The following is a 115,343-nucleotide window of genomic DNA, read 5'->3' on the forward strand; positions in this document are numbered from 1 at the left end:
GGAACCAACGTCAAAGATACCTATTTGAGAGAAAATCAAGGCGGACGCTATCGCAATCGAGAGAGTCTCGCGATCGATGACATTTACAAAGCGGGTCATGATCCTTGCCACGTTGAGCTTTTAGAGAAGTTTGAAGCGAGAGCTTATATTCTCGTTCCGTTGATGGTTGAGCAAAAACTATGGGGCATTTTTGCGGCTTATCAAAATTCGGGCCCTCGCGATTGGGAAGAAGCAGACGTGACGCTGCTGAACCAGATTTCGATTCAATTAGGGGTTGCGCTGGAGCAGGTTGATTCTCTCGAACAGTTGCGCGTCCAGTCAGAACAATTAACCAAATCAGCAGCACGAGAAAAAGCGGCTAAAGAACAACTCCAACAGCGCGTGATCCAACTGCTGGCAGCCATTCAGCCTGTATTCTCTGGTGACCTGACGGTGCGCGTTCCCATTACTGAAGATGAAGTGGGCACGATCGCCGATGCCTACAACAACACGATTCAAAGTTTGCGGAAGATTGTGTCTCAGGTGCAAACTGCTTCGACCAAAGTGGCTCAGACTTCTCGAATCAGTGGAGGCGCGATCGGCAAACTGTCTCACCAAGCAGAAGAACAACTGCAAGAAGTCACACGAGCGTTAGACCAGATTCAATCAATGGTTAGTGCCACTCAAGCCGTGGCTGCGAATGCTCAACAGGTTGAAATTGCAGTCCAGCAGGCTAACCAAACCGTTCGATCTGGAGATGCTGCGATGAACCGGACGGTGGATAACATTTTATCGATTCGGGAAACAGTTGCGGAAACGAGTAAGAAAATCAAGCGACTGAGTGAATCATCACAAAAGATCTCAAAAGTGGTCAGCTTGATCAGCAACTTTACAACCCAAACGCAACTGCTAGCATTAAACGCTTCGATCGAGGCCACTCGCGCCGGAGAATATGGAAGAGGTTTCTCAGTGGTGGCGGATGAAGTGCGATCGCTGGCTCGTCAATCGGCGGATGCGACCAGAGAAGTTGAAAAACTCGTGCAGGAAATCCAAACCGAAACGGGCGCAGTGGCAACGGCAATGGATCTGGGAATCCAGCAAGTTGTCGGCGGCACCACTTTGGTAAATGACACTCGTCAACAGTTAAATGAAATTGTGGCCGCAACTGCAAAAATCAGTCAATTGGTGCAGGGAATCACGCAAGCAACATTAGTACAAACTCAGCAATCACAGCTTGTTACCCAGGCGATGACAGATGTGGCAACGCTGGCCAACAAAAACACGGCTCAGTCGGGTCAACTTTCGACTTCATTCCAGGAGTTGATGATCACGGCTCAACAGCTTCAGACCAGCGTGGGGCAATTTAAGGTGAACTAAAAGTTTTGAGTGTTTAGCTTTGAGTTTTGAGTTGCTTGCAGTGGATTCAAAACTCAACCTTGACGGCCCCACTTTTGCTCAAAATTCAAACCTCAAAACTCAAACTTCTATGACTCCCGACCCTACCATTCGCAAGCAAGCTTATTCCTATTTTCTAGCTGAGGCGCAGGATCTCTTGCAGGAAATGGAGCAAGATTTGTTGAGCTTGAGCCGCGATCTCTCCGAGTTACCCGCAAGGGGTCGCTCTCTCGCAAAAGTGCATAATCTAATGCGGGCAGCCCATACGCTCAAAGGTGCGGCGGCAAGTGTGGGATTTGAGAGCATGAAAACGATGGCTCACACGCTGGAGGATGTGTTCAAAACGTTTTATCAGCCTGAAGTAGCGATCGATGCCGAGTTAGAAGCGCTGCTGTTTGAGGGCTACGAATGTTTGCGGATGCCGTTGACGGCCGCCCTGGCGGGAATGGAACCCAATGATACCGAGGTTTTAGAGCGGGCGACTTTGGTGTTTGGTCAGTTGCAAACCAAGTTGGGCGACCACTTCAATCCGGGAGCGGCGATTCCCAGTTCGGCTGAGTTGGGGTTTGACATTACCCGATCGATTTTTGAGTCAGGCGTGCAAGAACGTCTAGAACAGTTGTCAGCCGTTTTGTCTGAAAAAGATCCCGCAAAACTCACCCAAACACTGCAAACTCAATCAGAAGTGTTTGTCGGTTTGGCGGAGTCGATGGGACTCTCTGGCTTTGGGGCGATCGCTCAAACTACCCTAACAGCCCTCAAAGTCAATCCTGATCGCGTGACTGAAATCGCTCAGGTCGCTTTGGCGGACTTTCAACGGGGACAGATTGCGGTACTATCGGGCGATCGCACCAGAGGAGGAGAACCGTCAGCATCGCTAAAACAGTTCACTGTCAAGTCAAAAGTCCAGCAGCGATCGCGTTCCTCCACTCCCCAACGTCGGCTAACCGGATCTTGGCAGCGTTTGATTGCTTTGTTAAATCGTCCCCTCTGGACAAAAGCGCCTTCTCCCACTCCACCGTCGATTTCACCTCACAAACCTTCTAGTTCTAAAGCTGTTGTTTTGGTGCAGCCCGTTCCTGAGTTGGATGAGTTTGCTTCACTCGGCGCAGCTTTAGAAGAACTTGCGAATAGCTTTCCCGAAGTCGTGAACCCACCAGAAGAGACGAGGTTTGAACTGTGGGACGTTTTGGAAGAAGAGACTTCTAACAAGCCGTTGCAGGAATCATCTGTCCAGTTGCGCCAAGAAGAACCGTCACCCACGATCGCCCTTAATCCACAGTCAGAAACCCCAACATCTTCAACCATTCGAGTGGCTCTGGAGCATTTAGATGCGCTCAACAATTCCACCAGTGAGCTACTGATTAATCACAATCAACAAGCGTTACAAGATGAGCGGCTGCGGGTGATTCTTCAAGACTTGATGGATGGATTGAGACAGCACCAGCAAACCATGACAAGGCTGCGAGACTGGTCTGACCAAATGCTGATTGCCCCCGAACAGGAGCGGAGAAAGCGGTTTGAAAGGTTGGGCACCAGTTCTGAAAGCAGTCTCGCGAATCATTCCACCCAAAACTTATTTGATAGCTTAGAACTCGATCGCCACAGTGAGTTTCATGTGCTGTTACAGTCTGCGTTGGCGGAGGTGGTGCGGCTTGAAGATGGAACAGACGCGATCGATTTAGTCTCCAGAGAAGCCAGCCATAGTCTAAAAAAGCAGGGTCGGCTATTGTCAAATGTACGTGACGACTTGATGAATGTGCGAATGGTGCCCGTGGGAACGATTCTCAACCGCTTTCCCAGAGTGTTGCGGCAGTTGATGGAGACGCACGGCAAGACGGTGGATTTGCAGCTTCGAGGCACTCAAGTTTTAGTCGATAAAGCGGTTGCCGAAAAGCTCTACGATCCGTTGTTACACCTAATCCGCAATGCGTTTGATCATGGCATCGAAGCCGCAGAATCGCGTCGTCAGCAAGGAAAGCCCAGTACGGGACAGATCGAAATTCACGCCTACCAGCAAGGCAATCGAACGATCGTAGACGTGCGCGACGATGGACAAGGGTTAGATTTGCAAAAGATCTGTCGGCGGGGCTATGAGCTGCAATTGCTGTCGTCCGATCGCGTCGATGATTTCTCCAGGTCTGAGCTACTTAGTTTGTTGTTTGAGCCAGGATTTTCGACGGCGGATCAGGTGAGCGATCTGTCGGGGCGCGGAGTCGGGTTGGACGTGGTGAAATCGAGCCTGCGATCGCTCAAGGGCAGCATTACTGTAGATTCGGAAGCCGGTCGAGGAACAACTTTTTCGCTGCAATTGCCCCTGACGTTGATGAGTGCGCGGCTTCTGGTTTGTCAGGTGGGGCAGGGCGTATATGGATTTTTGTCTGACGAGGTTGAGAAAGTTCTCACGACTCAAAGCGGAGAGATTGAGACCATTTCAGGTCACCGCCTGTTTCACTGGTCACAAGCAGCGCGTCCGATTCCCCTTTATCCTCTGTCACAGTTGGTCAACTACGGGTCGTCTCTTTTGCCCTCCGAACGGGATCGCGAGGTGTCTTTTCCAGTGCTGGCGGGTGACATTTCGCCACTGCTATTGATTCGTCAACAAGGCGAACTGTTTGGGTTAGAAGTTGATCGGATCATTGGTGAGCAAGAATTGGTGATTCGTCCGATGGGAACGGCGATCGCGCCCCCCAGTTATATTTACGGTTGCAGCGTTTTGGGTGATGGGCAGTTGATTTTGGCGATTAACGGCGGCGCACTGGCCAGCCAAGGAAGGAGTCCACGATCGAATGCTGCAATTGAAACAGAGATAGAACGCTCAATCATTCCCGATCAAGTACCAGAATTAGCGCGATCGACTCCTGAGACTCCTCAATGTGTGCTGGTGGTAGATGACTCCATAACAGTGCGCCAAACGCTGGCGTTGACTTTAGAAGGGGCTGGCTATCGAGTATTACAGGCGCAGGATGGATTGGAAGCGATCGCTCAAGTCCAACAGCATCAGGAAATTCAACTCATCACCTGTGATGTAGAAATGCCGCGTTTGAATGGGTTCGAGTTTTTGATGCGCTATAACCAGGAGTCCTCTACCGTTCAGTCGCCTGTCGTGATGTTGACCTCTCGAAGCAATGAAAAGCATCAGCAGTTGGCGGCGCAGTTGGGCGCTTCAGCGTATTTGACCAAACCCTATACAGAACCTGTGCTGTTAGACACGATCGCCGGATTGATCGCTGAGAAGGACGTTAAAAGTCAGGCATAGGGAATTCTAAAGTTAGGCTTTTATTGTTTTCTGGAGAGTTGTGATGCGATCGTCTTTGCTGGATAAGTCAACGGCTGTGGTGTCGGAGGAGGTAGCTTTAGAATCGGTGAAAGTGGTGGTCTTTACGATCGCGGGCTACCGATTAGGATTGCCGATGGATGCCATTTTGAGAGTGGTGAATTGTCCTTTAGAGTTGCGCGATTCCTCTACTGCTGTCGAACTGGTGCATCTCAAACATCAGGCGATCACGGTGCTAAATTTGTATTCTCATTTGGCGCTCAAGCAGATCAATCCTCATCCCAACGCGGGACAGTTTTTGGTTGTGACAAAAGTTTTGCAAGAGGTTTGTGCCATTCGAGTGGACAGTCCGCCTGACCTGATGGAGCTACTGCCTTCCACAATCCGCAAGCTCCCAGAACCTTATCGACAAGGGCATCCCCTAAATATCGCCAGTCGGGTAGCCGTTTTACCTCAAGGCAAGGCAACCGTTGCGATCTTTTTATTAGACATGAAGCGAGTTTTAGACCGTGTGATAGCCACTGACAAGTAGCATTTTGGGCGTTGCTGGTTATAGATTAACGATTTCTCAACTCTCCGATAAAGAGAAGACTTTGAACCGAAACTCTTGTCTGAAAGTCCCTTAGAATTGGCCGCTTGGGGAGCAGAAGATCTGAGCAACGAAGCGAAAGAGCTGGCTCTTTTCGAGTTACCCGCAAGGGGTCAAATTCGCGTTAATTACAATAAACTTCTATACCGATCGCACCATTTAGCCTCAGACTCCGATAGGATTAGCGCCTGTAGAGAGAACCAATCTAAGGGCGTTTTTTGTTGAGGAGTGTTATGAGAAAACTCTATTTCTTGCTTCCCGGAACGGACGAAAATTTTGCCTGTGGTGGATTGTGGGCAGAGTTAAAAACACTCAATTTGGCGAAACAAGTCTGTGATGCCGAGGTTGTCACTTATCGACAGCGAGAAAAAGAAACCATATTTCTAGATGACCTGCTGCGCGAAAATATAGCTTTAGAAGAAGCCATTTTTGTTCTTAGCTGGGGATTTGATGTAGCCGAGCTTGCGGCTCGATTGAGACAGTATCACCTGGTTTATCATGCTCACAGCTCAGGATATGGGTTCACTTTGCCTTCCGATATTCCGATCGTCTCCGTCAGTCGCAACACGCTTGGATACTGGGGACAGCGATCGCCCCATTCACTGCTTTACTATTTGCCCAATCAGATCTCAAACGAGTTTCAAAACCAACATCTAGCGCGTGATATTGATGTGTTGGTACAATCTCGCAAGTCTTCTAAATATTTAGTTCAAGAATTAATTCCAGCATTGCAAAAGTGTTGTCGAGTCTGTGTCGTAGATTCTTATGTAGATGATCTTCCGGGTTTATTTAACCGTGCCAAAGTTTATCTTTACGATTCCGCAGAGTATTGGCAACAACGGAGAGTCAGCGAGGGATTTGGGCTACAACCGATGGAAGCACTGGCCTGTGGATGTCAGGTTTTCTCAAGCGTCAACGGCGGATTGTCGGACTATCTCGATCCAGGATTTAATTGTCACAAAATTGCGGGATATAGCAAAGAATATGACGTGCAGCGAATTCTTAAAGTGTTGGAAAGTCAGCCGATCGAGCTTCCAGAAGCCTTCTTTACAAACCATCGCACCGAGACCATTATTCAGCGATTACAGGTGATTTTGACCGAAATCAATGACTTCTTTGATCACAAAAAACACCCTTCATCCCCGCTCAAAAACTTAACCAATATAGGAATTGCCAAGCTCTCGGCTCAAAGAATCTTCGGTAAGCTGAAGAAGAAATTGCTGCCTCGCGCTAAATGACATGTCCCAATCTCCACCCACAAAGAAAGCATTGCCCCCCAAGCTGATTATCTGGTTTGGCCGATTTGTCTGGACGACGATGTGGAAAGTGATGATGTCAAAGCTGGCTCCTCCTGGCAAGTCTGGCGAGTATTTGCGGCCGAGCAGTCAGTTTCGCGACGTAGTTAGCATTGAGGAAGGCAATTCGTATCAACCCGCGATCGTTCGCTACAAACTCCTGGTCGGCTTGGGGTGTCCGTGGGCCCACAGAACGCTGATTGTCAGGGCGCTTAAGGGTTTGGAAGATGTCATTTCGGTCTCGATCGTGTCTCCCTCCCCGATCGCAGGCTGGACGTTTGACCAACCCGAATTAGGCTGCAACACGCTGGCCGAATTATACCAACTCGCTCAACCAGGATATACGGGACGATCGACGGTTCCGGTACTTTGGGATAGTCAAGAGAACGCGATCGTCAACAACGAAAGTTCAGAAATTATCGTCATGCTAAATGCTGCGTTCAACGAGTTTGCAAAACATCCCAACTATGATCTCTATCCGACTGAGTTACAAGAAAAGATCGATTACTGGAATGAGAAAACCTACAACGCTGTGAATAATGGGGTGTATCGCTGCGGATTCGCTCAAACGCAAGAAGCTTACAATACTGCCTGTGATGAATTATTCACAACTTTAGATGAGATTGATACCGCCTTAGCAACCACTCGCTACCTGTGCGGCGATCACGTTACGCTTGCAGATATTCGTTTGTTTACAACGCTGTTTCGCTTTGATGTCGTGTATTACAGCCTCTTTAAGTGCAGCCGTCGTAGAATTCAAGACTATCCCAATCTGGGGCTTTATTTGCGTGACCTCTATCAGCTTCGGGGCGTGGCTGAAACTTGCGATCTAGAGAGCGTCAAACGAGACTATTACGGCAACTTGTTTCCGCTTAATCCAGGCGGCATCATTCCTTTAGATCCCGATTCGACTCACTTACTTGAGCCACACGGACGAGAAAACCTGGGGAGAGCGATCGAGCTTCATTAACCTTCAGGTAGACATTCAAATAGCATTCAAATAACGCCCCAACGACACCTTTCTCGCTTGAGCTTGTTACCATCTGTTACATCAAAGACCAAATCTGTTGCCTATTGCGAACTTTTAGAATAGTAGAGCGGAGATTTTTGCAAGAAGCTTCTATGATAAAAAGCATTCAAAATTGCCGCAGGATACCCCTACCTCAACCGCCAATCCTCCATGCCAGAGACCTCTACCCGCGATCGCTACCTCGACTTCATCACTCAAATCGTGCAGTTAACGCTCAAGGGCAACATTCGCTCCAAAGAGCAGGTTTATCAAATGCTGGTGCAAGAACTCGAACCCGACACCGAGGAAATTTTTGAGGAATGCCTGCGCGATCGTCTCTCCACCACTCAGCAAGAAGCCAGCGATTCGGCAAACGAGGCAAAACAGGCCAGAGCCACCCGCAGCATGAGGGCACTTCAGACAATTCAGGGAGAATGGAGCCGCTGGCAAGCCCAAAATCAGGCAAGATCGGCGATCGTCACTGCCATTCACCAACTCACTCAGTCCGAACCCGCTCAACGCACGCTCATTTTTCTCAAAGTCACCGACCCCAACCATCCCCAGAGCCTCAAACCTGACCAACTCCAACAACTGGCCACCACCCTGCGCCAACAGCCCATCTCCGACCCCGACACCAGAGACGAACTGACCCAAATTGCCGAAGGTATCACCCGTGGACTCGACTCCTGGAGAACCTTGCAGCCTCACCTCGTCAGTTGGATCTATGACCCCGATCAAATGGGCTTTGGCAGTTCCACTGAACAAAACAGCCCCTGGGCACTCTGGTCAAAACAAGCGATCGGCAGCGTTCCCAAATCCCTTTTTCGAGCGCTCTATGAGCAGCAGTCCGGCAATGATTGGGCCGCAAGTCAGTCAGACATTACCCTGGCAGCCTGGGTCGAGTTGATGATCGTGCTGCAATCCCTGCAACAAGGTTTGATCCACTGGGTCGAGAATCTCATCTACAGTTCCAAGTCCGGCTCTAAAGTGGCGATTACATTATTTCTCACGTTTAGCGTCGTCTGGTCAGAGTTGGCGAATGGATTTGGTCGATCAACGTTTCTCAATACCCTCAATCAGGGGCGCTATTCTGAAGGCGCGTTTCGAGTTACTTTACAATGGCTGCGCGTCTTTGCCCAACGCGATTACTTTCCGCTATACGGCACCGTTTTTGCCACGTTTACGGGGGGTTATTTTCGCAATGCCATGAATTATTTGAGTGAGCCGCTGAAGCGATCGCCCGGTACGCAAGAAAAAGCTCGAATTCTCACCTTGTTAGGATCGTCGCAGCGCGTTCGGGGCCCGTTAGATTTGGCTAAAGAAATGCACGATGTGGCGCGAGAAATTGCTCAAGAAGCGGGCGATCGTCCCTGTGAGATTGCCAACCTCAACCACCTCAGCCGCATCGCCGTCACCGAGAAGAATTATCCAGAAGCGATCGGCTACAGTCAACGGGCGTTGATGTTTAGTCGGCAGTCGGGCGATCGATTTGGAGAAGCCAACGCGCTGGCAAACTTAGGGTATGCCGAAGTCTTTTTGGCGCAGCAGCTTGAATCTGATCCGGATGTCTACGAACGAGCGATCGCCTACCTCGAACAAGGGCTAGACCTCTCAGAACGGCTGAACGACGGACAAAGTAAAGCGCTGTGCTACACCAGTTTGGGCAGTGCCTATGTAACATTGGGACAAGCCGAAAAATCGCTGCCGTTTTTGGAAAAAGGAGTCAAGTCAGCAGCTTATACAGGCGATCTCTACATTCAATCGCTCAATTTAGCTCAGTTGACCGAGGCGTTTTATCAGATGAAAAATTTTGACAAAGCGATCGTTTCTGGCAGTCTTGCTATGTACCATCTAGAACAACTCGGCTCTAGCGATTGGCGACAACCTGCCGGACTACTCACCGTCTTACAAGGACAAATGGGAGCCACCTTTGATCAACAAATGGAAGAACAAAAATCCATGATCATCGACGTAATTGGTGTTGACGGCTATGACCACATCCCAAAACTTCTAGAACAATATCGCACCTCTTAAGCAAACGGATACTCATTATTTGGCTATGTTCCAGGTTAGGGCAATATTACGAGATTAGTTGTTGGATGGCGCAAATTGAGAAATTGCAAAACTTTTGCGTATTCTGAGTAGCGATTTATATTTGATAAAGCAGCATTTTTGTATATCTACTCAGTTTGTGCATGAAGCGATCTGCCTCCTCAGTTCCAACATTTGACTCAATGCTTTTGCCGACAATTCAGGCTCTACAAATTTTGGGTGGGTCTGGTACAACTGAGGAAATTTACGAAAAAGTAGTGCAGATTCTCAACGTATCGGACAAGGTGCTTGAAATCCTGCATGGCAGCACGTCACAAAGCGAAATTGAATACCGACTTGCCTGGAGCCGGACTTATCTAAAGAAATATGGGCTTTTGCAGAATTCAGCACGCGGTGTATGGTCTTTGGTTTCCACTTCCATTAATCTCGATGAGCTTGATGCCAAAGAGATTGTTAAGGCGGTTCGAGATGCTGACAAAAATAAGGTTTCTCCTTCAAATGCACTAGATGAAACTGTTGGAGCGGTAGAAACTTTAGAAGAGCTTGCATGGCATCAGCAACTCCACAAAACATTGCTGTCTCTAGATCCATTTGCATTTGAGCGTCTGGCACAACGTTTATTACGTGAGTCTGGGTTTATCCAAGTACAGGTCACAGGCAAATCTGGTGACGGTGGAATTGATGGTGTTGGGATTGCTCGTATAAATGGCTTTCTGAGCTTTCACGTTCTCTTTCAATGCAAGCGTTATCAGGGGTCGGTAACAGCGGGTCAAATTCGAGATTTTCGTGGAGCAATGCAAGGACGAACTGATAAAGGTTTATTTATCACGACTGGTACATTTACAAGAGATGCTATCAAAGAGGCCACACGAGATGGTGCGCCGCCCATTGATTTGATAGATGGAGAGCAGTTAGTTCAACGATTAAAAGAGTTAGGTCTCGGTGTCAAGATAACCATGATCGAGTCTGTTGAAGTTGATGAAAATTGGTTTGCCAAGATCTAACTTTGCCGAGATCTAGGTGTCGATCGCACCCCTCAGTCACCTAGTTGAACCATCTTTTTTAACGCAAGTCCAACAAGATTTTTGACTCCGATCGCTTCGAGTTACAAGGGGGAGTAGATTTTGACTATTTCCTAAATTCTCCATCAATGGAGGACTTTGAATCGAATAGATCAAATCAAAGTCCTACAGAATTGGGGGGTTGGGGCAGAAGCTCAGAACAACGAAGCGAGAAATCTCATCGAATTCACGTTAAACTGACAAGGCTGACAGTCACGACTGCTTTAACCGACCATTCGCTGACTACTAGACGAGGGCCAGGGCGCGTTTGGTCAAAGCATCAGCGGTAATGCCATTCACAGCCATCAATTCCCCGGCACTGGCAGTCGTCTCGCCCCGCTTCCAAGCAAAGGTGTCACGATTGGCAGAACTCCGCAACATCAAAGGTTCTAGCATTCCACTTGCGCCTCCCGTCACCCCAATCAGCGCGTCTCCACCAAACATCGCCTCAAACTTAGCGTCATCCAAAAATTCGCCATCTGGTTGAGAACACAGATCCCACGCGACATCGTGAGAACGGTACAGCCGACGAGGATTGACGATCGAAACGACTCGCACCGACAGGCCTTGTGCCTCTAGCTGAGAAGCGGCTTCTAAAACAGGCAGCAGCGTCATATCGCCGATCGCCGCAAACACGACTTTTTTACCCGCATTTGGCGTTTCGTGAAGGACGATCGCGCCCTCTTTCAAAGCCTGACGCGCCTGCTCAAAGGTCGTGCGAATCGGCAACGGAGACTTACTCGCCGTGATCACAACGCCCTTATTTTGGGTAGACAACGCCCACTCATAGCACACCTGAATACTATTAGCATCCGGTGGAAACAGCGGAAACACATTGCCATTTCGCATCATGCTGGCAAAATAGGCTTCGATCTCAGGACGTTGGTGAGTCCAACCATTACGACCTTGTTCGAGGGCCCCAGCCGTGAATAGCGTAATTGTCGAAGGAGTCGGACGGCGCAATTCGGCCATCGCCTGGGTCACCGTTTGCCAAATCGGAACGCCATTGATCGCAAACGATTCATACGAACACCAGAGCGATCGCCCCCCCATCAGTGTCAAACCGGCCGCCAATCCCGCACAGGCATCTTCACTCAATGGTTCATAAACCTGTCCTTTGGGAGCCTGGTTATACAGCGCATCTTCGACAGGGTGAATGATTCGTAAAGCCTGGTTGATGTTGGCGATTCCAGACGCTTCATTACCATCCGCATTCGTAACGACAAACGCACGATCGCGCTGTCCCACCGCTCCCACTAACAAGCCCATTGCTGTCGTCGAAACTTTGGAGTCTCCAGTTGCGAATTCTTCGAGCGGCAGTTGTCCCAAATCTGGCAACGGTAAGATCGATTCGGTGACGACCGTTTTGCTGGCTGGCCCGCCCCCCGATCGTTCGCAGTTGGTTCGCACAATGTCCCAGGCGGCGGGTGAGAGGGCCCGAGCTTTGAGCGCCGAAATAACGTCGGCATTCTCTAACGTATGTTGAGCATACAGATTATGGGATTTTGCGCCTCTAGCATGAACGCCTGCACCTTTGAGTTGTTTGATAATCAGAACGGTGAGTTTGCCGCCGAGAGCCGATTTTGCTGCGCGATCGGTGGCTACCAAAACTGCCTGCGTGAATTCCAATCGGCGATCGAACGAAAACGCCGTACTGTCTACATAGGCTCCGGGCTGATTGCGATCGTCATAGTCCTTTGCGTCAATTAGAACTACCTCTTCAAACCCATTGCCGCGCCAGTAAGTCAGCATTTCCTCGTTGGATTTGGTCGAAACCATACTGTGATGCTCTTGCGAAAAACCATTCCACACCAAAACGGGCAAGAAATTGGTCACCGTCGGATAAGCCGTGTGAAAATGCGCCATCGCGCTGACGATATACGGCTCGCCCAATCCCCCATCGCCCACCGTAAAGGGAAATAGCTTGTCACGATGCAACAGGGCGGCCGCCATCGCAAAGTGTTGACCCTGACCCAACGGGCCGGCCGGGGCCAAAATGCCTGGAATAAAGCCCGACAAATGTCCTAACAACCCATGCTTTTCTCGAAAGCGATCGCGCAACTGCTGTACGGTTTGAATGCCCATATCTTCAAGCGATCGATCCAAAAACATCGCACTGTAGAAACCGGGAGCATGGTGGCCCACTTCGGTCATGATATTTTTGTAGCCAAGCATGACCAGGGCTGCATACGCCTCGACCTGACTTGCAAATCCGCCAGGGTGCCCCGATGCCTTGCTCGCCGTCACTTGCAAAATCAAATAGCGCAACGCATCCGCCGCTAACAACGTTTGATAAGCCGCAGTCGGATCAGTAGGGTCAGCGATCGCCCCTTTGCCGGATACGATCGCCGCAGCTTTACCGTGCGTTTCAAAACCAGGGAGCGCTTCACCAAAATACTGAATGCCTTCACAAAAGAAGGGAGCGGTTGACTGAGGGTTTGGGGTGACTGCGGTCATGCTTCAGATACCTGTGATGAGTGAGTTAACTCTTACTCATACTACATAGAGGGGTGTGCAAAAAAGAAATCGTGTCGCTGATGGAAGGGATTAGAAAAAGGGATGAGGGAGAACTTCGATGACCTGTTCCCCCTTTGGGGGTAATCCGCTTCGCGAGGAGGGAGGAGGGAGGAAAGAGTGATTGAGGGTTTGGGTGGGTAGTTGAGAGTTTAGTCACCAGAACTTTGAGAATAGCGATTAGCATGGAGTAACGATCGCTTCCACCTTTTGGGGCTTGCTAAGAACTAACTTTACACTCCTAGCTCCTCCCTCATCCCTTCTCTCTTCTCCCTCCCCCTATGCGTGACTTTCTCAAACACACTTTTGCGACCCTGCTTGGCATTCTGATCTTTATGGGTCTTAGCTTTGGCGGTCTGCTGCTTTTGGTCATTGCTACAGCGTCTAGAGACCCGGAGCCACGGGTTAAAGATAAGTCAGTTTTGGTGTTTGACTTGTCTCAGACAATTACAGACTCTAAGCCCAATTCCAGCACTCGCGAAGTTCTCAATGAAGCGCTGGCTGGAGATGAAAGTGAGAGTATTACGTTAAAAACGGTGCTGGATACGATCGACGAGGCGACTCGAGACAAACGCATTGTTGCCCTCTTTTTACACGGGGGAAGCGGGGCCAGCAGTTCTGGGTTTGCCACGCTCAAAGAAGTGCGAGAGGCGCTGGAGCGATTTAAGGCGGCGGGTAAAAAAATCTATGCCTACGATGTGGATTGGGCAGAGCGAGAATACTATCTAGCCTCGGTGGCCAACACGCTGGCAGTGAACCCGATCGGGCAAATGGAAATCAATGGTCTTAGCTCAGAAAGCATGTTTTATGCGGGGGCGTTGCAAAAATATGGGGTGGGCGTACAGGTAACGCGGGTGGGCAAATATAAGTCGGCGGTCGAACCGTTTCTGTTAACCAAGCGCAGTCAGGCCAACCGAGAGCAAACCCAAAAACTGCTGGGCGATCTGTGGGGCGAATTTCTAACCACCACCAGTAAAGATCGCAAAATGACCGTGCAGCAAATGCAGGCGATCGCCGACAGTAAAGGCACGCTCACCGCAGACGAAGCGCTTAAATCCAAGCTGGCAGACAAGGTGGCTTATTCTGACGAAATGGTGTCAGAACTCAAAAAAATTACGGGCGAAGACGACGAAAATAAATCCTTCCGCCAAATCAGTTTGAGAACCTACGCCAGAGTTGCCGAAGAGGCCGTGCAAAAGCGAGGTGGCAAAAATCAGATTGCAATTATCTACGCTGAAGGGGATATCGTCAACGGTCAAGGCGGCAGCGGAGATGTGGGCGGCGATCGTCTGGCTCGACAATTGCGCCAACTGAGACAAGACGACGATGTAAAAGCCGTGGTGCTGCGTGTTAACAGTCCGGGGGGCAGCGCGACCGCTTCAGAGATTATTCAGCGAGAAGTCATTTTGACCAAAAAGGTAAAACCGCTGGTTGTCTCAATGGGCAGCGTGGCGGCCTCTGGGGGCTACTGGATTGCGACTTACGGCGATCGCATCTTTGCGGAGGCGAATACGATCACAGGGTCGATCGGCGTGTTTGGGTTGCAGCCCAACATTCAGAAAATCGCCAATCAAAACGGACTGACGTGGGATGTTGTCAAAACTGGACGCTTTGCAGATAGTCAAACGATCACTCGTCCCAAAAGCCCAGAAGAATTGCAGCTAGTACAGCGATCGGTCAACAAAATTTATGACCAATTCCTGACAAAAGTTTCTGACTCGCGCAAGCTGCAAAAAAATAGAGTGGCAGAGATTGCTCAAGGCCGCGTCTGGTCAGGCATTCAGGCAAAGTCGCTAGGTCTGGTCGATGAACTGGGCGGACTCGACGATGCTATCAAGGACGCTGCCAAACGAGCCAAGTTAGGCGACGACTGGCAGATCGAGGAATATCCCAAATCCAGCACGTTTGAGGAACGAATTTTGCAACGGCTGTTTGGGGCGAGTCTTGGGGCTAAGACTACTGCCAAAAGTCCGTTCTCTCAACAATTTAACCAGCTTCAGGGTGACTTGACTTCGCTCAACAAGATGAACGATCCGAGAGGCGTGTATGTACGCTTACCTTTTGACGTTCGCATTGATTAAGTCTACGTGAATTCGATGAAATCTTTCGCTGCGGTTGTGAATCTAGGCAGCCCCCTAAATCCCCCACGAGTGAGGGACTTTGAACCCAAAATCTTGTCTGAAAGTCCCCCATTTTTGGGGGGTTGGGGGGCAGAAGCACTGAAGAACGAAGCAAAAAAACTTCATCGAATTCACGTTAAGAAAGATGGAAAAGCTTCTCTAAACTCAGGAAGGCAGACGTTTTTTATCTGTTTCTGAAAGACTAGAATTCGGCGTGATTCAACACTAAAAATTCATAGAAGCGCGATCGTACTCGTCCGGGATTTGGGTAGAGTAAGGTGTACTTCTCTTTAGTGTTGTTGTCATCAGTCTATGGGTATAAAAAATCAGCGCTTTCTCCTGTTCGTCTTGCTCTGTAGTGCTACGGGCGTGATCGTCGGAGGAACGGCAAGTTGGGCAGAAAGCAATCAATGTATACAAGCTAATGTTGTGACGAATCAGTGTTTGACCCAAAGCCCTACCGTTAAAACGATCGAAGGCATGGCAACGGGGTTAGTCGCTGGGGCTGGGGCTGCTGTCGGCGCAGCTTGGCAACACAAACGACAAGGGTAGATTCAAGTTTTCATTCAACGATTTAGGACGCGGGTAGGTCGATCGACTTCTCCGCGTCTTTGTTTTTGAGACAGACTTAACGTGAATTCGATGGCGTTTTTTCGCTTCGTGATTCAGCGCTTTCGCCCCCCAGCCCCCCAATTCTGGGGACTTTCGGATAGGATTCTTTGTTCAAAGTTCCTCACTCGTGGGAGATTTAGGGGGCTGCCCGGAGTAATAACCGCAGCCAAAGATTTCATCGAATTCACGTAGACTTAAAGACCTGTGAATTCGACAGAAGTGCCTCACGATGCTTGTAGATTCGAGAAGGCAAAAGCTCGGATCAGCAAAGCGAAAAAACTCGACCAAATTCACGCTAAAAACTGTAACGACGATCGCCCACCCAAATTGTCAGCGGCACCGCATTGCCTTGAGCGTCAATCTTCACCTCGACAACACCGGGATTTTTGCGCTGATTTTGCTGAATATTGTCGTTGACCTCATCGCGTCGGCTTTCTGGCATGTAGTAGGTTTCTAGCCCAAATTGAAGCGAACCATACTGACTTCGCCCTTTGAGCGCGATCTGGTTGGGCTTAAGATTAGCAGGACGATCGCCACTCACAGCGACAGGTTTCCAGGGCTTGGGGCGGTTAGCGGAATTGTTAGCCGGGGCTTGCAAAGTCACATAAACGATCGTGTCTTCAGCTAAGTAGTCTTGAGTACTGGAATAGTTGCTGTTTTTGGGCAGAGACTTCCAGCCGGGGAGTGACTTGAGATTGTCGGTTCGCGAAATGTCGTAGTTAAGGGTGACCGAGTAGCCGCGCATCAAATCGTAGGGATCGACGGGAGCCGTTTGCAGAACAGCCGTTCTTCCGGTGAGGTGGGTGTAGACTGCCTGGGCTGGCACCGACGCGATTAAGACCGTTTGCAGCACCAATGGTAGCCAAAATCGCCATTGAGGAAGGGGGTGCGCTGTCTCGACGGTTGGGTTTGCAGGGGTTGGATTGGCAGGGGTTATATTTTCAGATGTGGGGTTCATAGTGATTCCTCTGGGAGAATTTGGGGAGAGGGGGCGATCGTTCTCACGTAGCGCTCAAACCAGAGTCCGGCGGCGATAATGCCCACTCCACAGAGAACAAACACCAGCGATTTGAGCAGCAAGCCTGTCTGATATTCAAGTAGACGGCTGTAAATTTGCAGGGCTAACAGAACGATGCCAAACCAGAAAAGGCGACGATCGCCCGTTCCCAGACTTTCGCGAATCGTGCCAATTCCCAACATTGCCAGCAGCACGTTTGAGACAAAGGTGGCGAGAATTTGAATCTGGCTGATTTCTGTGTCCCAGTAGATCAACAGCCCCAAGATTACTAAAAAGCTGCCCACAATCACCGTGTTCAAATTGACGCGAAGCCTGCCCGATCGCGTTCTGCCTGATCGCACCAGATAGACCCATTCCACCACCATCAGCACCGTCAAAATCAAAATGCTGGGCAGCGATCGCCATTCTGGAAGCTCGAAATTGGGTGAGGTCGAATGCGTCAGACTCCAGGCACCCTTAAAGGACAGCCAATAGAGCAAACTACCCAAAAGCAAAACGGCAACCCCGCGCGCCAGCTTCTGAAACGGTCGGCTAATCCGGGAGGATGGTCGCCGCAAAAGGTCATTCCACAAACTATCGTCATAGCCCCAGAGCAAAGCGGCAGGCAAAATGGCCACCATCGCCAATCCCAGCCCAGACTGCAAAGCATTGGTAGAAATCGCATTGGACAGAGAAGACCCGACTGCGATCGCCGTAAAGAGAAACAGGACGCGCGATCTCTTTGAGTTACCCGCAAGGGGTCGACACCAGTACGCTAACGGCAGATACATTAACCCAGCGACTAAAGGCATTTGATGGATGATTAGATTCAAGATCGAAAATTCATCTGTCCGACTCACCTGCCACCAGCCCCACCAGTAGCCAATCCCAATCAGCATGATCGCCAACCCGCCTAGCGAAGTCAGCCGCAGACTATAGGCCATCAGCAAAACGCCAATTCCCCAGGTGAGAAAAAGTTCGTGAGGTGACCCGCCAATGTGAAACATTTGAGCCATCAGGGCCATGTTTGCGCCCAAAACGAGCGATCCCAGCAGCAAAAAGCCTTCACCAAGCCGACTTTGCCATTGGTCACGCGAACCTTTCCAGAGCCAAAATCCCGCAAAATTGATGCTGGCAAACAGTGACAACAACATCGCAACTCTGGCCCCGCGCGGGATATCTTGCCAATTTGCGGCGACAAAGGTGATCACGCCCAGACCAATTAAAATGCAGCCCAAGCCGATAAGGATGCGAGTAAAGCGATTTTTGTCCTGGAGGTCGAGGCGATCGAGCTGATAGCGATCGGACAATTGCTGAAGTTGTGTCGGATTGATCAAGCCGTCAGTTTGCCAGGTTTGCACTTCTTGACGAAGCTGACGGCGAAAATTCTCGGAGGGCATGAGATACGCTCCTATAGGTAAATGTGGCGTACTCCCAAATTCTCACAAGTCAATGGGCGAAACTACTGATTTATGCCACCTGTTTAATTGGCGATCGAACCTTCGTAATTGCGTCAAGCGCCAGAGGTTTTTCTACGATCGACTGGAGTCTGGCAATTCGATCGTTTGCTTGATCAAACTATTTGACAGATCGATCCTGGATTCGTCGGCGCTCCATTGGACGATCGTCGCATCTTTAAGCTGACAAACCCGTTCGCTGGTATAAATTCCCTTAATTTCTTTGCTAAAAATGGCTTGATTGAGATAGACGTAAGTGTGGCAGCCGCCATCTAATGGAAAACACCAGCTTTCAACTGTGACAGAGTGCCGACCGCTGGGCGAAGTAGAAACCGTTAAGCAGGGTTCTCGAAACTGTAAAACGAATAAAAGCCACAGGGTCAAGAATGCCAGTAGAGGAATTGACAGCGCTGAAGGAATGAGCACGATCGCCCTCAAAGCGCGAGACTTGGACAAAGTGACGGTTTGCAAGACGGCCCACAGCGAAGCTGCCAGCGTCAGCAACAAAAGGAGCAGCCCACTATAGCGACCTCTTAATTCGTAGCCAGGAAACCAATAGTACAGAATCAGCAGAGTCCAGAAGAGAAAGTTGAGGGCGATCGACAAACTCAAGCTCAGTGAAAGTCTTCGTCGGGACATAATTCAGGTTTTTTCTTCAGCAGATTGATTGTTGACCGTCCCGGATGACTCGTGCAAGTCGGCGAATTAGCGCTGAGATAATCGTTGCAAAAACGCTGCATGTTCGGCTGACTTTTCGCCACTCTCCAACGGCAGAGTCCAATTCACTGAGGCTTTAACCATGCTGAAAAAGAATCAGAAGTTTTGAATATTTTAGCTCTTACGATCGCTCCCCTTTTGCCCCGCTCGACTCACTCCGCTCTCTTTGGCACGCTGCGCTTCGGGTTGATTGATCTGCAATTGTTGGCGACCGTTGCGAATGATGCGCGTCATCTCTGCCATCTGAGCTTCCATATCGCGAAGTACTTTATCGGCGTATTGGTCAGCGCCATTTTGAATGTCTTCACATTCTTCGATCGCCAGTCGCCGCAACTCGTCTAAATCTTGTTGAGCCTGACGACGCTTATGCTCAATTTCAGCAAGGGTTTGCTGTTGGATGACTTCACACTCTTCTTGCACCTGAACACGAATTTGTTGAGCCTCTAACTCTGCCTGACGAATGATCCCCGTCTCGTTTAGAATCTGAGCCGCTCGCCGCTCGGCCGCCTCAATCATGTCTTGGGCATACTGCTCTGCCTGAATGAGAATTTCGTCTTTTTGGCGAACAATCTCCTCAGCTTCGTGAAACGCTTCTGGCAGGCTCAACCGCACCAAATCAAGCTGATCGAGAAACTGATCTTCATCGACAAGGGTGCGCCGACTCCAAAGCAAGCGAGGACTGTCGAGAATCATCTCCTCCAGCCGATTGAGTTCTTGCTGAATGTCGGGGTTGCCCACTCGTGCGCCCTCTGCGTAAGCGGCTCGACCTTGAGAAGCTCCGTTTGCAGAGTTATCGGGACTTATGCTGGATGATTCTTGGCGTAGCATTGGTAAATATCTAGAGCGACATGTTGGGGAACGAGATGGTCGATCGGGCCGCCAAATTTGGCAACTTCTTTGACCACGCTACTACTGAGAAAGCTGTACTCATTCGAGGTGGCCAGAAATATGGTCTCGATTTGGTCAAACAGGGTTTTGTTAGTATGCGCCATCTGCAACTCCATTTCAAAGTCTGAGACAGCGCGCAACCCTCGTAGGAGAGCAGTAGCGCCTCGCATCTGGGCATAGGTCACCGTTAGCCCTTCAAAACTATCTACTTCTACGTTATCAAGATGACGGGTCGCGTGGCTAATCTGCTCCATCCGTTGTTGGACGGTAAATAAAGGCACTTTGTTGGGGTTTCGCAGGACTGCCACAATCACGCGATCGCACAGCCGAGTCCCCCGTGTGATGATGTCGAGGTGCCCAAGGGTGATGGGATCAAAGCTACCAGGATAAATGGCAATCACAGAAAAATTTTTGATGAATACAGAAATTGTAGAAGCAGAAGGGCGAACAGAATCGAATGATTTGAGGAAGGCTTTCTATTGAGCAAATGCACTCAGATCAGCATACCTGGATCTCACAAATCTGCAATCCGTTTTGATGTTTGGAAAGAATATTTGTGGTCAGAGAATCCGCTTGGAAGTGGGCCTGATCGTCTATGGGTTAACTCAACGCGACCCCCTGCGGGTAACTCGAAGCGACCCCTTGCGGGTAACTCGAAGAGATCGCGATTTTCGCTTCGTTGTTCACGGCTTCTGCCCCCAACCCTACCCATTTTGGGAGACTTTGAAACGTAGACTCTTCCAAAAAGTCTCTTATCTGAAGCCTGATTGTGAAAGGATGAGATTCTGCTTCACGATTCAATCGCTTCTGAGACGCTTGACCACTTCACCTGCCAAAAGTTGATGAGTTTCGGTCAGCAGGTCGGGAATTTTGTCGGCGTGGGGACTGTTGGACAGGCATTCTTTTAAGGCTGAGGAATCGATCGCCTCTGCTCGTACGCCTGGAAACCAATGATTGGCTTGACCCAGCAGGTTGTAGCGCATTTTGGCGTAGTCGGTCATGTCGTAGGCGATCGCCAGATTTCGCAACCACAGCACCACGGGAATATTTAAGCCGCCGGGGGTTTGTTCGTGAGTCGGGAGACCTATTCGCCAGGTGTTGAGCCAGTCTTCGCCCAAGCGTTCGATCGCGGCCTTTTCCAGTCGCTCGATAATCGGGGGCAAAACTTCGTCAGCGCGATCCAACAAATCCAGCGTTTTCAAGTGTTCGTCAAAATCTTGGGGACGGGCTGCCCCGACGCTGAGAGTATGAACTTCGGGATGACTCAGGCAAAATAAATTGTTGAAGACGATCGGACTCAATGGCGCACACAGATCCAATAATCGCGGCGACGGTTGGTAAAGCAATCCGCCTTTGTTAGAGGGACTGATGATAAATACGCCCATGTCACGTTGATTGGCAGCGGCGATCGCTTCCCAGTTTTGCTGGTTGATGTAATACCAGTGCAGATTGACGTAATCAAATTGATTGGTCTGAATGGTTTTCACAATCAGATCGGTTGATCCGTGAGTTGAGAAGCCAACAAACCGGACTTTGCCCTGTTCTTGAAGCTTTCGCGCCACTTCGAGGCAGCCACCCGGACGGATCGACTCGTCTAAATGACTTTCTAAATTGACTCCGTGGAATCCCAACAAATCGACGTAATCTAGCTTCAGATAGCGCAGCGATTGTTCAAAGGTTTTGAGAAACGCTTTGGGGTCGGCTGAGGGTTCGATCTTGGTTTGCACAATTAGCTTTTCGCGAGGCAACTTTGGCAAGATTTGACCCAACTGCATTTCTGAAGTGCCGTAGCCGCGAGCCGTCTCAATGTGATTGATGCCCACGTCGAGCGATCGCCGAATCGTATTCTCTAAGTTTTCTTGACCATCAGCAGGAATCTCACGCTCGGAGACATCTTGCCACTTGTACTGATAGCGCATTCCCCCACAAGAGAAGACGGGGATTTGTAGATTGGTGCGTCCAAAGCGGCGATAGAGCATAGGAAAGGGATGAGGGATGAGGGATGAGGGATGAGGGATGAAGGGATTTGCGCTGTGAGTTTTTAATTCAGCATTGGGCAGGGAAAAAACTCTAGAGACTATCCTAACGAGTTCATGTGGGATTCTGGCGATTTGGGTTACGGCGATCGAAGCCAAAAACTCAGAGTTGGCACTGACCTCTACAGATTTTGTTAAAAGGTTTACAGGTTTTGTTGAGGCGTTTACAGGTTTTGTTGAGACGTTTACAGGTTTTGTTGAGACATTTACAGCAAAGGCTTGAACATTTCTAAGTTTCGCCAAGACGTTTGCGGCAAATGCTTGGACGTTTACAGGTTTTGTTGCAGCCTTTATTGTGTTGGCGCGATCGCATCGACCCTTCAATCAAAACGATGCAAAACGAACTCCTTCAGGGATGACATCGCCGCCTTAAGATAGGGACATCCCCGTGAAACTTTTGCTCAAGCGACCTATGGATAGCGCGATCGCTCTACGCCGCATTTCCGTCCAGGACTATCACCGCATGGCAGAGGCTGGAATTTTTCGACCAGAGGAGCGGGTTGAGTTACTGGAGGGGCAACTGATCAAAATGGCAGCCAAAGGAACGGCGCACAGTGCATCCGTGAGTCGAGTTGAGGCATTGTTGAGAAGCTGTTTGAGAAATCGAGTGCTGCTGAGGCTGCAAGATCCGATCCGATTAAATGATTACTCCGAACCAGAACCCGATATTGCGATCGTCCTCCCTGATCCAGGCTATTACGAAGACCATCACCCCATTCCCTCAGAAGTTTTTTGGCTAATTGAGGTGTCAGACACGACGCTGAAATACGATCGCGAGGTAAAAGCCCCCAGTTATGCTCGATCGGGAATCGTAGAGTATTGGATCTTAGATGTGAATCAGCGTGTGCTTCACGTCTATCGATCGCCCAGTCAAAATGGCTATCAATCCGAGATCGCTTTGGCAGAAGAGAGCCAAATTGCACCCCTGGCATTTCCAGACTGTGTGATTTCGGTTGGGCAAATGCTGCGATCATTGCAATAAATCGGTGAATCTACTCCAGCCTTTGAGGAAAACGACCCCTTGCAGGTAACTTGAAGAGATCGCTTCCAAGCTTGAGAGACCATAAAAACTCATCCCTCGCCCTGTTTTACATTTCACGAACGATCGGCTGTCCATCCTTAATCTCGCCAATCAGCACCACATCGGCAACATTGACAAACAAGCCGTTTTCGAGAACGCCGGGAATGTTGTTCAACGTTTTTTCGAGTTCGGCAGGGTTATCGATGCGATCGAACTTCACGTCTACCACCAGATTGCCCTGATCAGTGACAACCGGCCCGGCTTTTTTGATGCCCATCCGCAGTTCGGGTTTGCCACCGAGTTTAGCGATCGCTTTCATCACCGGAGTCACCGCCATCGGAATCACTTCCACAGGCAACAGAAAGGTTGAACCCAACTGATCCACCAGTTTGCCGCCATCGACTACGACAATAAACTGAGCCGCTAAACTATCGACAATCTTCTCCTGAGTGTGAGCCGCACCGCCCCCTTTGATCAAATTCTTCTGAGGGTCAACTTCATCCGCTCCATCGATCGCGATATCAATGCCATCAATCTCATCCAGCGACACCAGCGGAATTCCATATTGCCGTGCGAGAACGATCGCCTGAAACGAGGTCGGCACCCCTTTGATATCTTTGAGATCACCCGACTTGAGGCGATCGCCCAACGCTTGAATGGCATAAGCAGTCGTTGACCCAGTGCCCAGCCCTACAATAGAACCAGACTGCACCCTGGCGGCGGCGGCGACTCCCACCTGCTGTTTCATAATTTTTGCGGGGTCAGTTTCTGCGCTCATAATCAAATCCTATTGGTTAGCAAATTCAGCAGCGGGCATTCCAAACGCTCCAAGCTGCAACAGTCAGTCTACTATTTACGAGGGTTCCGCCGATGAGCCGAGACGAAGATTTTTTACCCGAAGAATCCACCGCGCTATCACTGCCCGATCTGCTGCAAAAAGGCAATCAAGCGGCTCAGGAGGAACATTATTCAGACGCGCTGACTTACTACGACCAGGCATTAGATCAACATCCAGAGTGTGAAGAAGCCTGGTATCAGCGAGGAATGGCTTTAAGCGCGATCGCCCGACTTGATCCGGCTCTCGTCAGCTTCGATCGAGCGTTAGAACTCAATCCTCACTACCCCGAAGCCTGGATCGGTCGCGGCAAGATTCAGACACAGAAGTCGAAGTACAAAGCCGCGATCGCCAGTTTTGATCAAGCGTTAATCCTTCAGCCAGACAGCGCCCAGGCCTGGTTAGAGAAAGGCAAGCTTGCCGCCCTGATGCATCGTTATAAAGAAGCGCTAATCTATTACAACAAAGCCGTTAACTGTGAAGACCTCAAAGAAGCCTGGAGCGATCGGGCAAACATTCTCTGGTTTCTCAATCGCCGAGAAGACGCTTTAGACAGCTACAAACAACTCACCCGCCTCAATCCCCAGGATGCAGCCGCCTGGAGTCAACAGGGCAACGCACTCTACTGGCTCAATCATTACGAAGAAGCAGCAGAATGCTACGACCAAGCTCTCGCACTCAAATTGGATGCGGATGTCTGGGGAAGTCGAGGGGCCGCCCTAAAAAAAGTGGCGCTCTTTGACGAAGCGATCGCCAGCTACGACCAAGCTCTCAAACTCCGACCCGACGACTCAACCCTCTGGCACAAAAGAGGCCTGACCCTGAGAAGCATGGAGCGATATGAAGGCGCGATCGCCAACTTTGACAAAGCACTTTCTCTCAAACCAGACCTCTACGCCGCCACCCGCAGCAAGCTGTTCACGCTTTTCAAAACTCGACAGTTGAGGAAATACCTTTTTAGCAAAAACCCAATCGATCAAGAAAAAGCCTCCCGTGATCTGCAAAACGTTCTCTCAACGGCGATCAAAACAAAAGTGCCAGGAGCGATCGTCATTGCTCTCACCACATTTTTTAGTCTAGGTGGGTTCTACAGTCTTTTCCTAAATGGGATTTTCTTAAACGGAGTGACCACTCGACTCACTGCGATCAGCGTGGCTCTGATCTTCTTACTCATCTCTTATATGGGGGAGTGGATCGAAGAAGGGCGCAATTGACACTTCCCATGCCTAAAGGCGAGGGGATTCTTGGCTCAACGAAACCACTTAACCTAGATTCCTTGCAGTCTCTAGCCCAGAGGTGGGATTCTCCCCAAGCGTTAATTCGGGTATGCCCTACCCTATTCGCACGAGTGCGAGTCCTGTTTCGGTCTGAAGCCAATTCGCTTCAAAAGGCTGGTCGTCTAGCTCCTCTAAATCTTTTACCTACTGCGAGGAGGGAACTAGAACCATGCAGTAGAACCGCATAGATTTAATTGTCAAGGTGCAGCGTGTCTTTCGACAACCAGGTTTTTTAAGTGGTTGATTACCTTGCCACTAGAATGAGTGTACCAGATGAGTACACAGCATGACTGAAAAACAACTTCACGTTAGAGTCTCCGAGGAGGAAATGAAACCACTTGAGCGCTATGCTAAAAAGTCAAAGCGAACCAAGACAGACGTTGTACGTGAATTTCTGCGTTCCTTGTCGTGAGAGATTGGCGCTACCGCGCCGTCGCTATCCATCCCCATGCCTAAAGGCGAGGGGCTTTCCGCTCAATTTCGGTAAGCTTAACTATTTGTAAAGAAAAATTAAGAACCTTGCAGTAACGTTGAGAAATTGCCCAAAACCTGATGGGGCCTTTACGCTAAGAACAGACGAGACCTCTTGTTTGAGGTTGGTTTTCGCATTGCAGCAGACCAATCTTGCTTTCTAAACAAACTTCAAGAAGTCAACCTCTAGGTCAAACCTTTGAGACAGGCGTTGAGAGGAAAATTCATGAATATCGAAAAATACCGCGTTACATGTACCCTTTCGTTTGGCGATATTTACGGTCAAATTATTGTTTGGCTGATCGTGCTGTTTATTAGTTTGGCGGCGGCAATGGCTCTGATGGGTGCAAGTCGTCCTGTGTATGCGTTGGCTACGGTCGGATTGGTGCTGGTGTTGTCTCTGCCATTTTTGCTGTTTGCCTTTGTGACAACGCTGCTCAACCATATTGAATTTACGGCCGTTGATCCTGCCCCTCAACCTCAAACTTCAGCAGCGTCTCCGACGGGTCAGCGAACGGTGCAAGCAGCAGGCTAATTTTGGTCAACCTTTAAGAGTAATTTTTGAAGCGTGAACGATCGACCGCTTTTAGGCGCTGAGAGTTGTCGATCGTGGCCTGTCGATCCAGTCATTCAGGGACTATATTGTATCCTGTTGAGTTTGAGGCAATCTTGTGGCTGAAGAAAAGCGGAAAAATCGGTGGCTGCTAAATGTGGTGCTAATCATCGCCACGGTGGGCTTGTTAGGAGTGTCCATTATTCCTCTCATTGCCTCGACGTTTAATAGTCCGACCCAACAGGCAAAGGCGGTTCCCAGTCCAGCCCAGTTGATCGAGGCCAAAAAGGCAGACGTTGAGGCGCAAGCCAGAGGGTACGAAGAAGTTCTTAAGCGTGAACCTGACAATCAAACAGCGCTGCGAGGATTGCTAGAAGCCAAACTGCGATTGAATGATGTCAAGGGCGCGATCGATCCGTTAGAAAGACTGTCTAAAGCAAACCCAACTCAGACGGAATACGGCGTTCTGTTGGCTCAGGCAAGACAGCAGACGGGTGACCTCGAAGGATCTGCTCAGGCTTACCGCAATATTCTCAATACCAAACCTGGCGATTTGAATGCCCTGCAAGGGTTAGCCGGATTGTTGATTGAGCAAAAACGACCAGAAGCGGCGATCGGGCTTCTACAAGACACGCTAAAGAATGCGCCTCAAGCGAATAAAGCTCAAACGGGCAGTGTGGATACGACGGCGATTCAAGTTTTGTTGGGTAAGGTTTTTGCATCTCAGAAGCGATTTGACGAAGCCCTCAACGTCTTTGACGAAGCCATCAAAACCAACAAGCAAGATTTTCAGCCCGTGTTTTACAAAGCTTTGGTGCTAAAAGAACAGGGCAAAAAAGACGAGGCGAAACCTTTGTTTGAGACGGCTGCTTCGTTGGCTCCTGCTCAATATAAGGATCAGATTCAACAGGCTGCGAGTGATGCGCCTCCTAAAGTGACGATGCCTGGTGCGACTCCAGCTAGTCCTGGTGCGACCAGTCCGGCTCCGGTGGCTCCTCAATCTGAAGCGGCTCCGCAAGTCCAGGGCAGTCCTTCTGTTGAGGCTCCGGCTCCCAAGAGCGAAGAGGAAAAGAGCGAGAAGAACTAGCGTGTGGGGGATGGTTGCCTGACGAACTACGCTGCTTCCATTCCCTGACTGAATCGATCGTTCCCTTTTATCCTTTAGCCGCATTTGTGGTTTGACATTGGGTGCAAAGACCAAAAAACTCCAGCATGTGATAGTAGATTTTGAACTGGTAAGAGTCGTGCAGTTGAGATTCTAAAGCGTGGACGGGGCACTGGTCGATCGCCACTGAGCTACCACACTGAACGCAGGTGAGATGGTGTTTGTCTTCTTGCACCAGACTGTAGAGTGCTTCTCCATTAGCCAACGTTCGCACTTGCACCATACCTTCTAGCTTGAGTGACTCCAGGGCACGATATACCGTTGCCAGCCCCATGCTCAGGTCTCGATTCCGCAGTTCGACATAGAGATCTTGAGCAGAAATCGCTTTGTTTAAGGTCTTTAAGATGTCCAGGATTCGTTCTTGACTGCGGGTGCGTTGTGCTTTCATGGGTGCGTCCAAAATAAAATCGAAATTCTGCGCTTTCTGATTGAGAACCACAGCTTTGGGGTGGTGCAGTCTTAGAATGATAAAGCTGTTAGCATTCAAGACGGTCTTTGTAGCAATCAGGACATGGCTGTGACTCAGAAATATCAAGCTCAAATCTATGTTACTCTTCGCCCTTCGGTGTTAGATCCGGCGGGGACGGCGGTGCGATCGGGCTTAACTCACATGGGATACGACAATGTTGAGCAAATCAGAATTGGCAAGTACATTGAGCTAACGCTGAACGCAGAAAATGAAGTGGCCGCGCGTGAACAACTCGATCGCGTCTGTGACCAGCTTCTCGCCAACCCCGTTATTGAAAATTATCGGTTTGATCTCAAGCAATTGTCTACACCATTGAATATAGGTTCATAGATCAGGGATTTAGAAGGGATGAGGGATGAGGGAGGAAGGATGAAATTTGGGGTTTTGGTTTTTCCGGGGTCGAATTGCGATCGCGATGTGGTTTGGGTGACGCAGGGGTTACTTGATCAGCCGACGCGCATGATCTGGCACGAGGAAAGTGATCTTTCGGATATTGATGTGGTCGTCGTTCCGGGGGGGTTTAGCTATGGTGATTATTTGCGATGTGGAGCGATCGCTCGATTTTCTCCGGCGATGCAGTCTACGATTCAACATGCAGAACAGGGCAAATGGGTGCTGGGCATTTGTAATGGGTTTCAAGTGCTGACAGAGGCGGGTTTGTTGCCGGGGGCGCTGGTGAGAAATCGAGATCTGCATTTCGTCTGCGATCGCGTCCCGCTAAAAGTTGAGCGTACCGATTTACCCTGGACGCAGGCTTATCAAACTGGAGAAGTGATTACATTGCCGATCGCGCATGGAGAAGGCAGCTATTACGCGGATGCTGACACGCTCAAGTCGCTCGAAGACAATCAGCAAGTTTTGTTTCGCTACTGCAATTCCTCTGGTGAATCTGATCCAGTTAGCAACCCCAACGGATCGATGAACCACATTGCGGGCATTTGTAATCGATCGGGTAATGTATTGGGAATGATGCCTCACCCGGAGCGATCGGCTGACCCGGCCCTAGGCGGTGTCGATGGAATGCGTTTGTTTAAGGGATTGCTGACGATCGCGGGTGTTGGTTAGAAGTTGAGCGATCGTCGGCTAAATTCTATTTTTAGACCTTCTCCCTCGCAGAGGTTGCTGGCCCTTGGTAAAGATTAAAACCCGTTGTTCTAGGTCTGCAAGAATTTATTGCTAAACTCTTCACACCAACAACGGAGAGCGCCGTTATGAACATCTTAATTCGGCTCCTTCAGGAAGATGAACTATCGATCGCTGAACATATCTTTCGACTTGCCTTTGGCACATTTGTTGGATTGCCTCAACCCACCGATTTTGGCGGTGACGCAGACTACATCAAATCCCGATGGAACGTTGATCCGACAGCGGCATTTGCTGCCGAGATTGATGGGAAACTAGCTGGCTCCAATATCGCTATTTCTTGGGGGAGCGTTGGTATTGTTGGGCCGCTTAGTGTTCATCCTGACTATTGGGATCAAGGCATTGCTCAACGTCTAATAGAACCTGTGATGGCTCAATTTGCTCAATGGGGAACGCGACAGGCTGGGCTGTTTACTTTTCCAAATAGCCCAAAGCACCATGCACTCTATCAGAAGTTTGGATTTTACCCACGCTTTCTGACCTTTATTATGGCGAAACCGATTCAGGCAGGTCAGCAAAACTTAGTTGCAACGAACTACTCTAAACTCGACCCGCAGCAGCAATCTGATTGTCTCAAAGAGTGTTTTCAACTTACAGATGCAATTTATTCTGGGCTAGATCTATCGCGTGAGATTCTAGCCGTCCATGCTCAAAATTTAGGTGATACCGTTTTGCTGTGGGATGAGACAGGTCTAGCAGGATTTGCAATTTGTCATTGTGGTGCAGGTAGCGAAGCGGGTAGTGATGTCTGCTCGATCAAGTTTGGGGCAGTGCGCCCAGGAATACGAGCAGGAGAACAGTTTGAACAGTTGCTTGATCGGTGTGAAGGCTACGGAGCGGCTCAAAAAATGTTGCGTCTCGTAGCTGGAGTGAATACTAGTCATGATGCAGCCTATACCAGAATGGTTGCTCGACGTTTTCGCACTGAAATCATTGGTGTCGTGATGCACAAGCCAAATGAGGCTGGTTACAGTCGATCAGACGTTTTTGTATTAGACGATTGGCGCTAGCAGCTGTTTAATAATTCGATCGCAGCAGACTATAGAAGGATTCTAGTACTGTTGTCTAAATGATTGAGCGTTCCTGACAAGAGCGCTCTTTTGATATGAGGAATTGTAACTTTTAGATTGCAAAAGATGTTTATAAATTAAGAAAGTTTGACTTAGGAATGCTTGAAACAACCTGAATTCATTCTCTAAGTTTTTATAAAGAAACAAGATTTTTGTTAATGAACTTTTGTAAAAGAACTAGTGCCGAAAAGCCTTGAAAACTCGTAAAAGTGCAAGCACGATCGCTCAAGAAAATTAACAAAACTCCCCTAGAAAAATGAAGATAAATATCCGTAAGATGAATGCAGGTAAATTATTTGCCGATTCATTCGTTACGGCTATATTTTTTGTCGTTTCACGCAATTATCACCACTATGACCACAACATTAGAAAGACGCGACGGCGGCAATCTGTGGGATCGGCTTTGTGACTGGGTTACCAGCACCGATAACCGGATTTATGTCGGCTGGTTTGGGGTTCTCATGATCCCCACTTTGCTGTCTGCAACGATCTGCTTCATCATTGCATTCATCGCTGCGCCCCCCGTTGATATTGACGGCATTCGTGAGCCTGTAGCTGGCTCCCTGATGTTTGGCAACAACATTATTTCGGGTGCAGTCGTTCCTTCCTCCAACGCGATCGGCTTGCACTTCTACCCCATCTGGGAAGCCGCTTCTCTGGATGAATGGCTGTACAACGGTGGCCCTTACCAACTGGTTGTTCTCCACTTCCTGATTGGCATTTTTTGCTATATGGGTCGTCAATGGGAACTCAGCTACCGTCTGGGAATGCGTCCCTGGATTTGCGTTGCCTATTCTGCTCCTTTGTCGGCTGCGCTGGCTGTTTTGTTGATCTACCCGATCGGTCAAGGCAGCTTCTCAGATGGAATGCCCCTGGGAATCTCTGGCACCTTCAACTTTATGATCGTGTTTCAAGCTGAACACAACATTTTGATGCACCCCTTCCACATGTTGGGTGTCGCGGGTGTGTTTGGTGGCAGCTTGTTTTCGGCGATGCACGGCTCACTCGTCACCTCTTCTCTGGTGCGTGAGACAACCGAAAACGAAACGCAGAACGCGGGCTATAAGTTTGGTCAAGAGGAAGAAACCTACAACATTGTGGCGGCTCACGGCTACTTTGGTCGGTTGATCTTCCAATATGCGTCGTTTAACAACTCGCGATCGCTGCACTTCTTCTTGGGTGCGTGGCCCGTCGTTGGGATCTGGTTTACCGCTTTAGGTGTCAGCACGATGGCATTTAACCTGAACGGCTTTAACTTTAACCAGTCGGTTCTCGATTCTCAGGGTCGAGTCATCAATACTTGGGCTGACATGATCAATCGTGCCAACTTGGGGATGGAAGTGATGCACGAGCGCAATGCTCACAACTTCCCGCTGGATCTGGCTTGTGAAGAGGCAACTCCAATTGCTCTACAAGCTCCTGCAATCAACGGCTAATCTAGTCGGTTAAATCTCTATCAAAGTCCTCGATCGTTCATCGTTTCGGGGACTTTTGCTATTTGAACCGAACAATATCTTGTCTCAAAGTCTCCCAGAATTGGGGGATTTAGGGGGCAGAAGCCGACTAAAACGAAGCAAAAAACTCGAAATCGAGTTACCCCCAAGGGGTCGAATTCACGCAACCTTAGTAGGCTATTCTTCTCCGATCACGGCACTGCGATCGAGCAGCAGCAAATTCCGTAGTTGGTCGGTGTCGAGGTCTGTGAGCCAGCTTTCACCAGCGCCAATTACCTGTTCTGCAAGCGCTTTTTTGCTTTCGATCATTTCGTGAATGCGCTCTTCTAAAGTGCCAGTGCAAACAAATTTGTGAACCTGAACGTTGCGAGTTTGTCCGATGCGAAAGACACGATCGGTTGCCTGGTTTTCGACAGCCGGATTCCACCAGCGATCGAAGTGAAAGACGTGATTGGCGCGAGTTAGATTTAACCCGACACCTCCCGCTTTGAGCGACAGAATGAAAATGCGCGGCCCTTGAGGATCTTGTTGGAAGCGATCGATCATTTCTTCGCGCTGCTTTTTAGAACTGCCGCCATACAGAAAGAGCGTTTCTCGTCCCAGTTGCTTTTCGAGATGGGCTTTGAGAAGTTTTCCCCATTCTGCAAACTGCGTGAAAATTAAGGCCCGATCGCCCTCCGCCACCGCTTCTTCGAGCATTTCTTCTAAGCGTTGCAGTTTACCCGATCGAGACTGAAAGATTGAACTGTCAGGGTCAGGAATGGGCTGATCGGTTTCTTCTGTTTTGAGCAGTCCTGGATGGTTGCAGATTTGCTTGAGTTTGGTGAGCAGTGCCAGAATAATTCCCTTACGCTGGATGCCTTCAGCAGCTTCGATGTCTTTGAGAGAACGATCGACCACGCCTTGATACAGTGCAGCCTGCTCGGCCGACAGTCCACAAAAAACGGTCATCTCTTGTTTGTCGGGCAGGTCTTGAATGATGTCACGATCGGTCTTCAGTCGCCGCAAAATAAAAGGTTGAGCCAGCGATCGCAATGTTTGTAGAGAAGTCGTGTCGCCGTATCGCTCGATCGGAATGGCAAATCGCCGCTGAAAAAAGTTTTTAGGCCCGAGATAGCCCGGATTCAAAAAGTCCAGAATTGACCACAGTTCAGATAGCCGATTTTCGACGGGCGTTCCGGTTAGGGCGATGCGAAACTGAGTTTCTAACTGCCGAACGGCTTGCGATTGTTTTGACTCGACATTCTTGATATTTTGCGCCTCGTCTAAGACCACGCCCTGCCAGGGAACAGTCGTCAACGCTTTGAGATCTCGCTGCACCAGGGTATAGCTGGTAATCACCAGATTATATTTCCTCGCTTCTTTGGTGAAAGTTGCTCCCTGGGGACGTTTCTCGCCATGATGAACGATCGCTTTGAGCGTCGGGGCAAACTTTTTCACCTCTCGCTCCCAGTTTCCCAGCACCGAAGTCGGACACACTAATAAAATTGGCTGCTCCAAATTGCCCTGCTGCTTAAGATGCAACAAAAAGGCGATGAATTGAATCGTTTTGCCCAAACCCATATCGTCGGCGAGACAGGCTCCCAAGCCCCACCGTTCCAGAAAGGTCAGCCACGCTACGCCACGCGATTGATAGGGACGCAGTTCGCCTTGAAAGTCCTTTGGGGTCTCTATTTCTTCGACGGGCTGGTTTCCGGTCAGAGTCGTCACCAATTCTTGCAGGGCACCGGACGCTTCAAAACTGACCACGGGCAGCTTCTCGATCGTCTGCGTATCTCCACTACTAATCCGCAGCGCATCCTCAAGTGAGAGCGTCGTCTGATCTTTGCGGGCTGCAAAAAACGATTGGGCGGATCGAATGTCTTGCGATCGCAACTCCACCCATTCCCCATTGATTTCGACTAAGGGAGTATTCATCGCGACCAGGCGATCGAATTCTGCTTTCGATAAACTGTGTCCGCCAATGGATAGTTCCCATTCAAAATTTAGTAGGCTTTGCAATCCCAATCGTACTTTTTTTCTGGTCGGCGTAGAGGCTCGAATTTTGAGTCCCAGCTTATTCGCCCAGCCGCCCCGATTTGCCAAACTCGCAGGCAAAATCACTCCCAATCCGCTGTCTTGCAATCTCCAAGCCATATTCATAATAAAGTCGTAGGCTTGAGTCGGATTCAGGTGACACACTTGCGGGCGGGCTTCTTCAAGGCTTGGCTCGATCAGATTGTAGACACGAGAAGCCAATCCCAATCCCATCAATAACGTCTCTTGGGGATGGTCGATCGTGCGTCCCAAATAAGCAAATCGATCGACGGGATTTTGCCAAATAATCGGAGCGCTGATCAGAAAATCAGGATCATCGATCGCTTGTAAACAATAGTTCAGCGTCCAATCTTTTTGATAGTTGTTGGCAGGCGGTTCAAGCTGAAAACAAGTGCGAAACTGAGCGGTTTGATAATTCCGTAACGGTGCTTTCCAGGCTGTCAGGGCGGATTCGAGGCGATCGAGTTCCCTGATCTCCAACCGTCTGGCAGGCTGACCCAGGGATTGTAGCCATTCTTGCAGCGGAGAATCAATGGCGATTGCGTCACGAGACGGTTTCAATGGTTGCTGACTGGTCATCAGGCGGACTTGTGCATCCGTGACCTGATTCAAAAAGTCCAACAACAGCGCTTGAGGTTCTGGGGGCAGTTCGATCGAGAAGGTTTCTGCCAAACTTTGCTGATAGGTGCGACAGACTGACGGCATCTGACGGCCAAAATGTCCCAATCGCGCCTGATCGGTGGAACTGTCAAGCAACGCTTCCCAAACGCCAAATTGCTCAGTCAGTCCGGGGAGAAACTTCGATCGTGCCAGCAGATCCCAACTCCAGCGGGCCACATGTGACCAATAGCGCAAATCGCCGCCCACAAACGATTCCTCGTCACTCAAGCCACTCAGCGGCAGCGAATTCAAAAACCTCAGCGCTTCCAGAGGATTCAACGCCAGTCCTTCAAGTTTCCACGGCGCTAACAAAACAGACTCGCCCAGACCCGATGCGGCCGACAGTTGCGGAACTAATCCTTCTTCTGAATCGGGTGTCCCGGTTGGCAGTGCCAAAACTTGTGATTTCCAGCGGTCAGAGGGCGCGATCGTCGAAGCTGATTTTCGGCCTCGTTTGGTAGAACTGGCCACTTCTAACTCTTTTAAGAGCGGCAACCGGAGACTTTTGACTTGTTGAAGTGAAGTTAAAAACTCGACTAACTCCGATCGACTCATGGCATAAGGATGGGCTGGAATTAGCGCCTGCTCTGGCTTTCCTTCTTCTAATCTGCGCCAGGTTTCGCCCCATATCAGCAAACAGCCCTCGCTCAAAGGACGTTCATGCTCGTCTTGAAACGCTTGCGACTGGAAGATCCAACTACCATGTAAAACTGCCATTCGAGTTAAAAATCCCTGAAATTGTTTTAGTCAGACACGCTCGACAAAGAATGCAGCAGGACGTCGGGGAAAGTCAGAATTTTAGGTAAATGTCCAGGGTCTCTAGCGTAGCGGGTCTCGTTTGTCACTCACCAAATTTTAGCGATCAACCTGATTTAGCTAACATAATGATGGTATTGCGATCGTCTGAAATGATGGTACAACTTCCGCTTGATAAAACTTTAAGAAACGGTGAAACAGTTCGATTAGACCAAATGCAAGCGGCTGAAGGAGAGAAGGTGCGATCGCTTTTTAATGCGGTGATCGTCGAGGGAGAAACCTATCCTCAGAAACATCCCCTTTCTAAAACTGAGTTTGCCGCTTATTGGCTCGTTGGAGATGCTTTTGTCGTTCGCAACAGTTCGCCTTCCTCCCCGACTAATCAAACCAAAATTTTAGCGGCCTTCTTCATCAAACCCAACTTTCCTGGACGCTGTAGCCATATTTGTAACGCTGGCTTTATTGTACAACCTGAAATGCGAGGTCTGGGGATCGGTCGCCTCATGGGAGAAGCTTTGCTGGAGTTAGCGCCTACACTTGGTTACAGCGCAATCATGTTTAATCTCGTCTTTGCCACTAACACAGCCTCAATTCAGCTTTGGAAGTCACTCAACTTTGAGATTATCGGTCACATTCCCAACGCTGTGCAACTAGAGGATCAGACGGTTGATGCCCTGATTTTCTATCGATCGCTGGCTTGACCCCTAAAAGCGTAAAGTTCTCAAAATCCAGTTCTCAAAATCCAGCCCTCAATCTTCAACCCTTAACCCTCAAAACTCCTTCCTGATTCAACAATAATGCTGAACTAAATTGTCGATTTTTGGACGCGAATTAGAACGCTGCAACCATTAAAAAAGTCAGCAAAAGTGTATCAGTGTTAGGATTGCGTCAGGACGAAAAAAAAGAACAAAGAAAGGAAAGGACACTTCATGCAAGAGTTCGAGAAGTCAATATCCTTTGATGGTAGGGATATTCGACTCAAAGTTGGATTGCTCGCTCCCCAAGCTGGAGGTTCGGTGTTAATCGAGTCGGGTGATACGGCAGTTTTGGTCGCTGCAACCCGTGCCCAAGGTCGAGAAGGCATCGATTTTCTACCGCTCCTTGTCGATTATGAAGAACGGATGTACGCGGCGGGTCGGATTCCCGGAGGCTTTCTGAGACGAGAAGGTCGCCCCCCCGAAAAGGCAATTCTCACCTGTCGGCTAGTCGATCGCCCGCTGCGCCCCTTGTTTCCCCTCTGGCTACGCGATGATATTCAGGTTGTAGCCACTACGCTGTCGATGGATGAAATGGTGCCTCCGGATGTGTTGGCGGTGACGGGCGCTTCGATCGCCGTTCTCTTGGCCAAGATTCCCTTTAATGGGCCGATGGCCGCCGTGCGCGTTGGCTTAGTCGGCGATGATTTTGTGATCAATCCCACCTACAAAGAGATTGAATCGGGCGATCTGGATCTCGTCGTCGCAGGCACGCCCGATGGCGTAATCATGGTCGAAGCGGGCGCAAATCAACTGCCTGAGCAAGACATGATCGAAGCGATCGATTTTGGCTACGAAGCAGTGCGCGATCTGATTGCCGCCCAGCTAGAACTCATCAAAGAACTGGGTATTGAACTGGTGAAGGAAGAAGCGCCGGCGATCGACCCCACGCTAGAAGACTTTATCCGAGAGCGAGTGACGGCTCCGGTCAAAGAGATTTTAGGCAGATTTGAGAAAGACAAGCACGTTAGAGAAACGGCGCTAGATGCGGTCAAAAAGTCGGTGGTCGAAGCGATCGCCGAACTTCCTGAAGAAGACCCGGTCAAAGTCGCGGCGGTTGCCAATCCCAAAGCGTTGAGCAATACGTTTAAGGATGTCACCAAAACGCTGATGCGCCGTCAAATTGTCGAAGACGGTGTGCGCGTCGATGGTCGCAAACTAGATGAAATTCGCCCGATTTCCTGTCGAGTTGGCGTGTTGCCGCGTCGGGTGCATGGCAGCGGTTTGTTTAACCGTGGATTGACTCAGGTGATGTCGGCGGTGACGTTGGGCAGTCCGGGAGATGCTCAAGATCTTGACGATTTGCACCCCGACGAAGAGAAGCGCTATCTGCACCATTACAACTTTCCGCCTTACTCAGTGGGTGAAACGCGCCCCATGCGATCGCCCGGTCGTCGAGAAATCGGTCACGGTGCCCTGGCAGAACGCGCGATCGTTCCCGTCTTGCCGCCCAAAGAGCAGTTTCCTTACGTGATCCGAGTGGTTTCCGAAGTGCTGTCTTCCAATGGTTCGACTTCGATGGGTTCGGTTTCTGGCTCGACTCTGGCGCTGATGGATGCGGGTGTGCCGTTGATCAAGCCTGTGGGCGGTGCTGCGATGGGGTTGATCAAAGAAGGCGAAGAAATTCGTATCCTCACCGACATTCAGGGTATCGAAGATTTCTTAGGCGATATGGATTTCAAAGTCGCGGGAACGGACACTGGGATTACCGCTCTGCAACTGGATATGAAGATCACAGGACTGCCCATGAGTGTGATTGCAGACGCGATCAACAAGGCGAAACCTGCGCGGATTCATATTCTCAACAAAATGCTGGAGGCGATCGACAAGCCCCGCCAAGACATGTCACCCTTTGCGCCTCGGTTGCTCACCCTCAAGATTGATCAGGATTTGATTGGTCTGATCATTGGCCCTGGTGGCAAAACGATCAAGGGCATCACTGAGGAAACGGGAGCCAAAATCGACATTGACGATGATGGCACGATTACGATTTCCGCAGTCGATGGCGAGAAGGCCAAACGCGCCCGGAGTATTATTCAAGGCATGACGCGCAAGCTGAGTGCAGGGGATGTCTATGTGGGCAAAGTGACGCGGGTGATTCCGATCGGAGCCTTTGTCGAGTTTCTTCCTGGCAAGGAGGGCATGATCCACATTTCTCAACTGGCGGATCATCGGGTCGGCAAGGTCGAAGATGAAGTGACGCTGGGCGATGAGGTGATCGTCAAGATTCGTGAAATTGACAATCGGGGTCGCGTGAATTTGACTCGGTTGGGCATTCACCCAGATGAAGCTGCTGCCGCTCGTGGGGCTGTCACAGCTAGTTGAGGCTTGATTTAGTTAAAGATTTAGAAGTGATTCGTCCTCTAGCTTTGAGTTGGGGGGCGATTTTTTGTGGGTAAAGGGAGCCGCAAAGTGTCTGAAGGGTTGCTTTTTGAGAGAAACTTTGAGTCGATCGATGGCTCCCTAACTTCCTACACTCAATCTCCTACAGTTGAATTGTCTTTTTGTTGTGCAATTCCTCCAGGTGTATGAGTGAACCAGCCCCCATGACAATATCGAACTTCATTAAAGACCGCTGCACTTGATAGCCCGCTAACACGCGAATCACTTGATATTCAGTGGTCAAATCGCTCGTGCCATCCCATTTGAGATAGGCCAGTTGACTTGATGCAATTTCACTCAATTGTTCAACAAACTCGTCAATAGAATTCCTGATGTCTGAGAGAATGCCAGAGGGCATGAAAATCAGTCGGTCTTGCAAATCTAAGGTAACAGTGACTTGATATCGTCTTACCAATGAGCATTGCAACTCAAAGCTAAACGAAACCGAGTCAGGAAGGTGTCTCCTAACGGCCATGTTGTGATTCCTCTCTGTTTAGTGCAAAGAGGATGGGAACGCGGTTTCCCCGGATGGGGAACCATAAAGCAATGGCTCAAACGTTCCCCGCAAATGTGAACTGTGTGCAGGATCTTGATTCCAGCCTTTCAAGATCCCATCGCAAAGCTGACGGTGTACAATCATATACGCCTCTGAAGTTACTACTCTTAACTTTAGATGGAAGTCCTCGGAGTTCTGATTGTGGAGATCAGGCTTCGGGGCGTTTAGATCCATCTGCGAAGTATTCTACAAGAGTTTTTCGTTTTTTGGAATCCCGAATTTTTGAGAGTGGCTCTGCTTGCACGAAAGCATCACTTGAATGCAGCGTCCTTTGCAGTCTATTTTGTTAAGCAGAGGGTGTGATAGATTTAGCATCAGGTGACTAGTTTATGCAAATGATGCCTGTACAGATGAAAGCGCAAGTGCTGTCTCTCCTTCAAGAAAATCAACAGCAGCTACATTGGTTTGGAGTGAGTCGTTGTGGTGTCTTTGGTTCATTTATGCGTGACAGTGCAATTCATGATCAAAGCGATGTCGATATTTTGGTTGCTTTTGAGCCGGATGAGAAAACGTTTGATAACTTTATGCATCTCTCTTTTTTTCTGGAAGACCTTTTTGGTAGAGCGATCGATCTCGTCACGATCGAGTCATTAAGCCCTTACATTGGCCCACACATTTTGGATGAAGTCGAGTATGTCTCCATCGGCTCGTGAGTATTTACGAAATCAGGCTAATTCTCAAGCAAGAATACTTCTAAGCTGAAGTAGAAGTGTTGTCAATCTTCAAGCCTTTTTGCTCTCTGTGGGAATGCTAAAGCTGTCCGTCTAAACAATATTCTCTAATGGAATCTGAAGACAAAACTGAGCTTTTGGTTTGCGTTGGCACTTTTGATCACGCTGGCATTCCGATTACTGTAACCAAACATTTGAGCGATCGCGCAACCGTTGCGTTTCAAACAATTTCTCTCAACATGCTGGTTGCCAATTTACTAGACATTGCACCTGCCGAAGTTGCTTACGTTCACAGCAAAGACGGCACCTCGATCAAAATCGAGCGAAATTTCAAAGGCTTTATTGGCTACCTGCAAGCCTCTAACCAATCGGAGCCATGAGCGTTAGAATCGTCAGAGCTAGTTTAGACAGTTCAAAGTAAAGACTATGGCCAGTGCAGACGATCGCAAAAAACGCATTCTAGAGCATCTTGCTCGCAGCACCGCAGATTTTGCGAAACCGCTTCCGATTCGATCGGCAGAGCGTAGACAGCGCATTCTCGATCACGTTCGGCGGACAACGGGCTAAAAAAAGGGGTGCTCGATCGAGCAATCCCCATTAGTGATTGAGAAGCTTGAATGTAACAGCGATTGAGCTTACTTGGCGGGAGGCATCAAAACCGTATCAATCACATGAATCACGCCGTTGCTGGCTTTGACATCGGCCCCGGTGACTTTTGACTTGTTGACCATCACGCCGCTTTTGCCCACCATCACGCTGACAGGGCTACCTTCGACCGTTTTGACCTTGCCTGATTGGAGGCTGGTCGAAAGCACTTCGCCGGGAACGACGTGGTAGGTGAGAACCTGGATGAGTTTGGCCTTGTTTTCGGGCTTGAGCAGCGTCTCAACCGTACCTTTGGGAAGTTTGGCAAAGGCGGCATCCGTGGGTGCAAAAACGGTGAACGGGCCAGACCCGTTGAGGGTTTCGACGAGGCCAGCCGCTTTGAGAGCAGCCGTCAGCGTTTTGAAGGAGCCGTTCGCGGTGGCCACGCCTACGATCGTTTCGCTTGATGTCATCCCACTAGGAGAACCCATCGGAGCCGGGGTAGACATCGGCTGAGTCATCGGCTCGGCTGGCTGAGTCATCGGGCTAGACATGGGCATGGGTGCCGCGGGCTTGGGCTTGGGCGAGTGCATGTCTGCTTGGGTCGCATTGGGAAGGCTGACCAGCGCACCGAAGCTCAAGACTCCTGCGAGACTCAATAGTTTGATCACAGTCGTTTTCGTTTGCATGGGAATGGTATCCAGATTACGTAAAGTGAACTTTTGTAACGCCGCGTAAATCTTATAACGATTTTTCGCAAATCACAACAACTGTATGGCTTGTTTCAAATCGGCTAAAGCGATCGGCTGAAACAGACCGTTGCGATCTGCCTCGCTACAAGAACTTGGCTAGAGTCGCCATTCGGTGCAGACGATCTTCGAGCTTTTTGGTTCCAATTAACCTCTTTTTTGTTCTAAACGACGACTGACGATCGACATTGAGTAGCAAAAAACCCAGTAAATCAGACCAATAAATAGATAAACTTCTGCGTAGCGTCCCAAGAACTGAGGTTGAGCCAAAATCGATCGGGCGATTCCCGTGAGTTCTACTAGGGCAAACAACGCTAACAGTGACGTATCTTTGAATAGCGAAATAAATTGTCCGACGATCGCTGGAATCACTGCCCGCAACGCTTGAGGCAAGACAATCAACCAGAGCGTCAGAGGCGTATTTAGCCCCAGTGCTTTAGCGGCTTCGATTTGACCCGATGGCACAGATTGCAACCCGCCGCGCACATTTTCTGCTAGATAAGCAGCGTTGAATAACACGAGTCCGGCGATCGCTCTCACGACGCGATCCAATCTTACCTGACCGGGCAACACTAGCGGCAACATCACCTGCGCCATAAAGAGGATTCCAATCAGGGGTAGTCCTCTGACTAGCTCAATGTATATCGTGCAGAATCCTTTGAGAACAGGTAATATACTCTGACGACCTAATGCTAAGAGAATACTAAGCGGAAAGGCTAAGAGAATGCTGATGATTGCTGACAACAATGTGAGCAACAATCCATTCCATAAATTTGTGCCAACGGGAGTGAGAAAGCCACCGCCCCCGATTAACCATAGGATGAGAAAAAAAGAAATTGGTAAAACGAATAGAGATGTCTTCTGTTGAGATAGTTTGAGTTGTCGGCTGAGAATGCTAGAGGCGATCGCCCCGACCAACACCAGAAAGGCAACCCACAATCGCCAGGATTGGCTAACGGGATAGCGTCCGATAAAAAACAGAGGCAAATTTCGAGCGACAACTGCCCACTGTGCTTTGATAAAAATCCAATTGATCAGTCCGTAACCAATCCAGATCAGCAGCGCAAAACAAACGATCGTTAGCAGACTATTTGCCCAGGTGTTAAAGAAGTTTTTGTGTAGCCAATGGGTTATAGAGACTTGAGTTTTGGGTCTTGAGGATTGAGTTGGGGTCATCGTTCTACCAGTTGTACGGAACGGTTGTACAAATTCATCGATAGGGAAATGATCAAGCTGATGGTCAGATAGGTTGCACAGATCAACAGCATGACTTCAACGGCGCGTCCGGTTTGATTAAACGTGGTCGATGAGATGGCGTAGAGATCGGGATAGCCGACGGCGATCGCCAGACTAGAATTTTTGGCTAAGTTCAAATATTGGTTAGAGAGGGACGGAATGATCGCCCGTAATGCCTGGGGCAAAATCACCAACCGCATCACCAGTCCGGGTTTGAGTCCGAGCGATCGGGCGGCTTCCCATTGACCTCTAGGCACTGACTGAATGCCGCCACGCACAATTTCTGCGATAAAGGTTCCGGTGTAGAGGGTCAATCCGGCAAGTAAGGCGGAAAATTCGGGTGAAAGCTGTGTCCCCAGTAGCCCAACGCCTCGATTGCTAAAGTTGATGAATCCTAGCGAAATGGCATTCTCTGGGGTAGGCAAGCTCAAGAAAACAGCGAAATACCAGAAGAAAAGCTGTAATAGCAATGGGGTGTTTCGCAATCCTTCTACATAGACCATTGCTAGATGCCTGACCAGCCAATTGTTAGACAATCGAGCAATTCCCGCGGTTACACCGACGATCGTCGCGGCAATAATCCCAGTCACAATCACCTTGAGCGAATTGAGCAAGCCGATCAGTAGAGCTTGACTGTAGTTGTCAGACGGTTCGTAACCGACGGGAGTTTCGCCGATCGTAAAGCCGGCCTGCGATCGCAAAAAGCCAAAGCCGACGCGAATTCCTAATTGTTTTAGGTTGCGATCGAGATTGGTGCCCAAAAATGCCAGTGCTGAGATGATGAGAATCACGGCGATCGCTTGTCCTGCAAATCGCCAAAATCGAGCAGTCCGCCAGAGAGGAGTCATGAAGACAATCGAAAAGGTATAACGTCTAGATTACACCGAGCATAGGATGTCTGCGAGATCCAGGTTTTCAAGCAGCGACGCACAAATTCTAGAACTGCAAAAGCGCGTTTCAAGTAGACTCCCCAAAAAGAGATAGAAAATCACGACGACCACTCACAACCCGCAGAATCTCAATCCCGTCGTCCAAAATCCGGTAGAAGATGATGTAGCCTTCGAGAGACAAGCCTCGGAGGTCGGAGCGGACTGCTTGATAGCTTTTTCCACTGTTGGGAAAGGCAACGAGTTGTTGACACTTACGGTTAAAGGCACTAAAAAAGCGATCGCCTGCCTCGATGCTATTTTCAGCAAAGTACTCAGCAATTTCGTTGAGATCTTGGCTGGCAAGAATGTTGATAACGTAGCGACTCATACTTATGCTTGCTTCGCTTGCTGGAACCGCTCCAAAATCTGGTTTACAAACGTCTCACCATCAACTGGAGGTGTATGAGTTGATGCCTCTATAGCTGCGTCAATCTTTGTTCTGACTTCCTCGACCCATTCCGCATCGGCGCGATCGTATTCATCTAGCAGTCGCAAAGCTATCTCAACCACTTCTTCGACAGAGCGATACTTTCCAGACTGGAGTTTGGTTTGAATCAGACGTTCCTGATCGGGAGTAAGACTAATGCTCATTGATGTCCGCTATACAAATTACTTGCTATTTTAGACTGAGGAAGCTAACTTTTCCTTCTCCCATTGCTCAAGCTCTCAGGTTGCCCATTGGCGTGTATCGAGATCGGCAGCATTAGCGGCGCAATCTTGCAATAGCTCAAAAGTGTGTGGGTGTTTAGGGTGATTGATTAGAAAGCTATTTAGGATACGCCATCGCGACTCTTGCGCTTGTGGAAAGAAACGTTGTTGTAGCCATACCAGAATGTTTGGACTGTCACTATAGTGTTCGACGATCTCTTCTACGACTTCTTCCTGAACAGAACACTCACATTCAAGGATGAACTGCTGCACCCATGCTAGAGTTTCCAAGTCATAGCCATAGTGCCGAACGATCGCTACCAAAGCAGATGCTTGAACACTCCAATGTCTATCTTGTTGAGCATAATCGGTTAGCAACGATAGAGTTGTTGGCTCATCTACATAATATTTAGCAATCGCAAATACCGCATCTGATGCTCCACGCTCGACCAGTGTTTGTAGCAATACCAAGGCTTGTGGATTGTCCCTAAAGGAGTGCCAGATCTCATCAAATACAAAAGGTGAAAGTACTTCATCAGCAGACGGGTAAACATCATGGACTAACCATGTCAAAGTTTGCACATCGTCATGGAAATAATGAGTCACTGTCCGTATCAACGGAAGACCATCAGACCAGTCTGGATATCTAATCGCCTTGAATTGTTCTTTTAGCCATGAGAGAGTATTTGGCTCATTTTGAAAGCACTTAGCAATTCGATCGCAAATTGCATATGAGGTGTTCATCAGACTAAACGAAAAATCACTCTGCTTATTAGTAGCAAACTCAGCCACCAAACGCACACGAGAACTGTCTTCATAGAATTCCTTTAACTCTGACAGCAATTGAGAACTAATTAATTCAATTACTTCTGGTTGTTCTACTTCCCCAAAGCAGTCAGCCGCAATCAAAAGCTTTTTGAGAGCATGATTTGCACAATACCGCTCATAATCTTCGTATAATTCAAGACAACCAAAATCTCCACCATGATGCTCAAGTTCCTGCTCCATCAGAGACTCAATCAACTTGCCTGCTGACTCTGCATCAATTATTCCGCAAATTAGCAGTAGCACTTCACGCCAAGCTTTATTTTGCCAATGCCTCCCAAATACTTCATCCCGTAACTGCTCAAAGGTCAGCCGCTCTTTTGCTTCTAAAGCAGCAAAATACTCCTCAAATGTTGGGTGGAGAAAGGCGTAGATAGATTCTCTTGGATTGCTTACATCGACTCCCACTTTATTTAGCCAACCTAATTTTAATGCCAGGCAGAATAAAGAGGCTTCGTCTTCTGGTTCTCCCATGAACTGAGATATGAATTCGTGGCGCAAACAAAATCGGTTAGCTTCTTTCTCGATCGCTTCTAGAGCCAGTTCACTCAGTTTGGCATTCAGTTGCTTACGCTGTTGAAACGTTGTCGGAATCTCCGTTTTCTTCCATTCATAAAAGCCTTTTGTAAACTGCTCGTATAGGGCTACTCTTGTTTCTGGAAGTTTGCCCTCTCTGATGTGCCAATCCAAACATAGCAGTGTGAGCAGTAGCGGATTTTTCACCAAATCTTGAATTCGTTCTCGCCCTCGTTCTCGTAGCGCTACACATAACCGCTGTCCTCGTGTTGCCTCTTCCTGAGCAAACCAGTTTTCGATAAATTGTTCTACCTGAGTTGGGTATGAAAAATCTAATGTGCGGTAGGCATCAAAGATTTCCACACCATGAGCATGAGTGTCCCAAAGGTTTTGCCGACAAGTCAAAATAATCCGGGCTTGACCAATCCAGCCTGTGATCTGACTTGCGATCGCCTCCAAAGGAGAAGCATGAGTTCTAGCAGACATTTCATCTGCACCATCCAATAGCAACCAGGTTTGAGAGTCTTTAAACCACTCAACAAAAGCATTTTTCTGCTCTGGAGAAACATTGGCAACTTTCAAACTATCCTTGAGCCATGTCTCCAAAAGGTATTCTTCTAAAGTCTTCCCTCCCAGTGCAGAGAGCGAAACCCAAATAACAGCCTGCTTCAGTTCTTGAGTGATCCATTGGGCTATCTGCTGTAATCGGGTTGTCTTACCTGCACCTGGCTGTCCGACGATCGCAATCCGCCGACCCTGGCTCTTTGGGCTTTGCTTTTGTCGAAGCACTTGATCTAAAAACTGCTGATGCTCAAAGGTTTGGGTGATTTTTGCTTCCCGGTATAGCGTTGATCCTTCTTCTGGCGCAACATCACCTTGTCGTTTTGGAGGCTTACGCTCTTCCAAACCCAAAGGCACATATACCGAGTCTAAGTGATGGTTTATCCCCTGGCTTCTTGTCAAAAAATTAGTCGTTAATTTTTGCTGCTCTTCCAGTCGTATCTGGCTAATCTGATACCAATCGATTGGAACATCTGGTTTTGACGAATCCTCTTTTGTTGACTTTTCAATTGCTGACCTTGCAGTCTGCTCAGACTGTTTCTTCCACTTAATCAACAAGTCAACAGGATACCTCACTTCATCACTGTCAATCAATTTGGCGCAGTTTTGACAAAGCCACATTCCGTTGTCTATAGATTTTCTTGCTTCTGATAAGATTGTAGGATTGTACCTTTTTCCACCTGAAGCGGCGGCTGTAATGTGTGCTGCAACACCAATATTGACGAATTTTGACGGGTCTTCGTGTGGGCCGCTGGTTAACTTACGACAGCCAGGATTGGAACACCGATAGCCTACCCGCTTTGCAAGAGTCTCTTTGATTGATGTAGCAAAATCATCTCGCATAGCAATCAACTTGAAACTTAGCTAAGTAACCTTATGATGCGCTACTTTTCCCCGATACTGACCAGTAAACCGAAATACTCATAAACCAATAATTTAAGTCATACAACAAGAAATTAGCTCTACCTATCTCCTGGCAGCCTGCAATTAGTTCCTATTTTTGATTTGGGGAATGACGATCGTAAACTCTGTGCCTTCTCCAAGTGTGGATTGACAGCGCAATTGTCCCTGATGTTTTTCGACGACAATTTGATAGCTGATTGATAGCCCCAGTCCAGTACCTTTGCCGACAGGCTTTGTTGTAAAAAACGGATCAAATAGCCGACTCATGACTTCTTCAGGCATTCCAGAACCATTGTCGATAATGTGAATGATGGTATTCTCTCTCGTGTGCTGAGTCACAATGCGAATGGTTGGTTTAGCAATCTCATACTGATCGAATTTTGAGCGCTCAAACCTTTCTTCTAATGCATCGATCGCGTTGCTCAAAATGTTCATAAACACTTGATTTAGCTGTCCGGCGTAGCATTCCACAGGCGGTAGATTGCCATAGTCTTTGATCACCTGAATCCCTGGAAAATCAGATTTTGGCTTGAGACGATGTTGCAAAATCATCAAGGTGCTGTCGAGACTTTCGTGGAGGTCGATCGCTTTGATGTCTGCCTCGTCGAGTCGAGAAAACGTCCTCAGTGACAAGACAATTTCACGAATTCGTTCGGCTCCGATCTTCATCGAATTCAGGGTTTTGGGCAGATCAGACATTAAGAAGTCTAAGTCGATCGCTTCGATTTCGGACTGGAGTGCGGGGTTTGGATGGGGATAATATCGCTGATAACTTTCTAACAAAGCGATGAGATCTTGAGCATATTCAGATGTGTGAGCAATGTTGCCATAGATGAAGTTCACTGGATTATTGATCTCATGGGCCACGCCCGCAACGAGTTGTCCCAGACTGGACATTTTTTCACTTTGAATGAGTTGAGACTGAGTTATTCGCAGTTGACGCAAAGTGGATTCTAAGTCTTGCGTTTGTTGCCGCAGTTGAGACTCAGACGATCGCAGCGCCAATTCTGCGTGTTTGTAGTCACTGATGTCGCGGGCAATGGTCGATAAAAATTCGATGTCGCCCTGCTCGCTGCGATGGGCCATCATCACCTGAGACACGGGAATTTTGCGTCCATCTCGCGAGAGCAATAGTGTTTCACCTGACCAGATGCCCAGTTGTAAAGCGGTGTTTAGGGCCTCTTGTTGAAATTGGTCGAGCGCAGAGGGGGCGATCATGGTGCCGATCGCAAATCCCTGATCCATTTCAGCTTGAGACAGATTTAACAATTGCCGTCCGGCTTGATTGATGTAGGAGGTGTTGCCCCGCCCATCGGCGATGACGACTAAATCGGTGGTTGCTTCTAAGATGGCGACTAATCGAGACTGTTCTTTTGCGGTTTGTTTACGTTCGGCTTCGATCTGTTTGCGATCGCTGATATCTAATAACAACCCATCCCAAACCACTGCGCCGTCGGGTTGCCGTTCGGGTCGAGAGCTTCCTTGAATCCATTTGACCTGCCCAGAAGCGGTAAACGTTCGGCCTTCCCAATGCCAAGTTTCCAGGGTTTTGGCGGAGTGCATAACCGATTCAAAAAAGTTGTGACGATCGTCTGGGTGCAGCAAGTCGATCAGCCGTTCAGCGCTTTGCTCGATTTCTTCAGGCTCGATGCCATATAGATCCCGACAACCCAACGACGCATAGGGGAAAGCGGATGATCCGTCCGGCTCTAATCGAAATTGATAAATCATGCCAGGAACGTTGGCCGTCAGTTTCTGAAATCGGATTTCACTTTGAGCCAGGGCAGCTTCTGCGTCTCGACGATCGCGAATCTCTTGTTCTAGCTGGGCGATCGTGGCTTCTAGTTCTTGAGTGCGCTGGGCGACTTTGGCTTCGAGGTCTGTCTGAAAGCGCTGGTTTTCCTGGTCGAGGGTGATGCGATCGGTAATGTCTTCGATTGTTACCAAAATACCAATTACGTCGCCCTGATCGTTTTTGAGTGGAAGCTTGCTGGTATCTAACCAGGCTTGTTTGCCGTCTGCTTGCTGCTGTGGCTCAATAATATGAAGTTGGGGAATACCGGACTCTATGACGCGGCGATCGCACTCCCGAAACGATTCCGCCTCTTCGAGTTTCCAGGGCATGTCATAGTCTGTTTTGCCGATGATCTGCTCTGGTGACGCTACTCCAGCGACTTTGGCTCCGTTGTGGTTACAGCCCAAATAGACAGAGTTGCGGTCTTTCCAAAAAATCAACTGGGGAAGGGTATCGAGTACTCGCTGAAAAAGCTGAGTTGCGATCGGGAGTTGAGCGCTGGGGTGCAAATTGGATTCAACGACAAAATCTGATTGCGGTTGCGTTGTTTCTGAGTGCATCTCCAAATCCCCAAAGCATCGAAAGAAGAAAGATAGTCTACTGTTCCCATAAACATTTTACTATGCTCACGATTTATACTCACTTTCACCAAACTCAGAGCCAAGTTGATGAACGAGGGGAGCGATCGTGCGCTACAAATGCGCTACAAAGGGGTAATGACTGAAATGAGACAACCGTCCTCACAAGTTATAAAGTAAGTTACAAGATGGTCAGTTTGAGTTTTTGCATCATTGTTAAAAATGAAGAGGCAGCGTTGCCAAAATGTCTGGCCAGCGTTCGCGATGTCGTTGACGAAATGGTTGTATTAGATACAGGATCGACGGATGAGACGCAGGCGATCGCTCGCCAATGGGGTGCCGCTGTTTATAGCTTTGAGTGGTGCGACGATTTCTCAGCCGCCCGTAATGAATCTCTCAAATACGTTCACGGCGATTGGGTGCTGGTGTTGGATGCCGATGAGGTGTTGGTGCCTGAGATTGTGCCTGATTTGAAGCAAGCGATCCAAAACGAACAGCGACTTTTGGTTAATCTAGTGCGACAAGAAATCGGCGCAGCCCAATCGCCTTACTCGCTGGTGTCTCGGTTGTTTCGTCGTCATCCTGACCTTTACTTTAGTCGTCCGTATCATGCAATGGTGGATGACAGTGTAAATGAGTTGTTGCAGCGCGAATCGCAGTGGCAAATTGGTTATTTACCAAAGGTTGCTATTTTGCATGATGGATATCAACCGGATGTGATTGCGGCGAGAGATAAGTTTGCGAAGGCACGATCGATTATGGAAGGCTTTCTCAAAACACATCCTAGCGATCCGTATGTATGCAGCAAATTGGGGGCGCTTTATGTCGAGATGGGTGAAGTGCCCAAGGGCCTGAGCTTATTAGAACGCGGGCTGTATGCTGCTAATATTGATATTCCCATTTTATATGAACTGCATTATCACTTAGGCAGTGTTCATAGTGAGTTAGGTAATGCAATTCAAGCCGAGCGCCACTATCAAACCGCAGCAGAGCAACCGATTTTACCTAAACTTAAATTAGGTGCTTTAAACAATTGGGGCAATTTGCTCAAAGAGAAAGGTAATTTAATTCAAGCAAAACAGTTATATGAACAGGTGTTAGAAATTGATCCAACATTAGCGATCGCGCACAACAATCTAGCGATAACTCTCAAATCAATGGGCCAGTTTGTCGAAGCGATCGCTCACTACCAGATCGCCATTCAACTCCAACCCCAATATGCTGAGGCTTATCAAAATCTCGGTGTCGCCCTACTCAAAATCGGTCAGGTTCCCGAAAGTTTGGCAGCCTTTCGATCGGCGATCGCCCTCCACCAACAGACAGGCTCCCCCGAAGGCGATCGATTACGTCAAGGTCTACAAGACATGGGATTTGTCGTGTGATTAGCTACCAAATTTTGGTCATTCGTAGCGTGAATTTTGGTAATTCTGGATCGCCGCTTACCGATTCTGGATCGTTCAAAACGTCTGGAGTGACGTTAGGACGGTAGACATGAACGGTACGATTTTGGCGATCGATCAACAGTCCCAACCTTGCCCCATTGTCGAGATATTCCTGCATCTTGTTTTGCAGCGTGGTTAATGAATCACTCGCGGAGCGAAGCTCAATCACAAAATCTGGACAAATTGGCGCAAAGGAGGCTTTTTGATCATCAGTGAGCGCATTCCAGCGATCGAGCCTGATCCACGAAGCATCGGGCGATCGGGTTGCCCCATTGGGAAGTGTAAAGCCTGCGCTGGAGTCAAAACCTTCGCCTGTTCCATCTTGTTCTGCCCAAATTGCTAACTGAGCAGAAACTCTAAAATTGCGATTTCCGGTATCCGAAAAAGTGGGCGGCATGATGATGACTTCTCCCTGGGCTGTCCGCTCGATTCGCAAATCAGGATTGACCTGACAAAATTCGTAAAACTTCTCGTGAGTGCTGGTGTTGAGCGAAGGGAGATGAACCGTCACAGGAACGCTCTGGATCAATAGCGTGGTCATGGGTGCCTTCTGGTTTGAGCAAGTTGCTTTTATTTTAGAGCGATCGGGCTTGTCTGCCTTGAGGAGTCGATCGATTGTGGAATTTGATTAACTTGAATTCGATGAAATTCTTTGCTTCGGTTGCCAATCCGAGCTGACTCTTGTCGAGCTGACTCTTGTATCTTTGGCTGTGTCACTAGGGCCAATGCAGGAACGATCGCAGGACGGTTGCCCTTGACTTCTACAAAAAGAATCGCGCCACTGGAAATTTTGGAGGAGCGATCGCTTCCTCAATTCCCGGACACTCTAATTCTCGATTCCCTTTGAATTCAGGACAAGCATTTTCACTTTTCGATTCGCTCAAGTTCTTCTCGGACAACTCTGCGTAAAGTGGTTTCTAAAGGTTCGTGGCTCTGCTGAATGTGTTGACGCAGTACCTTGTTGATCAAGCTTTGGTAGTTTCCGCCGCCTGCTGCATGAACTTGTTCTCGAAACCAGGTCAGGATGTCGTCGTCTAACCGAATGGTAATTTGAGTTTTTCCTGCTGCGGTTGGCTCTACTGCGCCTCGTTTGCCTTGACTAAAATCGTACTCTGCTTCCATGACTCATCCCTCACTGTATTGATTTCGTTCTGAACGGGTTGCCGATCGCGCAGAAATTAATCGAATTTCATCATCTCGCCAAGTGTAGACCACAACGAGAAAGCGACCCAGAGCATCCAGTCCGATCGTGATGTAGCGTTCTTCGTCATACCGTTGGTCTGTCAGGGTAATGGCGCAATCGTCGGAGAAGACGGAGACTGCATCGGCAAAATCAATTCCATGTTTGCTGAGATTATTCGCTGCTTTTTGGGTGTCCCATTGATACGCCATGCTTCTAATTGTATGCACATCTACAAAGACCGAAGATTAAAAACACATGAATTCGATTGAGTTTTTTCGCTTCGGCATTTAACGCTTCTGCCCCCCAACCCCCCAAATCTGGGGGACTTCCGGACAGGATTTCTTGCTCAAAGTCCCCCAAACTTGGGGGATTTAGGGGGCGAAGGATCTGTAGCACTCAAAGATCAATTTGGTATCAGTACAGGTTCCATCGGGGCAACTCTACGTCAAGGCGGTATCTTTTCTAACTCAAAAGAGATAAACCTCGCCCAAAGCGTCACGGCTTCTGTAGGGAACCCCACAATTTGAGCAAAAAACACAACAATTTGAGTTTTAACCAGCACTTCTTGAGAAAAAAGCTGCAATTCTTCAGTTTCAAACACGACGACTTCAGTTTCAAACGAGACAGCTTGAGTTTCAACCAGCACTTCTTGAGAAAAAAGCTGTAATTCTTCAGTTTGAAACACGACGACTTCGGTTCAGAACGCGATCGCCCGACTCAAAAACACGACAACTCCAGTTCAAAACAAAAACCTTTGAGCAAAAAGCTGGAAACGTCGGGACAAAAGCAGGAACGATCGTGATCGCGACACTTTTTCTAGCTCACGACAGATAAACTTCTCTGCATGATTCTCTGCAAACAACGATAGATAGATATGAAACAATGAATTGGTAAGTTGGTTTTCAATGAGTGGCAGAGTTTAGGTAATGCAATACGATCGCCTTTCGACCGGGGTTTCGGGATTGGATGAAGTGTTAGAGGGAGGACTGCTTCCTCGGCGAGCCTATTTAGTCAGAGGAGGGCCGGGCGCAGGTAAAACAACCCTGGGGCTAGAGTTTCTGTCGGCAGGGGCAGCCCAAAATGAGCCAACTCTCTTTATTTCTCTCAGTGAATCCGAAGCGCAGGTGCGATCGAACGCCAATCTTCTAGGCTTTGATCTCCAAGCTGTCGCCTTTCTCGATCTCAGCCCCAGTTCTAGCTTTTTTACAGAAGTCGAAACCTACGATATCTTCTCCTCTGCTGAGGTTGAGCGAGAACCCACCACCCAGAGAATCGTCGAACAGGTACAACAGCTTCAACCGGGGCGAGTTTTTATCGATGCGATGACTCAGTTTCGCTACTTATCAAGCGATGTGTTTCAGTTTCGCAAGCAGGTTCTCTCGTTTTTGCGGTTCCTCCTCGAACAGGGCGCAACGGTGCTATTTGCTTCAGAAAGTAGCCACACCAACCCAGACGACGACTTGCAGTTTATGAGCGATGGCGTAATTGAGTTGCAACATGACAGTGGCGATCACAGCGTCAGAGTCACCAAATTTCGGGGATCACACTTCAGATCAGGCCCTCACACCCTGCGACTTTGCAACACGGGGATGGCTGTTTTTCCGCGACTGCAACCCGATCACTACGAATGTGACTTTGTGCTGGAGACCATTTCATCGGGCGTGAGCGAACTGGATCAACTGCTACATGGCGGCATTGAGCGGGGCACCGTTACCGTATTAACCGGGCCAACCGGAGTCGGCAAAACCTCGTTAGGAGTGCAATTTATGAAAGCGGCAGCCAGCCGAGGAGAGCGATCGGTACTCTATACCTTTGAGGAGCAGGTCAACACGCTGCTACATCGGGCCGAGTCGATCAATACGCCTGTGCAAGCAATGATCCAGCAAAGAATGCTATCGGTCGTCTCGATTGAGCCACTGCACTTTAGTCCCGATGAGTTTGCTAACCTGGTGCGCCAAGAAGTCGAACAACAACAGGTGCGGGTGGTGATGATTGACAGCGTTGCAGGCTACAAACTCTCTGTGCGAGGAGCCAATTTAGTGATGCATCTTCATGCCTTGTGTAAATATCTGCAAAATATGGGCGTGACGGTGATTTTAGTCAATGAAACTGAATACATCACCGGAGATTTTCGGGTTACAGAAATTGGCATTAGTTATTTAGCGGACAACATTATGTTTCTGCGATACCTGGAAATGGGCGGCGAGATGCGAAAAGCGATCGGCGTTCTCAAAAAGCGACTGTCTAATTTTGAACGGACGCTACGAGAATTGAAAATCACCTCAAAAGGGATCAAAGTTGGGCAACCCCTGACGCAACTGCGCGGCATCTTGAGCGGCATTCCAGAATGGATCGATGAGCGGGATGCCTAAAGACCCCCTACAGATTTTGGTACTCGATCGCAACCGTCACAATCTCACATTGTTGACTCAATTGTTGGAGCGGCAAGGCTATCAGGTGTCGCCCGCTCTCTGTCTAGAGGACGTTGCTCTAATCTTGGAGCCAGTGCCTAAAATTGATCTGGCATTAATTGATATTTCTGGATTTGATGCCACCATCTGGTCAGTCTGCCAACAGCTTCGCCAACAGGAGATTCCTTTTCTTGTGATTTCGCCGAGACATCATGCCGCTATTCAGCAAGCCAGTATTGCTCACGGTGCCAATGGACTGTTAAGCAAGCCGATCGCCATGCGGGAGTTTTTGCAGTTAATTCGGGAGTTGCTTAAATGAACCGAATCCTGGTGCTATTAGAACACCGCGAAAATCGTCGGCTCATGTCAGAGTGGCTCAGTCCACGCTATCAAGTCATCGTTCCTGATTGGGACATCGATAGTGTGAAGCAATCACTCGCGTCTAAATCGTTTGATCTGTGCATCATCTGTGGCAGAACGTTGGATCAGTTGGGGCAAGGGGTGCAGGCTCGACGCGATGCCGAACAGCCCATTTTACTGCCGTTCTTGTTGGCGACCAGCCGCCCAGATGTGGGATACGCCACACGGCACCTCTGGCAAAGTGTGGATGAACTGATCATTCAACCGATCGAGAAAATTGAACTACAGGCGCGCGTCGAAATTTTGCTGCGATCGCGTCAGCTTTCTCTACGGCTTCAGGCTTGCGAATCAGAGACAACTCAGCAAATTGCAGCAAGGCAGCAGGCCGAAGTAGGGCGCGATCAGGCGATTTCTGCCCAGCATTACAGCGACGCACAGTTTCGTCAAATGGCCGAAATCATTCCCAGTGTGTTTTGGCTATTTGATCTAAAAGCCCAGCGACCGGTTTATATCAGTCCCGCTTACGAGACCATTTGGGGACGCGATCGGGATGCCCTCTACAGCAATTTCAGCACTTGGTTTGAGTCCATTCACCCTGGCGATCGTGAACGAATGCGATCGGCAAATGAGCGCTGTCTAGCCAATGGTCAGAGCGATGAAGAGTATCGAATTATTCGACCCGATGGCTCGGTGCGTTGGATTCGCGATCGCGGATTTATCCTTCTGGATGCAGATGGACAGCCTTCTCGATCGGCGGGTGTCGCCGAAGATATTACCGATCGGGTCTCCATCGAAGCCCAACGCCGTCAGACCGAAGCCGAATTGCTCACGAGTGAAGCTCGATTTCGCCGCATTTTTGAGTGCAACATGGTGCCGATGGGGGTCTGGACGCGATCGGGCAACGTCGCCGCCGCCAATGACGCACTTCTTGACTTAATTGGATGCACTCAAGCCGACCTAGAAGCAGGTCTGATCAACTGGCAAGCTTTAACCGTCCCCGAACACGCCTATCTCGATCAGATCGCTCTTGAAGAGATTGCGGCAAAGGGCATCTGTACTCCTTTTGAAAAAACCTACATTCACAGAAGCGGTCGGCAGGTTCCCATCTTGATTGGCGCTGCTTCTTTTGTGGATGATCCCGGTAGTGGCGTGTTTTTTGCGATCGATCTCACCAGTACCAAAGCCGCCGAACTTGAACTCAACCGCGTTTTAAAACTGGAGCAAACCGCCCGCACCGAAGCCGAACGCGCCAATCGCATCAAAGACGAATTTCTCGCCGTCCTGTCTCACGAACTTCGCACGCCGATGAATCCGATTCTCGGCTGGGCTAATCTGCTGCGACAGGGCAAACTGGATGCCACCAAAGCAACTCAAGCGATCGCGACGATCGAACGAAATGCCAAACTACAAGTACAACTGATTGACGATCTGCTCGATATCTCTCGGATTCTGCGCGGCAAGCTGACGTTGAAACCGCTTCCGGTCACGCTGTCGGCGGTGATTGAGGGGGCGATCGAGACGGTGCGATTAGCGATCGAAGCCAAAGCCGTTCAGCTTCAGGTAAATCTTGATCCCATTGGGTCAGTGTTAGGCGACGGGGCGCGACTTCAACAAGTGGTCTGGAATCTGTTGACCAATGCAGTCAAATTTACGCCTACAGGCGGGAGAATCACCGTCAACTTAACGCAGATTGACAACCAGGTTCAGATCCAAGTCAGCGATACGGGCAAAGGCATTCACCCTGATTTTTTGCCACATGTCTTTGAGCATTTTCGGCAGGAAGATGGCGCGACGACTCGTAAATTTGGTGGTCTGGGACTGGGACTGGCGATCGTCCGTCAAATTGTCGAACTACACGGCGGCACCGTCAGCGTCAGCAGTCCCGGCGAAGGACAAGGAGCAACCTTTACCGTCAGCCTTCCACTTGCCTCTCAATTAGAAGCTGTGCCATCGCCACGATCGCTCCCCTCGACAGTCGATCTGAGTGGGGTTGAGATTTTGCTGGTAGATGACGATGACGATTCGCGAGAGTTTGTCGCCTTTGCCCTGGAGCAAGCGGGTGCGATCGTGCGGGCGGTCGCTTCTGGGGCTGAGGCTCTACAGATTTTTACCCAATCTCCGCCCAACCTGCTGATCAGCGATATTGGAATGCCCGAAATGGACGGCTATATGTTGATGCGCCAGATTCGATCGCTCCCCGTTCAGCAAGGAAAAAATGTGCCTGCGATCGCGCTCACCGCCTACGCTGGAGAAGCCGACGAACAAAGAGCATACGCCGTCGGTTTTCAAAAACATTTACCAAAGCCGATCGATCCAGTTGCCAGTATCGCCCTTATTTCTGAACTTCTTCATGCTCACGACAAACGACAAAGTGCCTTTCTAAAGCAGCGTTAGTTCGATGCAGTTTTTTGGCTTAGGATTGCTCTAAGCTTTTGCCCTTTAAGCTGCCCATTCTGGGGACTTTAAGACAAAATTTCTGGTTCAAAGTTCTTTACTACAGAAATTTAACGTGAATTCGATGAGGTTTTTTTGCTTCGTTCTTCAGCGCTTCTGCCCCCCAACCCCCCAAAATTGGGGGACTTTCAGACAAGATCTTGGGTTCAAAGTCCCTCACTCGTGGGGGATTTAGGGGGCTGCCTGGATTCACAACCGCAGCGAAAGATTTCATCGAATCCACGTAAATTTAGAGGCGTTCCTGGCTGTGTAATCGCCGCGAAAAAACTTCACTAAATCGAGTTAAAACACTCAATGGAACACGCCTACTGGTACGATGGCAATCTGATCAAAGGCAAGACACTGGAACTAGCGATCGACGACCCCGCCCTCCTTTACGGTGCGACCCTCTTCACCACCTTGCGCGTCTACCAGACTCTCGACCATCCCCTCACGAACTGGTCAGGACACCTAAACCGCCTCCAAATCAGCCAGCAAGCCTTTCACTGGTTGCCCCCTGATTGGCACCGCCTGCGCCAGGGAGCCGATCGTCTCAGCCAAACCTTTCCCATTCTCAGAATCGTCCTCTTCCCCGACGGTCGCGAATGGATCACCGGAAGATTTCTCCCCGCCGATCTCACCCACCGCCAACAAAACGGCATCACCGCCTGGCTCCCCGAACCCTCCTCCCTCCTCCCTCCTCCCTCCCTCACCCGCTCCCTCCCCTCCCACAAAACCGGAAACTACCTCGCCCCCTGGCTCGCCCTCCAAACCGCACAGCGCTACAACGCCCAGGAAGCCATCCTCACCGACAATGCCGGAAACTGGCTCGAAACCAGCACAGGAAACCTTTGGGGCTACTGCGATCGTCACTGGTGGACACCTCCCCTGGAGTCAGGAATCTTGCCCGGATTATTGAGAACCCAACTCATTACAAAAATCAGGTGCCAAAATGAAGAAGTCACCGAACAACCGTGGAACCCCGAATTGGTAAAACAGTTTGAAGCGATCGCCTACACCAATTGCGTCATGGAAATCATTCCCATTCACACAATTTTGCGGAGTCCTTCACCCCAAACCTATCCCCCATCGCATCCCGGTTTTCGGACGTTGCGAGAGCTTTTTAGACCTTAAACCCTGACTCGAAGACCAAAGACTCAAAATGCTGCTTTGCTGAATGTCCAAAGTCGAGCGTCTAAAGTCCAAAGTCGAGCGCCAGAGTCCAAAGCCTCTCTCTTGATCTCTCGCTGAATTCTCATACTAGGTTAATATTAATTAACATAAGTAACATTTGAGAATCGCCTCATCCCCACCCGTTAGGAGGACAACCCCCGGTGAATAAACGCTGGAGAAACGCAGGACTGTACGCACTCCTGGCAATTGTAGTCATTGCGCTGGCAACCACCTTTTTTGACGATCGCCCACAGACTCGTGAAACGTGGCGCTATAGTCAGTTCATTCAAGAAGTGCAGAGCAATAAAGTTGAGAAAGTGAGCCTGAGCGCCGATCGCACGAGAGCGCTGGTGCAGGTTCAAGATGGTAATCGGGTTCAGGTCAACTTGCCACCCGACCCTGAGCTAATCAATATTCTGATCAAAAACAACGTTGATATTTCAATTTTGCCTCAGCAAGATGAAAGCTTCTGGTTGCGGGCGCTGAGTAGTCTGTTCTTCCCGGTGTTGCTGCTGGTGGGTCTGTTCTTTTTGCTGCGTCGCGCTCAAAACGGCCCCGGCAGTCAAGCGATGAACTTTGGTAAATCAAAAGCCAGAGTGCAGATGGAGCCTCAGACTCAAGTCACCTTCGGCGATGTCGCAGGTATTGACCAGGCAAAACTAGAACTCAACGAAGTCGTAGACTTTTTGAAGAATGCCGATCGATTCACTGCGATCGGAGCCAAAATCCCTAAAGGTGTCCTACTGGTTGGGCCGCCTGGAACGGGTAAAACCCTTCTCGCGAGAGCCGTTGCTGGAGAAGCGGGTGTGCCTTTCTTCTCGATCTCTGGCTCTGAGTTTGTTGAAATGTTTGTAGGTGTGGGGGCTTCCCGCGTTCGCGATCTGTTTGAACAAGCCAAAGCCAATGCGCCTTGTATCGTCTTTATCGATGAAATTGATGCCGTCGGTCGGCAACGGGGTGCAGGTCTGGGTGGCGGCAACGATGAACGCGAACAAACCCTTAACCAACTGCTGACCGAAATGGACGGCTTTGAGGGCAACACGGGCATCATCATCATCGCTGCGACCAACCGTCCTGATGTATTGGATGCTGCGCTGCTGCGTCCCGGCCGATTTGACCGTCAAGTGGTGGTCGATCGTCCCGATTACGCAGGCCGTTTGGAAATTCTCAACGTTCACTCTCGCGGCAAAACGCTCTCAAAAGACGTTGACCTTGAGAAGATTGCGCGTCGGACTCCTGGATTTACTGGCGCAGACCTGTCTAACCTGCTCAACGAATCCGCCATTCTCGCTGCCCGCCGCAACCTGACCGAAATCTCAATGGACGAAGTGAACGACGCAATCGATCGCGTCCTCGCGGGCCCTGAGAAAAAAGATCGCGTCATGAGCGAAAAGCGCAAAGAATTGGTGGCTTATCATGAAGCAGGTCATGCGCTCATTGGTGCTTTGATGCCTGACTATGACCCGGTGCAAAAGATCAGCATCATTCCTCGGGGTCGTGCAGGTGGTTTGACCTGGTTTACTCCCAGCGAAGATCGCATGGATTCGGGTCTGTATTCTCGCTCTTATCTGCAAAACCAGATGGCTGTCGCCCTGGGTGGTCGGATTGCCGAAGAAATCATCTACGGTGACGATGAAGTGACGACGGGTGCAGCCAGTGACCTTCAACAAGTGGCGCGAGTTGCCAAACAGATGGTGACGAGATTTGGGATGAGCGATCGTCTCGGCCCGGTTGCGCTGGGTCGTCAGCAAGGCAATATGTTCTTGGGTCGTGACATTGCGGCTGAGAGAGACTTTTCTGACAAGACGGCATCAGCGATCGATGAAGAGGTCAACAGCCTGGTTGATCAAGCCTACCGTCGCGGTAAGCAAACGCTGTTAGAAAATAAGCACGTTCTGGATCAGTTGGCAGCGTTGCTGATTGAAAAAGAAACCGTCGATTCTGAAGAACTGCAAGAACTGTTGGCTAACAACGATGTGAAAATGGCTTCGATCGCCTAACCAACCGTTCCTAAAATCATCTAAAGGGCAATCTTGGAGCAATCCGAGGTTGCTTTTTTTGAAGCTATAGTTTGAAGTACGATCGTCCCATCTCCACCGCAAACTACTCATGGTCAGCACTCGCGACGTAACAACCTCTCAAGCCGCCGAATCAGAAAGGCGAATCGTACTTCACAACGTCAGTTGGCAGGCTTATGAGAAATTTTTGGACGCGATGGAAGAGAGCCATTCTACCCGACTCACTTACTACAAAGGCATTCTAGAAATCGTGGCTCCGTTAGAATCTCATGAAAATGCTGGCAGCCTGGTTGGTCAATTTATCGAAATTTTGACAGAAGAACTGGGTCTGACGCTCAAAAGCATGGGTTCTACAACGCTCAAGCGACCAGAAATCAAAATCGGCGGGGAGCCGGATAAGTGTTACTACATTGCCAACGAACCTTTGGTCAGAGGGCGGACTGTTAACCTGGCGATCGATCCCCCGCCCGATTTAATTATCGAAGTGGATATCACGCACACTGACATTAACAAAAATGCGCTTTATGCAGAAATGGGCGTTGGCGAATTCTGGCGGTACAACGGTAAAACACTCACAATCTATCAATTGCAGAACGGCACCTATCAGGAAGTGTCTACGAGTCCTACGTTTGCGTGGGTAGAGAAAGAGCGGCTGTATCAGTTTCTCAAAGACTGCACTCAAGTAGGAGAAACTCAGGCAAAAAGAATGTTTCGCGCCTGGATTCGGGAATGGTTGTCGAAATGACTGTATGAATGAACCAACCTGATAATTTTTAATCCCAATGTTCGCTAAATTTGGAATTGGCTGTCTTTTGGCGTTGGTCTTGCAGAATGGGCATCCTACCGTCGCTTCAAGTTATCCCCAAAAGGCTGCTTCCCCCAAATTAACGCCGCATCGGATCAGTCTCGCAAACGGCAAAACGTTTAGCCTCAACTTGCCCGAAAAGTATCAGATTCGGGTGGCTGCCCAGGGATTAAAGCGGATTCGATTTATGGCGAAAAGTCCGGACGATCGCCTCTTTGTCACTGATATGTATGATCTGACGGACAACCAGAAAGGCAAGGTTTATGTCCTCGATCGCTTCGATTCTAAAACAGGTAAATTTGGTAAAATCACGCCTTATTTGACGAATCTTAGAAATCCTAATAGCGTTGCGTTTCATGTAGATTCCAATGGTAATCAGTGGTTGTATCTGGCGTTAACCGATCGCTTAGTTCGTTATCGCTACAGCAATGGTGAAACTGCTCCCAAAAGTGCCCCTCAAGTGTTGGCCAAGTTTCCTGACTATGGGTTGAGCTATAAGTACGGCGGCTGGCATTTGACGCGAACCGTTGCCATTCACAACGATAAAGTGTACATCGCTTTGGGAAGTAGCTGCAACGCCTGTGAAGAAAAAGAATCGGTCAGAGCCTCAATTCTAGAAATGGATCTTGATGGTAAGAATCAAAAAACCTACGCGAATGGTTTGCGAAATGCTGTAGGGATCAAATGGGTGAATGACCAGCTATACGCGACAAATATGGGAGCCGATCACTTAGGAGATAACAAACCAGAAGAGACATTTTATAGAATCAGGAACGGTCAAAACTATGGATTTCCCTATTGCTATCAATATCAATCTCGCATCTATGCGGATAATCAGTTTAAGCGATCGACTAAAAAAGTAAATTGCAGTACGGTTCCTTTAGCAAATGCTACATTTCCGGCTCACAGCGCTCCTTTGGGATTGGAGTATTTTGATTCAGCGAACTCTGACGAGTTAAAAGATTCCTTTTTAGTGGCGCTTCACGGGGGATCAAAGCTCAAATTGCAGCGAGGCTATCAAGTCTCACGATTGAAGGCTGACAATTCATCAGAAGTGTTTATTAGCGGCTTTTTGCAAAACGGCACGATCTACGGAAGACCTGTCGATATTTTGCGAGTGGACAAGGATGCATTTCTACTAACCGATGACTACTCAGGGGTGATTTATTACATCTCAAAAAAGTAGCCTACTGTTAACGGTGTGGTCTGCTATCATCGAGACAAAAATTCTAACTACCATGCTGCACTTTATCTTGACCTGGCTGGCGACGGCTGTTTCTCTAATCATCACGTCCTACATTGTGCCTGGGTTTCGGATTGATAGCCTTGCGGCGGCTCTAATCGGGGCTGCGATCTTAGGATTTGTGAATGCGATCGTGCGTCCCCTTCTCATCCTATTCACCTTACCGTTGACGATCGTGACACTGGGGCTGTTTTTATTTGTGATTAATGCTATCACGTTCTGGTTGGTGGCAGCGTTGACCCCTGGATTCTATATTGCTGGATTTTTCTCTGCTCTGTTGGGCGCAATTGTATTAACGATCGTATCTACCGTCGTGTACTGGTTCTTTGGCAGACTTGAACCCTCTTAGAGTAGCTGCTATGAATTCTCAAAGTCCCCAAACATTGCCTAACAACGCGATCGCGCCGCTCAACTCTCCCCAAAAGGACGAAGGATGGATGATCTCAGGGTACCCATCTGACTTGAGCGTGGCCTTGACTTGGTTTCTTCTTTTTATAAACTTCTTCATTCTTCCCTGGACAGTGTTTCCCATTACAGTTTGTTTTAAGAGCGTTCGTTATTTTGTTGCTCAAAACTCTTTTTATTCTTCGCGTCTCTATTATCTTAGTTATCTCTGGAGTGTTTTACTTATTGTTGGTAAGCGTTGCAATGGATATAGTTGGCGTGGTCATTCAGATTTAACAGAAAGCAGTATTCGACCACCGAACAGGCCGATTATACTAAGTATCCCTTGTGATTGGGACAGCGTTGCACCCTGAATTATGGTCGAGAACTTGCAGCCAAGCAGCCGATCGCGAACTCAGGAAAGTTAACGATCGGTTTGGTCGGTGCAGAAGTCGTAACCTATCAACAGGGAAGGAATACCGTGTATGAACGCCAGAGTTTGCATCAGGGAACGATTCATAGCCAGCCCATTTTCACGGGATCAAGCCATGTAATCGAAAGAGACAGTCACTTCTCAACTCCGACCCGTGGGATTCGTTCATTTGAGGCAGAGCATAACCGGATTCGCTGGCAGCGAGGCTAAGGAAGAGTTTGGTAGAAAAAACCGTGGTGGTTCTCTCGAACCGTTGAGTATGTGTTGTAGGTAGAGCCTTAAAAGAACGATATGTTAAATCTTAGGCTGCAACAGATGGGGGTGGGCTGGGGAATGGTTGTCGGGAATGTTTTTCCATGCGTTGCGGAAGTGGTTTTACAGAGCATTTTTGATTACATTGTTATCTGAGCCACTTTGCTACAACGCTAATTACACTTAGATCAACAGATGATGCAACGCCTTCTAACTAGCTTCTTGATTACAATTGTAACTGCTAACCTTTTGTCACTGAATGCTGAAGCTATGCCCAACTATGCTCTAACAGTCACCGTAGATGGATTGAGAAATCAGAAGGGAATTGTTTGTCTGAGCCTGTTTGCTAAAGATCAGGGGTTTCCCAATGGAGTCGATCGTGCCCTTGATTCTCGCTGTGTGAGTGCCAAAACTGCTGCGCCAACGGTGACGTTTAACAACTTGAATGCAGGCAATTATGCGGTTGCAGTCATTCATGATGTCAACGAAGACGGTAAACTGAACACTGGACTTTTCGGAATTCCTAAAGAAGGATTTGGCTTTTCTCGTAATCCCAAAATTCTCACCAGTGCGCCCAGCTTTAAAGAAACAGCGATCGCCCTTGTCAATCAAAAGACGAACATCAAGGTTCAGTTGAGATACTTTCTGTAATTAGAACTGTAATTAAAACTGTAGCTAAAATGCAAATCCTGACCTATCAACCTCAGTACCAAATGCAGGTGGTTAAGTTGATTTTGCAGATTCAACGCGAAGAATTTGGATTGCCAATTACCCTCGAAGATCAACCTGATTTACTCGATATTCCAACGGTTTATCAACAGGGAAATGGAAACTTTTGGATTGCTGTCGAGAATGATCAGGTGATTGGCACGACCCCTTGCGGGTAACTCGAAGAGATCGCCGCTATTGACATCCAAAATTACCAGCTTGCTCTCCGTAAAATGTTTGTTGCATCGGCTTACCGAATGGCCGATCGGGAACCCTTCCAGGTCAGGATTGGTCAACAGCTATTGAACACTTTATACAATTGGGCAACACGGAGCATCACAGACATCTACTTAGGAACTGTTGCAGCCTTTAAAGCAGCGCATCGATCTTATCAAAAGAATGGGTTTCGGAGCGTCGATCGCGCTGATCTTCCTCTCTCATTTCCCGTCATGTCAGGTGACACGCACTTTTACCGAAGGATGCTCAAACAAAGTTAAAACCAGCACACCCGATCGGATACAGTACGATTGGATAAAATAATTCACGCATGATGCACACAAAGGAGAAACGGTTGTTAGCGAGAGACTGGTCAGGAACAACGGCGATCGCTCAACGCATTCTGCTTGAACTGTGGCGGCGAAAAGTTAGTCTAATTTGTTGGGTGGTCTTTCCCGCGTCGATTTTGATCATCAACGGCATGATTTTGTCCGAACAGGCGCGTCTCTCGGTCGCAGAAGCGTTTGCGCGATCGGTGGCTCCCTGTTTAGTCGGAACGGCTTTGTTTTTTAGCTGTCTGGGCGGCAGTATTGCAACGATCGTCGCAGAGCGAGAACAGCGTACCCTCAAGCGTTTGTTGACTTCTCCTTTGCGAGGCACGTCCTACTTTTTAGGTATCTTTTTAGCCTATGGCTCGATCGGTGTCGGTCAAACGATTTTAGTCTACAGCATTGCTACTTTTGCTAACGCCTCATTCAAAGGATCGTTGGGGTTAGGATTGCTGATTACATTCCTCAGCATGATCGCTTATGTGGGTGCAGGCTTTTGTATCGGGGCAAAATTAGCGCGTCGCACTGAAGATGTGAATGCATTAATCGCAGCGTTGGGCGTACCGTTGTTGTTGTTGAGTGGGGCATTTATTCCGATCGAGTTCTTTCCCAAAGCTCTGCGAGACATTGCTCAATACAATCCCATTTATCACATGATTGAAGCGCTCTCTGCTGCGTCCATTCAGGGAAAAGACTTTGCTGAAATTGCGCCTCACTTTTGGTTTTTGGTAGGATTTTCTGGGCTAATGCTGGGTGGCGGGTGGCTCTCATATCGTCAAATGCTCGAAACTGAAAGGAGACGATAATTGCTGAAAATTGAAAATCTTTGCAAATCCTATGGGCCACGATCGGTTCTCAAAAACCTGAATCTCAGCATTGCTCCTGGCGAAATTTATGGACTACTCGGAGCCAACGGAGCTGGAAAAACCACCACAATCAACATTCTCTGTCACCTGCTGCGTTCGGATAGCGGCCGCGTCACCATTCACCATCAGCCCATTTCAGACGCGACCAAATCTCTCATCGGACTGGTTCCCCAAGAAAATCTCCTCTACCGCAGTCTCACCTGTGCCGAAAATCTCAACTTCTTTGCGCGGCTCTATGGACTGCCAAAAAAACAGAGGCGAGAACGAGTGCAGGCTTGTCTAGAAGCGGTTGGGTTAGGCGATCGCTCCCATAGCTACGCAGAAACCTTGAGCGGGGGAATGCAGCGACGATTGAGTTTGGCGATCGCCCTGGTGCATCATCCCAAGTTACTGATTCTCGACGAACCGACGACTGGATTAGACATCGAATCTCGCATCGAAATCTGGCGGCTGATTCGCAATCTGCAAAGTCAAGGCATGACAATTTTACTGACAACTCATTTGCTCGACGAAGCAGAACGACTGTGCGATCGCTTAGGCATTCTCAAACAGGGCTGTCTCTTGGCTGAAGGCAGCTTATCTCAACTGCGTCAATGTATTGCGGCTCAAGAAATTGTGATCGTGCGAACTTCTGATGAGGAGGGAGCGATCGCGCGTGCCCAATCTCTCGGTTTTCCTTACCGCCGCTATGGAGACGACTTAGCTTTTTGGCTCCCTGAAATGTTGGAGTTAAAAGACATTATCAGCCGATTTGATGGGGTTCCGTTGGAGTCGATCGCCCGTCAGCCCGTCCGCCTCGAACATATCTACAACGAAATTCTGAATAGTGAAATTGAATCATAGTAGAGAACCTTGAGTTTTTATAAATAACCTCACTACACCCAGTTCAAACATTTATCGCACTGTACCACTTCTGATACAGTGTTGTTCTACTTTGCTTAAATACTCTTATTCCAGTATTCTAGACTAGTCAAAATTACATCTTCTAACCATTGCTTGAAGCGTTGTGTCAAATTCTCTTCTTCATCTGCGTAAGAGAATTGGAATGGTGAATCTGTTAAGGACTGAATGTCACTAATAATATTGCTAATATTGCGTTCACCTTCTTCAGACTCATCTCTATCTCTATGGTAGGCACATGCAGTACATGCAAGTATTCCCCGATAGTCATGATCAAAAGCATGGAATGAAATAAGGAGCGTTGTTGATGTTTCTACATTGATAACTAACTGAATCCAAGTGTGGTAGTTCCGAAGATTAGCAAAGTATCCTAACCCTAGTTGATTGAACTGTTTGACCGTCTCCACAACCTGGTAACGATGGTAGTATGAGCGAGGATCGCCAGCACCAGCAGAAATCGTGAAAACTTGTGCATCGCTTACAAAATTCTGGACAGATAACTTAATCTCATCAGCAACGTCTTGTAAGCGACTAGAAGCTATATCAAATAAACTTGAAGCAAAGCCCTCAGCCTTCTTGCAACGTTCTTGAATAGACGCTGACTGATTTTGCTTTAATTTATCCGCGATTGAAGCAATGATGACCTGAGTTCGTCGTTCCTCTGATAGAACTTGCTCCGACAAAACAAGACTTCTCAGAAAAGCTTGCTTCTGACTCTTGGCAAAGAGATTAGTTAAATTAGATAAATTGCCCTGGTCTGCCTCTTCCAAAGCTTCAATGTAGACTGCTCGATCATCACGAGTGAGAACCAACGGAAACCAACTTGCTTGAATGAAGACTAGACTCGCCAAACAACGAGCAACGCGACCATTTCCGTCTTGAAAAGGATGGATCTGCGTAAACCGATGATGTAGCCAAGCTGATTCAATTTCAGGAGGAACTTTTTGGTCACGATGTTTGTGGTGCAGTGTAATTAATCTATCCATCTCAGAGGCAACTTGTTCAGGAGGGCAGTACTCATGAACAGTCCCGTCTGTCCGCAGCGGATTGTTAGGTTGACGCTTCCAGTCTCCTTTTATGAGCGCAACCCGAAATATTGTCCCTGTGAGCGGATCTAGAGCTTCTGTATTGTCCTGACTCTGAGTTAGAAGTTGATGTAACTGCTTAATATAAGAATTTGAGAGCGTTCTTTGTCCACCAACAAAATCGAATAATCCTTCAATGGCGGACTCTTGATCTCTAATCAGAGAGACCACCTGTTTGATGGGACGATCAGTCGCTCCATGAGGAATTAACGCCTCATTGATTCCCTGTTCAATTAGCTGACGAGTAATACCACGATCGATAGTGTACAGACGCTCAATGATTCCAGTTTCAATCGCAATCTCCCGGCGTAGCTTTTCGCTAAAAGATTTGAACTCACCCGATTTTCGCAAACGGTCTGCTTGTTCGTTCCAAACAGTTACCAGAGGCGGCAACTCAGAACTTGCGAGATTTTGCCAGTCTGAGGGTAAATCTTCTATTGGTTGCCATAGCATAAATTTTATTTATACGAGTAATTGGAAATGTGAATTCAATAGCATTTGCATTCAAAGGACATAGCAAAGTGTTTGCCATAGAATCCCTCTAAGTTTAGCGGAGAATGGCAGCTAGATGTTTCACCTTACGCTTACAAATAAAGGCTATATCCACTCAAACTTTCTGCGGGCAAAACTTTTCGACGCAGCGCACAAAAATTTCAACCCCCATTCCTAATGCAGTTTCATCAAAATCAAATCGCGGATGATGATGCGGAAAGTCTAATCCTTTGGCAGAATTGGCAGACCCCAAAAAGAAATAACAGCCCGGAACTTCCTGCAAGAAAAACGACATATCTTCACCGCCCATCGTTTGACAGTTTGGCACCACTCCTAGCGGCGATTCAATCACTGTTTCTGTAACAGATCGTACCAGATCCGCGATCGCGCCATCATTGATCACAGGCGGATAAAGCGATCGGTAATCTAATTCAAACTTGGCACCGTGACATTGACAAACCCCAGCAACAATTTGCTCAAGTCGCTGGCTAAAATAATTGGCGTAATTAGGATTAAAATAGCGCACTGTTCCACTCAATTGAGCTGTGTTAGCAATGACATTGCAGGCTGTCCCGGCATGAAATTCGCCAACGGTCACTACTGCCGACTCGATCGGGTCAATATTGCGAGAGACGATCGTTTGTAGTGCATTTACCACTTGAGAACCGACCACAATCGAGTCGATCGTCTGTTGCGGAATCGCGCCATGTCCGCCTTTGCCAAAAATCGTACAGCGAAACGTCTCAACCGCCGCCATCAGAGCGCCCGATCGCACCCCCACCGTTCCCAATGGAAGCTGATTCCACAAATGCAAACCGACGATCGCATCCACATCCGGATTCCTCAAAACCCCCGTCTCGATCATGGGCTTTGCCCCGCCCGGCCCTTCCTCCGCAGGCTGAAAGATGATCTTCACCGCCCCACAAAAATCGCGATGCTGAGACAAATAATAGGCGGTGCCTAGCGCGATCGTCACATGCCCATCATGACCGCAGGCGTGCATCTTGCCGTCGTGTTGAGACTTGTAGGGTACTTGATTCGCCTCCTGAATCGGCAAGGCATCCATATCTGCTCGAATTGCGAGAACAGGGCCAGGTTGATGGCCTGCGATCGTCGCCACGATTCCCGTTTGGGCCACCCCTGTCTGATGCTCAATGCCCCACTCAGTCAGCTTTTGAGCGATGAATTCTGCGGTGAGATGCTCACAAAAACCGAGTTCTGGTCGTTGATGTAGTCTGCGCCGCCAAACAACCAGTTGAGACTGGAGGGCCTGAATCTCAGAACGAATGCGAGAAACATCAACAACCGGATTCAGAAAAGTGGAAACCATAGTAGAAACAGTGAATGTTTTATAACAAATGAAAGGGTTGAGAGTCTTTGGCGATTTTAACGTGACAGCCTAAAAATGTCTCCAATCCTCGTCTTAGCTAAAGTCTACCTTGATCGAATTTAGAAGCGTTAACGTGAGTGGCTATCTTAACCGCTTGTGAGTTCATTCTTGGTATCAAATTGTTTTGAAGAACGGTCAGATTGCCGTAGCGTTACCGTTTCTTTCCCCAGAGTTTTACCGCATGTTTATAATGGCTAATCTCATCGTTGATGTGACTTTTATTCGTGTGCCCTCTACCGTGAGTCAAGCTATGGGAAAAGCAGGAAAGGCCCTCAAGCACGTCCTCTCAACCTACGGTCTAAGTCAAAATCGGCTGGCTGTGACAATGGGCATTAATCGATCGACCGTTCATCAATGGGTCAACGAAATTAGTGATCCACTCGCCGAAGCCGTGACCGAAATCATCAAAGCCCTCCGCCAGATTGACGAAACCGCTGCCGAAGATTTCATCAATCTGTATCTAGAGCGGGGGTCTCAAAATGCCGATCGAGAAGGAGTGGGATGAAAGCCAAAAGCCTGTTTTGCAGCCGTCAGTTTTTCTTTCTTTTGCTTAATTTAAGATCTTAAAAAAGACCTTAAAAAACTCAACCTGCGATCGTCCATGTCTTCCTCTCCAATTCCCTCAACCTCTGAGTCTCTAACAAATTGTGTTCAAAACTTGGGACTGCCCCAGATTCAGCGCCACCTTTTGATCTGTGCAGACCCCACAAAACCGATCTGCTGCTCTCAAGAAACGGGATTAGCGTCCTGGAATTACTTGAAGAAACGCCTGCAAGAACTGAAATTAGATAAACCGACTGCCGATCGTCCGAGCTGCATCTTTCGGACAAAAGCCAACTGTTTGCGCGTCTGTGATCAGGGGCCGATTCTGGTCATCTATCCCGATGGGGTGTGGTATCGGGCGGCGACTCCTGACGTAATCGAACGGATCATTCAAGAGCATTTGATTGGCAACCAAATTGTCAAAGAGTATGCGTTTCTCACCCATCCGCTGCCACAGCCAATCAGCCCCAAAGCCGATTTCTCTGGGCAAGCTGAATGACGGATCTTGACGCAGTAGCGGCGTGAATTGTAGGACAGAAACGATCGATTAACCGCCCCTCAAGACCTTGCCAATCCTGGCTCCTCAAACTTCTTAAAGCTCACGCGATCGAGTCCTTAATCCACCATCGTTTGATGGAAACCTGATCGATAAAGTTAATTTTTTTGACAAGTCGTATATAATGGCGCAAGACACAGGGTCAACAAATCTGCGCCATTGTCCACATTGCAATTGATTGAGTTTTCTATCATCTTATCGAAGCTTCCCAAAATAAAAGCTAGGTTCTAGCTAGATTTCCGTTAAATAAAACGGTTGATTCTGTAGAATGTGGCAATGCATAGGGTTCTATTTCCATTCAAATCTAGATTAGGCAGAGCGAGTATCACAGCATGAAGGAAACCAGCGCGGGGAATCATAGACGGCTGCTGCTGATTGACGATGACCCTAACTTGATTTTGCTAGTCAAAGACTATCTTGAGTTTCGCGGGTATGAGGTCATCACCGCAGAAAACGGTCGCGAAGCTTTAGAGGTTCTAGAGCAAGACGTTCCAGACATGATTATCTGTGACGTGATGATGCCAGAGATGGACGGCTATTCGCTCGTCAGCGCCATCCGCTCAGATCCCAAAACCAGTTGGATTCCAGTCTTATTTCTATCCGCCAAAGGGCAAAGCCAGGATCGCGTCAAAGGCCTAAACATCGGCGCAGATGTCTACATGGTCAAACCCTTTGAGCCAGAAGAACTCGTCGCCCAAGTTGAGTCTTCTCTCAAGCAAGCGTCTCGCCTGATTCAACACAAAGACGCGAAGGGTGGAGACAATACGCCCAAAATTCAAGTCCCGTTTGATGTCGAGCTAACTCCCACAGAACTGCGAGTGGTGCAATTTGTGGCGAGAGGCATGGCCAACCGAGAGATCGCCGAAGAACTCAACGTCAGCCAGCGCACGATCGAAAGCCATGTTAGCAACATGCTCGGCAAAACCGGACTGCACAACCGGACAGAATTGGCGCGCTGGGCGATCGAAAACAGCATGGCTTAGATGGTTCCAACTCACTCAAATTAGCGAATTACTCTCCTTTTTGTGCGACTTGAATCTGGGTGGTGAAGTAATCCATCCGATAGTTAAGCTGCTTTGCCAGTTCTAGCCCTTGATTAAAAGCGGTGGCGGCTTCTGCATAAGACTTTCGAGCAAGTTGGATTTGCCCAATTTTGTCGTAAGCATCCATTGTGCTGTAGAGGTCAGAGGTTTGCTGCCCAAAACCGATCAGGTATTCGTAAACTCTCAGGGCCGCGTCTGGGCGATCGTTCTTGCGGTAAAGCGCTCCCAATTTTTGCAAGGCATCCTTGGTGTAGGCTAACTGGAGCAGGGGTTGTGCCAGGGTGAACGCTTCTTGATAAGTCTGCTCTGCTAACGCAGTTTGTCCGCTGGCGGCGTAGTTGTCAGCAATTTTAATCTTGAGCGGGGGAATTAGCGGCTGTTGCTGAGTTTGCTCAAAAAGCTGCACCAATTGCTGCTGATAGGGAACAGCTTGGGCGGGTTGTTTGGCTTGCTCGTGGGCAAAGGCCAGTTGACTGATGCTCACAATTTCATTCGCCCGATCGCGCCTTGCCTTTGAGCCATTCAGCAGGTCAGTGTAGGTGGCGATCGCTTTGGGATAGTCAAACCAACTTAAATGAAGCTGTCCGATCGTATTCAACAAGCTGATTTCCTGGGTGACATCTTTGCGCTGCCGAGCTTCGGTCAACAATGTGTCATAGGCGCTGAGGGCGAGTCCGGGCGATCGTACTTGCTGATAGGCGAGTCCTAATCTAGAGAAGAGTTGAGTGCGATCGAAGGCGGGTTGCGGAGGGATCTTATCCAGCTTCCCGGTCTGCACCTGAGTTTGAATCGATTGCAGTCGAAGTGTGATCACCCGCACTTGGTTAGGTTGATTTTGTTTCCAGGCTAAATCGCCGACTCGACCCAGCGCCTTCACTTCTTCTACAAACCCCAATGCACGACGCAGCCGCAGTTCTCGATTCCACAACCCAAAGGCTTCGAGAGGCTGTTGAGCCGCTAATTTGACCAGGGCTTTTTGATTGAGGGCATCCAGCGCGATCGTTAGACGGGAGCGATCGACGGCACTCAAGGGAGTCTTTAAACCACCTGGCAGTAAGGGATCAGGCGTAGTTAGCTCCAGCGGACTGGGCGGGAACTCATCTTTTTGGGGAGGCTTGGCGGTCGGCTGTGTGGTGGGTGAAGGCTTTGGTTGGGGAGCCTCGGCCGACTGGGCAGAAACGCCAAAATTTAGGCTCGAAACTACGATTCCTGCACTGACCCAGATTAAGAAGTCAGAAAACTTGACTGTCATAGGCACGATCGACCTTGGTGTAAATGTTTAAGCGGCAAGAAACAGCAAATTAAACGGCAGATTTTTCATCAACCCTTTGGTTAGCAGAAGTGAAACGGCTCTCGAAAGTTTCAAAAATTAAATTTTCAAGAATTAATTTTCAAGAATTACTGAGTAGTCAGCCGACTGAGCTAGTCAATCCTTGGATTAATAACTTCTATCTAAGCAGAAGTGAGCGCTGAGTAAGGCCGCAAGTTAAGGGTCTATTGATACCGAAAGTAGGAAGATTAAGTGAGTTTTTGACCACAATAAAAGTTAGAGGAAAATAAACCGAAATTCACCTGAATGATAAAAGCTACTGCCACAAAATAAGTCGAACCTGAGCTTTATTCAACTGATAACTCAAACCTCAACACTCCCATGACATAATGAGATGCCATTCGTCCGTATTGGAGAGTTTACCGTTAAGCTTAGTATTTTAGATAGACAAAATTTTGAAGACGGTTTGAGTAATATCGCTTGACCGCTGTGTGTCGCGTGGGTTAATCTCATCCATCGCTACACCATTAACAACACTTGTGAGATTGAGTGAGGGCAATGTGAGGGTTTTGATTGTTGGCAATGGGGGACGTGAACATGCCCTGGCGTGGAAACTACTACAGTCGCCGCAGATGCAACAGGTGGTCTGCGTGCCGGGTAACGGAGGAACTGCTCACCTCGATCGCTGTAGCAATTTACCTTTATCGATAGATGACTTTGAAGGAATTGCTCGATTTGCGCTGGTCAACAATATAGCTCTGATTATTGTCGGCCCCGAACTGCCACTAGCGCTAGGCATCACCGACTATCTCAAGCAGCAGCATTTGACGGTGTTTGGCCCTACTCGCGAAGGCGCACAAATCGAGTCGAGTAAAGCCTGGGCCAAAGGTTTGATGCGTCAAGCTGGGATTCCGACGGCTACAGCTGAGGTGTTCAACGATGCCGAGTCTGCCAAAGCCTACGCTCGATCGCAAGGTGCACCGATCGTCATTAAAGCAGATGGGCTTGCGGCTGGGAAGGGAGTCACCGTAGCTTCCACCATTGATGTCGCGGTCGCTGCGATCGAGGCTTGTTTTGAGGGGCAGTTTGGCGAGGCGGGTCAGCGGGTGGTGATCGAGGAATGTCTGACGGGGCAAGAAGTTTCTATTTTGGCGGTCACAGACGGCTTGACGATTCGCCCTTTGCTGCCTGCCCAAGACCACAAACGGATCGGAGAGGGTGACACTGGGGCGAATACTGGAGGAATGGGTGCCTATGCGCCTGCTCCGATCGCGACCCCTGCTTTGATGTCCCGCATTCAGACCGAAATTTTAGAACCGACGATCGCGGCCCTTCGAGACCGAGAAATCGACTATCGCGGCGTTTTGTACGCGGGACTGATGATTACGCCCGCAGGTGACCCAAAAGTCATTGAGTTTAACTGTCGATTTGGCGATCCAGAAATTCAAGCTATCTTGCTCCTGCTCGAAACGCCGATCGAAAAAATTCTGTTAGCCTGCACCCAACGCCAACTAGAGACCTTGCCAGAGATTGAATGGAAGCCAGGAGCCGCCGCCTGTGTGGTAGTTGCTTCAGAAGGGTATCCCGAAAGCTTTACCAAAGGCGTTGAGATCAGAGGCATAGATCAGGCCGAAGCCACAGGTGCCCAAGTGTTTCAAGCGGGGACGCAGCGCAAGCAGGATGTGCTGGTGACGGATGGTGGGCGTGTGCTGGGAGTGACCGCAGTCGGTGCAGACTTTGGACAAGCGATCGACCAGTCCTACGCCGCGATCAGTCGCATTCAATTTGAAGGCATGTACTATCGAAGGGATATCGGCGATCGCGTTCGTACCGTCGGCTCGACTCCAAATTAGCCTAATATTAAGATAAGCTCTGTCAGAACAGCCCTCCAGCCGTCATTCACCTTGTCTATCCTCAAATCCATTCAAGACGTTCTCATTCGCTGGTGGTCAGAATTTACCCTCCAGACTAAGCTCATGGCTGCCGCGACCCTGGTGGTTTCTCTGATCATGAGCGGTCTGACCTTTTGGGCAGTCAATACGATTCAGCAGGATGCTCGCCTCAGTGATACTCGATTTGGCAGCGATTTGGGTCTATTGCTGGCGGCAAACGTGGCTCCTTTAGTCGGAGAAGACAATCGGACAGAACTGGCGCGGTTTTCTCATCGCTTTTACAGCAGCACTTCTAGCGTCCGCTACATGATCTATGCCGATGCTGACGGCAATATCTTTTTTGGCATTCCCTTCTCTGATTCAGAAGTTCAAAATTCTCTGACAATCCGGCGACGCATTCAACTCCCGGACGATTTTGCCAATCATTCCGACTTGCCCCTGGTTCGGCAGCACATCACACCTGATGGAGAAGTGACGGATGTTTTCGTGCCGCTGGTTTATGAAGGGAAATATCTGGGGGCGCTGGCGATCGGTACCAATCCCAATCCGACCGCCGTGGCTTCTTCTCACCTGACTCGCGATGTGACGATCGCGGTTTTTGTCTCGATCTGGGTAATGGTGATTTTGGGCGCGGTGTTTAATGCCCTACAGATTACGAAGCCGATTAAAGAACTTGTGGTGGGCGTGAAGAATATCGCCAAAGGTAACTTTAAGCAGCGCGTCGATCTCCCCGTAGGGGGCGGGGTTGAGTTGAGCGAACTGATCGCCAGCTTCAACGAAATGGCAGAACGGCTAGAGCGCTACGAAGAACAAAATATTGAAGAATTGACCGCAGAAAAGGCAAAACTAGAAACGCTGGTTTCGACGATCGCTGATGGAGCCGTTTTGTTAGATACCAATCTGCAAATCGTGCTGGTTAACCCTACGGCTCGTCGCATTTTTGGTTGGGAAGGAAAAGTCATCGAAGGCACCAATGCGCTTTACTCTTTCCCGGTTGCCGTTCAGGTTGAGTTGACGCGACCGCTTTATCAGATGGCTAGAGGAGAACTCAAAGAGGAAGCTGAATTTCGCATCACGTTCACTGAGCCGACCAATCGCACCATTCGCATTTTGCTCAATCGGGTTCTCGATCTCTACAAAGAAAACATCAAAGGCATTGCCGTCACGGTACAAGACATCACGCGCGAAGCGGAGTTAAACGAAGCCAAGAGCCAGTTCATCAGCAATGTCTCCCACGAGTTGAGAACGCCGCTCTTTAACATCAAGTCCTTTATCGAAACCCTCTACGAATATGGGGAAGATCTGAGCGACGCTGAACGACAAGAATTTTTGGAAACTGCTAACCGAGAAACCGATCGCCTCACCCGCTTGGTGAACGATGTCCTGGATCTGTCTCGCCTCGAATCCTGCAAGGTCTATCACTTTGAGGCGGTGGATCTAGCACAACCGATCGAGCAAATTCTTCGCACCTACCAACTCAATGCCAGAGACAAGGGGATTGAGCTACTGCAAGATATTGATCCCGATCTGCCGCCTGTTCTGGGTCACTATGATCTCCTGCTGCAAGTGTTTGCCAATTTAGTCGGCAATGCGCTCAAGTTTACAGAAGCCGGGGGCAAAGTCACGATGCGGGCCCATCTGTTGCCTGCGGAAGTGCTTGAGGAGTCAACGTCTGGTCTTGAGGCAACCCCTCCTTCGAGACGAGTCCGAATTGAGATTGTTGATACAGGGATTGGCATCGACCAGGAAGACCAGGATGCCATTTTTGAGCGATTTTTCCGCGTCGAAAATCGAGTTCACACCCTGGAAGGCACTGGACTGGGGCTGTCGATCGTTCGCAATATCATTGAGCGGCACCGCAGTCGAGTCTGCCTAACTAGCGAAGTCGGAGTCGGGACAACCTTCTGGTTTGACCTGGCAGTTTATCAAGACGAACCCGCAATCACACCCTTACCGACTTTAGAGACTCCGGTATTGGAAGCGATCGAAGGCTAACGTTGACATCCTCACCGGGGTAAACCCACGGTGATTCCCAAACCTCACGATTTAGGTTTCTGCTTCATAGCACCCGCCTCCACTCTCAAGGAGTCTTGGTCTTACGGTCGCTCCACAGACTATCCCCGCTAGCCCAGCGGTTCTGATGGCTCGAAATCTCAAGGAGAATTCTATGGGGTTTGTTGATTCAAGGGTTGTCTCCATTGCCCCGTCCTCTTTTCCCGGTCTACCGATTTTTCTTCCCCGTTGCAGTTGTCTACAAACTTTGGTGTTAGGGTTGATGTCTCCATCGTCGCGGGTGGGTCATTGACCAATGCGATTGTACCAGAAATCAATCTAAAGCCGGGCTAAAAGCACGGGGTTTCCCCACATTTTCCGATGACGTGAATTCGATGAAGTTTTTCGCTCTGGTGTTTGACGCTTCTGCCGCTATTCTGGAGATCTTCCAGACTTTCAATCTTAACGATTCAGATTCAGCAGTTCTCAGTTAAAACAATTGAGAAGGACTTGTAGAGACAAAGCTTTTTGAACAAGTTTTCAACCCTAAGCGTTAAACGTTTGAACTACTCCTCAAACTCCTGTTTGCAGAAGCTGTAAATCGTTTGCGTTTCTAAGGCGGTGCAGATCGATGAGGGCTGCTGTCCGATCTCAAAGGTGCGTCGATCGAGTTGTACCTGTAAGCCAGTCAACGGATCGGAGCCTGGAGAGATCATGAATTCTAGCTGCTCAACAAACGACCATTGCATCAGAGTATCTAGAATCTGTGCGATCGACCCAATATAGGGATGTCCGGGAGCCTTGTACCAATCTGCATCACTAACCAACGCCTGCTCAAAGCCCAGATTGACAATCAGCGGAGCCTGCCCAAAGAGAGCAGAGGCGACAGGTCGAGCTTCTTCTTGCAGCATCAGATCGTGAGCCTTCGCCAAAAATCTGAGTTTCTCTAGACGTTCATAGCGCTCTGTGACGGTTTCCACCTCGTCGTGAAGGTGAATCGCGATCGTCACCAGATAGGTTCGCAAAAACAAGTGACCCATCTTTTCGGCTTTGGTGGTCAGATAGTTGGAGTTGTAGGACGTCGCCTCGATTAGCAGAGGAACGCGATCGACCATTTCTAAGCCATAACCTTTGAGTCCAGCAATTTTGCGAGGGTTGTTGGTAATCAGGCGAATTTTCTTCACACCCAGGTCATTGAGAATTTGTGCGCCTACGCCATAGTCCCGCAGGTCAGCCGGAAAGCCCAACCGCTCATTGGCTTCGACCGTATCTAGCCCCAAATCTTGCAGCGAGTAGGCTTTTAACTTGTTGACCAGACCAATGCCTCGCCCTTCTTGACGCAGGTAGACGATGACCCCAGCACCCGCATTCTCGATCATCTTCATCGCGGCCTGAAGCTGCATTCGGCAATCACAGCGCAGAGAACCCAGCGCATCTCCCGTCAAACATTCTGAATGAACGCGCACCATCACAGGCTGATCTTTGAATTGAGAAGGATTGCCTTTGACGATCGCGACATGCTCAGAGTTGTCTAACAGATTGCGATAAGCGTAAATCTGAAAGCGACCGAACTGGGAGGGCAAGTCGGCGATCGTTTCTCGGCAGACAAAGCGCTCGTGCCGCAGCCGATAGCTGATCAAATCGGCAATGCTAATAATCTTGAGGCCGTGGAGCTTAGAGTATTCAATCAGTTCTGGCAGGCGCGCCATTGAGCCATCCGCATTTTGAATTTCGCAGATCACACCCGCCGGGTACAAACCTGCCAATCGAGCTAGATCAACCGCCGCTTCGGTGTGGCCGGCCCGCTTTAAAACGCCGCCTTCTCTCGCTCGAATCGGAAAAATGTGACCTGGACGGCGCAAATCGCTGGGTCGAGTGTCTGGGCTGAGGGCCACTTGAATCGTTCGAGAGCGATCGTCTGCCGAGATGCCCGTCGTCACCCCCACCCGTGGAGAGGCATCAATACTCACCGTGAAGGCAGTTTGATTACTGTCAGTATTCTCACGCACCATCAGAGGCACATCTAATTCATCCAATCGGTTGCCCGTCATTGCCAGACAAATCAAGCCCCTTGCGTAGACGGCCATGAAATTAATCATGTCGGGGGTGGCAAACTGGGCGGCACAGATGACATCACCTTCGTTTTCCCGATTTTCGTCATCGACGACGACGATCGATTTGCCCGCTTTGAGGTCAGCCAGAGCTTCATCGATCGGATCGAAGGAAAATGGATGGTTTAACAGGGGTTGAGTGTTGACGGAGAGGTTCAAGGCGATAACACCGTAAAGTTTTTTGAAGCGACTTTATCTTGATTGTAATTCCTTTGACTTCGGAAGCATACCTATCTTTGATAGTAATTCTTTTGAGAAAGAATCTCCTGGATGCAGGGTGAAAGGCAAGCCATTACGGATGAAAAAAATCAGCCAATGTGCTGAAAATGCCCAAAAAATCAAAAGTCGTCAATGACCGCACACCATCCTGATATTTTCGTATTGTAAATTCCTCCCTTAGAAATGGTAATTGAGCGATTAGCGCAATTTCCTCACTTGAATGACTGAAAAACGATGAAGTAGGGTGACGATCGGCGCTCAATTCATCGCTTCATCACCAAATAGGCATTTTCTTCTTGACTCGACGCTTCTGATCAAGACGCAAAACTTAACACAGAGACATCCAAGAAGGCATCACCCCCTTTTGGTAGACTTAAAAACTGAGAGCGCTAAACGAAAGGGCGCAAAATCAGCAGTTGGAGGACTTACTTCGTGGAAAACACGCTGGGTTTAGAGATTATTGAAGTGGTTGAGCAGGCTGCGGTCGCCTCCGCGCGCTGGATGGGCAAGGGTGACAAAAATATGGCTGACCATGTGGCGGTCGAAGCCATGCGGGAGCGGATGAATAAGATCTACATGCGCGGTCGCATTGTCATTGGAGAAGGGGAACGCGACGACGCACCCATGCTCTATATTGGCGAAGAAGTCGGCGTTTGTACCCAGGAAGATGCCAAAAATTTCTGCAACCCGGATGAACTGGTCGAGATTGATATTGCGGTTGACCCTTGCGAAGGAACCAATCTTTGCGCCTATGGTCAGCCCGGTTCGATGGCGGTCATGGCCATTTCTGAGAAAGGTGGGTTGTTTGCGGCTCCCGACTTTTACATGAAGAAGCTGGCGGCTCCTCCGGCTGCAAAAGGCAAAGTAGACATTAATAAGTCTGCGACCGAGAATCTAAAGATTTTGTCTGAGTGTTTGGATCGGTCGATCGAAGAACTCGTGATCGTGGTCATGAAGCGCGAACGCCACAATGACCTGATTGCTGAAATTCGGGAAGCAGGTGCCAGAGTTCAATTAATCAGTGATGGTGACGTGGGCGCTGCAATTTCCTGCGGCTTTGCGGGAACAAACATTCACGGACTGATGGGCATCGGGGCCGCTCCTGAAGGCGTGATTTCGGCGGCAGCGATGCGGGCTTTGGGCGGTCACTTTCAAGGACAACTGATCTACGATCCGGCCGTCGTCAAAACGGGACTGATTGGGGAAAGCCGAGAAGCAAACCTCGATCGCCTCAAAAGCATGAACATCACCGACCCTGACAAAGTGTACAGCGCTGAAGAGCTGGCATCGGGCGACACCGTGTTGTTTGCAGGCTGTGGCATCACGCCCGGTAACTTGATGGAAGGGGTGCGCTTCTTTAAGGGTGGCGCGAGAACCCAGTCTCTGGTCATCTCAAACCAGTCTAAGACGGCGCGATTTGTGGATACGATTCACATGTTTAACCAACCCAAGACCATTCAAGTGCGTTAAGTTCAAGAAGCTATGAGGTTTGAGCCTGTTGGAAGCGCTTTTGGTGGAAGGCAGGCTCAACTAAAAACTCAAACTCTTACATCGTGGCGGTTTAAAATAACAGAGTGATTTAAGATGAACATTGCCGTTGTGGGGTTAAGTCACAAAACTGCCCCGGTTGAAGTTCGCGAAAAGCTGAGTATCCCGGAGCCTGTGTATGATAAGGCGATCGCTCAGTTGTGTAATTGTCCTCACCTTCAAGAAGTCGCCGTTCTCAGCACTTGTAATCGTCTAGAAATTTACATTGTCACGGACGAGACGGATCAGGGCATTCGCGAAGTTATTCAATTTCTTTCAGAACACAGCAAGCTACCTGCGCCCTACTTGCGTCAGTATCTCTTCACGCTGCTGCACCAAGATGCAGTGATGCACCTGATGCGGGTATCGTCTGGGTTAGATAGTCTGGTGCTGGGCGAAGGGCAGATTTTGGCTCAGGTGAAGCATTGTCACAAACTCGGTCAACAACATAACGGCGTTGGGCGGATTCTCAATCAACTCTTTAAGCAGGGAATTACGGCTGGGAAGCGTGTTCGTACAGAAACCAGTATTGGGACGGGGGCGGTTTCGATCAGTTCGGCGGCGGTGGAGTTGGCTCAGATCAAAGCGCAAAATCTGGCGGCTTGCCGGGTGGCGATCGTTGGCGCTGGCAAAATGTCTCGTCTCTTGGTGCAGCATCTTTTGTCTAAAGGGGCGACGAATATTACGATTTTGAATCGATCGCTGGAGCGTTCTCAAGAACTCGCCAAACTGTTTCCCGATGCAACTTTAAATCTGTTGACCTTGGCGGAAATGATGCCGACGATCGCGCATTCTGACCTTGTATTCACGAGTACATCTTCGACCGAGCCGATTCTCGATCGCTCCAAGCTAGAGACGATTTTGGAACCCAATCAGCCGTTGATGGTGTTTGACATTGCTGTTCCGCGAAATGTGGATGCCAATGTGAATGAGTTGGATCACGTTCAAGCGTTCAATGTGGACGATCTGAAGGCGGTGGTGGCGCAAAATCAGGAAAGTCGGCGACAGATGGCAATGGAAGCGGAAGCGCTGCTGGATGAAGAAGTAGACAGTTTTGATGTGTGGTGGCGATCGCTGGAAACAGTTTCTACGATCAGCAGTTTGCGAGACAAAGTGGAGGCAATTCGCGCTCAAGAGTTGGAGAAGGCGTTTTCGAGATTGGGGACGGAGTTTGGCGATCGTCACAAAGAAGTGATCGAAGCGCTGACTCGCGGCATTGTCAACAAAATTTTGCACGATCCGATGGTGCAGCTTCGCGCCCAGCAAGATATTGAGGCTCGTCGTCAAGCGATGCAGACACTAGAACTGCTGTTTAATTTAGAGAAGCCGTCGAGTCAAGCGAGAGTTTAGACATCCCGAAAATCTAATCAAGTAGGCCCTGTGCAGGTAGAAGCAAAATTCGGCGTTGCTGATTGGAGGGATGAATGCGTGGGAAGTGTCCATCTTTTCGCCCCCTAAATCCCCCAATTTTGGGGGACTTTGAACATTGGGTTTCTCTCCGCTTTGGGGCAATTCATCCCACGATTCAGCAATGCCCAAAATTCTAGTCTGTATGTGGTCTATTTGTTTGAGAATGGTGGTATTTCTCATGGAGCGCTCAGGCTAACCTAAATTTATGCGCCTCTGGAATCAAGCTTCTCAACTGATCGTCATCTTATTGGGACTGTGGTTTGGCTTTGATTGGCTGGCCCATTTTGTCGTGGAGAGTCTTTGGTTTCAGGAAGTCAATTATCGATCGGTTTTCTGGCTCAGGCTCGGTACTCAAGCAGCCATCTGGACGATCGTCACCGTTGCTTCGATCGCATTCCTGCTCATCAACCTCTCTTTAGCCCAACGATTCAAGTCCCACTCCTCACTCCTCACTCCTCACTCCTCACCCCCTCCCAACGCTCTCCCCTGGCTGCTTTTGCTCACATTTGGCATGAGTTTTTTGCTGGGATTGCTGCTGCTGCACTACGGTCGAGCCATCACAAATTGGCAGATTGATTGGACGGTTCCCAGTATTACGCCAGCGTTGCCGACGCAGTTTCGGTTGGGGGCGATCGCTCAAATTTTAACCCAATTAATTAGCTCGATTTGGGATGGCTGGATGGCTTCTATCGAATTGTTGTTGCTGTTGGGTGGGGCGATCGCACTTCTAATCTATCCAAAGTTTTTGTTGAAAGTTGGAGCGGTTGTTCTCAGTTTGTCTCTTGGATTTACGCTTTCTCATTATTGGGGTAACTTTTTACAGTTGTTTCATGCGACGACGTTTAATCAAACTGATCCACTTTTTAATTTAAATATTAGTTTTTATATATTCTTTTTGCCAGTTATCGAGCTGTTTGAATTCTGGTTGATTGGAGTATTTACTTATGGATTCGTCTCGGTTTATCTAAGCTACTTACTTGTCGATAACAGCTTGAGTGAAGGTCGAGTTCACAAACTTTCTGTACCGCAACAGCGACACCTTGCAGGATTGGGCGGATGTTGGATGATGGCGATCGCCCTGACTCACTGGATCAGTCGATATGAATTACTCTATTCAACTCGCAGCGTTGCCTATGGCGCAAGCTACACAGATACAATAGTGCAATTGCCCGCAAACACCGTTTTGAGTATTGGCGCATTGGTAATTTCTTTGTATCTTTTTTACCAAACTCGCTCAAAACATAGAATACAAGACACCACGCTTTTTTCTGGTTACTTACTGGCGGTCGTAGTGGTTGGTTTTTTGCTCCCGATCGCCGTTCAAAGACTGGCCGTACAGCCTAATGAATTAGCGCGAGAACGCCCCTATATTGAACGCAGCATTGCTAAAACGAGGGAAGCTTTTAATCTCACCGCGATCGACGCACAAACCTTCGATCCGCAGAACAATCTCACCTTTGCTGACCTGCAAAGAAATAGTTTAACTGTTCAAAACATTCGGCTTTGGGATACGCGCCCTCTTTTAGAAACCAACCGTCAACTTCAGCAAATTCGCCCTTATTATCGATTTTTTGATGCCGACATCGATCGCTACAGTCTACCCACTGGCCCAAACTCTTCTGCAAACCAACAAGTTCTGATCGCGGCGAGAGAACTCGACTATAACAACGTTCCTGCTGAAGCGAAAACATGGGTTAATGAACACTTAGTTTATACACATGGATATGGCTTTACAGTTAGTCCGGTGAATAAAGTTGCGCCTGGTGGATTACCTGATTATTTAGTGCGAGATATTGGGGCGGATGCCAATCGAGGTGGAAGTGCTTTGGGGTTGGCCAACGATCGTATTCGAGAGAGTATTCCGATCGCCAATCCTCGCCTTTATTACGGTGAAATTGCCAACACCTACGTCATGACTTCGACAAGGGTGCGCGAGTTTGACTACCCCAGCGGCAACGAGAACGCTTACACCGTTTATGACGGACAGGGCGGCGTTTCGATCCGATCGTTCTGGCGAAAACTGGCTTTTTCTAAAGTCCTCAATGATTGGCAAATGCTGTTTACTCGCGACTTTACTCCCGACACAAAGCTTCTGTTTCGCCGCAATATCAATCAGCGAATTCGCTCGATCGCTCCCTTTCTAAAATTTGATCAAGATCCTTATCTTGTTGTAGCCGATGCGGGAAATCCGACACGAAGCCCCACTCAAAACTATTTATATTGGATTGTAGATGCCTATACAACGAGCGATCGCTATCCTTATTCTGATCCTGGTCAATTGGGATTTAACTACATTCGCAATTCAGTCAAAGTTGTCATTGATGCCTACAACGGGTCGGTGAATTTCTATATTGCAGATTCTCAAGACCCGATGATCCAGACTTGGGCAGCGATTTTCCCCAATTTATTCAAACCGTTGGATGCCATGCCCGCCGCGTTGCGAAACCATTTGCGCTATCCAGCAGACTTGTTTAATGGTCAGTCCGATCGTTTGATCACTTATCACATGACTGATCCACAAGTTTTCTATAACCGAGAAGACCAGTGGCAAGTGCCTAATGAAATTTATGGGAATAAAGCGCAGCCTGTTGAACCCTATTATTTAATTACCAATCTTCCAACGACGGTCAACCGTGAAGAATTTATTCTGTTATTGCCCTACACGCCCAACCAAAGAACCAATCTAATTGCCTGGTTAGCGGCGCGATCGGACGGTCAAAACTATGGAAAGCTTCTCCTCTACACGTTTCCCAAACAAGAATTAGTTTTTGGAACTGAGCAAATTGAAGCCAGAATTAACCAAGATCCCGTGATTTCCCAACAGATTTCGTTATGGAATCGAGCCGGGTCACGAGCCATTCAGGGCAATTTGTTGGTGATTCCGATCGAGCAGTCTCTTCTCTACGTCGAACCGCTCTATCTCGAAGCCGAACAAAACAGTCTGCCTACACTCGTTCGCGTAATTGTCGCTTATGAGAATCGGATTGCAATGGCAGCCACGCTGGATGAGGCACTCAAGGCAGTTTTTCAGTCCAAACCGACCAAAACGCCTGCGATCGTGCGTCCTGTCGAGTAACGTCTCAAAGCTGTTCAGGATCAATCCCTTGCGCTCTCAATCGCTCAACCAAGTCTTGAAACAATTGTTCTGCCTGTTCTGCCCGTTGTTCTGCTTGTTCTGCTCGTTCGTCTGGGGTGGGATAGCGATCGCCTCGTTCGTCGTACCAATAGAGCCATTCTCGTGTGACCCCTTGATGCAGTCCGCGATCGGTACCCAACCCCAACCCAATTTCTGGCAGCCAAATGGGATTTCCTGATAGCAGTACATAAGCATCGTCCACCAAGCGATAAACTTCCAATCTGGCCTTGCGGCGGCGGTAGATTGAATAAATCGCGTAATACTGAATGCCTAACTGTCGATAGAGTTCTTTTTTCTTGCTGTATTCGCCGCGATATTTTTGAGAAACGACTTCTAGAGCGAAGATGGGAACGACTCGTTCTTCCCAGAAAACGTAGCTGAGGCGTAGGTCTTCATCAATGATGCGATCGACTCCCAAACTCAGAAAGCCATCGGGCACTACGGCTGGCAATTCAGGATCGTAGTAAATTCCCATATCGATGCCAAAAAACCAATCCATCCGGTCTTTCCAGAGGTAGCCGAGAATCAGTTTTAGCAGGGTCGGAATCAGATCTTGAAGCTCGTTATCCACGGGGGTATCGTCTGAGTCGGGCAACTCCTCGGAAGAGGGATAACAATGTAAGGGATTGTAGTCTAGCATGGCGGTTTCCCATTGGACTACTTGAATTTTAGCGAAGGATGAGGGATAGTTTCGGTTTGTGAGAATGTCTTTGACTGACTTTACAAGATTAAATCGGTCGCCCTGTTACGCACTTTAGCTAATGTAGAACGATCAAAAAATTAAGATTCCCAAAAACCAAAAATCTGTGTAAAATACTTCGCAGATGGATAGAAATGCCCCGGAGATCTGATCTGAACCATCAGACTCCGAGGACTTCCATCTAAAGTTAAGTAGAGTAACTTCAGAGGCGTATATGATTGTACACCGTCAGCTTTGCGATGGGATCTTGGCACCCTGGAATCAAGATCCCGCATACGTTTCACATGACTGGGGAACGTTTGAACAATCAGCGTTCCCGTCCTCTTTGCATTAACAGAGGAGACAAACAATATGGCTGTTAGGAATCCCCTTCCTGACTCGGTTTCGTTTGGCTTTGAGTTGCGATGCTCATCAGTCAGACGATATCAAGTCACGGTGACGTTGGATTTGCAGGAGCGTTTGATTTTTATGTCCTCTGGCGTTCTTTCGGATGTGATCGATTCTATTGACGAATTTGTGTCACAACTGAGTCAGATTGCGTCTACAAAACTGGCCCTGCTCAAATGGGATGGCACCCGCGATCGAACCACTGAATATCAAGTGATTCAAGTGTTGTCTAGATATCAAGTTCAACGTTCTCTAATGAAGTTCAATATCATTATGGGCAATGGCTCACTGATTCACCTGGAGGATTTGTACGACAAAGAAACTATTCAACTGTAGGAGGTACTGTAAGAGGTTAGGGAGTCGTCGATCGTCTTTCGTGCGGCTCTCTCTTATTGCCCTAGATAGGCCTCTAATACTTGAGGATTGGTTTGAATTTCGCTGGGTGTGCCGACGGCCAAATTGCTGCCTTCTGCTAGAACGTAAACTCGATCGCACAATGACATAATCACATCCATGTTGTGTTCGATGATTAGAAAAGAGAGTCCTTGACGATTCCAATAGTGAATGTAGTCGCAAATCTGATTGATCAACGTGGGATTAACTCCAGCAGCAGGTTCATCCAGCAGTACTAGCTTGGGGCGAGTCATTAAGGCTCGTGCAATTTCTAATAGTTTGCGCTGTCCGCCAGAAAGACCGCCTGCATAGTCTTGAGCCTTTTCTGCCAAACCGACTGAGGCGAGAATTTCCATTGCTCGATCGCGCGCTTCTTTCTCTTCTTTGGCAATTCGTCTGCCTGCAAACCAGGTATTCCAAAAGTTCTCGCCTGTTTGATGTTGGGCGGCTAGTAACATATTCTCTAAAACTGACAGACGCGACAAGACGCGAGCAACCTGAAACGTGCGTACCATCCCCCGTTGAGCGATTTCGTGCGGCTGCAAATTTTGAATCGGTTCGCCATCAAAGACGACTCGCCCCTGGTCGGGATGAATGAAGTTAGACAGCAAGTTGAATAAGGTGGTTTTTCCTGCACCGTTGGGGCCGATTAATCCAGTGATACTGCCGGGAGTCACTGCGATCGCCGCATCATTTACCGCCGTTACGCCACCAAAACTCTTCATCAATCCGGTGGCCGACAAGACGGGCATTTGAGAATTCATATGGTTTATATCTTCACTGTTCATATTCAATTCAAAGATTAATTACTTGCCAAGTGTCAATTCGTCTTTGTTGCCCAAAATTCCTTGAGGTCGCCAAATCATTAACAACATGAGCAATAGACCGATTAGCATAATTCGCAATGCTCCCACTTGATCGGCCGCCAAGGGAATGAACTGATCAAGCGATCGCGTCAAAGTTGTATATCCCCAAAAAATGGCTGCTCCTAAAAGCGTTCCAGCATTACTGCCAGCCCCGCCTAATACAATAATCGTCCAGGTATCAAAGGTAATTTGTGTTTCAAAACTGCGAGGATAAACCGTACTCAGTTGCCACGCGAGAAAGGCACCTGCCACACCTGCAATAAAGCCGCCAATCATAAACGATTGCAGTTTGTAGGCAAAGACATTTTTACCCAACGCTTTAGCCACCTGCTCGTCTTCTCGAATCGCTTTGAGAACTCGTCCCCAGGGCGATCGTACCAGCCGTTCCAAAGCCCAAAACGTGACAGCTACCGTAATGACTGAGAGGAATAGCAGCCCATTTCTCGCCGGATTTTCTCGATAGTTATAAAGCGCCACAGCACTGACTCCATAAAGCCAAACGCCAAAAATCGAGAGCGCGATCGTAGACAGCAACACCACACCCGCATTCCAATTAGGCATCTTTGGCAAAATTAACCGTTTGGCAATCCAGGTATAAATCCAACCGACTGCTACCAGCGATCCCATCAGCAGCGCAATCAACACACCGCCCGGTAGCGAATTTGCCAGCTTTAGCGCACGAGAAGTCATCCCAACGCCATAGATCAAAGCCAACAGAGAGCCAGAATATCCCGTCAAAATCAGCGAATTTTGTAGCAGTTGAGAACGATCGACTCCTCTCAGCCGTTTCGCCGTCCACTTCCACAATCGCCAGAGGGCAAGAACCGCGATCGCTGTAAAAATCGCAATCATGCCAATTCGAGTTGCCACCGTAGGCCGAAAATTCGCCAGCGGCAAGTCGTAACCCTGAACGCCAAATGATCCTTTGGTCAGCCATTCTTCATTGAGCGCCACCAACCGAATTAATTCTGACACGCCGATCGTCACGATCGCTAGATAATCTTCGCGCAGTCGCAGCGTTGAGAATCCGATTAGCAGTCCCAACAGGGCGGCCAGTGCGCCTCCAATCAAGACCGCGAAGATCATCGGCACTCCTGCCAAACTCAAAAGAACCGTCGTATAGGCTCCGATCGCCAAAAAGGCCGCATGTCCGAAGTTGATTAGGCCTGTAAAGCCCCAATGCAGGTTCAATCCCAGACTAAACAGGGCATAGACAGCGGTAAAGACAATCAGTGAAACGAGATAACCAACCATAAGTTCAGAAAGGCGTGGAGTAATGAAATCGTATCTTACTAGGGAACCGGAATCGTAGCGATCAACACAGCCAAACGACATTGAGTTAACGTGAATTCGATGAAATCCTTCGCTGCGGTGATCGCTCCGGGCAGCCCCCTAAATCCCCCAAGTTTGGGGGACTTTGAGCAAAAAATCCCATCCGGAAGTCCCCCAGATTGGGGGGTTGGGGGGCGAAAGTGCTGAATCACGAAGCGAAAAAACTCTGTCGAATTCACGTTGAGTTAGGCTTCAGCGTTTGGCGTTTGAATTCAATTCGCGAGGCGAGATTTGATCGCAACTTGGGCATTCTGAACGCAGATTCTAAATGCAGTCCAAAGCTTTGTGCTGACTTGGGTTTGTCTCAGTTGAGTTCGATGTTTTTTCGTTGGCAATCAGTTATGAACCTATTTCGCAGTCGCGCCCATCATTTGATCGATCGCCTCTCCGACGAAGAACTAGCAAGCACCTGGATCGAGCTAGAAACGCTATTTTATGACCTTTATGTGATGAAAGCGATCCAAGCGTCTAAGAAGTGCCACAATCCCGGAGACACCTTGACCCGTGAAGAAGCGCTGCGTCTGTTACCCCTCATTCAACCTGCACCCCGATCGCGATGAATACGACAAAGCCAAGCTCAATGGGTGGTTTGATGCTCCCGGCGAGGCTCGAAGTCCGCTACGATCGTACCTTCTTGATCGATCTCAAAAGTCTAGAACCGTCTATTTTCCCCCGCATTCAGCAGTTTGTGTTTGGCGAGTTTTTTCAGATGGGTCAACTTCAAGATTTATCAGAATTTCAACCCGTTGGCTCTAGCGAGATTTTCTACCGCTTCACGCTAGACAACTATCTGATCTGCATTGAAATCACAGGACAAATCATCAAGTTTTTACGAATTTTGCCCAAGCCAGATGTTTAAAGCAGACTAGACTTCAATTCATTAGTTTATATACTGTCGCACTGCTCCATAACTTCACTGCTGTTCGATTCTAGTCCTGTGCTGCGGAGGAACTCTAACGCAATGAGGATCAAGAAAATCGATCAGATCGATCAGCCGACTGTGAATTAAGACTAGTCTTTCTCCATCGATTTTTGGTGAGTTTCCCATTATGTCAATCGACTCTCTCAGGTCTGTAAACCAACTTGCAAATTCTGGATCGCTCATCTTTTTAACAAACGTGGCATAGCCAATGCAGTCATAGCCGATCGCTTCACTATTCGAGCGAGGAATCGTCATGATCTCTCCAATTGCACGTTGTTCGCCATTAAACAGTCGGAAATTGGCTCCGGATTTGTAATGTCCAAACGCTTGATTAATGCTGACAAGAAGTTCACTCAGGCGACGGTTCCGTTCTAGATCGCCCAAGTCCAAAAATTGAACTTCTCGACGTAAAATTTCTACCCATCCAAGATATTCTGCAACTACATACAGAGTGTTGTGCATTGCATAACTTTGAGCGGAAGGCGATCGAAGATAAAACCGCTCTAAAAATCTGCTTTGATGAATGTTGTATAAGCGGCTTTGAAGATCAATCGCCGATCGCAATAAAGGATCTCGGTATTTAGACATCAAAGTGGCAGTCTGAGCTTCACGCGATTCGGCTTCACGCTGCTTCATCAGTCGGTCAGACAATCGGGCAATGCGAGTTTGACCGTAAACACTGATCACGACACTGATCGTAGCCACGATCGCGGAAATAACGGCAGCAATGACTTCAGGCTTCATCACACTTGACTGACTTCTACAATTACTCGCATCGTACTTGATTTTGCACTTAAGCCGATCGCTCTGAAGCTGCCAAGCATCAACAAGATCCCTTCCTGCCAAACCTTCTAGACTAGAGCGAGAAGTGTCTACCAAAGCAAGTCTAATGAAGCTGCCTGATGGATCGCGATCGCCCTCCCTACTCCAAACCTTGTCGATCGTCGCTCAACCGATCAATTTTCTCGAAGCCTGCGCTCAGAAGTATGGCGACACCTTTACGCTGCGGGTGTTGGGCGTAAATTCGCCGCCTGTGGTGTTTTTTAGTCATCCGGATGCGATTCAGGCGATTTTTACGACGCTGGCAGACTCGCTGGAGTTGGGCAAAGTGACTCATGTGTTTCGGCCGTTGGTGGGCGATCGCTCGTTGATTATGCAGGAAGGTCAGCGTCACTTGCGATCGCGCCAGTTGTTAATGCCTGCTTTGCATCGAGAACAGCTTTATCGTCAAGGTCAACTGATCTGCGATCTAGCCAGCGAACAGATGCAGCAATGGCAACCCGGACGATCGCTGAATATGCGGGAGGAAATGTCTCAGATTTCGCTTCAGGTGATTTTGCAGGTCGTCTTTGGCATGGTGCCAGGTGACCGCTATCAACGGCTCAGACAGCTATTGGGCAAATTGTTGGAATCGATTACGTCTCCGCTTTATTCGACTCAGTTTTTCTTTCCGCCGCTTCAACAAAATTTGGGGCGCTGGAGTCCCTGGGGCAGCTTTTTAGATCAACAACAGCAAATTGATGCTCTGATCTACGCCGAAATTGAAGAGCGCCGAACACAGGATCTCAGCCAGCGATCGGACATTCTCTCGGTGTTGATGTCTGCCCGTGACGACCAGGGCGAATCGATGGACACTCAAGAATTGCGCGATCAGTTAATGACGCTCTTGCTGCTCGGTCACGAAACGACGGCCTCTGGTTTGGCGTGGGCGTTTTATTGGATTCATCGAAGTCAGAACTCACTCGATCGCCTGCTGCCAGAAATTCAAAATCAAAGCCTCGATCCGACCGCCCTTTCTCAACAGCCTTACCTGACTGCCGTTTGTAAAGAAGCGCTGCGGGTGTATCCGATCGCCCTCATTTCCCAACCGCGCAAAGTCAAGCAGACGATTGAACTAGAAGGTTACACGTTTGAACCGGGGGCCATTCTCGTTCCTTGCATTTATCTGGCGCATCGTCGAGCCGAGACTTATGTAGAACCGGGGCAATTTAATCCCGATCGCTTTATGACGCAAAAGTTTTCACCCTATGAATTTTTCCCATTTGGCGGCGGCAGTCGAAGCTGTGTAGGCATGGCATTGTCGCTGTTTGAGATGAAGCTGATTTTGGCAACCGTTCTGGCTCATTATCAATTTGAGACTAATGAAAATCGCCTGGTGCAGCCGTCTCGTCGAGGCATCACGTTTGTACCGCCAGATGACTTTCGCCTAAAGGTCGTGGGACGGCGACCTGACCCAAAGAGATCGGAGTTGTCGCGTCCTTCATCTCCCAAAGTCTACTAAAATCAGCTAAGGGACTAGGTTCCAGCTTTTGTCATTTCAAAATGTCTGTTTCAAACAAACCTCGATACTTGCGTACTCATGCCTGTTATCCCGTACCGTCTCGATCGCTTGCAAAATCAGAAAGATCTCGCTCAATTTCTCCGTACGTTTCGACCCGCTAATTTTAGAAATTCTCCGCTACAAATTGCCAGCATTTCTTTAGAAATTGATCCAATCGATCCGCTTGCAGTTTTACAATCAATTGTTCGATCTAACCAGCGACATTTCTATTTTGAGAAGGGTCAGCAAGAAGCAGTGTTGGCTATCGGGGCAGCCATTCAGTTAGAAACGAAAGGGAAAAATCGATTTATTCAAGCTAAAGAATTCATTCAAGATACGCTGTCAAAAACAACTCAAACTGGTGAATTAGATGCTCCATTTTCTGGGGCACATTTTTTCTGTAATTTTTCATTCTTTGACGACATTTCTGAAACTGATTTTTTCCCGTCTGCTTCGATCTTTTTACCTCGCTGGCAGGTCTGTCGTCAGGGCGATCGTTCAACTCTTGTTGCTAACTTAGTGATCGATCAGCAGTTTGACCCAGACGTTGCGGCGAGTTTGGTTTGGCGGCGGTTTGATGTGATTCGATCGGTGAGACATGAGGCGATTGATCTGGCGATCGGTCATAAAAACTTACTTAAAAAACAAAACGTTTCTCACACCAATCATTTCAAAAATTCTGTTTCTTCAGTTCTTGATTTAATTCAAAAAAAACATCTTCACAAAGTTGTTTTAGCTCATGCTTTGGATGTGACTTCCCCGATTCCTTTTAATCTGATTGCCTCCCTCAACAATTTACGAAAACTCTATTCAAGCTGCTATATTTTTTCAGCCAGCAGCGGCAAAGGGCAGACATTTATCGGTGCAAGTCCAGAACGATTAGTGAGCATTCACGATCGCCAATTAGAAACGGATGCGCTGGCGGGTTCTGCGCCTCGTGGCAAAACGGCTAGTGAGGATGTCCGATTAGCCAATGATCTGTTATCAAGTGTTAAAGAACTGCACGAACACCAAGTTGTGATTGATTCGATTACTCAACATTTGTCACAACTGGGATTAAAGGCGCGGCAGCCTCTGGCAGATAATTCAAAGCGGCTCCTTGCGGGTAACTCAAAAAGGTCGTCGGCTCGACTTTTACAGCTTCCCAATATTCAGCATTTACACACTCCAATTCAGGCAAATGTTCCGTCGAGTGTGCATTTGTTAGATGTGGTTGCAAAGCTTCATCCTACGCCTGCCGTTGCGGGGGCACCTCGATCGCTTGCCTGTGATCAGATTCGTCATTTTGAGCAGTTTGAGCGATCGCTGTATGCGGCTCCGATCGGCTGGGTCGATCGCCAGGGCAATGGAGAATTTGCGGTTGGCATTCGGTCTGCCTTGCTCAATGGCTGTCACGCTCGTCTCTTTGCGGGTGCCGGAATCGTCGCTGGCTCAACTCCCGAAAAAGAACTCACCGAAGTCCAACTCAAGCTCCAGGCACTCTTACAGGCCTTAGTTTAACGTGGATTCGATGAGATTCTCGCTGCGGTAGTCAATCCGGGAGAGCAAGCCAAATCCTCCACGAGTGAGAGACTTTGAACTGGAAGTCTTGTCTAAGAGTCCCCCAAAATTGGGGGGTGGGGCAGAAGCGCCAAACAACGAAGCGAGAACCCCTCATCTAACTGACTTTAAAGAGGAGAACTCAATCAAGCAAAAAGGAACTTAGAGAAGTCGCACATTGCGTAATCCCTGTTTTGGAACGATCGTCACGCAAAAGCCTTTAGCCAGGAATTTAGGTCAGACAGTAACGGGTGGCGCGATCGGCTTTCCAAATGAATGCAAACGTGGCGGGTGTGCGCTTTGCAGGTAGATTGTTCCTGATTCGTTAAGCGAATTTCATAGAAGATCTCAAATTCACTGTCACTAATTGCGCGAGGCGTGAGTTGAATCGACAAGCGATCGCCGCAGTACATCGGACGAAAAAAATCTACGTCAGCGTGAACGATCGGAACCGCCGTTTTGGAGCCGCTAAAAAATCCCTTTAAGTTAATTTCAACCGCCATTAGAGACGCTTCGTAAGCCTCGTGACAGATAGTTAGAACGTTAGCAAAGTAGACGACTCCCGCCGCATCGGTGTCTTGAAATCGGACAATTCTCTCATGAGTGAATGACATCTAAGCCTGCCCAAAAACGCTCAAATCGGATCGCAAAAAATCAACAAACTGACGCGCCGTTCTGCCCGATCGCCCATTGTGACGAGTCGCCCACTGCAACGCCCGAAATTCTAAATCCTCTGAACTGAGGGCGATCCCAGCTTGACTCGCTAAATGATGGATGATCTTGAGATACGTGGTTTGGTCGGGCGGCTCAAAAGTTAGAGTGAGTCCAAAGCGATCGCTAAAGGAGAGTTTTTCCTGCACCGTGTCCCAATTGTGAACCTCATCAGCATCTCTGGGACGAGGACGATCGCCAAAAAATTCACGAATCAGATGGCGACGATTGGAAGTGGCATACACCACCACATTTTGCGGACGAGCGGTGAGATTGCCTTCGAGAACGACTTTGAGCGCCTTATAAGCGTCTTCATCTTCCTCAAACGACAGGTCATCCACAAAAATGATGAACTTTTGAGGCAGACCGCGAAGCTGTTCCACAATGATCGGCAGATTCGTCAACTCAGATTTGGCAACCTCAATCAACCGCAGATGACGATCGCCATATTCATGCAGCAGCGACTTGACTAACGAAGATTTCCCTGATCCCCGACTGCCATACAGCAAGACATGCAGCGCCGAATTGCCTGACAACAAGAATTCTGTATTTTTGAGCAGTGTCTCACGCTGAGACTCATAGCCAAACAAATCCCCAGTCTGGACGGGATCAGGATGAACGATCGCCACTAGCTGCCCACCCTGCCAGCGAAACGCCTGATATTCAGCAAAAATCCCCGTTCCAAATTGGCGATAATAATGAGCTAAATCTGCCAGCGCATCGGCCCAATCTGTCAGCCCTTCTAACCGATTTCTCAACTGCGAAGCCGCTTTTTTAGCAGGACTTTCTGCGTTTGCAGGCAACTGATCCGCCCAGGGGATCAACCCTTCAGAAGAATCAGCCTGCTGAGTGATCCAGTCGCAAATTTTCTCAGCCCTGCAAGCGTAGAGGGATTGAAGCGATCGCAAGTCTCGTTTCACCGCTTGAATCAAGGCAACAGGCAACTCTTCTAAAGCCGTTTTTTGAACCTGACGTGAGAAAGGATTGTCAGCGGTCAGAAGGCGATCGAGCAGATAATCTTGCCAGCCCCGATTTTGAGTTGCCAACGCTGCAAACCAGCCGCTATAGGCTTTAAGAATGTGTAGCGAGTCGGAGAGGGCGATCGCTTGCAGCACTTCTAGAAACGCCTGCCCCACAGAATCGCCAAAAATCTCTCGATAGATCAGCAAAGATTGCAGATCGCGATACAAAACGTAGGCTGGACTGGGCTGAGACCGTTTTGACATCGTGTTTCTAGAGATTTAACCATGCCAGGACAACTTTAGGAGCGGGTAAAACAATCATTAGCAACATCGCCAGAATGATCAGCCCAATCACGTCACGAGCATTATTCAACTCCGTCACATCATTCAAAGCAGGCTCATCCGTTACAGGCAGCAACAACAGCAAAATCGCCCAAACCAGCAAGTGCTGTTGAGAAAACGCCATCTGTTGAGCAAACGCCAGCGCCAGCAATAACAAGCGAGAAATTTGCCCGATCGCCGCCCCTGTCCGTTGCCCAAACATCGCGTGAACCATTCGCCCACCATCCAACTGGCCCACAGGCATCAGATTAAACGCCGTAAACATCAGTCCAATCCAGCCCGCCACTGCCACAGGATGCAGACGAATTGCTCGTTCAGCCACCAGTTCACCGCCCAAGGCCAGCTTGCTAAACACAGCCAGCAATAGAGAAAACCGAGGACTTAACGCCTGAAAGTCAAACAATCCGGGGCGCTGAGGCAAGTTTACAACAGTGGAATGATCCAATCCCCACAACAACAGCGGCAGCGCAATCACCAAACCCGCGATCGCTCCCACCACACCAAAATCAAACAAAGCTTTGCGGCTAGGAATCGGCGATCGAATCTGAATAAAGGCTCCCACCGTGCCCACAGGCAACAACGGCAAAGGAATCACGGGAATAAAATAAGGCAACGTGGCCGCAATCTGATGGCGACGAGTCGTTAGATAATGCCCGGCCGCCCGAACGCTAAAAAATGTCATCAACGCGATCGCGTAAGGCAACCCTTGAGGCAAAACAGACAAATCTGTGTCCAACTCTTTGCCAATAATTTGCAAACCTGCCAGCGTCGTTGTAAACAGCGTCATCACCGCCAGTCCGATCGCAATTCCAGGACGAGCCAGCGATTTGCGTGTTTGCTTTTCTTCTCCACTGGCTTGTGGGTTGGGCACCAGCGCAAAAAATGGCTTATCGTTCAGGCCCTCTTGAAAAACCACGTAGAAGCGATCGCCAAACTTAGACTCCACATTTTCTCGAATCGTCTGGTAAGCCACTTCAGGAGTCGTTCGCAACTGTCCCCGACAAATCACCGCCTGGGGACGATACTCCAGATTTTGTAAGTAATACACCGACCAGGGAAAACAGGTTTGTAGGCTGCTCTCTTCGTCCTTGTTGATCGGTCGCGAGACGGGCGGCTCACTTTGGGGATCAGCAGGCGTTTCGGTGCCCAGCGTTTGACCTTGAGGAACGGCATCGATCGCCGAAGTGGGAGAAATCCGTCCGCGCTGAATCAAATACAGGTAGAGCGACAAACACAGCACAAACATCAAAATCACCAACTCAGGCGGCATGGGCCGTTGTCCCCGGAAGGCTAAAGTCCACCCGACCAGCGAGAATGCGGGAAGCATCGCCACAAACCACAGCGCCCAGATGGGAGTGCGAGTGATGCCAGTCACCCTTTGCACAATAAAGTAGGTAATCAGTCCGAGTAAGAGTAGCCAGATCATGCGCTAAATTTTGGGGTTGACGATGCAGTGGTGGGCGATCGCAAACTCAGACTTTTTGAGGAATCTTGGAGCAATCGCAGCGTTGATTCTTGCTTGAAGCGCGAAAAAAAGCAGCACCGAGACATAACATTTTATTGGCATTCGCGGGTCATGGTTTCAATCTGCCAAGATCATCGAAGATTAAATGACTCCGCCTCTCGTTCTGCTTACCTGCGTGTAATGACTCAAACTCCATCCGAGCGATCGACAAACTCCTCACTCTCTCAGCCTATCTCAACCAGCCACAAGGGAACGCTCAAACTCCCTCGTCTTGTTCTGGATGGATACGATGTTCCGGGTGCTGACTCTATTTTTGCATTCCCTCCCAACCGAGACACCTTGGGCGGCACGGCTTATCTGATCGTCGAGCCAGAAGGCAACATTCTAGTGGACTGTCCCGCCTGGGATGAGACCAATCAGCAGTTTCTGCAAAAAATGGGCGTGCGCTGGCTGGTCATAACGCATCGAGGCGGACTGGGAAAAGTGCGAGAAATTCAGCAGAAGATGGGCTGTGAGGTGGTGATTCAAGAGCAGGAAGCGTACCTTTTGCCTAATCTGAAGGTGAGTTCGTTTCACCAGGACTGTACAATCTCTTCGAGTGACCCGCATGGGGTCGCGTCTCATCACCTGATTTGGACATCTGGTCATTCTCCCGGAGCGTCTTGTCTCTATCGTCCATTCGGTGGAATCTTGTTTACAGGGCGGCATTTGTTGCCCGATCGCTCTGCCCATCCCGTGCCCTTGAGAACAGCTAAAACCTTTCATTGGCCACGTCAAATCCGCAACGTGCAAAAGTTGTTGGATCAGTTCACACCCGAAACGCTGCGGTTTATCTGTCCGGGTGCCAGTCTGGGGTTTTTACGCGGCAAACAGACGATCGATGACGCTTACACAAAACTCGCTCAACTCGATCTAGCTGCCTGCTTGACCACTCAACCTCTTCTCTAAGTTTCTAGTAAGTCTTTGGCTAAACGCTAGATCATCATTCGTTCTAGAGCATGGGGATCAGGGATGCAAAGTGTGTCGCGATCGCGCACAATCAGCCCTTTCTTTTCGAGTTTGCTCAAGACTCTCGTTACCGTTTCTCGCGCCAGCCCACTCAGACTGCTCAGTTCTCGATGCGGCAAATTGGGGATTTCGGTGCCATTGGGGCCACGTTTGCCCTGCCCATCTGCCAAAAATAAAAGAATGTCAGCCACTCGTGACGTGCTATCAGACTCGCGCAGCCGCAGACGACGATTGACCTGACGCAGACGACGCGCCATCAGTTGAGCTAACCGGATTCCCGCTTGCGGTTCTGAACTAAGCAGTTGCACAAAATCTTGAGCAGGCATGTTGCCGATCGTCGTCGGAGCCAGCGTAATCACATCCGTCGATCGGGGCACTTCATCTAGCGGAGCCATCTCGCCAAACAGTTCTCCTTTGCCCAAAATGTTTAGCGTAACCTCTTTGCCATCCAGGTTGTAGGTGCGAATCTTCACCCAGCCATTCAAAATAAAATAGACCGAACTGCCCCAGTCGTTTTCGAGCAAGATCACCTGATTGGCCGGATGACTCCGCGTAACAACATGAGAAATTGCCTTTTCGACCACTGCTTCTGGCAATCCTTCAAAGAAAGGAGCCGAACGAATCGATACATTAGAATTCTGGTCGCGTAGGTTATACCAATCTTCCATTGAGGTTTTGTTTTGAGGGAGGTTTAAGCCATCTGAGGTGAAGAATTAAATTTTATAAAACGTAGTGGAGCTGTAATTTAGTGACCAAAGTCTATTCGTCAGTCTCAGTAATATGACGTGCACAAGACGAGCGCACGATCCCAGTTTGCAATTAAATTGTTGGCTTCTTCCAGGTTAATTTATACTTTAGTCTCAGGATTTTGATTTCAGTATTAATCCACTTGACAGGCGCAGGCCAAAACAGGGTCGAGGTTATAAACTGATAAGCCTCAAACTTGGTTAATCGCCAAAACCAATCGCCATCATAGCCTAAAGCTTAACAAATGCTAGATAAAACTGATGAACTTACGATCGCCTTTCGTAAAGCCTCAGCGATCGAGCCAATTCAAGATCTGGTGATCTATTAACTAGTATTCCATTACAAGCTTCACAAACAGGTATTATTTTAGACTACAACTTTTTAAATACTTAGACTTTTGGACGGTCATATTTCTATCTGTCGTTTTCTTGATCCTGCGAATTTTTAAGTTCTTGAAAGCTTTTGAGACAAAAATTTGTAGCGCCACCCGCATTTAAAGAAGAAAGGAGTTCGTCATTTTTTAGCTCAGGGTTTAGGAAAAACTTGATCGCTGCCCTTAGATTTTATTGGATTTTAATCGCCTTTACGGTTCCTACGTCGGCGACGACTTGATCAACCTTAACCACTTTGCAGTTTTCTACGCTCTGTTGAGAAACTTGGACTAAGACCTGCCTGCTGCCTCGACAACGCAGCCCATAAACTATCCTGAATAAACAATCCATTTGTTGTTTTCTAAGTCAGAGGTATCCGCTTCATAAACGCTGGGTGAGAGTATGCTCTTATGGGCAACCTATCAATCAGTTGAATTGGTCTCATCCATTTTGCAAAATCTTCATCAAGGATTCGATCGTGACTTCTCAGAAGGATCAAATTCAGACGCTCATTCACGAAATTGATGCGGTGCTGCAAAAAGCAGCCTCTCGCCTTCCCTGGGCGGCAAGTGGGCAAGTGGCTCAACAGCGTCAACTCTTACAGAGACTTCGCATCTATTTGATGATGCAACAGCGATCGACCCCTGTTAGCCAGACTTCAGACTCCTCACAAGCCGACGCGCAGCAGGTGATGCAATCCGTTGTGCAAGAAATGAACGAGCTGCGATTGGGGTTACTTCGCCCTTTGCAGTCTGAAGTTGCGACCTTGACCCAGCAGAGAAATGCCCTGATTCGAGAAATTCGCAGGCTAGAGGCGCACCGCCAAAGCTACCAGACAGAGCAATCAGCTTCTCCCTCGCCAAGTGTTGAGCAGATCCAGAAAATACAAGATCAAACCAATCAGGCGCTCACAACGCTAGACACTACGCTAAAAGTCGTGTTTGAATCCCTGCAACAAGACATCAATGCTTACCAGGATTCGCTGGCTCAAGGGCTAGATAAGCTTCATCATTTGGGTGAGCAGGGAGAAGTCATGTTCTCGACGCTGGTCAATCGATTAGCCGAGCAGTTGGGACGAGAAGCGTCTTCTTATCTCCATGCCCAGGAAGGAGAGCCTACAAACTTAGAATCTACAAACTCAGAAGCCGCGCCTCAACCCGGAAAGCCCGTCCGATCCGAGTCGATCGCTGTGAGATACCCGCAAGGGGTCGCGTCTACTCCCATTTCACTCCCCTATCCCGGCACCGAAATTCCCAGCGGCCCTGCACAACCCCTCGAAGCAGCCACAGGTTTTGCCAGTCCTGCCTTACCCCCTGAAGAGACTGCGATTTCTACTAATCCAGCCCCACTGCCTCTAGAGACACCGCCTCACCGTGACACTATCAATGCACTGACCGATCTTTTGGAGCAGTTATCTGCGGATGCCAGCCAGCCGTTGAATGTCGTGTCCGTGAGTCCGCCTGCGAGCGATTCTGCGGCCTCAGATGTGCGATCGCTCGCCGAAGCCACCTACACGCCAGAAGAAAATTTATTGCCCACACCACCAGTCTCCGAAAATCCAGACTTAGAGCTAACGCTTGACTCGACTACCCTGCACCAACTTAGTCAGGATCTCTCAAATCTAGACAAAACACGTGAAATTTCCTCACCAACTGCTCCTCCGATAAAAAGCAGCACCTCCTCAGATTCGCCTGCCAAAATCAACTCAGTCTTTAATCTGGAGGGGATGGATGACTTGTTTGTAGAAGATGCTCCTCCCGAATCAGAATCGTAGTTCAGAACAGTACAGACGAATTGCTGAATCAAATGAAAAAGCTGATGAAGCTCAGATATAACAAGAGTCTCAGGGATTTTCATTGACTGAGCGATCGAGGGCTGCACAAGATCTAGATTTGCCCCACTCCTGTCCATCTCACGCGACAGAACCTTTGGCGCACAACCCTCATTTGGTCTACATTTCGGACAACATACCAGATCTTCATAAAAGTCTAAGGCAGTTCAAAGATTAAGCAAACGTCCTTCAATTCCCTAACGATAGGCGGGTGTGGCTGAATATAGTGGTCGGGTGAGGTCAACCTTTAAGAAAAATCGGCTGCAACCTGTGATTACGACTTCTAACATTCCTTCATCTCTCTATTCCGCCTTGCTTGAACGCGCCAAAAAAGCAAATACTTCTGCTTCAGACCTGTTGGCCTCAATCGAGTCCGAACCCCTTCACCCCTCTGTCAACAGCAAGCTCAAACGACTGATCGACATTGCAGGTGCCCTGGTAGGTCTGGCGATTACGGCTGTGGTGGCTATTCCGGTGGCGATCGCCATTCAGCGCGATGATCCCGGCCCAATCTTTTACAGTCAGATTCGCTGTGGAGTCAAGGGGCAGCCTTTTCGCATCTGGAAGTTTCGCTCGATGGTGATCGATGCTGACCAGCGCAAACATCTGGTGCAAAATCAAGCCAAGGGCAACATCTTCAAAAGCAAGAACGACCCTCGAATCACGCGGATCGGGGCCTTTTTGCGGCGTACCAGTCTAGATGAGCTTCCCCAATTTTGGAATGTCCTGAAGGGCGACATGAGCATGGTCGGCACCCGTCCCCCGACAGCGGATGAAGTCAGCAAATACAAGCCGCACCACTGGCAACGTCTCAACGTCAAACCTGGAATCACAGGAGAATGGCAGGCCAACGGTCGCTCGAATGTCACCGATTTTGAAGATGTCGTCAAACTTGACTTGGAGTATCAGAAAAAGTGGTCGATCGCGTATGACCTGCGTCTGATCTTTAAAACCATCTGGGTAGTTCTTAATAAGCATGGGGCTTGCTAAAAGCCAGAGTTTATCTCCTGAAGTTGTTGGATTTTAGGGTTGATCCTATTCGGATTGGCCCTATTTTTTTATGCTTAACGAGTGCCCTTTGCTCAAATCTTATGAATCTGCCCACCTGGATCACCGTCTCGCGCCTATTCGGAGTTCCTTTTTTGCTCTACGGCTTGCACCATCCCACTTCGGAGACTCGCTGGATCATGGTGGCGATCTTTCTATTGGCAGCCGGGACAGACTGGCTCGACGGCTACCTGGCTCGAAAGCTTAACCAAGTGACAGACTTAGGAAAATTTCTTGATCCCTTGGTTGACAAACTGCTGGTTTTGGCTCCCCTGATGTCTCTGGTTGAGTTGGGGCAAGTTCCCGCTTGGGGGGTGTTTATGATCTTGGCGAGAGAACTGACGATCGCAGGCTGGCGCGTTGATTCCAGTTTGCAGGGAGGGGGCAGTATTCAAGGCGCAAATCTGTGGGGCAAGCTAAAAACAGTGAGTCAAATTGTGGCGATCGCCCTTCTCATCGCACCTTTGCCTAGTGATTGGATGTTGCCTCTGGGAGCCTTTTGGGTATCTGTTGCTCTGACCTGGATTTCAGGCGCAATCTACTTGTTTCCCAAAAAGTTGACGAGCTAAGGAGTGGACTGATTCCAAAAAAAGTCAGCAATGGGACGGTCTTGTGGGGTGGTGAATTCAGTAGGCGGGTTGAGCAAGACCAGTGATTGAGAAAACTGGGGATTGTTGAGCATTCGTCTCGCAACTCGGCTGGGAATCCCGTCGCCATAGAGAATGTGTCCCTGACCTGCCAGCACGATCACCTGAGTTTTGGGAGTTGCCTTAAGAAACTGACTGATGCGATCGGCCATCGTTTCATCCCAAAGAATTTGCGCCAAAAAGAACGACTCAAAGCGATCGCTGCTTCCTTTACCTTGATGAATTTGCTCATAAATCTGGCGCATTCTCTGACGATAAGCCTCTGGCTCGGCGCGAATCTCAGAAAGGGGCGGAATAAAGCGACGATCGCTCAACGTCAAACTTTTTAACCCCCCACGAGCCACTTTGCGCGTTACTTCAGAAGGCGTGTTGAGCGCAATCACGGGCAAACGGTTCGCTTTGGCAAATCTGAGAATGGGGGCGTAGTACTCCCACGGGAAGCCCCAGCGTTTCTGAAATTGGCTGAGTTCTTGAAGTTGGGTTTCTGTAAGCTCACCCGCTAGATAGCGATCGACCAGCGATTGATAAGGGCGTTGAAACATCTCCAGTGCGATGGCGATTTTGGGATTTGATCGGTGCAGGAATTGAATAATCTCAAGTTGGGCGCGATGATCATCTGGACTGTCGTGGGTTTCGCCCAGATAGACGACTGAAGACTGGGACAGTTGAGTGAGAACTGCCTGGGGATCATAGCTCTGTTTTTTGGGACTTGATACCGACACCCTGGAGGCAGTCAGAGAAACAGAAGTTGTCTCAGCATAGGCTGGCAATATCCACAGCAAAGTCAACCCCAATGACCATGCCCAGAGAGTTGTCCGAAACTTTGAGAGAAAACGGTTTGTCATGCTTTACGCTACAGTCTGACTCTATTTTGCCAGGATTTGACTGAGAGAAGAGGCGGCGAAAGTTAGAAAGCCTTTCTGAACGTGGGAGGCTTACCTTAAGTTGAAAGAGTTGGGATGGGGGCGATCGCCTCTCGTTGTGCCCAATTTGTCTCCTAAAGTGACAGTTTGCCCGTGAAAACTACAAAATTCAGCCAACTCGCTTAGATGGGCTTTTGCAGATCGCTGAGTAATGTATGTCAAAATGTAAAGCGTGTGGATAACTTCTTCTCTCACTAACGCGCTGACTCCGACTGTGGTTGCCCTGGGCAATTTTGATGGCATTCATCAAGGGCATCACCAGGTAATTTCGCCTGTCATTAGTAACGATCCTCAAATTCGCTCTACAGTTGTTAGTTTTTGGCCCCATCCCAAAGAGTTTTTTACAGGGCAACCGCGCAAACTGCTTACTCCTCATTCTGAAAAAGCCCTGCAACTGAGCGCGATCGGCGTTGAGCAACTGGTTCTCTTGCCGTTTAATCGCGAACTGGCGGCTTTGACTCCTCAGCAGTTTGTCGAGGAAATTTTGATCCATCACCTGCAAGCAAGGTGCGTGAGCGTTGGGCAAGATTTTCGGTTTGGCTACAAGCGATCGGGGACAGCAGCAGATTTGCAAGCGATTGCGGCTAAGTTTGGGATCGATGTCACGATCGTGCCGCTGCTGACTTTTCACGGAGAGCGGATTAGTAGCTCTGCCATTCGTGAGGCGCTTGAGAACGGAAACTTGCAGGGCGCAAATCGAATGTTGGGACGGGCTTACAGTCTTGTTGGCGAAGTTGTACAGGGTCAGCAGTTGGGACGAACGATCGACTTCCCGACCGCTAATTTGCAGCCGCCCCCCGAAAAATTTATCCCCAAGCAGGGTGTTTACAGTGTGAGGGTTTCGGGAGTGGGTCTCGATCACAAGCTGGGCGTGATGAATATTGGCAACCGTCCAACTGTGAATGGAACTAAGCAAACGATCGAAGTTCACTTGTTGGATTGGTCAGGCGACCTGTATGGGCAGACACTCACCGTTGAGCTAGAGCAATTCATTCGCCCTGAGCAAAAGTTTGCCTCGCTAGATGACCTAAAAGCCCAAATTAAAGCCGATTGCGAAACCGCTAGAACGATGTGCGTTCCTGTCTCCTAAATTGAGGCAAGGACATTAGACCGGAGACATTTGACCAGAGACATTTGACTGAAAACGCAGGCAGTCCAGACACTAGAGTCCAAAGTCTATAGTTCAGCGTCTAACTCCATTTTTGGGCATCCTGAGTATGATGAACGAAAGTCTTCTAGGGGCGAAAACCTGCACATGAGAGAGCGCATTGAGCAACTAACCCAAAATTTGAGCCAAACGATCGTCGGCAAGTCTGAGGCGATTCGGCTTGTCCTGGTTGCCTTACTCTCAGGCGGTCATGCTTTGTTAGAAGACGTTCCGGGCGTTGGCAAGACGTTGCTGGCCAAGTCTTTGGCCAAGTCGATCGACGGTCGGTTTCAGCGATTGCAGTGTACGCCTGATCTGTTGCCCACGGATGTGACAGGCACGAATATTTGGAATCCGCGATCGGGTGAGTTTGAGTTTCTGTCAGGGCCAGTTTTTGCGAACGTTTTGTTGGCTGATGAAATTAATCGGGCGACTCCTCGCACCCAATCTGCCCTTCTCGAAGTCATGGAAGAACAGCAGGTGACGGTGGATGGCAATTCTCGTAAAGTTCCCAGTCCGTTTTTTGTAATCGCGACTCAGAACCCGATCGAGTATCAAGGCACCTTTCCGCTACCAGAGGCGCAGATGGATCGATTTGCGCTGTCGCTGTCGCTGGGCTACCCGACCGAATCGGAAGAAATGCAGATGTTACAGCGCCTTCAAGAAGGGCATACGATTCAAGAACTCAAGCCTTGCATTTCACTAGCAGAAGTCCAGGAGTTACAGCGCCTTTGTCGTCAAGTAAAAATTGATACTTCTCTACAGCAATACATTCTCAATCTGGTAAGGGCAACTCGTCAGGATGAGGAAGTGACGTTGGGTGTGAGTCCTAGAGGAACGGTTGCGTTGCAAAAAGGAGCGCAGGCATTAGCGTTTTTAGAAGGCAGAGAATACGTAATCCCCGATGATGTGAAGGAGCTTGCGCCTCATGTGTTGGCTCATCGCCTAATTCCGGCGGGGGGACGCAGAGCCAGAGGAATTGTCGATCGCCTGCTTCGGTCTGTCTCAATTCCCTAGAAAGTCGATGCGATGCAGGTTTTTCGCGTTGTTTGGGTCTTCTGCCCAACGTCTCAATTGGGGCGAATTTTCAGATAAGAGTTCTGGAAGTCCTTGATCAACGTCGAACTCACTTTTGAATCAGCAATTCACCCGTCATTTTCTGATATTCGGTCACCACTTCTTCGGCGCGTGGATTTGACTTAGCCTTGCCGTTGATGAATACGATCGGCTGCTTTTCATGCTTGAGTTGTTGAAAGCGATCGAGTCCCTGATGGTCGTCTGCGTCCAGGGTTTGAGAAATCGAGGACGTGAGTTGATAGGGAATTTTGAGCGTAGCAAGTCGATCGACTAATGGTTGAGTCTGTACGCCAGTGGCGCTATAAATCAGCACTTGATAAGGCTTTTTGACCGCTTCGTTAGGGATGGGAACTGAGACAAACGCCTGACTGAGGGGAGAAGTTTCGCCTTGAGAATTGGCAGGCAGCAACTCAAAAGATTTGGCTCCGAGTGTGATGAGAGCGATCGTAAAGCAAAAGTTAAGTAGACGCATTTTTGAGTAGAATCCCTGGTGCGTCTTTATTTTGGCTGGACAACCGAAATATCTCCCTGCGTAAATTAACGGAACTCCTTTACAAAACCTTGAGTCAAAGCAGGCAACTCGATCGGAATTAACGGAGAGTTATTCCCTTGAGGCAAAGCTACTCTTTGTGTGGGTAGGTACACTAGGTTCGGGAAATCAGGAATGAGCAATCGCGCATGAGTAGCTTTCTGTCGATCGCCGTCAATCAAAATTGAAAAGCCTAAAACTCAGCAGAATCAGGAATTGGAGAAATTCTATGCGAATCAAAGTTCTTCAGACGACGTTTTTCAAGCAATCCGCAGACGATTCTTCAAAACTGCCGCCTCAAGATAAAGTCACTGTCGAAGCGGGCAAAGTATTGAACATTCACTCGTGGAAGCCCGTCGGCAGAAATCATCTCAAAATCGCGATCGTCGATGGTTTTTTGGGCGTTCCTCCCCGCAATACCTGGTTTGTGTTTATGCCGCATGTCCAAGTGCTCAACAGTCAGGGGAAGGTCATTTCAACCGCACGAACGCCGTCTCTTCCCATTCGTCTGCCTGCTCGTCTGCCTGCTACAAAGTCTCTGGGAGTGCCTTACCACAATCAATTAAACAACTCAGAGAATCCGGGTGGGGCTTGCAATGTCACCTGTTTTGCGATGGTGATGCGCTACTTCAAAATTCCTCGCAAGACGAACGCCGTCCAATTTGAGGATGAGCTTTATCGCTACATGGATAATAAAGGGTTGAGCCGTCACGACCCCGGAGACTTAGCAAAAATGGCCGCTGACTATGGGCTAAGGGATGACTTGACGCTGCAAGGTCGGATGTTTGACATTCAAAAGGCGATCGCTGAAGGTCGTCCCTGTATTATTCACGGCTATTTCACCAGCTTTGGTCACATTATTGTGCTGCGGGGATATGACCGATCGGGCTGCTTTGTCAACGATCCTTACGGCGAATGGACACAGTATGGATACCGCAAAGACTTGTCCGGCGAGAACTTACACTACTCTTACGGTTTAATTCAGCGTGTCTGCTCACCCGAAGGGCCCAATTTTATGTGGCTACACCGACTCTCCAAAGCGTAACGATCATTGCTGAAGGCGCAGTAAACTTTGACTTTACTAAAGACGCTACCTCAAAGATCTGGCAATGAAGATCTTGCAATATTGAACTTCAAGGTAGCTTCTCCGCTTTTGTTGAAAATAACCCAAACTGTTAGAGGCTCACCGTCAGGCTGCCAGGATCACCTAAACTACCTTCTACTTTGACCCCGCGGTGATTGGCTTCGAGATGACGGACGATTTTGTAAATCGCTTCGACCTGATCAGAAGCATTCGCTTTAATTGCTAGAGTTCCTAATGGGATGGGAGTCTTTTCTTGCTGTAAAACCTCCATTACTTTGCGCTGGAGATCGAGAATAGCGGCGGCTGCTTTCTTGCCCGCTTCTACTCCAGGTTGGTGATAGGCATTGACGTTGACGAGAAAGCCATAAAAGCCGACAGCGCGTTCGTACAGGGCGATCAAGGCCCCAACGTTGTGAGGCGTGACTTCGGGAATGGTGACGGTCACAGAGTCGCGATGATTTTCGTAGAGCGCCTGACGAGTACCTTGAAGCAGTCCAGACAGATAATCGCCCGACGTGACTCCCGGTTCGACTTCGACGGGTTGGGAGTAGCGATCGCGCAGCACTTCGATAAACGTCAGAAAGAAATTGGGCACACCTTCGCGCAGTTGTTGAACATAGGCATGTTGGTCGGTCGAACCTTTGTTTCCGTAAACGGCGATGCCCTGATAAACCGTGTTGCCGTCAAGGTCTTTTTCTTTACCCAACGATTCCATCACCAATTGCTGAAGGTAGCGACTAAACAGCAGCAGACTGTCTTTGTAGGGCAGCACTACCATATCTTTCTCGCCTTTACCGTTGCCAGAAAAGTACCAGGCAAGGGCCAACAGTGCCGCGGGGTTGCCTTTGATGTGAGGTTGACGAGTGGCGGCATCCATTTCTTTTGCCCCAGCCAACATCGCTCGAATATCAATCCCTTGCAGCGCAGCAGGCACTAACCCAACGGCCGAAAATTCAGAAGTGCGTCCTCCCACCCAGTCGTGCATCGGGAAACGAGCCAGCCAGCCTTGAGACTCGGCCACTTTGTCCAGATTGCTGCCTCTGCCTGTGATGGCGATCGCCTGTTTGCCAAAGTCCAGATTATGGGCTGCGAAGGCGTGTTGCACTTCGATCATGCCGTTACGAGGTTCGGGAGTGCCGCCGGATTTGGAGATGACCAGAACGAGGGTGCTGTTGAGCCGATCGCCAATTTTTGCCACGGTGCGATCGATGCCTGCGGGATCAGTGTTGTCAATAAAGTGGATGTCTAGCGGCGGAAAGTCGGGAGAAAGCGCTTCGGCAACAAATTCGGGCCCCAGCGCAGAACCGCCGATGCCGATCGACAAAATATCTGTAAATTTCTCAGCATTGGGGGGAGCCACTTCGCCAGAATGGACTTTTTCAACAAAGGCCTCAATGTCTTCCAGCGTTCCTACAATGTCTTGTTTGAGGTCGTCCGTTGGTGCCAAATCGGGATCACGCAGCCAATAGTGACCAACCATGCGGTTTTCGTCGGGGTTGGCGATCGCGCCCCCTTCTAGGGCAGCCATATCCTTGAAAGCCTTTTCAAACTTAGGTTTTAGCTGATCTACAAAGTCATCATCAAACCGCATCCGACTGACATCAAGATAAAATTCTAGACCTTTGTGATAGTAAAGCCAGTCTTGATAGCGTTGCCAGAGTGCAGCAGCATTCATAAAAATCTTCTCCCCGCGTGTTATCTGCCACTGAACAGTGTATCGAGGCAATCGTCAAGGGGCGTGAAACTGAAGGGGGAAATTTAAGGTTAGTAAAGCGAAGCCAGGAAGCGTGTAACGTTTCTATAACAGACTGCGGTTGCTTCGGATCAAATGGGAAACTGGGAAACACAGTGTTTGTAAGCTTTCTGGCAATTACAGGAGTTTTTTTAATGACAACCAGGACGATCGAGCGTGTCAACAGAAAGCTCTGGTTTGCGGCGATTAAGCCTCCCATGTACAGTGTGGCGATCATGCCGATTTGGGTCGGGTCTGCCGTTGCTTTCGCTGAAACCACCCGGTTTAACCTTTCAATTTTCTTAACATTTTTAATATCTGCTATTTTGATCCTGGCCTGGGAAAATTTCAGCAATGACGTGTTTGACTCGGAAACAGGCGTTGATGTCAATAAGAAAAATTCCCTCGTCAACATGACGGGCAATAAGGCGCTGATTTTTTGGATCAGTAATTTTTGTCTGGCGTTGGGCTTGTTTGGGATTGGGTCGATCGCCGCTCAACAACAAGACTTTACGGTAATCGGACTGATTTTGCTGTGCTGTGCGATCGGTTATATCTACCAGGGGCCGCCCTTTCGTCTCAGCTACAAAGGCGTGGGTGAAATTCTCTGCTTCTTTGCGTTTGGGCCGCTGGCGTTTGCTGCTTCCTACTACAGTCAGACAAAAGCTTGGTCAAGTACAAATTTTGCAGCGTCGATTATTGTTGGCATTGCGACCAGTTTGATTTTGTTTTGTTCACACTTCAATCAGGTTAAGGATGACACCGCGATCGGCAAAAAATCTCCCGTAGTGCGGTTGGGTACGAAGCGATCGGCGGATCTATTGCCCTGGATTTGTGGCAGTCTCTACGCGCTGACCGCTTTGTTTGTTATGTTGCATCTGTTTCCAATCTGGACGCTGCTGATTTTTGCTAGTGTGCCCGCGGCTCGGAGGTTGTGTCGATTTATCCGATCGCAGCACGACCAACCCCACAAGCTCACATTCTGTCGATTGATTGCGGTCGAGCTTCACTTTTGGGCAGGTTTGATGTTGGGTTTGGGCTTTGTGCTACCGGGATGAAGTTTGAGTTTCGCACCTACCGTCGTCCCTTTCGGCAACCGTTGTTAACGAGTCATGGCTTGTGGCGGGTGCGGGAAGGGATTATTTTGCGGCTTGAGGGTGAAAAGGTCAGCTTTGGTGAAATTGCGCCTCTGGAATGGTTTGGTTCAGAAAGTTTCGATCAAGCTTTAGATTTTTGTAATCAGCTATCAGGTGAAGTCGATGTAGAGACGATTTTGAATATTCCCGATCGGCTGCCTGCCTGCCAGTTTGGATTTGAGTCTTTAGTTAGCGATTGGTCAAGAAAATCTGTGGGGCGATCATCAATGGCTGCCCTGCTTCCCACCGGAAAAAAAGCCCTGGCATCTTGGCAAAATCTTTGGCAACAAGGCTATCAAACTTTCAAGTGGAAGATTGGCGTTACACCGATTTCAGAAGAACTCGATCTCTTTGACCAACTCATTCAAAACTTACCATCTGACGCGCTTTTGAGACTAGATGCTAACGGAGGTTTGAGCGATTTAGAAGCTGAGAAATGGCTACAAATTTGTGATTCAACTAACATCGAATTTTTAGAACAGCCACTTTCAATTCATCAATTCGACGCAATGTTAAAACTGAGCCAGAAATATAGTACGCCTCTAGCGATCGACGAATCCATTGCCACACTTAATCAACTCAAAGATTGCTATCAAAAAGGTTGGCGCGGAATTTTTGTCATCAAACCCGCAATTGCTGGGTCACCTTCTCGCCTTCGTCAGTTTTGTCAAGAACACTCGATCGAGGCGGTATTTTCTTCAGTGTTTGAAACGGCGATCGGACGACAAGCTGGATTAAGCCTTGCAGCAGAACTCTCCGTCAAGAATCGTGCTTTTGGATATGGAACAGATTACTGGTTTGATAGCTTGATGGAGGAGAGCGATCGCTTATGGCAACTCCTCTAACCTACCTTTTAGAACGCAGTCAGAAAGATTGGTTAATCGGCTATGACATTCAGAATTTGATCAAACAAACTCAAGAACGCTATCAAGAAATCACGCCACAAACTCAAACAATTCTGTTAGCTGAACGTGATCCCATCCGTTTCTTGTCTGGCTTTATTGCTGCTTGTTCGACACATTGCCAAATTTTTCTCTGTAATCCTGACTGGGCAGAATCTGAATGGCAACAAGTTTTTGAATTAGTTCAGCCTGATTTGATTTGGGGAGAAGTCTCAAATAGAAAGAGACAAAAGAAGCTAGAAGGCTTTTACAACACACCCTTAATTATGATTCCCACAGGCGGCACGTCGGGTAAAGTTCGATTTGCGATGCATACCTGGGGAACTTTGACGGCATCTGTTCAGGGATTTCGAGAATATTTTGAAGTCGATCGCGTCCATTCTTTTTGTGTTCTTCCGCTCTATCATGTCAGCGGTTTGATGCAATTTATGCGCTCTTTCACGTCTAATGGAAAGTTGCTCATTCTGCCCTGGAAATCACTAGGAACTGACGCAGAACCATTAATGAATCCTCAAGAATTCTTCCTTTCTCTCGTTCCCACTCAACTACAAAAACTTCTGAGTTTCCATCAACCAAAACACTCCTGGCTATCCCAATTTAGAACCATTTTGTTAGGAGGCGCACCTGCCTGGCCAGAGTTATTAGAAGAAGCTCGATCGCGACACTTGTCGATCGCTCCCACTTATGGAATGACCGAAACCGCCTCGCAAATTGCCACTTTGAAACCAGAAGCTTTTTTAAGCGGAAACTTCAATTCTGGAAAACCATTACCCCACACTCAAATCACCATTCGCAGCCCAAAAAACGACGTATTAGACATTGGAGAAATTGGCAAAATCACCATTCAATCACCCTCTTTAATGTTGGGTTACTATCCTGAGCTATTGAATTATTCACAATACCAGCCTGATGATTTGGGATTTTTTGACTCCCAAGGCAACCTGCACATCATCGGCCGCGATAGCCAAAAAATCATCACTGGAGGCGAAAACGTTTTTCCAGCCGAAGTCGAAGCCGCAATTTTAGACACAAAAATGGTCAAAGATGTCTGTGTGATAGGCATCCCTGACCAAATATGGGGGCAAATTGTCACCGCCGTCTATGTGCCAAACGCCAACCTTTCTGATGAGAAACTAGCAATCGCCCTCACCAAAAAACTCAGCAAATTCAAGCATCCCAAACGCTGGATTGCGATCGCTCACCTCCCCCGCAACCCCCAAGGCAAAATCAACCACGCTCACTTGAGAGATCACCTCAAAGAAATGATGAATGCAAAACAATAAAACACCAAGCAAAATCGCCTTTCATCCCTCATCCCTCCTCGCGAAGCGGATTACCCCCAAAGGGGAAACAGATCATCGAAGTTCTCCCTCATCCCTTCATCACACCCGACAAGTCAACGACTCCTGCCACAGCTTAAACAAAATGAATTCCGCCCGCTCGCAAAGCGTCCCTGGCAACGAGTCACCCAGCTCAGCCAAAAAGATCCCTTCCTCGCAGTTGCAATCTTGAGCGATCCAGGTTCCTCGCAGGCTGACCTCGATGAATTCTGCATCACATTGGCAGAGCGCGATCGTGTCATCCAGCGATTTTTGCACCACCGCTTCCAACAAATCCCAGCACTGTAAATTTGCGGGCAGCAAAAACGAAGCCGTCCCCGGTGCAACCGTCAGCCGTTCTCCAACTCGCATCGCCAGCACGATCCGCCACATCACCAACTCTTCGAGAGATTGGGTCGATCGCTCAATGTTTATCCCCGTTTCGGTGTACGTAAACTTCAACATTCCTGGTGTCTCCCAATTTTCCAGGGTTTGCCGTTACAAAGGTTTACTCATTACAAGGGTTTGCTGTTTCCAAGGGCTGCTTCGGGCAGGCGATGACTACACCGCATCTGCTTTGTTTTCCGCCAAACACACTAAAAACCTCCCCTTCTTGACGATTAGAAGCGGAGGCTCAAAAACTTTTTCAGAGTTTTCTTGTCTTATTTAGGTACAGTCGGTCTCCTGTCCCTTCCGCTTCTAATCAATGTTTTGGGCAATGCGCCTGGCCGCCCGGACGTGCTAATGTTTCGCGAATCATCAATCTCCTGAGATCTTTCTAACTGGATAGCCCTGCCCATAAACGGCAAAACTACGACTCCGACAAGGCTGGCTGGACGATCGTGCGGAAATTCGCAAAGCGCACTCTCGCAATAACCCAACCCTTGAACTGTCGATAGGAGCCGTAGAAATTTCATTGAAGAAGACTTTGAAGCACTTGGCTTACGAACTACAGTTTCCATACTACACTTGTATTATGAACCTGTCCAGTTACTTTTGGAGGAAAAACATGCATACCTTAACTCGCACCACCACCACCGACATGGAAGTCACCAGCATCCGCCTGGAACGAGAGTTAAAGGAAAAGTTGAAAGGACTCTCTGGCAACCAGGGATATCAAGCCCTGATTCGCGACATTCTCTGGAATTACGTCCAACAAAAATCCGGCGACCATACGCCGATCGCCTCCCCATCCGATTTACGAGCGAGTTTTCCGGCAACGGCCCAACAAGACGATCGCTGCGCTCTGACTGGCAAACTGATACGATCGGGCGACGAGATGCTACTCGGTTACACCACCGACGGAAATATTATCCCACTCAGTGTCGGCAGTTTGCCATAAGTCCAAGAGCTTCGAGTTTTGAGTTTTGCATTAAATCCCCAGGCTCAAAACTCGCTCACTTTGCTATGATAGGTGAGCAATAAAATGCGGATGTGGCGGAATTGGTAGACGCGCCAGATTTAGGTTCTGGTTTCGCAAGAAGTGAAGGTTCAAGTCCTTTCATCCGCATGGGTAGTCAGTTGTCAAACTTAAGATTTCAGCTTGATGCTTAACTGAGTAGCGGTTTGGCTTTTTGCGTGTGGAATCTTCTTCACTTCAAACAAGCTGATCGCGCGAATTAAGTCGCTGAGTTTTTTGTGTCCATACGTCCTTGCATCAAATGAAGGGGAGAGCTTGTTGAGTTGTGCCCCAAACGGGCCCAGATTCGCCCAACCGTCCTCCTCAGCGATCGCCTCATAAGCATCTCGTAGTAGTTTCAGTAATTTCTTGTCGATTTTGGCTTTCTGATTTGCCTTTTGCCCGTCGATCAATTTTGCTGAAGCTTCGGGCGATTCCGTAGGAGCGACCCCTTGGGGGTAATTCGAAGAGATCGCTTCCGTCTGCTGTAAAAGCTCCGTGTAAATGAACTTGTCGCAGGCTCCCACAAAAGCTTCTGGGGTTTTCTCTCCTCCTAGCCCGTAGACGATGAGACCCGCTTCTCGAATTCGACTGGCGAGGCGTGTAAAGTCGCTGTCGCTCGAAACAATGCAGAATCCATCAAAGTTTTGAGCATACAGCAAATCCATCGCGTCAATGATCAAAGCGCTATCTGTTGCATTCTTGCCTGTCGTATATCTAAATTGTTGGATCGGCTGAATCGCCAACTTATGAAGTTTGGGTTTCCAACTGCTGAGGAGGGTATTTGTCCAGTCTCCATAGATTCGCTTAACGTGAGCGGTGCCGTACTTTGCGATTTCTGTTAGTAGCAGTTCGATTAGACTCGCGCTGGTGTTTTCGGCATCAATTAACACTGCAAGCTTGCTCGATGGATAAAGCCTTTCGCCCTTCACAAAACTTTCCTACCACGTCAATTGTGGACTATTTTAATATCTATAAATACACAGGAAATGGTTGATTTCCCTGAAGCTGAGAGGGCTGTGAGGATGTATTGCCGTAATAATGGGTAGATGATACCGAAATTGGCATCTCTGACCCTTCCCAACCTCCCTTGAGCAAGAAGAGGAGCCGTAGTCAGTGGGATGGATTGGGTTATGTCTTACTGCAAGTGTCTTTAAACCAATGTCCTTAAACCTTGAAGTTAGCATCTGCAACAGAGAATTCGGTTCAACCTGTACAATTCATGTTCCGGGTGGTTGATCGCATATTGCCTTTATTGATCTTCAATAACTGAATCGTTGAACTGGAGCTAACAGATATTTAGATCATTCATCGCTGTGATTTCACTGAATCAGGGCAAAACTTCATGGGCACCTTATACAAGCTTCTAAAAATCTACTGTTTGATTTATCGCGCCTTCATGGGTTTCAATCTAGTATTTTCACAGAGGGATCTGGTGACAGTAAAGTTTTTGCCCCCTAGCTAACTGGCATCTGCACCTGATCTTAAGTAAGGGTGTTTCATCAGGGCTTCGAGCAAACTGCCGCAACGCATCACAGTCTAATAGTCGCGTTGCCTGAAACCTACTGGAACCAAAAATCTATGAAATTACAGTCTATCTTGACTCAGAGACTGCTGCTTTTAGCTGCGATCGTGGCAAGTTCTACAATAGCAATTTTGCCTGCGGAGGCCGCCAGTTTTGCTCGTGCTAGAGCGGCCTTAGCCATTGAGGGTCTCTTGTCTGATTCTACTGAAAGTACAGTAGAGGGGGACAGCGATCGCTACTTTACGACGGCTCAAGCCAACCCCATTACAACGCTGTCTATTACCTCTACTACAGACTTCACGTTTGATTTCACCGCTTCATTAAACCTCCAAACCCTGGTTGACAATCCAGACTTAGAAAACGCCAGTACTGCTGGAGAAGTCGCTTTTTCTCTATTTGACACCAACAGTGGGCAACTCTTAGATACGTTTTCAATCTTTGGCTTCTTAAACACACTAGGTGAAGACTTTTTGAGTTCTCCCGACAGGAGTGACTTTGTGCAAATCACTTCGCTTGAGAGAAACACCAACTTCAGCCCAACTCAAACCAGCGAATCTGCT

Annotated in this window: 101 protein-coding genes and 1 tRNA gene (2 of these 102 only partly in view); 63 read left to right on the forward strand and 39 right to left on the reverse strand. The window is 48.7% G+C overall.

Annotated elements, in window-relative coordinates; translation table 11 throughout:
- The 7 genes from ACKFKH_RS01580 to ACKFKH_RS01610 form a co-directional block, all read left to right on the forward strand.
- Positions 1 to 1,356: the end of a GAF domain-containing protein gene (locus tag ACKFKH_RS01580; protein WP_446856465.1), read on the forward strand. The gene continues 2,901 nt to the left of window position 1, outside the view; only the last 1,356 of its 4,257 coding nucleotides appear in the window; its start codon lies beyond the left edge, outside the window; it ends in the stop codon at positions 1,354 to 1,356.
- Positions 1,357 to 1,396: 40 nt separating this feature from the next.
- Positions 1,397 to 4,633, forward strand: coding sequence for a response regulator (locus ACKFKH_RS01585; protein ID WP_446856466.1), 3,237 nt, complete (start codon positions 1,397 to 1,399; stop codon positions 4,631 to 4,633).
- A 43-nt stretch (positions 4,634 to 4,676) separates the two neighbouring features.
- Complete coding sequence (locus ACKFKH_RS01590) at positions 4,677 to 5,183, forward strand: chemotaxis protein CheW (protein ID WP_446856467.1); 507 nt, start codon at positions 4,677 to 4,679, stop codon at positions 5,181 to 5,183.
- Between the two features lie 290 nt (positions 5,184 to 5,473).
- Positions 5,474 to 6,478, forward strand: coding sequence for a glycosyltransferase (locus tag ACKFKH_RS01595; RefSeq protein ID WP_446856468.1), 1,005 nt, complete (start codon positions 5,474 to 5,476; stop codon positions 6,476 to 6,478).
- 1 nt (position 6,479) lies between these two features.
- Complete coding sequence (locus ACKFKH_RS01600; RefSeq protein ID WP_446856469.1) at positions 6,480 to 7,505, forward strand: glutathione S-transferase family protein; 1,026 nt, start codon at positions 6,480 to 6,482, stop codon at positions 7,503 to 7,505.
- 210 nt (positions 7,506 to 7,715) lie between these two features.
- Positions 7,716 to 9,578 (forward strand): tetratricopeptide repeat protein, encoded by a 1,863-nt coding sequence (locus ACKFKH_RS01605; RefSeq protein ID WP_446856470.1) that lies wholly within the window; start codon positions 7,716 to 7,718, stop codon positions 9,576 to 9,578.
- A 161-nt stretch (positions 9,579 to 9,739) separates the two neighbouring features.
- Positions 9,740 to 10,600: a restriction endonuclease gene (locus ACKFKH_RS01610; protein WP_446856471.1), complete on the forward strand. Its 861-nt coding sequence runs from the start codon at positions 9,740 to 9,742 to the stop codon at positions 10,598 to 10,600.
- Between the two features lie 303 nt (positions 10,601 to 10,903).
- Here ACKFKH_RS01610 and ACKFKH_RS01615 read toward each other — a convergent pair whose 3' ends face one another.
- A complete protein-coding gene (locus ACKFKH_RS01615; protein WP_446856472.1) occupies positions 10,904 to 13,114 on the reverse strand; it encodes a phosphoketolase family protein in 2,211 nt (736 codons plus the stop codon).
- A 338-nt stretch (positions 13,115 to 13,452) separates the two neighbouring features.
- Here ACKFKH_RS01615 and sppA point away from each other — a divergent pair, with 338 nt between their 5' ends.
- Together sppA and ACKFKH_RS01625 are read left to right on the forward strand one after the other, a co-directional pair.
- Complete coding sequence (sppA, locus tag ACKFKH_RS01620) at positions 13,453 to 15,252, forward strand: signal peptide peptidase SppA (RefSeq protein WP_446856473.1); 1,800 nt, start codon at positions 13,453 to 13,455, stop codon at positions 15,250 to 15,252.
- A gap of 351 nt (positions 15,253 to 15,603) precedes the next feature.
- Positions 15,604 to 15,843: a hypothetical protein gene (locus ACKFKH_RS01625; RefSeq protein ID WP_446856474.1), complete on the forward strand. Its 240-nt coding sequence runs from the start codon at positions 15,604 to 15,606 to the stop codon at positions 15,841 to 15,843.
- A 355-nt stretch (positions 15,844 to 16,198) separates the two neighbouring features.
- Here the strand turns inward: ACKFKH_RS01625 and ACKFKH_RS01630 are convergent, their stop codons facing one another.
- The 6 genes from ACKFKH_RS01630 to ACKFKH_RS01655 form a co-directional block, all read right to left on the reverse strand.
- Positions 16,199 to 16,861, reverse strand: a complete 663-nt coding sequence (locus ACKFKH_RS01630) for a GDYXXLXY domain-containing protein (RefSeq protein ID WP_446856475.1) — start codon at positions 16,859 to 16,861, stop codon at positions 16,199 to 16,201.
- Positions 16,858 to 18,300: a DUF2157 domain-containing protein gene (locus tag ACKFKH_RS01635; protein ID WP_446856476.1), complete on the reverse strand. Its 1,443-nt coding sequence runs from the start codon at positions 18,298 to 18,300 to the stop codon at positions 16,858 to 16,860. Before ACKFKH_RS01635 ends, ACKFKH_RS01630 begins: the two co-directional genes overlap by 4 nt.
- A 132-nt stretch (positions 18,301 to 18,432) precedes the next feature.
- The gene (locus tag ACKFKH_RS01640) at positions 18,433 to 18,996 is read right to left on the reverse strand and encodes a hypothetical protein (protein ID WP_446856477.1); all 564 of its coding nucleotides are present in this window, start codon (positions 18,994 to 18,996) and stop codon (positions 18,433 to 18,435) included.
- A 192-nt stretch (positions 18,997 to 19,188) separates the two neighbouring features.
- Positions 19,189 to 19,902, reverse strand: coding sequence for a hypothetical protein (locus tag ACKFKH_RS01645; RefSeq protein ID WP_446856478.1), 714 nt, complete (start codon positions 19,900 to 19,902; stop codon positions 19,189 to 19,191).
- Entirely contained in the window at positions 19,875 to 20,363 is a 489-nt protein-coding gene (coaD, locus tag ACKFKH_RS01650; protein WP_446856479.1) for a pantetheine-phosphate adenylyltransferase, read from the reverse strand. Before coaD ends, ACKFKH_RS01645 begins: the two co-directional genes overlap by 28 nt.
- A 396-nt stretch (positions 20,364 to 20,759) precedes the next feature.
- Positions 20,760 to 21,941 (reverse strand): aldo/keto reductase, encoded by a 1,182-nt coding sequence (locus ACKFKH_RS01655; RefSeq protein WP_446856480.1) that lies wholly within the window; start codon positions 21,939 to 21,941, stop codon positions 20,760 to 20,762.
- Positions 21,942 to 22,395: 454 nt separating this feature from the next.
- Between ACKFKH_RS01655 and ACKFKH_RS01660 the strand changes: the two genes are divergently transcribed.
- Positions 22,396 to 22,980 carry a Uma2 family endonuclease gene (locus ACKFKH_RS01660; protein WP_446856481.1) on the forward strand — a complete coding sequence of 195 codons (585 nt, stop codon included), beginning with the start codon at positions 22,396 to 22,398 and terminating at the stop codon, positions 22,978 to 22,980.
- A gap of 106 nt (positions 22,981 to 23,086) precedes the next feature.
- Here the strand turns inward: ACKFKH_RS01660 and rpiA are convergent, their stop codons facing one another.
- A complete protein-coding gene (gene rpiA / locus ACKFKH_RS01665; RefSeq protein ID WP_446856482.1) occupies positions 23,087 to 23,797 on the reverse strand; it encodes a ribose-5-phosphate isomerase RpiA in 711 nt (236 codons plus the stop codon).
- Between the two features lie 92 nt (positions 23,798 to 23,889).
- Here rpiA and ACKFKH_RS01670 point away from each other — a divergent pair, with 92 nt between their 5' ends.
- The 3 genes from ACKFKH_RS01670 to ACKFKH_RS01680 all read left to right on the forward strand — a co-directional run bounded on the left by ACKFKH_RS01670 (position 23,890) and on the right by ACKFKH_RS01680 (position 27,242).
- Positions 23,890 to 25,068, forward strand: coding sequence for a tetratricopeptide repeat protein (locus tag ACKFKH_RS01670; protein ID WP_446856483.1), 1,179 nt, complete (start codon positions 23,890 to 23,892; stop codon positions 25,066 to 25,068).
- Between the two features lie 760 nt (positions 25,069 to 25,828).
- A complete protein-coding gene (locus tag ACKFKH_RS01675) occupies positions 25,829 to 26,137 on the forward strand; it encodes a hypothetical protein (RefSeq protein WP_446856484.1) in 309 nt (102 codons plus the stop codon).
- 136 nt (positions 26,138 to 26,273) lie between these two features.
- Positions 26,274 to 27,242 carry a tetratricopeptide repeat protein gene (locus ACKFKH_RS01680; protein WP_446856485.1) on the forward strand — a complete coding sequence of 323 codons (969 nt, stop codon included), beginning with the start codon at positions 26,274 to 26,276 and terminating at the stop codon, positions 27,240 to 27,242.
- 67 nt (positions 27,243 to 27,309) lie between these two features.
- Here ACKFKH_RS01680 and ACKFKH_RS01685 read toward each other — a convergent pair whose 3' ends face one another.
- Positions 27,310 to 27,759 (reverse strand): Fur family transcriptional regulator, encoded by a 450-nt coding sequence (locus ACKFKH_RS01685; RefSeq protein ID WP_446856486.1) that lies wholly within the window; start codon positions 27,757 to 27,759, stop codon positions 27,310 to 27,312.
- Positions 27,760 to 27,831: 72 nt separating this feature from the next.
- On the opposite strand from ACKFKH_RS01685, the gene purS reads away from it, so the two are divergent.
- The 4 genes from purS to psbA all read left to right on the forward strand — a co-directional run bounded on the left by purS (position 27,832) and on the right by psbA (position 31,438).
- A complete protein-coding gene (gene purS, locus ACKFKH_RS01690) occupies positions 27,832 to 28,119 on the forward strand; it encodes a phosphoribosylformylglycinamidine synthase subunit PurS (protein ID WP_446856487.1) in 288 nt (95 codons plus the stop codon).
- A 39-nt stretch (positions 28,120 to 28,158) separates the two neighbouring features.
- On the forward strand, positions 28,159 to 28,854 hold the full coding sequence (gene purQ, locus ACKFKH_RS01695; protein ID WP_446856488.1) for a phosphoribosylformylglycinamidine synthase subunit PurQ: 696 nt from the start codon (positions 28,159 to 28,161) through the stop codon (positions 28,852 to 28,854).
- Positions 28,855 to 29,000: 146 nt separating this feature from the next.
- Positions 29,001 to 29,942, forward strand: coding sequence for a GNAT family N-acetyltransferase (locus tag ACKFKH_RS01700; RefSeq protein ID WP_446856489.1), 942 nt, complete (start codon positions 29,001 to 29,003; stop codon positions 29,940 to 29,942).
- Positions 29,943 to 30,355: 413 nt separating this feature from the next.
- Positions 30,356 to 31,438 (forward strand): photosystem II q(b) protein, encoded by a 1,083-nt coding sequence (gene psbA, locus ACKFKH_RS01705; protein WP_446856490.1) that lies wholly within the window; start codon positions 30,356 to 30,358, stop codon positions 31,436 to 31,438.
- A gap of 195 nt (positions 31,439 to 31,633) precedes the next feature.
- Here psbA and ACKFKH_RS01710 read toward each other — a convergent pair whose 3' ends face one another.
- Positions 31,634 to 34,870: a DEAD/DEAH box helicase gene (locus ACKFKH_RS01710; protein WP_446856491.1), complete on the reverse strand. Its 3,237-nt coding sequence runs from the start codon at positions 34,868 to 34,870 to the stop codon at positions 31,634 to 31,636.
- A 167-nt stretch (positions 34,871 to 35,037) separates the two neighbouring features.
- Here ACKFKH_RS01710 and ACKFKH_RS01715 point away from each other — a divergent pair, with 167 nt between their 5' ends.
- Both ACKFKH_RS01715 and ACKFKH_RS01720 read left to right on the forward strand, forming a co-directional pair.
- Positions 35,038 to 35,610 (forward strand): N-acetyltransferase family protein, encoded by a 573-nt coding sequence (locus tag ACKFKH_RS01715; protein WP_446856492.1) that lies wholly within the window; start codon positions 35,038 to 35,040, stop codon positions 35,608 to 35,610.
- A gap of 228 nt (positions 35,611 to 35,838) precedes the next feature.
- Positions 35,839 to 37,989, forward strand: a complete 2,151-nt coding sequence (locus ACKFKH_RS01720; protein ID WP_446856493.1) for a polyribonucleotide nucleotidyltransferase — start codon at positions 35,839 to 35,841, stop codon at positions 37,987 to 37,989.
- A 160-nt stretch (positions 37,990 to 38,149) separates the two neighbouring features.
- Here the strand turns inward: ACKFKH_RS01720 and ACKFKH_RS01725 are convergent, their stop codons facing one another.
- Positions 38,150 to 38,521, reverse strand: a complete 372-nt coding sequence (locus tag ACKFKH_RS01725; protein ID WP_446856494.1) for a hypothetical protein — start codon at positions 38,519 to 38,521, stop codon at positions 38,150 to 38,152.
- Positions 38,522 to 38,931: 410 nt separating this feature from the next.
- On the opposite strand from ACKFKH_RS01725, the gene ACKFKH_RS01730 reads away from it, so the two are divergent.
- From ACKFKH_RS01730 to ACKFKH_RS01740, 3 genes are all read left to right on the forward strand, one after another.
- Entirely contained in the window at positions 38,932 to 39,255 is a 324-nt protein-coding gene (locus ACKFKH_RS01730) for a nucleotidyltransferase family protein (RefSeq protein ID WP_446856495.1), read from the forward strand.
- Positions 39,256 to 39,383: 128 nt separating this feature from the next.
- Complete coding sequence (locus ACKFKH_RS01735; protein WP_446856496.1) at positions 39,384 to 39,653, forward strand: hypothetical protein; 270 nt, start codon at positions 39,384 to 39,386, stop codon at positions 39,651 to 39,653.
- 46 nt (positions 39,654 to 39,699) lie between these two features.
- Positions 39,700 to 39,840, forward strand: coding sequence for a hypothetical protein (locus ACKFKH_RS01740; RefSeq protein WP_446856497.1), 141 nt, complete (start codon positions 39,700 to 39,702; stop codon positions 39,838 to 39,840).
- A 68-nt stretch (positions 39,841 to 39,908) separates the two neighbouring features.
- Here ACKFKH_RS01740 and ACKFKH_RS01745 read toward each other — a convergent pair whose 3' ends face one another.
- From ACKFKH_RS01745 to ACKFKH_RS01775, 7 genes are all read right to left on the reverse strand, one after another.
- Complete coding sequence (locus tag ACKFKH_RS01745; RefSeq protein WP_446856498.1) at positions 39,909 to 40,547, reverse strand: fasciclin domain-containing protein; 639 nt, start codon at positions 40,545 to 40,547, stop codon at positions 39,909 to 39,911.
- 207 nt (positions 40,548 to 40,754) lie between these two features.
- Entirely contained in the window at positions 40,755 to 41,783 is a 1,029-nt protein-coding gene (locus tag ACKFKH_RS01750; RefSeq protein ID WP_446856499.1) for an amino acid ABC transporter permease, read from the reverse strand.
- Complete coding sequence (locus ACKFKH_RS01755) at positions 41,780 to 42,691, reverse strand: amino acid ABC transporter permease (RefSeq protein WP_446856500.1); 912 nt, start codon at positions 42,689 to 42,691, stop codon at positions 41,780 to 41,782. The genes ACKFKH_RS01750 and ACKFKH_RS01755 overlap by 4 nt, the downstream gene beginning before the upstream one ends.
- Positions 42,692 to 42,800: 109 nt before the next feature.
- Positions 42,801 to 43,100, reverse strand: a complete 300-nt coding sequence (locus ACKFKH_RS01760; protein WP_446856501.1) for a type II toxin-antitoxin system RelE/ParE family toxin — start codon at positions 43,098 to 43,100, stop codon at positions 42,801 to 42,803.
- Positions 43,101 to 43,102: 2 nt separating this feature from the next.
- Positions 43,103 to 43,363, reverse strand: a complete 261-nt coding sequence (locus ACKFKH_RS01765) for a ribbon-helix-helix domain-containing protein (RefSeq protein ID WP_446856502.1) — start codon at positions 43,361 to 43,363, stop codon at positions 43,103 to 43,105.
- A gap of 75 nt (positions 43,364 to 43,438) precedes the next feature.
- Positions 43,439 to 45,679: an NACHT domain-containing protein gene (locus ACKFKH_RS01770; protein WP_446856503.1), complete on the reverse strand. Its 2,241-nt coding sequence runs from the start codon at positions 45,677 to 45,679 to the stop codon at positions 43,439 to 43,441.
- A gap of 630 nt (positions 45,680 to 46,309) precedes the next feature.
- The gene (locus ACKFKH_RS01775) at positions 46,310 to 48,580 is read right to left on the reverse strand and encodes a PAS domain S-box protein (protein WP_446856504.1); all 2,271 of its coding nucleotides are present in this window, start codon (positions 48,578 to 48,580) and stop codon (positions 46,310 to 46,312) included.
- Positions 48,581 to 48,786: 206 nt separating this feature from the next.
- On the opposite strand from ACKFKH_RS01775, the gene ACKFKH_RS01780 reads away from it, so the two are divergent.
- The gene (locus tag ACKFKH_RS01780; protein WP_446856505.1) at positions 48,787 to 49,980 is read left to right on the forward strand and encodes a glycosyltransferase; all 1,194 of its coding nucleotides are present in this window, start codon (positions 48,787 to 48,789) and stop codon (positions 49,978 to 49,980) included.
- Positions 49,981 to 49,984: 4 nt separating this feature from the next.
- Here the strand turns inward: ACKFKH_RS01780 and ACKFKH_RS01785 are convergent, their stop codons facing one another.
- From ACKFKH_RS01785 to ACKFKH_RS01800, 4 genes are all read right to left on the reverse strand, one after another.
- Positions 49,985 to 50,581, reverse strand: a complete 597-nt coding sequence (locus ACKFKH_RS01785; protein WP_446856506.1) for a Uma2 family endonuclease — start codon at positions 50,579 to 50,581, stop codon at positions 49,985 to 49,987.
- A 323-nt stretch (positions 50,582 to 50,904) separates the two neighbouring features.
- Positions 50,905 to 51,162, reverse strand: coding sequence for a BrnA antitoxin family protein (locus ACKFKH_RS01790; RefSeq protein ID WP_446856507.1), 258 nt, complete (start codon positions 51,160 to 51,162; stop codon positions 50,905 to 50,907).
- 3 nt (positions 51,163 to 51,165) lie between these two features.
- On the reverse strand, positions 51,166 to 51,432 hold the full coding sequence (locus ACKFKH_RS01795) for a BrnT family toxin (RefSeq protein WP_446856508.1): 267 nt from the start codon (positions 51,430 to 51,432) through the stop codon (positions 51,166 to 51,168).
- Positions 51,433 to 51,668: 236 nt separating this feature from the next.
- Positions 51,669 to 51,908, reverse strand: a complete 240-nt coding sequence (locus tag ACKFKH_RS01800; protein ID WP_446856509.1) for a hypothetical protein — start codon at positions 51,906 to 51,908, stop codon at positions 51,669 to 51,671.
- Positions 51,909 to 52,149: 241 nt separating this feature from the next.
- Here ACKFKH_RS01800 and ACKFKH_RS01805 point away from each other — a divergent pair, with 241 nt between their 5' ends.
- The 14 genes from ACKFKH_RS01805 to ACKFKH_RS01870 all read left to right on the forward strand — a co-directional run bounded on the left by ACKFKH_RS01805 (position 52,150) and on the right by ACKFKH_RS01870 (position 65,697).
- Complete coding sequence (locus tag ACKFKH_RS01805) at positions 52,150 to 53,595, forward strand: ATPase domain-containing protein (RefSeq protein WP_446856510.1); 1,446 nt, start codon at positions 52,150 to 52,152, stop codon at positions 53,593 to 53,595.
- Positions 53,588 to 53,953: a response regulator gene (locus ACKFKH_RS01810; protein WP_446856511.1), complete on the forward strand. Its 366-nt coding sequence runs from the start codon at positions 53,588 to 53,590 to the stop codon at positions 53,951 to 53,953. Before ACKFKH_RS01805 ends, ACKFKH_RS01810 begins: the two co-directional genes overlap by 8 nt.
- A complete protein-coding gene (locus tag ACKFKH_RS01815) occupies positions 53,950 to 56,388 on the forward strand; it encodes an ATP-binding protein (protein ID WP_446856512.1) in 2,439 nt (812 codons plus the stop codon). The genes ACKFKH_RS01810 and ACKFKH_RS01815 overlap by 4 nt, the downstream gene beginning before the upstream one ends.
- A 354-nt stretch (positions 56,389 to 56,742) precedes the next feature.
- A complete protein-coding gene (locus ACKFKH_RS01820) occupies positions 56,743 to 57,561 on the forward strand; it encodes an aminotransferase class IV (protein ID WP_446856513.1) in 819 nt (272 codons plus the stop codon).
- A 200-nt stretch (positions 57,562 to 57,761) separates the two neighbouring features.
- Complete coding sequence (gene ftsH3 / locus ACKFKH_RS01825) at positions 57,762 to 59,600, forward strand: ATP-dependent zinc metalloprotease FtsH3 (RefSeq protein ID WP_446856514.1); 1,839 nt, start codon at positions 57,762 to 57,764, stop codon at positions 59,598 to 59,600.
- 109 nt (positions 59,601 to 59,709) lie between these two features.
- On the forward strand, positions 59,710 to 60,363 hold the full coding sequence (locus ACKFKH_RS01830) for a Uma2 family endonuclease (RefSeq protein WP_446856515.1): 654 nt from the start codon (positions 59,710 to 59,712) through the stop codon (positions 60,361 to 60,363).
- 37 nt (positions 60,364 to 60,400) lie between these two features.
- Positions 60,401 to 61,609 carry a PQQ-dependent sugar dehydrogenase gene (locus ACKFKH_RS01835; RefSeq protein WP_446856516.1) on the forward strand — a complete coding sequence of 403 codons (1,209 nt, stop codon included), beginning with the start codon at positions 60,401 to 60,403 and terminating at the stop codon, positions 61,607 to 61,609.
- 52 nt (positions 61,610 to 61,661) lie between these two features.
- Entirely contained in the window at positions 61,662 to 62,015 is a 354-nt protein-coding gene (locus ACKFKH_RS01840) for a phage holin family protein (RefSeq protein WP_446856517.1), read from the forward strand.
- A gap of 387 nt (positions 62,016 to 62,402) precedes the next feature.
- On the forward strand, positions 62,403 to 62,693 hold the full coding sequence (locus ACKFKH_RS01845) for a hypothetical protein (protein WP_446856518.1): 291 nt from the start codon (positions 62,403 to 62,405) through the stop codon (positions 62,691 to 62,693).
- 312 nt (positions 62,694 to 63,005) lie between these two features.
- Positions 63,006 to 63,386, forward strand: a complete 381-nt coding sequence (locus ACKFKH_RS01850; protein ID WP_446856519.1) for a DUF2141 domain-containing protein — start codon at positions 63,006 to 63,008, stop codon at positions 63,384 to 63,386.
- A gap of 29 nt (positions 63,387 to 63,415) precedes the next feature.
- Entirely contained in the window at positions 63,416 to 63,622 is a 207-nt protein-coding gene (locus tag ACKFKH_RS01855) for a hypothetical protein (protein WP_446856520.1), read from the forward strand.
- Positions 63,623 to 63,676: 54 nt separating this feature from the next.
- Entirely contained in the window at positions 63,677 to 63,940 is a 264-nt protein-coding gene (locus ACKFKH_RS01860; protein ID WP_446856521.1) for a hypothetical protein, read from the forward strand.
- Between the two features lie 50 nt (positions 63,941 to 63,990).
- The gene (locus tag ACKFKH_RS01865) at positions 63,991 to 64,794 is read left to right on the forward strand and encodes an ABC transporter permease (protein WP_446856522.1); all 804 of its coding nucleotides are present in this window, start codon (positions 63,991 to 63,993) and stop codon (positions 64,792 to 64,794) included.
- Positions 64,795 to 65,697, forward strand: a complete 903-nt coding sequence (locus tag ACKFKH_RS01870; RefSeq protein ID WP_446856523.1) for an ABC transporter ATP-binding protein — start codon at positions 64,795 to 64,797, stop codon at positions 65,695 to 65,697.
- Positions 65,698 to 65,792: 95 nt separating this feature from the next.
- Here the strand turns inward: ACKFKH_RS01870 and ACKFKH_RS01875 are convergent, their stop codons facing one another.
- Positions 65,793 to 67,292 carry a Fic family protein gene (locus tag ACKFKH_RS01875; RefSeq protein WP_446856524.1) on the reverse strand — a complete coding sequence of 500 codons (1,500 nt, stop codon included), beginning with the start codon at positions 67,290 to 67,292 and terminating at the stop codon, positions 65,793 to 65,795.
- 154 nt (positions 67,293 to 67,446) lie between these two features.
- Positions 67,447 to 68,661: a M20 metallopeptidase family protein gene (locus ACKFKH_RS01880; protein ID WP_446856525.1), complete on the reverse strand. Its 1,215-nt coding sequence runs from the start codon at positions 68,659 to 68,661 to the stop codon at positions 67,447 to 67,449.
- A gap of 250 nt (positions 68,662 to 68,911) precedes the next feature.
- Here ACKFKH_RS01880 and ACKFKH_RS01885 point away from each other — a divergent pair, with 250 nt between their 5' ends.
- The 3 genes from ACKFKH_RS01885 (at position 68,912) to ACKFKH_RS01895 (ending at position 70,803) form a co-directional block, all read left to right on the forward strand.
- Positions 68,912 to 69,226 (forward strand): helix-turn-helix domain-containing protein, encoded by a 315-nt coding sequence (locus tag ACKFKH_RS01885; RefSeq protein WP_446856526.1) that lies wholly within the window; start codon positions 68,912 to 68,914, stop codon positions 69,224 to 69,226.
- A gap of 96 nt (positions 69,227 to 69,322) precedes the next feature.
- Entirely contained in the window at positions 69,323 to 69,763 is a 441-nt protein-coding gene (locus ACKFKH_RS01890; RefSeq protein WP_446856527.1) for a (2Fe-2S) ferredoxin domain-containing protein, read from the forward strand.
- A 389-nt stretch (positions 69,764 to 70,152) separates the two neighbouring features.
- Positions 70,153 to 70,803: a response regulator transcription factor gene (locus ACKFKH_RS01895; protein ID WP_446856528.1), complete on the forward strand. Its 651-nt coding sequence runs from the start codon at positions 70,153 to 70,155 to the stop codon at positions 70,801 to 70,803.
- A 28-nt stretch (positions 70,804 to 70,831) separates the two neighbouring features.
- Here ACKFKH_RS01895 and ACKFKH_RS01900 read toward each other — a convergent pair whose 3' ends face one another.
- Positions 70,832 to 72,115, reverse strand: coding sequence for a tetratricopeptide repeat protein (locus ACKFKH_RS01900; RefSeq protein WP_446856529.1), 1,284 nt, complete (start codon positions 72,113 to 72,115; stop codon positions 70,832 to 70,834).
- Positions 72,116 to 72,693: 578 nt separating this feature from the next.
- On the opposite strand from ACKFKH_RS01900, the gene purD reads away from it, so the two are divergent.
- Positions 72,694 to 73,986 carry a phosphoribosylamine--glycine ligase gene (gene purD / locus ACKFKH_RS01905; RefSeq protein WP_446856530.1) on the forward strand — a complete coding sequence of 431 codons (1,293 nt, stop codon included), beginning with the start codon at positions 72,694 to 72,696 and terminating at the stop codon, positions 73,984 to 73,986.
- A 123-nt stretch (positions 73,987 to 74,109) separates the two neighbouring features.
- Complete coding sequence (nblS, locus tag ACKFKH_RS01910; RefSeq protein ID WP_446856578.1) at positions 74,110 to 76,020, forward strand: two-component system sensor histidine kinase NblS; 1,911 nt, start codon at positions 74,110 to 74,112, stop codon at positions 76,018 to 76,020.
- A gap of 563 nt (positions 76,021 to 76,583) precedes the next feature.
- On the opposite strand, the gene ribBA is transcribed toward nblS, so the two are convergent.
- Positions 76,584 to 78,287 carry a bifunctional 3,4-dihydroxy-2-butanone-4-phosphate synthase/GTP cyclohydrolase II gene (gene ribBA / locus ACKFKH_RS01915; RefSeq protein ID WP_446856531.1) on the reverse strand — a complete coding sequence of 568 codons (1,704 nt, stop codon included), beginning with the start codon at positions 78,285 to 78,287 and terminating at the stop codon, positions 76,584 to 76,586.
- Positions 78,288 to 78,779: 492 nt separating this feature from the next.
- On the opposite strand from ribBA, the gene glpX reads away from it, so the two are divergent.
- The 3 genes from glpX to ACKFKH_RS01930 all read left to right on the forward strand — a co-directional run bounded on the left by glpX (position 78,780) and on the right by ACKFKH_RS01930 (position 84,360).
- A complete protein-coding gene (gene glpX, locus ACKFKH_RS01920; RefSeq protein ID WP_446856532.1) occupies positions 78,780 to 79,817 on the forward strand; it encodes a class II fructose-bisphosphatase in 1,038 nt (345 codons plus the stop codon).
- 114 nt (positions 79,818 to 79,931) lie between these two features.
- Positions 79,932 to 81,224, forward strand: coding sequence for a glutamyl-tRNA reductase (locus ACKFKH_RS01925; protein ID WP_446856533.1), 1,293 nt, complete (start codon positions 79,932 to 79,934; stop codon positions 81,222 to 81,224).
- 265 nt (positions 81,225 to 81,489) lie between these two features.
- Positions 81,490 to 84,360, forward strand: coding sequence for a UPF0182 family protein (locus ACKFKH_RS01930; RefSeq protein WP_446856534.1), 2,871 nt, complete (start codon positions 81,490 to 81,492; stop codon positions 84,358 to 84,360).
- Between the two features lie 4 nt (positions 84,361 to 84,364).
- Here ACKFKH_RS01930 and ACKFKH_RS01935 read toward each other — a convergent pair whose 3' ends face one another.
- On the reverse strand, positions 84,365 to 85,060 hold the full coding sequence (locus ACKFKH_RS01935; RefSeq protein WP_446856535.1) for a Uma2 family endonuclease: 696 nt from the start codon (positions 85,058 to 85,060) through the stop codon (positions 84,365 to 84,367).
- 411 nt (positions 85,061 to 85,471) lie between these two features.
- Between ACKFKH_RS01935 and ACKFKH_RS01940 the strand changes: the two genes are divergently transcribed.
- A complete protein-coding gene (locus ACKFKH_RS01940) occupies positions 85,472 to 85,843 on the forward strand; it encodes a hypothetical protein (protein ID WP_446856536.1) in 372 nt (123 codons plus the stop codon).
- 53 nt (positions 85,844 to 85,896) lie between these two features.
- Here ACKFKH_RS01940 and ACKFKH_RS01945 read toward each other — a convergent pair whose 3' ends face one another.
- A complete protein-coding gene (locus ACKFKH_RS01945) occupies positions 85,897 to 86,664 on the reverse strand; it encodes an ABC transporter ATP-binding protein (protein WP_446856537.1) in 768 nt (255 codons plus the stop codon).
- A 42-nt stretch (positions 86,665 to 86,706) separates the two neighbouring features.
- Positions 86,707 to 88,020 carry a branched-chain amino acid ABC transporter permease gene (locus ACKFKH_RS01950; RefSeq protein ID WP_446856538.1) on the reverse strand — a complete coding sequence of 438 codons (1,314 nt, stop codon included), beginning with the start codon at positions 88,018 to 88,020 and terminating at the stop codon, positions 86,707 to 86,709.
- Positions 88,021 to 88,439: 419 nt separating this feature from the next.
- Here ACKFKH_RS01950 and ACKFKH_RS01955 point away from each other — a divergent pair, with 419 nt between their 5' ends.
- Both ACKFKH_RS01955 and ACKFKH_RS01960 read left to right on the forward strand, forming a co-directional pair.
- On the forward strand, positions 88,440 to 88,658 hold the full coding sequence (locus ACKFKH_RS01955; protein WP_446856539.1) for a hypothetical protein: 219 nt from the start codon (positions 88,440 to 88,442) through the stop codon (positions 88,656 to 88,658).
- Positions 88,655 to 88,957: a cytotoxic translational repressor of toxin-antitoxin stability system gene (locus ACKFKH_RS01960; protein WP_446856540.1), complete on the forward strand. Its 303-nt coding sequence runs from the start codon at positions 88,655 to 88,657 to the stop codon at positions 88,955 to 88,957. The genes ACKFKH_RS01955 and ACKFKH_RS01960 overlap by 4 nt, the downstream gene beginning before the upstream one ends.
- 54 nt (positions 88,958 to 89,011) lie before the next feature.
- On the opposite strand, the gene ACKFKH_RS01965 is transcribed toward ACKFKH_RS01960, so the two are convergent.
- Positions 89,012 to 89,764: a hypothetical protein gene (locus tag ACKFKH_RS01965; RefSeq protein ID WP_446856541.1), complete on the reverse strand. Its 753-nt coding sequence runs from the start codon at positions 89,762 to 89,764 to the stop codon at positions 89,012 to 89,014.
- A 145-nt stretch (positions 89,765 to 89,909) separates the two neighbouring features.
- Between ACKFKH_RS01965 and ACKFKH_RS01970 the strand changes: the two genes are divergently transcribed.
- Positions 89,910 to 91,301 carry a cytochrome P450 gene (locus tag ACKFKH_RS01970; RefSeq protein WP_446856542.1) on the forward strand — a complete coding sequence of 464 codons (1,392 nt, stop codon included), beginning with the start codon at positions 89,910 to 89,912 and terminating at the stop codon, positions 91,299 to 91,301.
- Between the two features lie 78 nt (positions 91,302 to 91,379).
- Positions 91,380 to 92,840, forward strand: a complete 1,461-nt coding sequence (locus ACKFKH_RS01975; RefSeq protein WP_446856543.1) for an isochorismate synthase — start codon at positions 91,380 to 91,382, stop codon at positions 92,838 to 92,840.
- A gap of 245 nt (positions 92,841 to 93,085) precedes the next feature.
- Here the strand turns inward: ACKFKH_RS01975 and ACKFKH_RS01980 are convergent, their stop codons facing one another.
- The 3 genes from ACKFKH_RS01980 to ACKFKH_RS01990 are packed head-to-tail and all read right to left on the reverse strand — an operon-like array spanning position 93,086 to position 96,320.
- Positions 93,086 to 93,493, reverse strand: a complete 408-nt coding sequence (locus ACKFKH_RS01980; protein WP_446856544.1) for an acyl-CoA thioesterase — start codon at positions 93,491 to 93,493, stop codon at positions 93,086 to 93,088.
- Positions 93,494 to 94,816, reverse strand: a complete 1,323-nt coding sequence (locus ACKFKH_RS01985) for an ATP-binding protein (RefSeq protein WP_446856545.1) — start codon at positions 94,814 to 94,816, stop codon at positions 93,494 to 93,496. It abuts the gene before it with no gap.
- 7 nt (positions 94,817 to 94,823) lie between these two features.
- On the reverse strand, positions 94,824 to 96,320 hold the full coding sequence (locus tag ACKFKH_RS01990) for a site-2 protease family protein (protein ID WP_446856546.1): 1,497 nt from the start codon (positions 96,318 to 96,320) through the stop codon (positions 94,824 to 94,826).
- Positions 96,321 to 96,539: 219 nt separating this feature from the next.
- Between ACKFKH_RS01990 and ACKFKH_RS01995 the strand changes: the two genes are divergently transcribed.
- Positions 96,540 to 97,307, forward strand: coding sequence for an MBL fold metallo-hydrolase (locus tag ACKFKH_RS01995; RefSeq protein ID WP_446856547.1), 768 nt, complete (start codon positions 96,540 to 96,542; stop codon positions 97,305 to 97,307).
- 26 nt (positions 97,308 to 97,333) lie between these two features.
- On the opposite strand, the gene ACKFKH_RS02000 is transcribed toward ACKFKH_RS01995, so the two are convergent.
- Positions 97,334 to 98,035 carry a Crp/Fnr family transcriptional regulator gene (locus ACKFKH_RS02000; protein WP_446856548.1) on the reverse strand — a complete coding sequence of 234 codons (702 nt, stop codon included), beginning with the start codon at positions 98,033 to 98,035 and terminating at the stop codon, positions 97,334 to 97,336.
- A 928-nt stretch (positions 98,036 to 98,963) separates the two neighbouring features.
- Here ACKFKH_RS02000 and ACKFKH_RS02005 point away from each other — a divergent pair.
- From ACKFKH_RS02005 to pgsA, 3 genes are all read left to right on the forward strand, one after another.
- Entirely contained in the window at positions 98,964 to 100,259 is a 1,296-nt protein-coding gene (locus tag ACKFKH_RS02005) for a hypothetical protein (RefSeq protein WP_446856549.1), read from the forward strand.
- A 270-nt stretch (positions 100,260 to 100,529) separates the two neighbouring features.
- Entirely contained in the window at positions 100,530 to 101,306 is a 777-nt protein-coding gene (locus tag ACKFKH_RS02010; protein ID WP_446856550.1) for a sugar transferase, read from the forward strand.
- 101 nt (positions 101,307 to 101,407) lie between these two features.
- Positions 101,408 to 101,932: a CDP-diacylglycerol--glycerol-3-phosphate 3-phosphatidyltransferase gene (pgsA, locus tag ACKFKH_RS02015; RefSeq protein WP_446856551.1), complete on the forward strand. Its 525-nt coding sequence runs from the start codon at positions 101,408 to 101,410 to the stop codon at positions 101,930 to 101,932.
- Here the strand turns inward: pgsA and ACKFKH_RS02020 are convergent.
- Positions 101,929 to 102,855, reverse strand: coding sequence for a ChaN family lipoprotein (locus ACKFKH_RS02020; RefSeq protein WP_446856552.1), 927 nt, complete (start codon positions 102,853 to 102,855; stop codon positions 101,929 to 101,931). The genes pgsA and ACKFKH_RS02020 overlap by 4 nt on opposite strands.
- A 250-nt stretch (positions 102,856 to 103,105) precedes the next feature.
- Between ACKFKH_RS02020 and ACKFKH_RS02025 the strand changes: the two genes are divergently transcribed.
- Both ACKFKH_RS02025 and ACKFKH_RS02030 read left to right on the forward strand, forming a co-directional pair.
- Positions 103,106 to 104,023, forward strand: coding sequence for a bifunctional riboflavin kinase/FAD synthetase (locus ACKFKH_RS02025; protein ID WP_446856553.1), 918 nt, complete (start codon positions 103,106 to 103,108; stop codon positions 104,021 to 104,023).
- 165 nt (positions 104,024 to 104,188) lie between these two features.
- Positions 104,189 to 105,097 carry an AAA family ATPase gene (locus ACKFKH_RS02030; RefSeq protein ID WP_446856554.1) on the forward strand — a complete coding sequence of 303 codons (909 nt, stop codon included), beginning with the start codon at positions 104,189 to 104,191 and terminating at the stop codon, positions 105,095 to 105,097.
- Between the two features lie 109 nt (positions 105,098 to 105,206).
- On the opposite strand, the gene ACKFKH_RS02035 is transcribed toward ACKFKH_RS02030, so the two are convergent.
- The gene (locus ACKFKH_RS02035) at positions 105,207 to 105,629 is read right to left on the reverse strand and encodes a hypothetical protein (RefSeq protein WP_446856555.1); all 423 of its coding nucleotides are present in this window, start codon (positions 105,627 to 105,629) and stop codon (positions 105,207 to 105,209) included.
- Positions 105,630 to 105,915: 286 nt separating this feature from the next.
- Here ACKFKH_RS02035 and ACKFKH_RS02040 point away from each other — a divergent pair, with 286 nt between their 5' ends.
- Positions 105,916 to 106,731: a C39 family peptidase gene (locus ACKFKH_RS02040; protein ID WP_446856556.1), complete on the forward strand. Its 816-nt coding sequence runs from the start codon at positions 105,916 to 105,918 to the stop codon at positions 106,729 to 106,731.
- 130 nt (positions 106,732 to 106,861) lie between these two features.
- Here the strand turns inward: ACKFKH_RS02040 and ACKFKH_RS02045 are convergent, their stop codons facing one another.
- Positions 106,862 to 108,445: a glucose-6-phosphate isomerase gene (locus ACKFKH_RS02045; protein ID WP_446856557.1), complete on the reverse strand. Its 1,584-nt coding sequence runs from the start codon at positions 108,443 to 108,445 to the stop codon at positions 106,862 to 106,864.
- 212 nt (positions 108,446 to 108,657) lie between these two features.
- On the opposite strand from ACKFKH_RS02045, the gene menA reads away from it, so the two are divergent.
- The 3 genes from menA to ACKFKH_RS02060 are packed head-to-tail and all read left to right on the forward strand — an operon-like array spanning position 108,658 to position 111,823.
- Positions 108,658 to 109,560, forward strand: coding sequence for a 2-carboxy-1,4-naphthoquinone phytyltransferase (menA, locus tag ACKFKH_RS02050; protein ID WP_446856558.1), 903 nt, complete (start codon positions 108,658 to 108,660; stop codon positions 109,558 to 109,560).
- Positions 109,557 to 110,483 carry an o-succinylbenzoate synthase gene (locus ACKFKH_RS02055; protein ID WP_446856559.1) on the forward strand — a complete coding sequence of 309 codons (927 nt, stop codon included), beginning with the start codon at positions 109,557 to 109,559 and terminating at the stop codon, positions 110,481 to 110,483. Before menA ends, ACKFKH_RS02055 begins: the two co-directional genes overlap by 4 nt.
- On the forward strand, positions 110,468 to 111,823 hold the full coding sequence (locus ACKFKH_RS02060; protein ID WP_446856560.1) for a 2-succinylbenzoate--CoA ligase: 1,356 nt from the start codon (positions 110,468 to 110,470) through the stop codon (positions 111,821 to 111,823). The genes ACKFKH_RS02055 and ACKFKH_RS02060 overlap by 16 nt, the downstream gene beginning before the upstream one ends.
- Before the next feature lie 99 nt (positions 111,824 to 111,922).
- Here the strand turns inward: ACKFKH_RS02060 and ACKFKH_RS02065 are convergent, their stop codons facing one another.
- Positions 111,923 to 112,324 (reverse strand): alr0857 family protein, encoded by a 402-nt coding sequence (locus ACKFKH_RS02065; RefSeq protein ID WP_446856561.1) that lies wholly within the window; start codon positions 112,322 to 112,324, stop codon positions 111,923 to 111,925.
- 544 nt (positions 112,325 to 112,868) lie between these two features.
- Here ACKFKH_RS02065 and ACKFKH_RS02070 point away from each other — a divergent pair.
- Complete coding sequence (locus ACKFKH_RS02070) at positions 112,869 to 113,201, forward strand: hypothetical protein (RefSeq protein ID WP_446856562.1); 333 nt, start codon at positions 112,869 to 112,871, stop codon at positions 113,199 to 113,201.
- Between the two features lie 86 nt (positions 113,202 to 113,287).
- Positions 113,288 to 113,369: transfer RNA gene (locus ACKFKH_RS02075), tRNA-Leu, on the forward strand.
- A gap of 20 nt (positions 113,370 to 113,389) precedes the next feature.
- Here the strand turns inward: ACKFKH_RS02075 and ACKFKH_RS02080 are convergent.
- Complete coding sequence (locus tag ACKFKH_RS02080) at positions 113,390 to 114,190, reverse strand: NYN domain-containing protein (protein WP_446856563.1); 801 nt, start codon at positions 114,188 to 114,190, stop codon at positions 113,390 to 113,392.
- Between the two features lie 649 nt (positions 114,191 to 114,839).
- Here ACKFKH_RS02080 and ACKFKH_RS02085 point away from each other — a divergent pair.
- Positions 114,840 to 115,343 carry the 5' portion of a hypothetical protein gene (locus tag ACKFKH_RS02085; RefSeq protein ID WP_446856564.1) on the forward strand. The gene runs 228 nt beyond the window's last position, so 504 of the gene's 732 nt are visible here — the first part of the coding sequence; it begins with the start codon at positions 114,840 to 114,842; its stop codon lies off the right edge, out of view.

The sequence above is a fragment of the Phormidesmis sp. 146-20 genome, from assembly GCF_052939475.1.

Bases quoted from the DNA above. Each gene is read 5' to 3' on its own strand.
- ACKFKH_RS01675 (WP_446856484.1), top strand. From the start codon at position 25,829: ATGAATATCGAAAAATACCGCGTTACATGTACCCTTTCGTTTGGCGAT.
- ACKFKH_RS01635 (WP_446856476.1), bottom strand. From the start codon at position 18,300: ATGCCCTCCGAGAATTTTCGCCGTCAGCTTCGTCAAGAAGTGCAAACC.
- ACKFKH_RS02065 (WP_446856561.1), bottom strand. From the start codon at position 112,324: ATGTTGAAGTTTACGTACACCGAAACGGGGATAAACATTGAGCGATCG.
- ACKFKH_RS02055 (WP_446856559.1), top strand. From the start codon at position 109,557: ATGAAGTTTGAGTTTCGCACCTACCGTCGTCCCTTTCGGCAACCGTTG.
- ACKFKH_RS02070 (WP_446856562.1), top strand. From the start codon at position 112,869: ATGCATACCTTAACTCGCACCACCACCACCGACATGGAAGTCACCAGC.
- ACKFKH_RS01760 (WP_446856501.1), bottom strand. From the start codon at position 43,100: ATGAGTCGCTACGTTATCAACATTCTTGCCAGCCAAGATCTCAACGAA.
- sppA (WP_446856473.1), top strand. From the start codon at position 13,453: ATGCGTGACTTTCTCAAACACACTTTTGCGACCCTGCTTGGCATTCTG.
- ACKFKH_RS01640 (WP_446856477.1), bottom strand. From the start codon at position 18,996: ATGTCCCGACGAAGACTTTCACTGAGCTTGAGTTTGTCGATCGCCCTC.
- ACKFKH_RS01960 (WP_446856540.1), top strand. From the start codon at position 88,655: ATGAATACGACAAAGCCAAGCTCAATGGGTGGTTTGATGCTCCCGGCG.
- menA (WP_446856558.1), top strand. From the start codon at position 108,658: ATGACAACCAGGACGATCGAGCGTGTCAACAGAAAGCTCTGGTTTGCG.
- ACKFKH_RS01755 (WP_446856500.1), bottom strand. From the start codon at position 42,691: ATGACTCCTCTCTGGCGGACTGCTCGATTTTGGCGATTTGCAGGACAA.
- ACKFKH_RS01890 (WP_446856527.1), top strand. From the start codon at position 69,323: ATGTCTTCCTCTCCAATTCCCTCAACCTCTGAGTCTCTAACAAATTGT.
- ACKFKH_RS02020 (WP_446856552.1), bottom strand. From the start codon at position 102,855: ATGACAAACCGTTTTCTCTCAAAGTTTCGGACAACTCTCTGGGCATGG.
- ACKFKH_RS01630 (WP_446856475.1), bottom strand. From the start codon at position 16,861: ATGAACCCCACATCTGAAAATATAACCCCTGCCAATCCAACCCCTGCA.
- ACKFKH_RS01970 (WP_446856542.1), top strand. From the start codon at position 89,910: ATGAAGCTGCCTGATGGATCGCGATCGCCCTCCCTACTCCAAACCTTG.
- ACKFKH_RS02000 (WP_446856548.1), bottom strand. From the start codon at position 98,035: ATGGAAGATTGGTATAACCTACGCGACCAGAATTCTAATGTATCGATT.
- ACKFKH_RS01865 (WP_446856522.1), top strand. From the start codon at position 63,991: ATGATGCACACAAAGGAGAAACGGTTGTTAGCGAGAGACTGGTCAGGA.
- purQ (WP_446856488.1), top strand. From the start codon at position 28,159: ATGAAATTTGGGGTTTTGGTTTTTCCGGGGTCGAATTGCGATCGCGAT.
- ACKFKH_RS01750 (WP_446856499.1), bottom strand. From the start codon at position 41,783: ATGACCCCAACTCAATCCTCAAGACCCAAAACTCAAGTCTCTATAACC.
- ACKFKH_RS01815 (WP_446856512.1), top strand. From the start codon at position 53,950: ATGAACCGAATCCTGGTGCTATTAGAACACCGCGAAAATCGTCGGCTC.
- ACKFKH_RS01615 (WP_446856472.1), bottom strand. From the start codon at position 13,114: ATGACCGCAGTCACCCCAAACCCTCAGTCAACCGCTCCCTTCTTTTGT.
- ACKFKH_RS01835 (WP_446856516.1), top strand. From the start codon at position 60,401: ATGTTCGCTAAATTTGGAATTGGCTGTCTTTTGGCGTTGGTCTTGCAG.
- ACKFKH_RS01880 (WP_446856525.1), bottom strand. From the start codon at position 68,661: ATGGTTTCCACTTTTCTGAATCCGGTTGTTGATGTTTCTCGCATTCGT.
- ACKFKH_RS01940 (WP_446856536.1), top strand. From the start codon at position 85,472: ATGGCTGTTAGGAATCCCCTTCCTGACTCGGTTTCGTTTGGCTTTGAG.
- ACKFKH_RS01850 (WP_446856519.1), top strand. From the start codon at position 63,006: ATGCCCAACTATGCTCTAACAGTCACCGTAGATGGATTGAGAAATCAG.
- psbA (WP_446856490.1), top strand. From the start codon at position 30,356: ATGACCACAACATTAGAAAGACGCGACGGCGGCAATCTGTGGGATCGG.
- ACKFKH_RS01790 (WP_446856507.1), bottom strand. From the start codon at position 51,162: ATGGAAGCAGAGTACGATTTTAGTCAAGGCAAACGAGGCGCAGTAGAG.
- ACKFKH_RS01950 (WP_446856538.1), bottom strand. From the start codon at position 88,020: ATGGTTGGTTATCTCGTTTCACTGATTGTCTTTACCGCTGTCTATGCC.
- ACKFKH_RS01600 (WP_446856469.1), top strand. From the start codon at position 6,480: ATGTCCCAATCTCCACCCACAAAGAAAGCATTGCCCCCCAAGCTGATT.
- ACKFKH_RS01875 (WP_446856524.1), bottom strand. From the start codon at position 67,292: ATGCTATGGCAACCAATAGAAGATTTACCCTCAGACTGGCAAAATCTC.
- ACKFKH_RS01820 (WP_446856513.1), top strand. From the start codon at position 56,743: ATGGAACACGCCTACTGGTACGATGGCAATCTGATCAAAGGCAAGACA.
- ACKFKH_RS01930 (WP_446856534.1), top strand. From the start codon at position 81,490: ATGCGCCTCTGGAATCAAGCTTCTCAACTGATCGTCATCTTATTGGGA.
- ACKFKH_RS01805 (WP_446856510.1), top strand. From the start codon at position 52,150: ATGCAATACGATCGCCTTTCGACCGGGGTTTCGGGATTGGATGAAGTG.
- ACKFKH_RS01775 (WP_446856504.1), bottom strand. From the start codon at position 48,580: ATGCACTCAGAAACAACGCAACCGCAATCAGATTTTGTCGTTGAATCC.
- ACKFKH_RS01990 (WP_446856546.1), bottom strand. From the start codon at position 96,320: ATGATCTGGCTACTCTTACTCGGACTGATTACCTACTTTATTGTGCAA.
- ACKFKH_RS01710 (WP_446856491.1), bottom strand. From the start codon at position 34,870: ATGGCAGTTTTACATGGTAGTTGGATCTTCCAGTCGCAAGCGTTTCAA.
- ACKFKH_RS01740 (WP_446856497.1), top strand. From the start codon at position 39,700: ATGGCCAGTGCAGACGATCGCAAAAAACGCATTCTAGAGCATCTTGCT.
- ACKFKH_RS02040 (WP_446856556.1), top strand. From the start codon at position 105,916: ATGCGAATCAAAGTTCTTCAGACGACGTTTTTCAAGCAATCCGCAGAC.
- ACKFKH_RS01625 (WP_446856474.1), top strand. From the start codon at position 15,604: ATGGGTATAAAAAATCAGCGCTTTCTCCTGTTCGTCTTGCTCTGTAGT.
- ACKFKH_RS01715 (WP_446856492.1), top strand. From the start codon at position 35,038: ATGATGGTATTGCGATCGTCTGAAATGATGGTACAACTTCCGCTTGAT.
- ACKFKH_RS01655 (WP_446856480.1), bottom strand. From the start codon at position 21,941: ATGCTCTATCGCCGCTTTGGACGCACCAATCTACAAATCCCCGTCTTC.
- ACKFKH_RS01745 (WP_446856498.1), bottom strand. From the start codon at position 40,547: ATGCAAACGAAAACGACTGTGATCAAACTATTGAGTCTCGCAGGAGTC.
- ACKFKH_RS01720 (WP_446856493.1), top strand. From the start codon at position 35,839: ATGCAAGAGTTCGAGAAGTCAATATCCTTTGATGGTAGGGATATTCGA.
- ACKFKH_RS01795 (WP_446856508.1), bottom strand. From the start codon at position 51,432: ATGGCGTATCAATGGGACACCCAAAAAGCAGCGAATAATCTCAGCAAA.
- ACKFKH_RS01955 (WP_446856539.1), top strand. From the start codon at position 88,440: ATGAACCTATTTCGCAGTCGCGCCCATCATTTGATCGATCGCCTCTCC.
- ACKFKH_RS01965 (WP_446856541.1), bottom strand. From the start codon at position 89,764: ATGAAGCCTGAAGTCATTGCTGCCGTTATTTCCGCGATCGTGGCTACG.
- nblS (WP_446856578.1), top strand. From the start codon at position 74,110: ATGGCTGCCGCGACCCTGGTGGTTTCTCTGATCATGAGCGGTCTGACC.
- ACKFKH_RS01605 (WP_446856470.1), top strand. From the start codon at position 7,716: ATGCCAGAGACCTCTACCCGCGATCGCTACCTCGACTTCATCACTCAA.
- ACKFKH_RS01730 (WP_446856495.1), top strand. From the start codon at position 38,932: ATGCAAATGATGCCTGTACAGATGAAAGCGCAAGTGCTGTCTCTCCTT.
- ACKFKH_RS01925 (WP_446856533.1), top strand. From the start codon at position 79,932: ATGAACATTGCCGTTGTGGGGTTAAGTCACAAAACTGCCCCGGTTGAA.
- ACKFKH_RS01735 (WP_446856496.1), top strand. From the start codon at position 39,384: ATGGAATCTGAAGACAAAACTGAGCTTTTGGTTTGCGTTGGCACTTTT.
- ACKFKH_RS01975 (WP_446856543.1), top strand. From the start codon at position 91,380: ATGCCTGTTATCCCGTACCGTCTCGATCGCTTGCAAAATCAGAAAGAT.
- ACKFKH_RS01595 (WP_446856468.1), top strand. From the start codon at position 5,474: ATGAGAAAACTCTATTTCTTGCTTCCCGGAACGGACGAAAATTTTGCC.
- ACKFKH_RS01980 (WP_446856544.1), bottom strand. From the start codon at position 93,493: ATGTCATTCACTCATGAGAGAATTGTCCGATTTCAAGACACCGATGCG.
- ACKFKH_RS01900 (WP_446856529.1), bottom strand. From the start codon at position 72,115: ATGACAGTCAAGTTTTCTGACTTCTTAATCTGGGTCAGTGCAGGAATC.
- ACKFKH_RS01935 (WP_446856535.1), bottom strand. From the start codon at position 85,060: ATGCTAGACTACAATCCCTTACATTGTTATCCCTCTTCCGAGGAGTTG.
- pgsA (WP_446856551.1), top strand. From the start codon at position 101,408: ATGAATCTGCCCACCTGGATCACCGTCTCGCGCCTATTCGGAGTTCCT.
- ACKFKH_RS01855 (WP_446856520.1), top strand. From the start codon at position 63,416: ATGCAAATCCTGACCTATCAACCTCAGTACCAAATGCAGGTGGTTAAG.
- ACKFKH_RS01945 (WP_446856537.1), bottom strand. From the start codon at position 86,664: ATGAATTCTCAAATGCCCGTCTTGTCGGCCACCGGATTGATGAAGAGT.
- ACKFKH_RS01765 (WP_446856502.1), bottom strand. From the start codon at position 43,363: ATGAGCATTAGTCTTACTCCCGATCAGGAACGTCTGATTCAAACCAAA.
- ACKFKH_RS01995 (WP_446856547.1), top strand. From the start codon at position 96,540: ATGACTCAAACTCCATCCGAGCGATCGACAAACTCCTCACTCTCTCAG.
- ACKFKH_RS01610 (WP_446856471.1), top strand. From the start codon at position 9,740: ATGAAGCGATCTGCCTCCTCAGTTCCAACATTTGACTCAATGCTTTTG.
- ACKFKH_RS02030 (WP_446856554.1), top strand. From the start codon at position 104,189: ATGAGAGAGCGCATTGAGCAACTAACCCAAAATTTGAGCCAAACGATC.
- ACKFKH_RS01860 (WP_446856521.1), top strand. From the start codon at position 63,677: ATGTTTGTTGCATCGGCTTACCGAATGGCCGATCGGGAACCCTTCCAG.
- ACKFKH_RS01840 (WP_446856517.1), top strand. From the start codon at position 61,662: ATGCTGCACTTTATCTTGACCTGGCTGGCGACGGCTGTTTCTCTAATC.
- rpiA (WP_446856482.1), bottom strand. From the start codon at position 23,797: ATGAGCGCAGAAACTGACCCCGCAAAAATTATGAAACAGCAGGTGGGA.
- ACKFKH_RS01885 (WP_446856526.1), top strand. From the start codon at position 68,912: ATGGCTAATCTCATCGTTGATGTGACTTTTATTCGTGTGCCCTCTACC.
- ACKFKH_RS01785 (WP_446856506.1), bottom strand. From the start codon at position 50,581: ATGACCACGCTATTGATCCAGAGCGTTCCTGTGACGGTTCATCTCCCT.
- ACKFKH_RS01810 (WP_446856511.1), top strand. From the start codon at position 53,588: ATGCCTAAAGACCCCCTACAGATTTTGGTACTCGATCGCAACCGTCAC.
- ACKFKH_RS01985 (WP_446856545.1), bottom strand. From the start codon at position 94,816: ATGTCAAAACGGTCTCAGCCCAGTCCAGCCTACGTTTTGTATCGCGAT.
- ACKFKH_RS01725 (WP_446856494.1), bottom strand. From the start codon at position 38,521: ATGGCCGTTAGGAGACACCTTCCTGACTCGGTTTCGTTTAGCTTTGAG.
- purS (WP_446856487.1), top strand. From the start codon at position 27,832: ATGGCTGTGACTCAGAAATATCAAGCTCAAATCTATGTTACTCTTCGC.
- ACKFKH_RS01700 (WP_446856489.1), top strand. From the start codon at position 29,001: ATGAACATCTTAATTCGGCTCCTTCAGGAAGATGAACTATCGATCGCT.
- ACKFKH_RS01590 (WP_446856467.1), top strand. From the start codon at position 4,677: ATGCGATCGTCTTTGCTGGATAAGTCAACGGCTGTGGTGTCGGAGGAG.
- ACKFKH_RS01670 (WP_446856483.1), top strand. From the start codon at position 23,890: ATGAGCCGAGACGAAGATTTTTTACCCGAAGAATCCACCGCGCTATCA.
- ACKFKH_RS01895 (WP_446856528.1), top strand. From the start codon at position 70,153: ATGAAGGAAACCAGCGCGGGGAATCATAGACGGCTGCTGCTGATTGAC.
- ACKFKH_RS02035 (WP_446856555.1), bottom strand. From the start codon at position 105,629: ATGCGTCTACTTAACTTTTGCTTTACGATCGCTCTCATCACACTCGGA.
- ACKFKH_RS02060 (WP_446856560.1), top strand. From the start codon at position 110,468: ATGGCAACTCCTCTAACCTACCTTTTAGAACGCAGTCAGAAAGATTGG.
- ACKFKH_RS01780 (WP_446856505.1), top strand. From the start codon at position 48,787: ATGGTCAGTTTGAGTTTTTGCATCATTGTTAAAAATGAAGAGGCAGCG.
- ACKFKH_RS02045 (WP_446856557.1), bottom strand. From the start codon at position 108,445: ATGAATGCTGCTGCACTCTGGCAACGCTATCAAGACTGGCTTTACTAT.
- ACKFKH_RS01830 (WP_446856515.1), top strand. From the start codon at position 59,710: ATGGTCAGCACTCGCGACGTAACAACCTCTCAAGCCGCCGAATCAGAA.
- ACKFKH_RS01645 (WP_446856478.1), bottom strand. From the start codon at position 19,902: ATGCTACGCCAAGAATCATCCAGCATAAGTCCCGATAACTCTGCAAAC.